The organism is Bradyrhizobium sp. BLXBL-03, from assembly GCF_051853015.1.
In the GTDB taxonomy this organism is placed as follows: Bacteria; Pseudomonadota; Alphaproteobacteria; order Rhizobiales; family Xanthobacteraceae; genus Bradyrhizobium; species Bradyrhizobium manausense.
The window spans coordinates 5,861,269-5,975,404 of record NZ_CP182470.1 but is presented as its reverse complement, the minus strand read 5'-3'; the positions used below and the strand labels follow the sequence as shown (position 1 = coordinate 5,975,404).

Genomic DNA, 114,136 nt, shown 5'->3' with positions numbered 1-114,136 from the left:
AACCGCCTGGACCGACGCCTACGGCGTGCTGTCCGGTTACATGATTTCCGAGGCCTACGGCTCACCGGCGCAGGCCGCCGAATAGGAGATGCCTTGTGAGTGAACCGCTCGTCATCGTCGGTAACGGTATGGCAGCCGCGCGTCTGGTCGACGAGCTCGCCAGCACCGCGCTCGGCCGCTATGCGGTCGCTGTGATCGGCGAAGAGCCGCGGCTCGCTTACAACAGGGTGCTGCTCTCATCCGTGCTGGCCGGCGAGACCGGCTCGCACGAGATCGAGCTCCGACCAGCGGAGTGGTGGCGTGATCGCGGCGTCACCGTCCGCTGCGGCTATCGCGTCACCGAGATCGACACCGGCCGCCGCGAGCTCAAGATATCAGGCGAAGAGAGCATGGAATATTCCAGGCTCGTGCTCGCGACGGGGTCGACGCCGCTGCGGCTCAACGTGCCGGGCGCCGATCTTGCCGGCGTGCATACCTTTCGCGACACCCGCGATGTCGACCTGCTGCTGACGCTGGCCGCGGCGAGGAAGCGCGTCGTCGTGGTCGGCGGCGGCCTGCTCGGGCTTGAAGCGGCCTATGGCCTTGCCAAGGCCGGTGCGCCCGTGACCCTGCTGCATCTGATGGACCGGCTGATGGAGCGCCAGCTCGACGGGCCGGCCGCCGATCTGCTCAAGACGCTCGTGGAACGCAAGGGCATCCGCATCCTGCTCAAGGCCTCGACCGCCCGCATCCACGGCGAGCGCCATGTCGAAGCCGTGGAGCTGGCCGATGGCAGCCGGATCGAGGCGGACGCCGTGATCTTCGCTGCCGGCATCAGGCCCAACATTGCGCTCGCCAAGGACGCCGGCATCGCGGTCAACCGCGGCATCGTCGTCAATGACGTGATGCAGACGGCGTCTGCCGACATCTACGCGCTCGGTGAATGCGCCGAGCATCGCGGCACCTGCTATGGCCTGGTCGAGCCGGCCTATGAGCAGGCGCGGGTGCTGGCCCGGCATCTCGGTGGCCGCCCCGCCGCCTACCAGGGCAGCGTGGTCTCGACCAATCTGAAAGTATCAGGCGTCAGCGTGTTCTCGGCAGGCGACTTCATGGGCGGTGAGGGCAGCGAGAGCCTCGTCCTGTCGGACAGCCGACGCGGCACCTACAAGAAGCTCGTGATTTCAGACGGGTGCCTCACCGGCGCCGTGCTGGTCGGCGATACCGCCGACGCGCTCTGGTATCTCGAGCTGATCCGCACCCGCGAGAAGATTGCCGCCATCCGGGCCGGCATGATGTTCGGCCGTATCCTCGCCGTTCCTTCCAAGGCTGCCTGATATGACGGCGATCGATCCCACGCTCCGCACCACCAAGACCACCTGTCCCTATTGCGGCGTCGGCTGCGGCGTGCTCGCAACGCCCGATGGCGCGGGCGGCGCAGCGATCACGGGCGACCCCGACCATCCCGCCAATTTCGGCCGGCTGTGCTCGAAGGGCTCTGCGCTCGGTGAGACCGTCGGGCTGGAGGGCCGGCTGCTCTATCCGATGATCCGCTGCAAGGGTGTGATGGAGCGCGTGGCCTGGAGTGACGCGCTCGACCATGTCGCGCATCGCATGAAGCACATTGTCGCGCGCGATGGCGCCGATGCAGTCGCCTTCTATCTTTCAGGCCAGCTTCTCACCGAGGATTATTACGTCGCCAACAAGCTGATGAAGGGCTTTGTCGGCACCGCCAATGTCGACACCAATTCCCGGCTCTGCATGTCATCCTCGGTCGCCGGCCATCGCCGCGCCTTCGGCGCCGATACCGTGCCCGGCTGTTATGAGGATCTCGACCGGGCCGATCTCCTGATTTTCGTCGGCTCGAACGCGGCCTGGTGCCATCCGGTGCTGTTCCAGCGCATGCTGAAGAACCGCGCAGAGCGCGGCGCGCGCATGATCGTGATCGATCCGCGCCGCACCGACACCGCTGGTGACGTCGATCTGTTCCTCGGCGTCAGGCCCGGTACCGACACCGCGCTGTTCTCCGGCCTGTTCGTGCATCTCGCCGACAATGGTGCGCTCGATCAGAATTACATCGCGAACAATACCTCTGGCTTCGACGATGCGCTGGCGCGTGCGCGTAACATCGCGGGAAGCATCACCGCGACTGCGCTTGCGACCGGGCTCTCCGAGCAGGACGTCGCCGCCTTCTTCCGGATGTTCCGTGACACGACGCGCGTCGTCACCCTCTACTCGCAGGGCGTCAACCAGTCGGCGCAGGGCACCGACAAGGTCAATGCGATCCTGAACTGCCATCTGGCCACGGGGCGCATCGGCAAGCCGGGCGCCTCGCCGTTCTCGCTCACCGGCCAGCCCAATGCGATGGGCGGCCGCGAGGTCGGCGGCCTCGCCAATATGCTCGCCGCCCACATGGGCTTCACGCCGCCCGACATCGATCGGGTCAGGCGGTTCTGGAAGGCGCCGCGCATCGCCACCCATGAAGGGCTGAAGGCGGTGCAGCTGTTCGAGGCGATCAACCGGGGCGAGGTCAAGGCGCTCTGGGTGATGGGCACCAATCCGGCGGTGTCGCTGCCCGACGCGGACGTCGTGCGCGAGGCGCTGAAGAAGCTGGAGCTGTTCGTGGTGTCCGAGAACGTGCTCGGCAACGATACGGTCGAAGCCGGCCCGCATGTGCTGCTGCCGGCGCTGGCCTGGGGCGAGAAGTCGGGCACGGTGACCAATTCCGAGCGCCGCATCTCGCGCCAGCGTTCGTTCCTGCCGGCGCCCGGCGAGGCGCGGCCGGACTGGTGGATTTTGAGCGAGACCGCCAAGCGTCTCGGCTTCGGCGACAGCTTCAATTACAAATCGGCCGCCGATATTTTCCGCGAGCATGCCGCGCTCTCGGCGTTCGAGAACAATGGCAGCCGCGATTTCGACATCGGCGCGCTGAGCGCGCTGTCCGACGAGGCCTTCGATGGCTTGACGCCGGTGCAATGGCCTGCCCCCGAAGGTGGTGCACCTGGCGAACGATTCTTCGCGGAAGGTGGCTTCTTCACCAATGACGGCAAGGGTCGCTTCGTCGCCCCGGAAGTGCCTTCGCTGCGGGCCGAAACCGGCCCGTCGCGTCCCCTGAGGCTCAACACCGGACGCATCCGCGACCAGTGGCACACCATGACGCGCACAGGTCTCAGCCAGCGGCTGGGTGCGCATCTGCCCGAACCCTTCGTCGAGATCCATCCAGACGATGCCAGCAAATACGGCATTGTTCACGACGGCTATGCCCGCATCACCTCCGATTACGGCCAGTGCATTTTGAAGGTCGTCGTCAGCGACCGGCAGCAGCGCGGCACGCTGTTCACACCGATCCATTGGAGCGCGATGAACGCCTCGCATGGCCGCGTCGGCGCGCTGGTGCACTCGTTTACCGATCCATTCTCGGGCCAGCCGGAATCGAAAGCGACGCCGGCTGCGATCGCGCCCTACGAATATGTCTTCCGCGGTTTTGCGCTGTCGCGCAAGCAGCTCGCCCTGCCGCCAAACCTGTTGTGGACCCGCGTCACGGTCAGCGGCGGCTTCGGCTATCTCTTCGCCGATAATGCTGACCTGTCGCGCTGGCCGGCCTGGCTCGCAAGCATCGGCGGCGAGGACGTGGCCGAGTACCGCGATTTCGGCGGCGGCGTTTTCCGCGCCGCTTCGTTTTCGGCCGACCGGATCGAGACCTGCTTGTTCGTCGGCCCCGCGCATGATGCCGGCGACTGGGAGGTCGTGAAGAGCGTGTTTGCGGCCGATCGCGTCACCGACGACCAACGCCGCTTGCTCTTGTCCGGCAAGTCCAGCGAAGGCGCCGTCTCGACCGGCCCTGTCGTCTGCGCCTGCTTCGGCGTCGGCCGCGGCACCATCTGCGATGCGATCGCCGGCGGCGCGCGCACCCCCGCCGAGATCGGTGTAAAGCTCAAAGCAGGCACCAATTGCGGCTCCTGCATTCCCGAGCTGAAGCGCCTGATCGCGACGACGGACGTGGCGCCGGTGCAGCAGGCGAAGGTCGCGGGCGCGGCAAGTTAGGCCCGCTTTTTCCACCCTCATTGCGAGCGCAGCGAAGCAATCCAGAGTCCCTCCGAGGTGACAGTCTGGATTGCTTCGCTGCGCTCGCAATGACGATGTGGATATAGTCGGACTCCTATTGTCTCCCATCGTCGTCCTGGCCCAGTGCGCAATTGCGCACGAAAAGCCAGGACCCATTACTTCCGGTCAGCGTTGTCGAGGCGCACTGTGGCCACCATCTACTGCAACAACCTCTCCCTGTGGTAATGGGTCCTGGCTCCCGTGCGCAATTGCGCACTAGGCCAGGACGACATAAAGACCGGAGCCAAACATGAAAACAAAACCCTTCGGCAAGACCGGCACCGACGTCTCTGTCATCGGGCAGGGCACCTGGTATCTCGACCATGGCGAGCGCAAGCGCGCCATCGCGGCACTTCAGCGCGGGCTCGATCTCGGCATGACCCATATCGACACCGCCGAGATGTATGGCGATGCCGAGCTTGTCATTGCCGATGCGATCGCCGGCCGTCGTGATGAGGTGTTTCTGGTTTCCAAGGTGCTGCCGAGCAACGCCTCGCGCCGTGGCACCATCACGGCCTGCGAGCGCTCGCTGAAGCGGCTGAGGACGGATCGTCTCGATTGCTATCTGCTGCACTGGCGCGGCTCGTATGATCTCGAGGACACCGTCGCTGCATTCGAGGAGCTGGTGACATCAGGCAAGATCAAGTCCTGGGGCGTCTCCAATTTCGATGCCGATGATCTCGACGAGATTCTCGAGGTTGCGGGCGAAGGCAAGATCGCCTGCAATCAGGTGCTTTATCATCTCAAGGAGCGCGCGATCGAGCATGCCGTGATCCCGTGGTGCGAGCGGCATGGCGTTGCCGTCGTCGCCTATTCGCCGTTCGGGCACGATGATTTTCCGGATGCGCGCAGCAAGGGCGGCGCGGTGCTGGCGCGCATTGCAGAGGCACGTCGTGCGACACCGCGTCAGGTCGCGCTGAGCTTCCTCACCCGTGCGACTACGGTGTTCGCGATCCCGAAGGCGTCGTCCGCGGAACATGCCGGCGAAAATGCGGCGGCCGGCGATCTCGTGCTGACGAAAGAGGAGATTTCGGCGCTGGATGCGGCGTTTCCGCGCGGCCCGAAGCCGCGCAGCCTGCCGATGCTGTAGCGCACAAACGTGCAATATTAACCGGGCGTTGACGCGCGTGGACGTCAGCGCATATCGGCATCCTGTTTTCGGAAGTTGTGAACGCGGCGCATTTGTCGTTTTTATGAGGCCTCTCGATTCGCCTTTTGCCGGGTTCCTACAGTGACACCGCCACCTGCTGCAGCCGCAAGGCTCGACAGTATTCCCATGCCCTTGCCGGAGAAGAAGCAGGAGGCTCGCCGCGCGCCTGCGCGCGTCGACCATCCCTTCAAGGGCATCGCGCTGGTACTGCTGTCGACGGTATTTCTCGGCTGCTCCGACGTCACTTCGAAATATTTGTCATCGAGCCTGCCGTCGATCGAGATCACCTGGATTCGCTTCGTCACCTTCGCGCTCATGTTCCTGCCGGTGATGCTGCCGGGCTCGCCGCTGCATGCGATGCGGACCGAGCGGCTGGGCCTGCAGATCATGCGCGGCACGGCGCTGCTCGGTTCCTCCCTCTTCTTCATCACCGGCTTGCGCTTCCTGCCCATCGCGGAGGCCTCTGCCACCGGCTTCATCTCGCCGCTGTTCGTCACCGCACTCTCGATCGTCTTCCTCAGCGAGAAGGTCGGCATGCGCCGCTGGATCGCGACCGCGGTCGGCCTGGTTGGCGTGATGATCATCATTCGTCCGGGCTCGGCCACATTCCACGTCGCGGCGTTCTTCCCGATCGTCTCGGCATTCTGCTGGGCCGCCGCACTGATCATGACGCGCCTGATGAGCGGGCGTGAGGCCGTTCTCACCACGATGGCCTATTCGGCGCTCACGGGTGTTGCGATCCTCACCGTGATGGTGCCGTTCGTCTGGGTCACGCCGACCTGGACAGGCATCGGGCTCGGCATCGTGATCGGCCTGGCCTCCACCGTCGGGCAGTGGATCATCGTGCTGGCCTATCGCTACGGCGATGCCTCGGTGCTGGCGCCGTTCTCGTACACGCAGCTGCTGTGGGTCAGCATTTTGGGCTTCTTCGTCTTTGGCGAGCTGCCCGATGTCTGGACCATCACGGGAGCGGCCTTCATCGTCGCCAGCGGGCTCTACATCGCCCACCGCGAGCGCGTCCGCCGCGCCCAGGTTTTGGTGCAGGCGGCACGGTCTCCGAACCCCTGACGCAAGTTTGCGCGCGCTGATACGTGCTATCAACGGTTCCAACACATCAGGAGGGGCCGAATGCGCGCGGCGATTTTCAGGAACGGCGAGATTGTCGCCGGGCAGATGGCGGAGCCGAAGCCCTGTCACGGCCAGGTGCTGGTCAAGACGCTCGCCTGCGGCATCTGCGGTTCCGACCTGCACGCGCGCCAGCACGCGCCGCGGATGGTCGAGATGGCCAAGAAGACCGGGCGCACCCCGATGGATCTGTCGCGGGATGTCGTGTTCGGTCACGAGTTCTGCTGCGAGATCGTCGATTTCGGCCCCGGCACGACGCGCAAGCTGAAGCCCGGCACACATGTGTGCTCGCTGCCCGCGCTGCTGACGCCTGAGGGCATCAAGGGCATCGGCTATTCCAACGAGTTTGTCGGCGGCTATGCGGAGCAGATGCTGCTCAGCGAGCCGCTGCTGCTGGAAGTGCCGAACGGCCTCGCGCCGGAACATGCCGCGCTGACCGAGCCACTCGCGGTCGGCGTTCACGCCGTGGCGAAGGCAAATATCCAAGGCGGCGAGGTGCCGCTGGTGATCGGCTGCGGCCCTGTCGGCCTTGCCGTGATCGCGGCGCTGAAGATCGAGGGCCTGCACCCGATCATCGCCGCCGACTATTCGCCGGCGCGGCGGGCGCTTGCCGCAAAGCTCGGCGCCGATATCGTCGTCGATCCCAAGGTGTCGCAGCCCTATGCGACCTGGGCCGAGCACGCGCAGATGTCGGAGGCGGAGAAGGCGGCGCGACCGCCGTTACAGGCCATGCTGCCGGCGCTGAAGCCCGCGATCATCTTCGAATGCGTCGGCGTGCCCGGCTTGTTGCAGCAAGTGTTCGAGGGCGCCCCGCGCGACGCCAGGATCGTCGTGGTCGGCGTCTGCATGGAGAGCGACAGACACGAGCCCATGCTCGGCATCATGAAGGAGCTCAACGTCCAGTACGTGCTCGGCTACACGCCGGAAGAGTTTGCAGCCTCGCTGCGCCTGATCGCCGAAGGACAGGTGGACGCCGCGGCGATGGTGACGGCGGAGGTCGGCATCGACGGCGTTGCCAAAGCCTTCGCCGATCTCGCCAATCCCGAGGCCCACACCAAGATCATCGTGCAGCCGTGGCGGTAACAGGCACCGTCATTGCGAGGAGCCCGCGACAAAATTGCCTAGCAATTTTGCGCTGGTGCGACGAAGCAATCCAGAATGTTTCCGCGGAGGAATTCTGGATTGCTTCGCTGCGCTCGCAATGACAACGAGGGAGCGTCGCCTCACACCGGCAGCGCGATCGAATATTTGACCTGGCTGAGTGCAAAGCTGGACTCGATCGATGCGATGCCGTCGAGCCGGGTCAGCTTGGTCTTCAGGAACGTCTCGTAGGAGGCGAGGTCGGCTGCGACCACGCGCAGCAGATAATCGCGGTTGCCGGTCATCAGATAGCACTCCAGCACCTCGTCCCATTTCGAGATGGCGCGGGCGAAGCGGTTGAGGTCCTCCTCCTTCTGCCGCGCCAGCTTGATCGAGATGAAGACGCTGACATGCAGCCCCAGCGCCTTCTGGTCGACGGTCGCGACATAGCGCGAGATCACGCCGCGCTCCTCCAGCAGCTTGACCCGGCGATGACAGGGCGAGACCGACAGGCCGACCCTGTCGGCGAGTTCCTGCATGGTCAGGCGGCTGTCGTTCTGGAGATGGCTGAGGATCTTGCGGTCGATGGCGTCGAGCTCGGGCATTGGAATAGAACCTGTATTTCATGGCCGGTGTTGGTATGGTATCCCAATATCGGTCGGTATGACGCGAAAAATTGAGAAATCTGGCGCCGCCGGCGGGCGTATGATCCGCCTTATTTTCCGGAGCATCGCCATGCCCGTCGATTCCGCGCGTCTCGAAATCCTGACTGCTCTCGCCCGCAAGGCGCTGTGGCTGTCGTCATGGACCATCCACCACGCCAACCACATCCGCTCCAACGCGGACGGACTCAAGGTCGGCGGCCATCAGGCCTCCTCGGCCTCGCTCGCCACCATCATGTCGGCGCTGTACTTTCATGTGCTGCGGCCAGAGGACCGCGTGGCGGTGAAGCCGCATGCGAGCCCGGTGTTCCATGCCATCCAGTATCTGTTCGGCCGGCAAAGCCGCGAAAAGCTGGAGAACTTCCGCGGCTTCAAGGGCGCGCAGTCCTATCCCTCACGCACCAAGGACGTCGACGACGTCGACTTCTCCACCGGCTCGGTCGGCCTCGGCGTCGCGCAGACGCTGTTTGCCTCGCTGGTGCAGGATTACGTCAAGGCGCATGGCTGGATGAAGGATCGCCGCGAAGGGCGGATGATCGCCCTCGTCGGCGATGCCGAGATGGACGAGGGCAACATCTTCGAGGCGCTGGCCGAGGGCTGGAAGCACGGCCTGCGCAACACCTGGTGGGTGGTCGACTATAACAGGCAGTCGCTCGACGCCGTCGTGCGCGAAGGCCTGTGGGAAAAGTTCGAGACCATGTTCCGCAATTTCGGCTGGGACGTGGTGATCGTGAAATACGGCCGGCTGATGCGCGAGGCTTTCGCGGAGCCGGGCGGCGAGGCGCTGAAGCGCTGGATCGACAATTGCCCGAACGCGCTCTACGCCGCGCTATGCTTCCAGGGCGGCGCGGCGTTCCGCAAGCATCTGCACGACGAGATCGGCGACCAGGGCCCGATCACTGCGCTGATCGACAAGCGCAGCGACGAGGAGCTGCTGGCGCTGATGTCGAATCTCGGCGGCCACGACATGGCGAGCATGGTCGAGGCGTTCGAGTCCATCGACCATGACCGCCCGGTCTGCTTCATCGCCTACACCATCAAGGGCGTCGGCCTGCCGTTCCAGGGCCACAAGGACAACCATGCCGGCCTGATGACGGTTACGCAGATGGAGAAATATCGCGAGAGCCAGAACATCCGGCCCGGCCATGAATGGGACAAGTACGAGGGCCTGCCGCAGAGCGCCGCCGAGCTCGACGCGTTTCTCGCGCGCGTGCCGTTCAACCAGGACGGCCGCCGCCTGACCGCGCCGGTGGTCGAGGTGCCCGCGCAGCTCAGCTTCAAGCCATCGCCGCAAATGTCGACGCAGCAGGGTTTTGGCCTCGTGCTGAACGAGATCGCGCGCGGCGACAGCGAGCTGGCAAAGCGCATCGTCACGACCTCGCCCGATGTCACCGTCTCGACCAATCTCGGGCCTTGGGTGAACCGGCGCGGCCTGTTCGCCAATGCCGCGAAGGCGGACTTATTCCGCAGCGAGAAAATTCCCTCGACCTACAATTGGGACGCTTCGCCGAAGGGCCAGCATCTCGAGCTCGGCATCGCCGAGATGAATTTGTTCATCATGCTCTCGGCGCTCGGCCTGTCGCACCAGATCAACGGCGCGCGGCTCTTGCCGGTCGGCACGCTCTACGATCCCTTCATCGAGCGCGGCCTCGATGCGCTGAACTATGCCTGCTACCAGGACGCGCGCTTCATGGTGGCGGCGACGCCGTCAGGCATCACGCTGGCGCCCGAGGGCGGCGCTCACCAGTCGATCGCAACGCCGCTGATCGGCATGGCGCAGGACGGGCTTGCCTCGTTCGAGCCAGCTTTCGTCGACGAGCTCGCGGTGATCATGGGCTGGGGTTTTGAGCACATGCAGCGCGATCCGGGCGAGGGCGGCTCGGTCTATCTCCGCCTCTCGACGCGCAGCATCGAGCAGGCGCAGCGCATCATGACGCCGGAGTTGCAGCAGGGCATCACCGACGGCGCCTATTGGCTGCGCAAGCCCGGTCCCAATGCCGAGCTCGTGATCGCCTATACCGGCGCGGTCGCCCCTGAGGCGATCGAGGCGACCGGCTTCATCGGCGAGGTCAGGCGCGACATCGGCCTGCTCGCGATCACCTCGGCCGATCGCCTCCATTCCGGCTGGACTGCCGCGCGAAAATTGCGGCGCGACCGCCGTGGCGTGCAGCATCTCAGCCATATCGAACAATTGCTGGCGCCGCTGCCGCGCGACTGCGGCATCGTGACCGTGATCGACGGCCACCCCTCCGCGCTCGGCTGGCTCGGCAGCGTCCGCGGCCATCGCGTCGAGGCGCTCGGCGTCGAGCAGTTCGGCCAGACCGGCACCATCGCCGACCTCTACCGCCATTACGGCATCGATGCCAATGCCATCATCGATGCGGCCGAAAGCCTCACCACCGGCGCGCCGGTGCTGCATCGGAAGATGGCGGTGTAGTCGAGGTAACCCGCCTCGGTCATTCCGGGGCGATGCGCAGCATCGAACCCGGAATCCATTGGGCCTCAGTCCTGGTGGCGAGATGGATTCCGGGCTCGCGCTCCGCGCGCCCCGGAATGACGGCTGAGAGAACCTTGCCTCGTTCCCGCCACCAGCTCATATAACCTCCGCGCCGCAACGCTGGCCCCGCATATGGCGGGTTCAATTGCCGGCGCTTTCGTGCAAGGATGCCTGCCGAAACGCCCCCCAAGCCCCCAAGAAGAGGTTAACGATGGTCAATCGCATGCAATTCTACATCGACGGCGCCTGGGTCGATCCCGCCGTCAAGAAGTCCACCGCCGTGGTCAATCCCGCGACGGAAGAGGCGATGTACGAGGTTGCGCTCGGCTCCAGGGCCGATGTCGACAAGGCCGTTGCCGCCGCCAAGCGCGCCTTCGCAACGTTCTCCCAGACCAGCCGTGAGGAGCGCGTCGCGCTGCTCAGCAAAATCATCGAGATCTACAAGACCCGCATCAAGGAGATCGGTGCCGCCGTCTCCGACGAGATGGGCGCGCCGTTGCCGATGGCCGAGAAGCTCCAGGCCGGCGCCGGCCTTGGCCATCTCATGACCACGCTCGACGTGCTCAAGAACTATCATTTCGAGGAGCCGATCGGCACCGCCATGGTGCTGCGCGAGCCGATCGGCGTGGTCGGCATGATCACGCCCTGGAACTGGCCGCTCAACCAGATCGCCTGCAAGGTCGCGCCCGCGCTCGCCGCCGGCTGCACCATGATCCTGAAGCCCAGCGAGTTCACGCCCACTTCGGCTTTGATTTTTGCGGAGATCCTGCATGAAGCCGGCGTGCCGAAGGGCGTGTTCAACCTCGTCAACGGCCTCGGCCCCGAGGTCGGCGCCGCCATGAGCGAGCACCCCGATATCGACATGATCTCCTTCACCGGCTCGACCCGCGCCGGCATCGATGTGGCCAAGCGCGCCGCGCCCACCGTGAAGCGCGTCAGCCAGGAGCTCGGCGGCAAGTCGCCGAACGTCATCCTCGAAGGCGCCGACCTGACGAAAGCGGTGACCGGCGGCGTGATGCACATGTTCAACAACTCCGGCCAGTCCTGCAATGCGCCCTCGCGCATGATCGTGCCGCTGTCGAGGATGAAAGAGGTCGCCGCGATCGCGAAAGCCGTCGCCGACAAGACCAAGGCGGGCGATCCGCGCGCCGATGGCACCACCATCGGCCCCGTCGTCAACCGCGGCCAGTGGGACAAGATCCAGGCGCTGATCAAGAAGGGCATCGACGAGGGCGCAACGCTCGTCGCCGGTGGTCCTGGTCTGCCGGAAGGCGTCAACAAGGGCTTCTACGTCCGCCCGACCATCTTCGCCGACGTCACGCCCGAGATGACGATCGCGCGCGAAGAGATTTTTGGACCGGTGCTGACCATCCTCGGCGCCAAGGACGAAGCCGACGCCGTCAAGATTGCCAACGACACGCCTTACGGCCTCGCCGGCTACGTCTACGGTCCCTCGGTCGAGGATGCCAAGCGTGTCGGCCGCCAGATCCGCGCCGGCAACGTCAACCTCCAGGGCGTGCCCAACGACCGCACCGCGCCGTTCGGCGGCTACAAGCAGTCGGGCAACGGCCGCGAGTGGGGCAAGTACGGCCTCGAGGACTTCCTCGAAGTGAAGGCCGTCGCCGGCTTCAACGCGGCGTAAGTTCTAGCGGTTGCATGAACATGACGCCGGAGCGGCCTCCGCTCCGGCGTTTTTCTTTGTAGCCCGCATGGATCGAAGCGTAATGCGGGACCGATCCCGGATTGCGCTTCGCTCCATTCGGGCTATCAAGTCTCTCCTTCGTCATTGCGAGCGAAGCGAAGCAATCCAGAATCCGTCCACGGGGACAGTCTGGATTGCTTCGTCGCATCAGCGCAAAATTGCTACGCAATTTTGTCGCGAGTTCCTCGCAATGACGGAGGAGAGATCTCGTAGGGTGGGCAAAGGAGCGAAGCGACGTGCCCACCATCTCTCTCGGTAGCTAAAATGCGTGGGCACGCTTCGCTTTGCCCACCCTACGAGACCGCCGTGGAGGAAAGACCTATCCCCCCAACGCGCCCTGCGTGTTCACATACAGCGCGTAGATCGACTGGCTCGCCGCCATGAACAGGCGGTTGCGCTTGACGCCGCCGAAGCAGAGATTGGCGCAGCGCTCGGGCAGCGCGATGCGGCCGATCATGACGCCGTCGGGTGCGAACACGACGACGCCGTCGAGCTCGGGATCGCCCATGCCCCAGCCGCACCAGAGATTGCCGTCGATGTCGACGCGGAAACCGTCCGGCGTTCCGGGGCCGGCATCGACGAAGACGCGCTTGTTCGAAAGCTTGTCACCGGAAGGCGAGACGTCATAGGCGAGAATTTTGCGGGTCGGAACGCCCCGGGATTCGATGAGATAGAGGATTTTCTCGTCCGGCGAGAAGGCGAGCCCGTTCGGCCCGAGCACACCCTCGGCGACGATTGTGGCTTTGCGGGTCTCCGGGTCGAGCCTGTAGACGTTCATGTCGAGCTCGGGCTCGGACTTGTAGCCCTCGTAATTGCCGAGCAGGCCGAAGGTCGGATCGGTGAACCAGATCGAGCCGTCCGATTTGACAACGACATCGTTCGGCGAGTTCAACCGCTTGCCGTTGAATTGATCCATCAGCACGGTGATCTCGCCGTCATATTCGGTGCGGGTCACGCGGCGCCCGCCATGCTCGCAAGTGACGAGCCGGCCCTGGCGGTCACGCGTATTGCCGTTGGCGAAATTGGAGGGTTTGCGGAACACCGAAACCGCGCCGGTCTCTTCCTCCCATTTGATGATGCGCTGGTTTGGAATGTCGCTACAGAGCAGATAACGCCCGTCGCCGAACCACACGGGACCCTCGGCCCAGCGCAGGCCGGTCGCCAGCCGCTCCACCGCCGACAGCTTTAGCCAGTATTTTTCGAAACGGGGATCCAGTGCTTTTATCGCGGGATCAGGGTAATAAGTCGCCGGCCGCCAGCCTTGGTTATGGGACGATGCCTCATTCATGTCGGTTCTCTCGTTTCGTTCCCTCTGGACAATGCTGCTATCATTAGAGACACGTGACCGCAAATCGGTCACCAACGGTGAGGGACAACATGGCGCGTATCTTGATGACGGGAGCTTCGGGCGGAATCGGCACGAGCCTGCGCAAATTGCTGCCGCCGATCTATCCGGACCTCCTGCTTTCCGACATTAAGCCGCCCGCCGATCTCGGCGCGAACGAGCAGTTCAAGGCGGCTGACCTCGCCGATCTCGCGCAAGTCGAGGCGATCTGCGAGGGCGTCGACGGCATCATCCATTTCGGCGGCTATTCGGTCGAAGGCAGCTGGGACCAGATCCTCCAGGCCAATATCATCGGCGGTTACAATTTGTTCGAGGCGGCGTATCGCAAGGGCGTCAAGCGTGTGGTCTTCGCCTCGTCGAACCACGCCGTCGGCTTCTATCCGCGCCACCACAAGATCGGCACCGACGTCACCGCGCGCCCCGACAGCCGCTACGGCGTCAGCAAGGTCTTTGGCGAGGCCGTCGGCGCCCTCTATGCCGACAAGCACGGGCTGAAGGTGACGTGCCTGCGCATCGGCAATTTCGGCGACATGCCGCTCGACCAGCGCCGGCTTTCGATCTGGCTGAAGCCGGAAGATTTGGTGCAGCTCTGCCGGATCGGGTTAGAGCATCCCGACATCCATTTCGAGGTGTTCTATGGCGCCTCTTTCAACGAGCGCGCCTGGTGGGACAATCATCGCGCCTACGAATTCGGCTATCGTCCCACGGGGCGCGCCGAGGATTTCCGCGAGCACGCGATGGCCGAGCAGGCCAAGCTGAAGCCGGATCCGGTCGGCGATCATTTCCAGGGCGGCACATTCTGCAGCAACGAATTCGATGGGGACGCCAGCCGGATCATCGATTGGAATAAGCGCTAGCGCTTGCTGCGATACGGGTGTGCTCGCTCGGGTAGGGTTGGGGTGAGGGGTTGCCTCTACAACAACGGTGAAGGTTAGGCTCGCAGCCGCCCCACCCGTCATTGCGAGCGCAGCGAAGCAATCCAGAATCCCTCCGCGGAAAGACTCTGGATTGCTTCGCTGCGCTCGCAATGACGAGTTGAAAGAGCGAGCCACCAACGAGCACCTAACTCGCGGAACCCAGAGCATGATCCGGAAAAGTGCGAAGCGATTTTCCGAAAAGATCATGCTCAAACAATAACCTAAAGCGCGATGACGATTCATCCCAATCTCATCGCGCCTTAGTCCATCCCCTCATCCGGAATGTTCAGAATCGTTCCGCAAGCCTTGCAATGCACGGCGTCCACGTCATGCCGCTGCAAGCCGCAGACCGGGCAGGGGAAGCGCACCTTGGAGGGCGCGAGCAGGGCCTTGGCGAGATTCAGGAACAACGTCACGCCGAAAATCATGATGACGACGGTGATCAGCCGCCCCATGGTGCCGGGCAGGGTAATGTCGCCGAAACCGGTCGTGGTCAGCGCGGTGACCGTGAAGTAGAGTGCGTCGGCATAATTGGTAATCTGGGGGTTGTGAGACTTCTGGGTTTCGTAGACGACCCCTGTCATCACGAAGATGAACACGCCGAGATTGGCGACCGCAAAGACGACTTCCTCGTTTTTTCGAAAGAAGGCGCTGTCGGTCCGCAAGCGCGCGACCATTCGATAGTCGCGCAGCAGCCGCAATGTTCGAAATGCCCGCAGGAAGCCGCCGGCTTCCCCGGCGAGCGGCGCAAGGAACGAGATGATGACGACGACGTCGGTCCAGGTCGACAGCCGCGCAAGGTCATGCAGCGGTTGACGGCTGATGATCATCCGTGCAGCGAAGTCGGCAAGGATCAGGACGCCGAACACGATATCGAACGACTCGATGACCCCGGTGCGGGGCAGGAACGATGTCGCAATGATGAACAGAACCGTGACGATGTCGAGCGCGAGCAGAGCGTATCGGAACTTTATGCAGCCGGGCGTGTCGCCTTCATAGAGCTGTCGAATCCTGATCTTGAGAGTCTCAAATGGGCCGACGATGGCGTCGAGGAGTCCATGTCCCTTTGCCTTGTTGCGATAGGATGTCATGGTCGCTGCGCGCCTATCCCTCCGAGGGATCGAGCATTTCGCCGATCTTGTGAACTGCGACGTTGATCGACATGCCCTGATAGTCGCCGGCATCGCCCAACCACGAGCCGGCCAGCGGAATGGCCTGGCCCGGATGGCGCGCGATCGCCACGGGGATGAGGTCGAAACCGGCGCTCAGGCTATTGGTCGGATCGTAATCCAGCCAACCGGCCCCGGGCAGGAACACCTGCACCCAGGCGTGGGTCGCGCCGGAGCCGGTCATGCCCACGGCGCCGCCGTCGAGCGCGGAGTCGTAGAGGTAGCCGCTGACGAAGCGCGCCGCGAAGCCGAGGCGGCGCAGCGTCTCGATCATCAGCCAGGCGAAATCCCGGCAGGTGCCCGATTTCGTGCGCAGCGTTTCCGCCGGCGACTGGGTGCCTTCCGCATCTCTGCTGCGATAGTTGAACTCGTTGCGAAACGAGCCCAGCAAGCGGCGCAGCACATCTGCCGTCTGATCCTGATCGCCGGCAACAAAGCTCTTGGTCCACGCCGCGTGGCTGCCGTCGGGATCATCGGCATGCGGACGGAGATAACCGGCAAGGTCGGTCCATTCGTCCGGCGTATACTGCACCGGCACTTCCTCGGCGCGAGCCTCGAGCGGAAACGACTCAAGTCCCTTGATCCCGAAATAGATGCCGCGAACCCTGAACGTGAATGTCAGCTCTGTGCCGGGCTCGCCGATGTCGATCACTGTGACGGTATTGGAGCGTGAGTCGGTGACCCAATGCACCTTGCACGACAGGTTGGTCTGGGCGGACCAGCGAAGCAGCCGGGTCGAGGCGCCGCGCCGCGGCAGGAACATGGCCCGGTGCGTGCCGAATGTCACCGGCTTCGCATAGCGGTAGGTCGTGGTGTGGATGATTTCGCCAATGATCGCCATGCATTGATCCGCTTCGAGGCATCCGCATTGCGCAACTGTCGCCAGAGTGAGCGTCGACAACGCCTCCAGCTTTCGGTTCGGTCGCTTTCGCCCAATTGATCTAGATCAACGTGACCCGGGATCGGGCGGCTCTAGCTCAAAGGATGACGCAATCCTTCAAACGTTGACAGGCGAACCGACCGAATGGAGCGATGGACATGGGCACCCTTTGGACGATCATCATCGGATTTCTGGTCGGACTGGTCGCGAAGTTCATCATGCCCGGCGACAAATCCGAGCCCAAGGGGTTCATCCTGACGACAGTTTTGGGGATCGTCGGCGCGTTCGTCGCGACCTGGCTCGGTCAAGCCGTGGGATGGTATCGTTTCGGGGAAGGCGCCGGCTTCATCGGTAGCGTGGTTGGCGCCATCATCCTTCTCTTCCTGTATGGCCTTGTCGTGGGCCGTCAGGGGCACGCTTGAAAATCACCCTGTCCGTCGTCGCGGTGCTTGCGATGCTGGCAGGACCATCGCACGCCGCACCGCTCAGCGACGCCGAGGCGACGTTTCTCGAAGAACTCGTCACGGCATCCGTGGTGCTGGAGCAACGTTGCGTCGGCTACGAGGTCGATGGCGCCGGCGCCGTTCAGCTCGGGGCACGGCTGCTCGGCAGCCCCAATGCCGCGATGGCGCTGATCGACGCGTATTCCGCCGCCATCAAGGCCCGCGATGGCGAGAGCTACGATCCCGTCAAATTCCGCGTCGAGGTGCTTGAGGCCGCCGGAAGAACGTTCAAGCGCGTTCGAGCCGGCTTGATCGACGACCCGGAACGCGCCTGCGCCGCGTATGGCACCGCCAGCGTCGATCGCGGCCTGCTGAGGCGATACTGAGGTGCGCTCCCTCGCTCCGCTTGCGGGGAGAGGGTTGGGGTGAGGGGGAGTCTCAGCGGGGGAGGTGAGAGTTGGACGAGCAACTGCTCACCACACGTCATTGCGAGCGCAGCGAAGCCAGAGTCCCTCCGCAGTGACAGTCTGGTTTGCTTCGCTGCGCTCGCAATGACGCGCTGAGGGAGCGATGCATCGCGTGAGCGTTGAACTCGCGGAGAGTCCCCCTCACCCGGAATTCCCGCTTTCAGCGTGAATTCCGGCCTCTCCCCGCAAGCGGGGAGAGGCGAAGGCGGCGCTAGCTTTCCTCCCCCGCAATCCTCGCCAGATAATCGGCCTTGCTGAACTGCATGTGGTCCACGCAAAGCTGCGCCAGCGCCCAGCTGTCGCGGCCTTTCAGCAGCTCGATCATCAGCTCGTGCTGCCGCCGCGATTGCGTCAGCCCCTCGCGGTCGGCGAGGTTTTTTGCGCGCATCGGCAGTGTCAGGTTCATATAGTCCTGCAGCGACCGCACCAGGTAGGGATTGCCGCAGGCGGAGAATAGCGCGAGGTGGAAGGCATCGTTGGCTTCGTGGATCCCGCGCAGGTCGCGCACATCCGCCTTCGCGCAATAGTCGCGCTGCAAAGCGGTCAGTTCGTCGATCAGGGCTTGCGGCGCGGGCAGCGGGATCATCAGCGCAGCTTGCCGCGTCAACATCTCCCTGACTTCGTAGATCTGCCGGACCTCTTCGGCCGAGTAGAACCGCACGGTGGCGCCGACATTCTTCTCGCGGCGGACGATGCCGCGGCGCTCCGCGTCCACCAGCGCCTGCCGCACGAAATGGCGCGAGGTGCCATATGCCGACATCAGCGCGTCCTCGGTCAGCCGCGCGCCCGGCGCGAGGCGGCCGAAGATGATGTCCTCCTCCAGCCGCGCGACGACATCGTCGGGGTCGTCGCGCCTGGCAGGCATGGCATCTGCGGTGCGAATGTCGGACATGCCCTCGGCCTCCGGCGTCTGCCGGTTGCCTTTAGGGAGCAGGGAAGAGGCGGATTGTCAATAATCTGACTGTTTGGCGGTGCGACAGTCCCGAAATGGTGAAGTAGACGCCTGTCTTATTGACAATCAGGGGGCAGGCTGTAGCACAATGGCAGGCGAGAAGGAGCGGTCCGATGACGGGTGGTTTGCGCAAGGGGCTGACGAGCTATGGCGATGCCGGCTTCTCGCTGTTCCTGCGCAAGGCGTTCATCAAGGCCATGGGCTATTCCGACGATGCGCTGGAGCGCCCGATCGTCGGCATCACCAACACCTATAGCGACTACAATCCCTGCCACGGCAACGTCCCGCAGATCATCGAGGCCGCCAAGCGCGGCGTGATGCTGTCGGGCGCGATGCCGTTCGTGTTCCCGACCATCTCGATCGCCGAGAGCTTTGCGCATCCGACCTCGATGTATCTGCGCAATCTGATGGCGATGGACACCGAGGAGATGATCCGGGCCCAGCCGATGGACTCGGTGATCGTGATCGGCGGCTGCGACAAGACGCTGCCGGCGCAGGTGATGGCGGCGATCAGTGCGGATCTGCCCACCGTGGTCATTCCGGTCGGGCCCATGGTGGTCGGTCATCACAAGGGCGAGGTGCTGGGCGCCTGCACCGATTGCCGCCGTCTGTGGGGCAAGTATCGCGCCGGCGAGATCGACGACACCGAGATCGAGGCGGTGAACGGCCGCCTCGCGCCATCGGTCGGCACTTGCATGGTGATGGGCACCGCCTCGACCATGGCCTGCATGATCGAAGCCATGGGCCTGGCGCTGCCGATGAGCGCGACAATCCCGGCGCCGCATGCCGAGCGTTTTCGCCTTGCAGAAGCGAGCGGCCGGGTCGCCGCCGAGATGGCCAAGACCAAGGGCCCGAAGCCGAGCGAACTCTTGACGCCGGCTTCCTTCAGAAACGCCCAGGTCGTGCTGCAGGCGATCGGCGGCTCGACCAACGGCCTGATCCATCTGACCGCGATGGCGCATCGCTCCCCACACCGGATCGATCTCCCGGCGTTCGACCGGATCGGCCGCGAGGTGCCGGTGCTGGTCGACCTCAAGCCGTCGGGCGAGCATTATATGGAGCATTTCCATCACGCCGGCGGCGTGCCGAAATTGCTGGCGCAGCTCGGCGATCTCGTCGATCTCGATGCGAAGACCATCAGCGGCCAGACGCTGCGCGATGTCGTCGCCAACGCCGAGGACGTGCCGGGCCAGGACGCCATCCGTTCGCGCGACAATCCGATCAAGAAGGAGGGCGGCCTCGCCATCCTGCACGGCAACCTCGCCCCGCGCGGTGCGGTCATCAAGCAGTCCGCCGCGAGCCCGAAATTGTTGAAGCACACGGGACGCGCCGTGGTGTTCGAATCCGTCGAGGACATGACCCTGCGGGTCGACGATCCCGAGCTCGACGTCAGCGCCGATGACGTGCTGGTGCTGCGCAATGCCGGTCCCAAGGGCGCGCCTGGTATGCCCGAAGCTGGCTATCTTCCGATCCCGAAGAAGCTGGCGCGTGGCGGCACCAAGGACATGGTGCGCATTTCCGATGCGCGCATGAGCGGCACCGCGTTCGGCACCATCGTATTGCACATTACGCCGGAATCCGCCGTCGGCGGGCCGCTGGCGCTGGTCAAGAACGGCGACATGATCAGTCTCGACGTGGCCAAGCGCAGCATCGAATTGCTGGTCGATGCCGCCGAGCTCGAGCGCCGGCGCGCGGTCTTGAAGCCGGCTGCTGCGCCGGATGAAGCGCGGCGCGGCTATGCCTGGCTGTTCAACGAGACCATCATGCAGGCCGACGAGGGCTGCGACTTCGACTTTATGCAGAGGACTGGGAAGAAGACGGAGTAAGGGCTGACAACCAACGAGCGCCGAGACCGCTGAAAGCGGCGGGCGATAAAACAGGGGGAGACGATGATTGCGCGATCCATGCGTGCATTGGTGGCTGCGGCCGCCATGCTGTTCGTCACAGGCGCGGGGGCACAGGAGGTGAAGCATTATCGCTTCGCCTACGACCAGCCCAAGATCACGGGCTATGGAATCCTTGGCGACATCTTTGCCGAAAAGCTGAAGGCGCTGAGCAAAGGCACGATGCTCATCGACCAGTATCCCGGCGCGCAGCTCGGGCAGGAGCCGCAGGTGCTGCAGCTCGTCAAGGCGGGTGATATCGAATTCTGTATCTCGTCGTCTGCGAACGCCGCGACGCTCTCGCCGCAGGCCGGCGTGATGTCGATGCATTTCCTGTTCCGCTCGGAAGATCATCTGATCAAGGCAATGGCGGATCCTGCGGTGGCGAGCGCAGTCAAAGCGATGATCTCGGACACGGTTCAGGGCGCCCACGTCATTGCGCTTGCGACTCTTGGTCTACGCAACATGTATTCCAAGCGCGAGATCAAGAAGGTCGACGACATGAAGGGCCTGAAGGTGCGAGTGCAGGCGACGCCGACCGAGGACACCATGTTCCCGGCCTACGGCGCGCAAATCGTGCACATGCCATTCGGCAGCGTCTACACGTCCTTGCAAACCGGCGTGGTCGATGTCGCCGAGAACGGCGTCAACGTCTATCTCGCCAACAAGCATTACGAGGTGGCGCCGGTGCTCTCGATGACCGAGCATGAGGCCAACAACAGCCTGGTCTGGATCAGCGACAAGCTCTGGAACAGCCTCACACCTGAGCAGCAGGGTTGGGTTCAGGCCGCGGCGGACGAAGTCAACAGGACGCAGCCGGCCAAGGCGATCGAGCTCGAGCATCAATCGCAAGCCAAGCTGAAAGCGATCGGCGTCAAGATCGTTCCTGATGTCGACAAGTCGGGCTTCATTGCGATCGCCAATCCCTATCTCGACAAGCTCGCCAAGGATCTCGGCCCGCATGCCGAGAAGATCAAGGACCTGATCCGGGCGATTAATTAGGGCGGTGCTCGGCTCTTTCACCGAGCCGTCCCGGCGAAGGCCGGGACCCATAACCACAGGATTGAGTTTGGCGAAGACTCGGAGTCGCCAGCTCGCGCAACAACTCCCTTTCGGGGTTATGGGTCCCGGCCCCCCGTGCGCAATTGCGCACTAGGCCGGGACGACGGAGAGGTCGATGCCCATTTCCGACAAGCTCGTACTGCAACGGCAGCGCCATCTGAAATGGCGCTGGCTCGACTGGCTCGAGCTTACGCTGATGGTCCTCTGCGGCGTGCTGTGCTTCGGCTTCTCGCTGTCGGTCACCGCCGACATCGTCACCCGCACCATCGGCCATCCCTGGCTATGGCTTCAGGAAGTCACCTCGACGCTGTTCATCTATGCGATCTTCATCGGCACCGCCGCGGCGACGCGTCGCAACGATCACCTCTATCTCACCGCGATCTCCGAGGCGATGCACGGTGCACCGAGGATCATCGTCGAGATCATCATCCGCCTCATCGTGCTCGGCGTTGCCTTCTGCCTGATCCGGTACGGCTACCAGAACTATCTGCGCGGCTTCGGCAGCTTCCGCCTGCCGTCGGGCACGCCGATCGCCTCGCTCTACGCCATCATTCCGCTCTCCGGCATCCTGATCGGCCTCTTTGCCATCGAGCAGCTCGTCAACGGCCTGCGCAATGGGTTTGATCATCCAGAACCGCCGGACGAGGACGCTGCGCCCGTCGTGACCGAAACGCAGGCGAGGGCGCAGCCGTGAGCGCACCCATTGTCCTGGCGCTGATGTCGATCTGCTTCCTGTCGTTCGGCTATCTCGGCGTGCCCGTGCCGTTCTCGCTGATGGCCGGCGTCTTCATCGGCGCGATCCTGTCCGATGTCTCGCTCGCCGCCATCATCCAGAAGATCTTTGACGGCGTCGATTCCGAGGCGCTGCTGGCGATCCCCTTCTTCCTGCTGGTCGGCGAGCTCATGAGTTCGGCCAATGTGGTGGTGCGAATAGCCAACCTCTCGGTGTCGCTGGTCGGGCATATCAGGGGTGGGCTGTCGCAGGTCGTGGTCGTCTTCAGCATGTTCTTCTCGGAAATGTCCGGCTCGACCACGGCCGACGTCGCCGTGATGAGCCGCGCATTGGGCGGCCCGATGAAGCGCGAAGGATACGAGCCTGCCTTCATCGCCGCGATCATCGCCTCGGCCTCGACCATCGCGGCGCTGGTGCCGCCGAGCATCACGGCCGTGGTGTACGGCGCCGTCGGCAACGTCTCGATCGCGGGCTTGTTCATGGCAGGTGTGGTGCCCGGCCTGATGATCGGCTTCGGCCTGATGATCTACTGCTATTTCTTCGGCCCCTCGGGCCTGCGTAAGCCCCGCGCGCCGCTGCGGCAGGTGGTGTTCGCGGCCGGCGATGCGGCCCTGCCGCTGATGATCCCGGTGATCCTGTTAGGGGGCATTCTGACGGGCTGGTTCACGCCGACGGAGGCCGGCGTCGTCGCCGTGGTCTGGATCATCCTGGTGGTGATCCCCGCGCTGAACCGCGGGCATTTCAGAAAGATCCCGTACGATTTCTGCCTCGCCGGACTCATCTTCTCACTGCCGCTGATCACCATCGGCGCAGCCAATGCCTTTGGCTGGATGCTCGCCTATTTGCGCGGCGCCAGCTACATCGCCGACATGATCACCTCGATCGCCGGCAACGATCCGCATCTGATCATGCTGCTGATGGTGCTGCTGTTCACCGTGGTCGGCGACTTCATCGAGCCGGTGCCGACCATCATCATCTTCATGCCGCTGGTGAACGCACTGACGGAGGCCGGCGACATCAACGGCGTGCACATGGGCGTGGTGCTGATCGCGACGCTCGCCTTCGGCCTGATCACGCCGCCTTATGGTCTGGTGCTGCTGATGGCCTCGAAATTCGTCGGGATCAGCTTTGCCAGGGCGCTACGCGCGGCGCTGCCGATCTACGTCGTCTTCTTCGCGACCATCGCGTTCGCCATCTACTTCCCGAGCGTCGTGCTGTGGCTGCCGCAGCACGTGCTGCCGGAATCAGTCGGCTGCTTCAAGTCGCCAGCGGGGACGGGCTACATCTGCCCGCACTAGACCTCATTTGCTTTTGCTCGTGAACTTCTTCACGGCGAGCCGAAACTCCTCCGTGTTCATCGCCATGATGATCCTGTGCTCCTCGGCATCTAACTGCTGCTTCACCGGCGTGTTCGCGGCCGCATAGACCAGCGATTTCGTGCCCGCGATGGCCGGTGGCGGGTTCTGCGCGAGGCGCTCGGCGAGCTGCCGCGTTTCGGCTTTCAGCTCGGTTGCAGGAACAGTCTTGACGACAAGCCCCCATTCATAGGCCTGCTGTGCGGTAAAATTGTCCTCGGCGAGGAAGATTTGCAGCGCGCGGCGCGAGCCGACCGTGCCGACGATCCCGACCGTCGAGCCGCCATCCGGCGACACGCCGATCTTGGCATAGGCGGGCGTGAACTTGGCGTCGTCAGCGGCGATGCAGAGGTCGGTGACGAAGGCGAGGCCCATGCCGGCGCCGGCGGCCGAGCCGTGCACGCTCGATAGCGAGATCTTTGGCATCCGCCTGAGGATCTCGATGAAGGCATGATAGTGCTTCAAGAGTTCGCCGACCACAGGCGTCACAGTGTTGGCCTCGGCCGCAGCGCCGATCGTCTGCAGATCGCCGCCGGCCGAGAAGGCACGGCCTTCGCCTTCGATGACCACGACCTTGATGGCATCATCGCCCTCGATATAGGCCGCGAGTTGCTCGAGCTTCTGCGCGATCGCGAGGTTGACCGAGTTGAACGCGGCGGGGCGGTTGAGCGTGATGGTCGCGATCGCGCCCTCGATCCGCAGCAGCGCGGGATCGTCAGGCTTTGAGACGGGAGCTGGCATTTTGAAATCCCCGGCTGGAGGTCCGTTGCTGCAACTAAATCGCAGAAGGGCAGGGGTGACAATCCCCACCTACGGCCCTTGCGCCGGGCGGAATGATCGGCTCAAATGGGCCCGCCTTCGTTTAGGGACGGACACGAGCGCCGGCTCCTCCTAGGCTAGCCAAGCCAGATCAGAGAGAGGAGACGACATGGGTTACGCTCATGTCTTGCGGAAATGGGCTGTCCAATGACTGAGGGTCCTGTCATCATTGTCGGTGCCGGCCATGGCGGCTACCAGGTCGCGGCATCGCTGCGACAGGCGGGGTTTGCCGAGCGCATCTGCCTGATCAATGACGAGGCGCATCTGCCCTATCAGCGGCCGCCGCTGTCCAAGGCCTACATCAAGGGCTCGGCCGGGCCCGAGAGCCTGATGTTCCGCCCCGAAAAATTCTATCAGGACCAGAAGATCGAGCTGATCTCGGGGCGCGCCGTGTCGATCGACCGGGCGGCGCGAAAACTGCTGCTCGCATCTAGCGAGACGCTGCCTTACGGCCATCTCGTGCTGGCCACAGGCGCGCGCAACCGCTTGCTCGATCTGCCCAACGCCAATCTGCCCGACGTGAAATACCTCCGCATCCTCGACGAGAGCGAGGCGCTGCGAGCCATCATTCCGTCAAAGACGCGGGTGGTGGTGATCGGTGCCGGTTTCATCGGCCTCGAATTCGCCGCCACCGCGCGCATCAAGGGCCTGGACGTGGACGTGCTCGAGCTCGCCCCGCGCGTGATGGCGCGCGCGGTGACGGCGGAGGTCTCGGAATATTTCCAGGCCCGCCATCGCGAGGCCGGCATCCGCATTCATCTCGGCGTGCAGGCCACCTCGATCGAGGCCGAGAACGGCAAGGTCACCGGCGTCAGTCTCAGTGACGGCCGCCATCTGCCCGCCGACCTCGTGGTGGTCGGTGTCGGCGTGCTGCCGAATATCGAGCTTGCGGCCGAGGCGGGCTTGCCGGTTGCCGCCGGTATCATCGTCGATGAATATCTGTCGACGGCTGATCCCGACATTTCCGCGATCGGCGACTGCGCGCTGTTCGCAAGCCCGCGCTTTGGCGGCTCGCTGCGGCTGGAATCGGTGCAGAACGCCACCGATCACGCCCGCTGCCTTGCGGCACGGCTGACCGGCGATAAAAAGCCTTACGACGGCCATCCCTGGTTCTGGAGCGACCAGGGCGACGACAAGCTGCAGATCGCCGGCCTCACCACCGGCTACGACCGCGTCGTGCTGCGCGGCGATCCCGCCAAGAAGGCGTTTTCGGCGTTCTGCTATCACGGCGACAGACTGCTCGGCATCGAATCCATCAACCGCGCCGGCGATCACATGTTCGGCCGCAGATTGCAGGCCATGGACCGCTCGATCACGCCGGAGCAGGCCGCCGATGAAAGCTTCGACCTGAAGAGCGCGCTGGCTTGATCTCCCCGTCATTGCGAGCGCAGCGAAGCAATCCAGAGTCTTTCCGCGGCGGCAGTCTGGATTGCTTCGCTGCGCTCGCAATGACCGGAGTATTGCCTAAAGCACCGCCTTGACCTCCGCAGCCGTCGGCATCGACGGCCCGGCACCCATGCGCTGCACTGAGATCGAGGCGGCAGCGTTGGCGAAGGCGAGGGCGGCGCGCAGAGGCGCGCCATCGGCAAGCTGCGAGGCGAGCGCGCCAACGAAGCAATCGCCGGCGCCCGTCGTGTCGACCGCCTTCACCACGCGGCCCGGCACCGCGAATTCCTCGCTGGCAGCGAGCGCGAGCACGCCGCGTTTTCCCAGCGTGACGCAGATGGTCTGGTCCGCCCGCGCCTGAAGTTGTCGCGCGACGGCGATGATCTTCGCCGCCTGGTCGCTCTCGGCAAGTTCCACGCCGGCGAGGAAGCCGAGCTCGGTCTCGTTCAGCACGAGAATATCGACCAGCGCGAGCAGCTCGCCCGACATCTTTTGCGCCGGGGCCGGATTAAGCAGCGTCGTCGCTCCGGCGCGACGCGCCCGCGCGAAGAACGCGGCAATCGTCGGCAGTGGGATCTCGAACTGGCTGACCGCGACGTCATCCTTCGCCAGCGGGACGTCCGCGACGTCCTCGGCGCTGACCAGCGCATTGCTGCCGGGAATGACGACGATGGTGTTGTCGGAGGCCGCGACCGTGATGATCGCGGTGCCGCTATGCGTGTCGGCATCGCGCACCGAGCCGAGATCGACGCCCTGCGCAGCGAGGAACGCCCGCAGCTCGGCCCCGAACGCATCCTTGCCCAGCCGCCCGATCAGCGTCGTCCTCGCGCCGAGCCTGGATGCCGCCACCGCCTGGTTCGCGCCCTTGCCGCCCGGAAAATACAGCACCTCGCGGCCGGCGACGGTCTCGCCGACTTTGGGGTGGCGATCGGCGGTCGCCACCACATCCATGTTGATGCTGCCGGCGACGAAGACGCGCCCCATTGCAAAATCCCTAGACCCTGACTTCGAACTCGTGCCTGACCTTGGCGATGTCGACAAGGGTCGGCAGGCCCGCCTCGTTGCCGAGCCGCTGGATCTTGTAGGTCGAGGCGGCGCGGGCGAAGTCGAAATGCTCGCGCCAGCTTTTGCCGGGATGGGCGAGGTAGGAATAGACATAGGCGCCGTGGAACACGTCGCCGGCGCCGTTGGTGTCGATCACGCGCTCGCGCGGGATCGGCATCGCCGGCATCACCTGCACCGTTCCGGTTTCGTCGTACCAGAGCAGGCCCTTCTCGCCCATGGTGACGCCGCCGATCTTGCAGCCGCGGCTCTTGAGATAGTCGAGCATCTTCTCCGGCGTCAGGTCCATCTGCTCGCACAGGCGCTCGGCGACGATGGCGACGTCGATGAATTCAAGCAGCTCATGCGTGTTGGTGCGCAGGCCGCCGCCGTCGAGCGAGGTCAGGATACCGGCCTCGCGGCACACCTTGGCATAGTGGATCGCCGCATCCGGCTGGTGGCCGTCGACATGCAGCGCGCGGCAGCCGCCGAGATTGAGCATCGGGAACGGGTGGATGTGCTCGTCGTCGCGGCAGCGGACGATGGCGCGCTTGCCGTCCTTGGGCATGATGAAGGACAGCGAGGACTGGTTCACCTTGCGCGGATGCAGCGAGATCGCGTATTTCGCGCACATGTCCTGGAACATGCGTCCCAGCCAGTCATTGGCGGCGGTGGCGATCAGGTCGGGCACGATGCCGAGCTTGGCGCAGCAGAACGCCGCCGTCACCGCGTTGCCGCCGAAGGAGACCGCGTAGTCCCGGGCCACGTGCTTTTCGTCGCCGGTCGGCATGTGGTCGGTGATGAAGACGACGTCGATATAGGTCTGTCCGATAAAGAGAGCCTGCATTGCTTGTCCGTGATGCGCTGGGTGGTCCCGGCCGGCGCACTTACTCTAGCACCGGTTCCGCGCGAAAGACGCGGAAATTATTCACAAAACCGGCCCGAAGCGCTTGAGGTCGGCCCAGGGCCGGAATACGACCATGTCAGGCCCGTGCCAAGCCCGGACATTTGCCGTTGCCCGGCCCCATGGTTCCAGGCCGATCAAAAGGGACAAGCATGATCACCGGCCTCGATCATATCGTTGTTCTGGTCAAGGATATCGGTGCGGCCAAGGCGGCCTATCAGACGCTGCTCGCGCGCGCGCCGGCCTGGCAGAATTCCGGCGAGGGCGCCGACCGCGTGCTCTTCACCCTCGACAACATGACGCTCGAATTGATGGCGCCGAGCGGCTTTACCGCGACCGCGGACCGGATGCGTGCGCTGCTCGACGAGCAGGAGGGCGTGCTCGCCAGCTTGTGCTTTCGTGTCGCCGACATCGGCAAGATGCACCGTCGGCTGGACCGGGTGGCACTGAAGCCGGATCCCGTCGCCGAGGTCGAGAGCAGCGACGACGCCTCGGGCGCGGCGCTGCACTGGAAGCGCACGCGGGCCGCGACCGAGCTGACGCGCGGCGTGCGCATGTTCTTCCTCGAGCTTGCCGAGGAGCGTCCGAAGTCGGTGGCCTCAGACGTTGCGCCGATCGACGGGCTCGATCACGTCGTCATCACCACCGAGGATTCCGATCGCGCCGCCGCGCTCTACGGCGCGCGGCTGGGGCTCGATCTCGCGCTCGACCGCTCCCATCATGATTGGGGCCAGCTGATGTTCTTCCGCTGCGGCGATCTCATCGTCGAAGTGGTGCGCCGCCCCGTCGCGGGCGGAGACTCCCGGCATGACCGGCTCTGGGGCCTGAGCTGGCGCGTCGCCGACATCGACGCCACCCGCGCCCGCCTCATCGCCGCCGGCCTCGATGTCAGCGAAGTGCGCAACGGCCGCAAGCCCGGCACCCGCATCATGACGGTGCGAAGCGGCACCTGCGGGATCCAGACCGTGCTCTTGGAGCGCTCACTGAGGCCGGTGGAGTAGGGCGGGGGACACTCTCGCCTCCGTCATTGCGAGGAGCCCTTGCGGCGAAGCAATCCAGGCCGTCTCCGCGGCGGCAGTCTGGATTGCTTCGCTGCGCTCGCAGTGACGGTGTTGAGGCAGTTGCGCGCCTCTCTCCTATGCGACCGGCCGCCCGCATGATACATGCGATCTGGACGACCACCCAGCGAGCACCCGGTTTGGCGAAGGCAACCGCAAAGCGAACTCTGAAATGGCAGCGCGACCCCGAGGGGATGCGGCTGCGCATTCTCGAGGCGGCCAAGCAGGAATTCTCCGCCCACGGGCTCGCCGGCGCTCGCGTCGACCGCATCGCCGCCAAGGCCGGCGCCAACAAGCGCATGCTGTACTATCACGTCGGCAACAAGGACGAGCTTTACCTCGCCGTGCTCGAAGGCGCCTACGACAAGATTCGCAGCGAGGAGCGGGGGCTCGATCTCGAACACCTCGATCCGCCCGAGGCGATCAGGCGGCTGATCGAGTTCACCTGGAACTACTTCCTGCGCAACCCCGAATTCCTGTCGCTGCTCCAGACCGAGAACCTCGCCCGCGCCAAGCATTTGAAGCGCTCGACCAAGGTCAAGTCGATGCACTCGCCTTTCGTCGAGATGATCCGCACCGTGGTGCGGCGCGGCGTCGCCTCCCGTGATTTCCAGGTCGCCGTCGACCCGGTGCAGCTCTACATCTCGATCGCGGCGCTCAGCTTCTTCTATCTCTCCAACTCGGCGACGCTCAGCGTGATCTTCGGCCGCGACCTGCTCGCCAAGGACGCCAAGGACGAGCGCCTCGCACACATGGTCGGCCTGGTGCTGGCGGCGCTGACGGGAAAGTCGGCCGCACTGTTCGGGATCGCGAAGGCGCCGAAGTCGCGCACTGCGATGGCGCAGACGGTTTAGTTTCCCCGATCTCTCTCCCGTCATTCCGGGGCGGTCCGTAGGACCGAACCCGGAATCTCGAGATTCCGGGTTCGATGCTTTGCATCGCCCCGGAATGACACTGGCGTGTGGAACCCCGCCACATACCATCCCAGCGAACTCTTCTGGACAGTATTTATCCAACGGGTTAATTTCTGCCCGATCGAGAAACCGCGAGCGAGGCGAAGACCGCGCCGCGAAGGGAGCACGCACCATGACCACCCAACGCCTCGGCCTCATCATGAACGGCGTCACCGGCCGCATGGGGCTCAACCAGCATCTGATCCGCTCGATCGTCGCGATCCGCGACCAGGGTGGCGTCCGCCTGAAGAACGGCGATCGCGTCATGCCGGATCCGATCCTGGTCGGCCGCAGCGCCGAGAAGGTCGAGGCGCTCGCCAGGCGCTACAACATCACGCGCTGGACCACCGACCTCGATGCCGCGCTCGCCGACATCAACGACACCATGTTCTTCGATGCCGCGACCACGCAGGCGCGCCCCGGCCTGCTGACCCAGGCCATCACTTCAGGCAAGCACGTCTATTGCGAGAAGCCGATCGCGACGAATTTTGAGGAGGCGCTCGCGGTCGTCAAGCTCGCCAATGCCAAGGGCGTCAGGCACGGCACGGTGCAGGACAAGCTGTTCCTGCCCGGCCTGAAGAAGATCGCCTTTCTGCGTGACAGCGGTTTCTTCGGCCGCATCCTCTCGGTGCGCGGCGAGTTCGGTTATTGGGTGTTCGAGGGCGGCTGGCAGGAGGCGCAACGGCCGTCCTGGAACTACCGCAGCGAGGACGGCGGCGGCATCATCCTCGATATGGTCTGCCATTGGCGCTACGTGCTCGACAATTTGTTCGGCAATGTCCAGAGCGTGGTCTGCATCGGCAACACCGACATTCCCGAGCGCTTTGACGAGCAGGGCACAAAGTACAAGGCGACCGCGGACGATTCCGCCTACGCCACCTTCCAGCTCGAGGGCGGCGTGATCGCTCACATCAACATGTCCTGGGTCACGCGTGTCTATCGCGACGACCTCGTCACCTTCCAGGTCGACGGCACTCACGGCTCGGCCGTCGCAGGCCTCACCGATTGCATGATCCAGGCGCGGCAGGCGACGCCGCGCCCCGTCTGGAATCCCGACGAGAAGCGGCTGCACGATTTCTACGGCGACTGGCAGAAGCTGCCTGACAACGTCACCTATGACAACGGCTTCAAGGAGCAGTGGGAGATGTTCATCCGCCATGTCTACGAGGATGCGCCCTACAAATTCACGCTGCTCGAAGGCGCCAAGGGCGTGCAGCTCGCCGAATGCGCGCTGAAGAGCTGGAAGGAGCGGCGCTGGATCGACGTCGCGCCGATCAAGGCGTGAGATTTGGCGCTAAGCCCCGATGTCCGCCACACCGTCATTGCGAGCGAAGCGAAGCAATCCAGAGCCTTTCCGGAGAGGCAGTCTGGATTGCTTCGCTGCGCTCGCAATGACGGGGAGAGGTCCGAAATCATGAACAAGTCTGTCCAGCCCATGTCATCCCTGTCGCTCAAGCTGCCGAAGGCCGATCGCTCGATCGAGACCTACCGGTTAGCTGCCTCGCGCACGTTTCCCGCAAAGCTCGAGGGTCCGCTCAACCGCATCGCCTTCTCGGCCGTGCATACGGTCGCCGATCCCTTCGCCGACAACGATCCGTGGCTCTCCGTGGCGGTCGACTGGGACAAGACCATCGCCTTCCGCGAGCATGTTTGGGATCTCGGCCTCGGCGTTGCCGAAGCCATGGACACGGCGCAGCGCGGCATGGGGCTGGACTGGCCGACCTCGCTGGAGCTGATCACGCGTTCGGTCGCGGCCGCCAAGCGGCGCAACGCGCTGGTGTTCTCCGGTGCGGGCACTGATCATCTTGCTGTGGAGGATGCGAGGAGTCTCGACGACGTGATCCGCGCCTATGAGGAGCAGGTCTCGGCAGTTGAGAAGGTCGGCGGCCGCATCATCCTGATGGCCTCGCGCGCGCTGGCGAGGCTCGGCCGTGGCGCCGACGACTATGCCAAGGTCTATAACCGCGTGCTGGCGGGGGTGGCGCAGCCCGTGATCATCCATTGGCTCGGCGACATGTTCGATCCGGCCCTGGCCGGATATTGGGGCACCAGCAATCTCGACAAGGCGATGGACATCGCGGTCGCCATCATCAACAACAACGCGGCCAAGGTCGATGGCGTCAAGGTCTCGCTGCTCGACAAGCAGCGCGAGATCGACATGCGCCGGCGCCTCGACAAGCGCATCAAGATGTACACCGGCGACGATTTCAACTATGCGGAGCTGATTGCCGGCGACGAGAAGGGCTTTTCCCACGCGCTGCTCGGCATCTTCGACGCGATCGCACCGGCGGCATCCTACGCGTTGTCGCGGCTCGCGGCGGGTGATGAGACCGGCTTCCATGATGTGCTGGGGCCGACGGTGCCGCTGTCGCGCCACATCTTCAAGGCGCCGACGCGCTTCTACAAGACCGGCGTCGTCTTCATGGCGTATCTCAACGGCCATCAGGACCATTTCACCATGGTCGGCGGGCAGGAGAGCGCGCGCTCCATGCTGCATCTGGCGGAGCTGTTCCGGCTCGCCGATCAGGCCGGCCTGCTTGCCAACCCCGAACTCGCGACGCGGCGGATGAAGACCGTGCTGGCCTCGCACGGACTGGAAGAGTGATGCGCGATTTTTCATCCGACCATCGCTGGCTCTCGCTCAACACGGCGACCGTCCGCAAGCAGGGTGACCTTGTTCAAATCATCGAGGCCTGCGCCAGGCACGGCATCCGCGCCATCGATCCCTGGCGCGATCAGGTCGCTTCTGTCGGTCTCGATCGTGCGGTGCGCGCCGTGCGTGATGCCGGCCTCGATCTCTCGGGCTATTGCCGCGGCGGCATGTTCACCTCTGACGCATCGCGCCGGGGCGAGGTGCGCGACGACAACCGCCGCTGCGTCGACGAAGCCAAGGCGCTGGGCGCGTCCTGCGTGGTGCTGGTCGTCGGTGGCCTGCCGCAATATTCGCGGCCCGGCAGCGAGGCGTCAAAGGACATCGCGGCCGCCCGCGGGCAGGTCGAGGACGCGCTCGCCGACATGCTCGACTATGCCAAACAGGCAAACCTGCCGCTGGCGATCGAGCCGCTGCATCCGGCCTATGCCGCCGATCGTGCCTGCGTGAACACCACAAAGCAGTCACTCGACATCTGCGACCGGCTCGACCCTGCTCGCACCGGCATGCTCGGTGTCGCGCTCGACGTCTATCACATCTGGTGGGATCCGGAGTTGATGGACCAGATCGCGCGCGCAGGGAAAGACCGCCTGCTCGCGTTCCACGTCTGCGACTGGCTGGTGCCGACCAGGGACATCCTCAACGACCGCGGCATGATGGGCGACGGCGTCATCGACATCAAGTCGGTGCGCGCGGCGGTCGAGGCGCAGGGCTTTGGCGGCTATTCGGAGATCGAGATTTTCTCCAACGACTGGTGGGCCAGGCCGATGGACGAGGTGCTGCGCACCTGCATCGCGCGACACCGGACGGTGGTTTAGCTCGCACCTTCAGTCTCCTCACAGGCTTGCGAGCCGTCGCAGCCTGCTTCGGCTTTCGGCGGCAGATCGGACATTGGTCGGTCTGCTGCCCGCTCGCCCCGGCCGTGAATGACCCTGGCTGTGTAAAAACGCGAACAGTCGAAAGGCGGCTAGAACCACGTTCTTCAGTTCGCCATTTCGCTTGAAATTCCTTGCAAGCATGAGCGCTAGATCGGCCTGCGACGAACAAGTTGTCCTATTGCCTTCAACCGTCTGGGCGTTTTCACACAGCCAAGACCCACAACGGACCAATCGAAGCTGGCGCAAGTTACATTCGGTTCGGCGGCGGTGGTAACGCCCCAAGCTGATGAAGGAGCGCAAACCGGTCTGGCACCCCCCAGTGTTCGACGAGCCTTCCATTGGCAAATCGGCAGACGTCCATGACGTCGATGCTCACTGGTTTGCCTGAGCGCGGATCGGCGCCCGATGCCTTGCCGCGTGCCCAGACCGTATCGCCACTTTCAACAATTGCTTCAATGGTAAATCGCAGACCCTTAATGCTGCGCCTGGCGTCCTCGATCTGTGCTTTCAGTATTTGTGGGCCAGGCAAATCGGTTCTTGTTAGGTATTGGTGTTCGATTAACTTCTCGTCGCAAACGTCGTCCGCGACAGTAAGGTCGCCCTGAGAAAAGCCACGCTCGACGATCGCCTTGAAAAGTTCGAGATTTGTCGACATCGCCATCACTCCATTTCTTGCGTCGGTGACGGCGACTGCGATGCCCGCTGTGAGGAGGCCAATAGGCGTCGTGTCATACTCATTGCCGTCCTCCGCACCCGTTCCGGGGATAGTGCGGGAGAGCTGGCAAAAGCGCTTGTATATTTTAGTCATCCCCCGGGAAAAAAATGTTATTCCAGTCGCCGGAGAGGCTGCGCGGCGGCAACCCTGCAAAAGCGCGGCATTCGCGGATGAAGTGGGCCTGATCGAAGTAGCCTAGTTCGTGGATGATCTCGGTCCAGGGCTTGCACGGGGCTCTGCGACGGGCGATCAGCGCCCTGTCAAATCTGACTGTTCTTGCGAACAGTTTTGGCGCCACGCCCACCTGCGCCGCAAACCGACGCTGAAATTGGCTCGCGCTGAGGCCGGACTTTCCAACGAGCTCCTCTATGCGCACATCGCCGCGCGCGGCTAACAGCAGGCGCGATGCGTGCTCAATCGCTCCATCGGGTTCGCGTTTATCAAGCAGCATTCCTAGCCAACGTTCAGCTGCGGCTACGCGCCCGCGGAAATCTTCTGCCGCGCGGACCATATCGCCGAGGGCAATGGCAATTTGGCCGAGAGCATCCGAGGCTGCAGGATCCTGGTTGACCAAGCACTTCATGTCGATTCCGACCAATCGGTTCAACCCGGTCGGCTGAAGCAGGATGTTGAAAACATGAACCACGCCTGTCAGATAGACGTGGGCCCGACGATAGGTTTGGGGTCCGACCAAGCTCACTTCCGGCGTAACGTTTGCCGGGCCGCCGTCGATGCGAACCCGATACGGGTCAGCCAGGTGAATATTCAGGATCTGATGGGGGCGCGCCGGGACGGGCCAGCTCAGCACCGCGCTCCCCAGTTCCGCGCGCCTCTCCTCAAACGAGCGAACGACGCCTCGAAGTTGGGGACGGGGTAAAGCCCGTTTGATGTCCATGAAAGACCCTCGATGGCGGCAGCCTAGATCGCAGCGACACTGGCGACAAGCTTCTCTTATTGGCCCATCGGCGAAGACCGTAGTGCGGCTGGGAAGTCAGCACTTGAGGCAAGACCGGAAACGCCTAAGACAAGGCTAGAGCGACGCTATTGACCCATTTCGGACATTTCACGATGCACCTCAATCGTCAAAGGTCCTACTTTCAATAGCGCAGGCTTGACCTGCATCAATCCTCCTTCGACCTGATGTGCGCACGTTCGGGAATTGCGGGCCTCTCTTGCCGAGAATCACAGCTTCTTGACGGAGATTTACTCAATGAAAATCAGTTTCAACATGCTTGCGACTGCAAGCTTTCTTGCCCTTGGTTGCATTCCGGCGTTGGCCCAGCAGGTCACGGGTGTCCCGGGTACACCCGGCGCCACGACCACGATAGACGGAAAACAACTTCCGCCGCCGCCCCGCCCTTCGGCGGGGTGATCAAGGAGAAGGCTTCGGAGTCGACCGCTTGGTGGGCTCCACGGGTCGTGCCGTCGAAGCGTGCACCCAATGTGTTGCTCATCATGACGGACGACCAGGGTTTCGGTGCACCGGGCACCTTCGGCGGCGTCATCCCCACGCCTGCGATGGATCGCATCGCTTCGCAGGGTATCCGGTTCACCAATTTTCACTCGACCTCGCTCTGCTCACCCACGCGGGCCGCGCTGATTACCGGGCGCAATCATCATTCCGTCGGTTTCGGGGTGGTCGGCGAGATCTCAACCGGTTTCCCGGGTTACGACTCGATCATTCCCATCGAGAAGGGCACCATCGGGACCATCCTCAGGTCGAACGGGTATGCCACATCGTGGTTCGGTAAGGACCACAACACGCCTTCGTTCCAATCGAGCCAGGCCGGGCCGTTCAACCAATGGCCCAACGGAATGGGCTTCGAGTATTTCTATGGCTTCGTCGGCGGCGATGCCAGCCAGTGGCAACCAAACCTGTTCCGCAATACGACTCCCATCTATCCTTTCGAGGGCAATCCGAGCTGGAATCTGGAGACGGCCATGGCCGACGAGGCCATCCAGCACATAAAGCAACTCAAGGAGATTGCGCCGGACAAGCCGTTCTTTGTCTATTACGTACCGGGCGCCACACATGCGCCGCATCATCCCACGCCGGAGTGGATCAAGAAGATCAGCGATATGCACCTGTTTGATGACGGATGGAACAAGGTGCGCGAGAAGATCTTCGCCAATCAGAAGCGGCTCGGCATCATGCCCGAAAACGCCAAGCTGACCGCGTGGCCGAAAGAACTTCCCGAATGGGATTCCCTCGGAGTGTTGGAGAAGAAGCTCTTCATCAAGCAGGCCGATGTCTATGGGGCATACCTCGCTTACGCCGACCATGAAATCGGTCGGGTCATCCAGGCGGTCGAAGACCTTGGCGAACTCAACAACACCTTGATCATCTACATCGGCGGCGACAATGGCGCGAGCGCCGAAGGGATGATCAATGGCACACCGAACGAGTTCACGACCTTCAACGGCGTCCCCGTGCCGGTGAAGGCTCAGTACCTCTGGTATCCATTCTGGGGATCGGACAAGACATTCCCGCACTTTGCCGCGCCGTGGGCGTGGGCGATGGATACGCCGTTTAAATGGGTGAAGCAGGTCCCGTCGCACTTCGGCGGCACGGCCCAGGGTGTGGTCATGTCCTGGCCCGGTCACATCACCGACGTGGGCGGCCTGCGCCGACAGTTTCACCACGTCATCGACATCGCCCCGACCATCCTCGAGGCGACCGGCATTTCACAACCCGAATCCGTTGACGGCATCAAGCAGAGCCCGATGGAAGGTGTAAGCATGGTGTACACATGGGACAAGGCCAACGCGACGGCCGAGACCCGGCACACCACGCAATACTTCGAGATGCTCGGCAATCGCTCCATCTATCACGATGGGTGGGTCGCGGCCACGACGCCGATAACTCTCCCCTGGGAATTGAGCAGCGCGCCGCCGCCGGACGTCATCACCGGGTACAAGTGGGAGCTTTACAACGTCAAGGAGGACCCGACCCAGTCCAATGATCTGGCCGCCCAGATGCCGGACAAGGTCAAGGAAATGCAGGGCATCTTTGATGCGGAGGCGAAGAAGTACAATGTGCTGCCACTCGACAACACCACGCTCCTGCGCTGGAACACGCCGCGTCCGAGCCTGACGGCGGGACAAATGGTCTTCAACTATTCGGGCGGACTGACGGGCGTACCAGCCAGCGCAGCGCCGAGCATCCTGAACAAGTCCTACACCATCACCGCCGAGGTCGAAATTCCAAAGGGCGGTGCTGAGGGTATGATCGTCACCGAAGGTGGGCGCTTCGGCGGCTACGGTCTGTTCCTGAGCAAGGGTGTGGAGGGCATTCGTTCAGGCAAGCCCGTGTTCCTCTACAACCTGCTCAACCTCAAGCGCACGATCTGGTCGGGGCCGGAACTTGGTGCCGGCAAGCACACCATCGTCTTCGACTTCAAGTCGGACGGTCCGGGCCTGGGCAAGGGAGGGACAGGCGTTCTCCTCGTCGACGGCAAAGAAGTGGACAGGAAGTCCATCGAACACGGCACGCCGATCACATTCCCTGAGGACGAAACCTTCGATGTTGGCCAGGACACTCGCACCGGCGTCGCCATGATCGAGTATCGCTACGATCCTCCATTCAAGTTCACCGGCAAGATCAACAAGCTCACGTTCAAGCTTGGGCCGGAGCTCAAGGACCCGGCGCAAGCCAAGGCAGAACTGGGCCCAACCCCAGCGCCGGAGCCGGACCCTATTGCAGAGCCGACTCCTGGAAAGATTGGGGCAAAAGTCGGGAAGCGATGAAAAGCGTGCTGGTATTTACGGCCATCAGCGAGGCGGCCACAGGATTAGCATTGCTGATCGTTCCGTCTCTCGTCGGCCAAATGTTACTTGGTGAGCAACTTGCTGGCGTCGCTATACCGGTCGCGCGGGTAAGCGGGATCGCCCTGATCGCCTTAGGCGTCGCGTGCTGGCCGGGGCCACCGCTGATAGGCATGCTCACCTATGGCACGTTGGTCACGCTGTATCTGGCCTACCTCGGCTTTGCCGGTGCTTTTTCCGGAGTCCTTCTGTGGCCGGCAGTCATCCTTCACGCGATCCTAACCGCGCTATTGACTCGCGACGTCTCGCGAATGCAACGCGATTTGTCCTGAGAAGCGAAGTGATAGAAACAGGTCGCCGCTTGCTGCTTGCATGAGTCCGGTTGTGGCCCATTCCGACCAAAGCCAAGGCTGGACTTCACATCGGCTGACGGGGGTAGACCGGAAGCGACTTTCTTCGGCCAAGACCGCCGGTTTTGACCCGTAGCGGACTTCCTCTGTTTAGGGAAAATTGAGCATTCACCGTGATCTCGGTTGACGGAGCGCTCCTCTGCAACCGACAAGTGGACTTGCGCGTCTCAGGTCATTTGTCACCCGCTCCGAACCCAGGTTTGTCGTGAAACCTCTCTGCAAGACCGCAGTTTTGGCTCAACTTGTTGCTGCGAGCTTATGTCTGGGCGCTTGTTCTCCCCAGGAGGACGCCCATCTCACCTGTGCGACGACTATTTTTGTCGCGGACAAGCTTATGGAAACAGGCAAGGTCCCCACTGACCCTGCGCTACGACAAAAAGCTAATGACGCTGAGATCAACCATCAGAACGCCTCTGCGACTTTCCGAAGGTTGGACACACGTGAGCCTGAAGGTGAGCGTGAACGTCTGATGGAGCTTGCTTTCATCTTTGGAAAGGAACGCGATCGAATTCTCAATGAGCTATCACCGAAGGAAATTGTCGCACGGGCGAAGACCTGTGTCGAACAAGCACCTCCGAAGGGGCGAGGGTTTCTGCGTCCGGATGGCAGCTTTTGACCGGACGGGCACGGCTACGCAGCGAGTAGCTCATTGTTCGCGTTAGGAGACGCGGAGGTTTCCGGTGTGGGATATTCGATTGTTTAGCGACCTAGTCTACTTATGGGGTACCGTAGCGTTACTCTCCTTTATTCCTGCCCTGATTGTTGGCGCAGCAATTGGGCGGCTTGTGGGACGATGGTTTCTGTGCGTCCTTCTCAGCTATGCCGCCGCGATAGCGCTCCTCGCTCTTACGCGCGTTCAGCAAGGCTTCCGTCACCCTCCGGGTTTGATCGAGCTGCTTGGCTATTCCGCAGTGTTTGCACTGCCGCCGATTTTGGCCTTCGCATCTGTGGGGTACCTGATCGGACGCAAGTTCAAAGAGGGGCGCGATCTGAAATCCCACTGATTGGCGAGCAGCCTAATGTCTGCGATTGGCCCATCGCTGCCGTATCTCTCGGCCGGGGATATGTCGGCTGTCAGGGGTAGGCCAGACCAATCTTGAACCGGACCAGACCGTTGACTCGAAGCTGAAGTGGACGCCTCGGCCTCAGCCCCGTTTTGGAATGAGCATCGGGAGAATCCGGCCAAAGACCCAAGTCCCTACCAGTGAAGCGATTAACACGAAACTGAAGAAACATGGGTTAGCCCGATAGCTCACCCAATCACAATCGCCGATGTGCGATAAGACAAATGCTCGCTCCGCAAAGACGGCAGACAAGACATCAGCAAGAAAAACCAGCCATATCGCAGCCAGCGCACTCCACATTGCGACCGCCTCGGCCTTTCACTTCACCGCGTTCGTTCTGCGCGGAATTTTGACCTTCTGACGTATCATTTTGCCAGATGCACTAGTAGCAATTATCGCCACTTGCATCACCAGCCACCTCCGGTTCGAGGCGCGCAATGGCCCTTGAAGCCATGGTGTCGTGTGATGGAGAGCCCGTTCTTGCCTTCCGATACCAGCAGAGGGCGATCGCCTTATTCACCGAGATACCTTCGCCTCGCTCCAAAATTTCGCCGAGGTCAATCTGTGCGGGATAGAACGTTGTTCGGCGGCTTTTGTGAGCCAGTACACCGCCGCGGTCCTATCTGGGGCAACACCCATGCCAAACCGATAGGCCCATCCACAGGCGGCGGCCCGTTGGTTCAATCGGGAAGGTTGGGTTCGGCTAACCGGGCCGGTCTGTTTCTTTTCCACCGCCTACCGGCCGTGCTACGCTGCCCGGATTGGAGTTCGCAGGGGGAAATTGAAACAATGATTTATCGCTCCTTGGCAATCCTGGTCGTGCTGCTATCCATATCCGCGGCGAAGGCCGGACCAAACGAAGACGCGGTGGCGGCGCGCGCGCAGTGGGAGCAGGTCTATAATTCAGGTGATGCGGAGAAGTTTGCCGCGATCTACACCAAGGACGCCATGCTGTTCGGCTCGACGGCTCAGCTGTTCACCGGCACGGACGGCGTACGCAGCTATTTCAGCAAGCTGCCGCCGGGCATCAAGGTGAAAATGGGCGACCAGCAGGCGATTGCGGCAGGGCCCGACGCGTTGTTGAGCTCCGGCTTCGCCGACTTCACGCTGCCCAATGGCACCGTGTTGCCCTTCCGCCTGACCCTGGCCTGGGTGAAGGTGGACGGCAAATGGCTGGTGGCGCAGCATCACGGCTCACCCGTGCCGAAGTAAGCCCGGAATTAAGGCTGCCACTTCATCTATGAGCTCTCCGCGATGCGTGTGCTCTGGGTCGCGCCACCTTACGGGCCTGCGACCCGTTGCAGCGTGTTGAAGCGCGCCTTCTGCTCGCTGCTCAGCGTGGCATAGAATTCGTCCAGGGCCGGTTCGACCAGCTTGGCGGCCGACAGCATGGCCTCGAGCCGGTGCTGCATCGCCTCCAGCCGTCCGACCGGCGTCAGCGGCGCATCGTTCGGACAGGCCGCCTGGAGGCCCTCGACGCCCTTTGCCGTCGCTTCGCTGAGGCGGGCGAGCGCCTCCTTCTGCTTGCCTGCGGGGTGGAGCACGGCCTCGATCCTTTGGATCGGCAATTGTGTCAAGCCGGACTTCGGATCGCCGCAGCCCTCGGCACTCGCTTGCTGCTGCGGCGGCGAGCGGTCGCCGACATTGGGGCCGAGCGCGTTGAAGCGGGCCTGCTGTTCGTCACTGAGCGAGTTGTAGAAATTCTCCAGTGCCGGTCGCACGATCTTGACCGCTTCCAGCGTCGCACTGATGCGGTTTTCCATCGACCGCAAGCGGCCGGGCGGTGTCAGCGCATAGGTCTCTGCGCAGGAGTCCTTGAACACACGAGCGGCTTTGGCCGCCGCGGTCTTCAACTCGTCGAGCAGCGCGCGTTGCTCTGGCGTCGGCCGCACCGCCCGCGCAATGTCGGCAAGCGGCCACGCGGTGACGCCCTTGTCCGGGGTGCCGCACAATTGCTGTAGCGTTTGCGGGCTCACGCTCTCGCGCCGGCGTGCGGGATAGCCGCCGCCGGCTTGCGGAGTGTCATACGGGCTGATGCTGGCATAGGCAGAATAGGGGCTGTCACCGCCCCAATACACGGTGTCGACGAAGTCGTCATATGCGTACGCCCAATAGCCGGGGTCATAGGCATAGGACCAGAACGTGTAGTCAAAGATGTCGGAATAGGCGTAAGGCCAGAACACGGGCCCGAGCCACGCCACGAAGATCGCAGGATGGCGGTGCCGCCAGGCCTCTCGGGGAGCCCAGCCGCTCTGGCGGGTGACGAGCGCCGCCTGGCCTAGCGGAGTGGCCTGCTCGCGGAATCGCTCGGTAAACCGTCCGCGCGTGGCGGCTTGCATAGCGGCCGCAGTAGCTGCCGTGCGCCCGGCTGGCGCCTCTAGCCCAAGCCGCTGCTGGCGCGCCAGGTCGTTTTGCTGCGCGCGCTGCTCACGCTCGAGCAAGCGGTTCTGCGTCTGGAGCGTTCGTTGCTGTGCGCGCAACGCCCGCGCGCCCTCCGGCTTCTGCGACTGGAGTTGCTGCATGCGCTGCTGCAGGCGATCGATGCGGGTCTGGCGCTCCGCGGTCTGGCGCGACAGCATGTCGTGCTGGCGCTGCTGGATCTGCTGCTGGCGCTGTTGCGCGCGCTGTTCGATCTGATCCCGTCGCGACAGCCGCTCGGTCACGGCTGGCGGTGCGCTCGGGCGGGAGGGGGCGGCGATATGCGGCGTCGGCCGCGGTGCCATGGCCGGGCGTTGCGGCGCTGCCGGGGCCCGATGGAATTCAGGCCGCGGCGCCGCGATGTGCGGGGCAGCGCGCGGTGCCGGAGCAGCGAAGTGTGGGGCCGGACGCGGTGGCGGTGCGGCGATGTGCGGCGCCGGATGAGGTGCCATGGCCGGTCGCCGCGGCATGGCAGGCGGATGGAACGCCGGCGCGGCAGGACGCGCGATGGCTGGTGGCGCGGCGGGACGCGCCATGGCCGGCGGTGCCGCCGGACGGGCCATCGCAGGTGGCGCCGCTGGATGGGCAGCCGGTGCCGGTGGTCCACCCTTTCCATGATTTTGGGCAGACGCGCCGACGCTTACCGCCAGCATCGAGACACCAACCAAAACAGCCCTAAGGCGAACGCCATGCGGAAGCATGATCGTAGCTCCCAGCTCCTAATCGCCCACAACTTTCAACGCGCAGGTGGCGGAATCGTTCGTTGCCGGCGACGGCCGGGGTTGCGATCTTCCGACGCAGGCAGCCTCAAGAGAAATCCTGCGTCAGGGTGCTGGCGAACCGCTCCAGCGCCCAGTCGACCTGTTCGCTGGTGATCACCAGCGGCGGGGCGATCCGGATGGTGTGCTCATGGGTATCCTTGGCGAGGATGCCCTTGCCCTGGAGCGCCTCGCAATAGCGGCGGGCGGGGCCGGCCTCGGGATAAAGCTCGACCGCCAGCATCAGGCCGCGCCCGCGCACCTCGCGGATCGTGTTGGCGCGAATGTCCTTCAGGCCGTCCAGAAAGCGCGCGCCCTGAAGTGCCGCGTTCTCGATCATGCCTTCCTCGACCAGCACGCGCATCGCGGCGCGGGCCACCGCGCAGGCAAGCGGGTTGCCGCCGAAGGTCGAACCGTGCTGTCCGGGTCGGAGTGTCCCCAGCACGTCGTTGTTCGAGAGCACGGCCGACACCGGATAGAAGCCGCCGGACAGGGCCTTGCCGAGCAGCGTCACGTCCGCCTCGATGCCCTCGTGCTGCTCGGCGAGCAGCTTGCCGGTGCGGCCGAGCCCGGTCTGGATCTCGTCGAGCACCAGCATGATTTTGTTGGCGGTGCAAAGCTCGCGCACTTCAGTGAAATAACCGGAAGGGGGAATGATGACGCCGGCTTCGCCCTGGATCGGCTCGACCAGGAAGGCGACGGTGTTTGGCGTGATCGCTGCCTCGAGGGCGGTGGCATCGCCGAACGGGATGATCCTGAAGCCCGGCGCGAACGGCCCGAAGTGCCCGTGTGTCTCGGGGTCGGTCGAAAAGCCGACGATGCCCAGCGTGCGTCCGTGGAAATTGTTGGCGCAGACGATGATCTCGGCCTGGCCGTCCGGCACGCCCTTGACCTCATAGCCCCATTTGCGCACCGACTTGATCGCACTTTCAACCGCCTCGGCACCGCTGTTCATCGGCAGCACCTTGTGGGAGCCGGTCAGCGCCGCGATCTCTTCGTAGAACGGGGCGAGCTGGTCGTTGTGGAAGGCGCGCGAGGTGAGCGTCAGCCGCTGCGCCTGTTCCACCATCGCCGCCAGGATCTTGGGGTGGCAGTGGCCCTGGCTCACTGCGGAATAGGCGGAGAGGCAATCGAGGTAACGTTTGCCCTCGGTATCCCAGACCCAGACACCTTCGCCGCGGGTCAGGACGACCCCGATGGGCTGGTAATTCTGGGCGCCAAAGCGTGCTTCCGTTGCGAGGAGATCAATGACCGACCTGCTCATTTTCGTCACTCCCATTGGGCGGCCTGGGATGTGCGCGATGCTGCCGATTTGCCCCGGCGTGTCAAATAGTTCTGCGCATCCACCTGCTAATTTCGACCAAGCGGCGTCCTACTGTGCATGGGGTTGTTTTCGATTTTTGGTCGGCGAAGGCTTCAGGAGTGGTGATTCAGGAGTCCTGCCTGCGATGCTCGATCTCGAGCGTGACCAGGCGCGCCAGCAGCGTCGCCGGATAGAGCTGGCCGAAAATGGCTTCCATGTTGCACAGGCTGCGCGCGACGGGGTGCAGCGGCGCGACGTCGCCATAGCCGGTCGTGGTCATCGTCGCGAAGCTGAAATAGATCACCTCGCTCGCAAGGCTCGGACTGTCCTCCACCTTCATGCTGACAAAGGCGGCCGGATCGAGCGAGCCGATGAAAGTGTAGAGCGCCGCGAAGATCACGGCGACCGTGAGATAGAGCAGCACGGCACCGATCACCCGATGATAGGTGACGCGCCCCGGCGCAAAGGTCTGCCGCGCCACCGCCCAGGCCATCGTCGTTCCAACAATGAACCAGGAGCCGGCAAACAGATTGAGGTCGATGATGGATGGCGATCTGATCCGCAAGATCGCGCCTGTCACGATCATGCCGAGCGCGATCAGCATGCCGACCACTGCGACGGGGCTGCCTGAGATCACGAAGATGCCGACGACGAGCAGCAGCGCCAGCACGAGTTCGGACACCTGGAATGCGAACAGCCCCAGCGCCTGCAACGGTGCGATCACGAACATCATGACCACCATCAGCACGGTCAGCACCGTGAGGGCAGGATCGGCCCAGCGTTCGCGCAATTGATCGATGGTCATGACGCCTCAGCCGATCGAGCAGGGGACGCTCAGGAAGCCACGGAACCGCACCCGGCCGCCGCGCACCGGCTGGCCGCTCACGGCATAGTTCGGGAAGCGCGCCAGGAAACGCGAGATCGCGATGGCGCCTTCGAGCCGCGCCAGCGCCATGCCGGCGCATTGATGCGCACCGGTGGCGAAGGCAAGGTGCCGGTTCGGCGTGCGCGCGACGTCGAAGCGCTCAGGATCGGGAAACTGCGCGGGGTCGCGGTTGGCCGCGCCAATGCACAGCGTCACCGACGTGCCGGCTTCGAGCATGACGCCGCCGAGCTCGACCTTCTCGGTGGTCATGCGATTGCCGAGTTGGTTCGAGCTTTCGTAGCGGAGGATTTCTTCGACGGCGGTCTTGATCATGTCAGGATTGTCGGTCAGCCGCTGCTTCTGGTCGGGATACCGGTCGAGCGCGACGAGGCCGTTGCCGATCAGATTGGTCGTAGTCTCGTGGCCGGCATTGAGCAGGAAGATGCAATTGTGCAGCAGCTCCTTCTCGGTCAGCCGCTCGCCGTTCTCCTCGGCGTTGCCTTCTCCTTGGATCAGGCGTGTCAGCACGTCACGGTCGGGATTGCCCGGCTTTTGCCGCCGCCGCGCGACCAGCGTTTCGAGATAGGCGAGGAAATCCGTCACCGCCTTGTTGCCGCGTGCGGCCGCCTCGGCTGACACGACCGGCTCGAGCGCGCCCAGGATTGCCAGCGACCAGTCGCGCAGCGGCGCGCGTTCGTCACGGGGCACGTCGAGCAGATTGCCGATCACCTCGATCGGGATCGAGGCCGCGAAATCCTCGATCAGCTCACAATGGCCCTTGGCGGCGATGGCATCGAGCAGGCCGTCGACCAGCTTGACGAGGTCGCCCTCCATGCCGGCGATCGCGCGCGGCGACAGCGCGCCCATGATCAGGCGCCGCACGCGGGTGTGGGCGGGCGGATCGTTGAAGACGAGGCTGGTGGTGTGATGCTCGTAGAGGGGCGTGTCGCCGTATTTCGGCGCGAACTCGCGCTTCTTGTCCGAGCTGAACGATCTTGTGTTCTTGTAGGTGGTGACGAGGTCGTCATAGCGCGTCAGGAATACGGTGCCGCTCGCAAGCCGCTTGACCGGTTCGTTCTCCCGCAATGCACGATAGGTCGGGTAGGGATCGTCGTGGAATTCAGGCGTCAGCTTCTCGAGGTTGAAGCTTGCCGCCAGCGCCTTCGCATCTGCGTTCATCCCGTTATACTCGCCGGTTAAACCCGTTATGCCGTTTTTGTTGTTCTGATCGGCGCATGCATGCGTCTACAGTCTTGGCACCTTGCTAGCCGACTGGACAGAAAAATGCACGCCCGCGCTGACGCTTCCGACACGGCCCCGAGTTGGCCTGACGATATTTTCGCGACCCTGCAACGCTTCGACGTCCGGCAGGTGCCTTACGTGCCCGATGCCGGACATTCCAAGTTGATCCAGCGCGTGCTGGCTTCACCGACGATGCGCGGCATCCCGCTGACGACCGAGGAGGAGGGCATCGCTCTCCTTGCCGGCGCCTGGACCGGCGGCCAGCGCGGCGTGCTGCTGATGCAGTCGAGCGGCGTCGGCAATTGCATCAACATGCTGTCGCTGATCCCGATCCTGCGCTTTCCGTTCCTCAGCCTCGTGACCATGCGCGGCGAGTGGGGCGAGTTCAATCCGTGGCAGGTGCCGATGGGCTCGACCACGCAGGGCGTGCTCGAACTCTCCGGCATCAAGGTGCTGCGTGCCTCGAACGCAGCCGAGGTGCCGGCTGTGCTCGAAGCCGCCGCGGCGCAGGCGTACAACGCGCTCACGCCCACCGCCGTCCTGCTGTCGCAGCGCCTGATCGGCGCCAAGGTCTTCACCAAATGAGCAAGGCTAATCTCCTCGACCGCCGAAAGGTGGTTTCCGCGCTGCTGGCTGATCGCAAGGACGCCGTTGCCGTCGGCGGCCTCGGTGCTTCCACCAACGACATCGTTGCGGCGGGCGATCATGCCCGCAACTTCTATCTCTGGGGCGGCATGGGCGGCGCTGCGATGATCGGGCTGGGGCTCGCGCTGGCGCAACCGAAACTGCCGGTGCTGGTCATTACCGGCGACGGCGAGATGCTGATGGGCATGAGCAGCCTTGCCACCATCGGGGTGCAGAAGCCGTCCAATCTCTCAATCGTCGTGCTCGACAACGAAGCCTATGGCGAGACCGGCGGCCAGACCAGCCACACCTCGGCTGCCGCCGACCTTGTCGGCGTCGCCAGGGCCTGTGGCATCGCCGATAGCCGGGCAATCTCGACCATGGCTGAGGTCGAAGCCTTCTCCAAAGCCATCCACGACCTCTCGGCAGGGCCGCGCTTTGCCAATGTGAAGATCGACAGCGCCAACGTCGAACGGATCCTGCCGAGCCGGGACGGGACTTACATCGTCAATCGGATCCGTGGCGAGCTCGGCTTCCAGCCGATCTGACCCCGGCCCTAAATCTGGTCCCCGTGGGGCGATGCTCTCCCCGCGGAGGTAATCTGTGACCAGTTTCCAACAGTTCCCCGCCCATTTAGGTTGCGCCGCACCATTCGGCTTGACTTTTGCGTGGGTGAGTGCTTACTCACTAGCATGAGCACATTGCGTATGACGAGCGACCTGAGGCGTCAATTGATCCTCGGAGCCGCAAAGCGCTGCTTTGCCCGACACGGCTATAACGGCACCACGACCAAGAGCGTGGCGGCCGCCGCTGCCATTTCCGAGGCACTGCTCTTCAAGCATTTCCCGTCCAAGGCGGCGCTGTATGCCGAAATCCTCAGCGACGAGTGCGAGGCGGACCCGGCGCTGATGGACCTGCTCGAGCGGGAGCCATCGACGGCCACCCTGGTCGAGGTGATCCGCGGCATGGTCCGGCATTTCCTGGAGATCGCCGACGGCCCCGACCAGGAAGACGCCCAGCGGCTGCGACTGATGGCCACTAGTCATCTGGACGATGGCGAATTCGCTCGTTTGCTCTATGCAAAGATCAAGACGCTGATCGGAGCGGTTTTCGTCGCCTCGCTCGAACGCGCCGTCGCCGCCGGGGATGCGCGGGCCTGTGGGGGCGAACCGCTCAACCTGTTCTGGTTTGCGCATCATACGGTGATGACCGCCGCACTGACCAGGCTGCCTTCGGTGCATTGTCTCGCCTATAGCGCGGCGAACGATCTGGAGCGGCAGCTTTGTGAGTTTCTCCTGAGAGGCATCGGACTTAACGACGCCGCAATTGCTTCGCATCTGGGCCATCAATTGGCCCCGGGTGTGGACAAGACGGCGATTGCAGAGAGTGCATGACATGAACATCGTAGCCGAACACAAGATTTCGGGCGAACCGATCGACAGCAAGGCCCCCAAGCGCCCGGTTCGGCCGGTGCTCTGGTTCATCATCGTCGGCACGCTTCTCGGCGTGCTCGTCGGTGGTCTCGTCTGGTTCAATTATTTCCGGGGCCAGATGATCAAGCAGTTCTTCGCCAACAACAAGCCGCCGCCGACCATGGTCAGCGCGGCCGAAGCGAAGTCCGAGGTGGTACCGAACCTGCTCACTGCGGTCGGCGGCCTCGCCGCAGTCCACCAGGTCGACGTCACTGCCGATGTCAATGGACGCGTCACCGAGATCAAATTCGAGCCGGGCGCCCATGTCGAAGCCGGCACGCCGCTGGTGCAGCTGTTCGACGCGCCCGAGCAGGGCGATCTCGCCAACTACAAGGCGCAGGCAACCGTCGCGCAGCTGTCGCTGGACCGCGCCAAGCAGCTGGCATCGCGCCAGTTCGGCCCGCAGGCCACGGTGGACCAAGCTCAGGCCGCCTACGACCAGGCAATGGCCGGCATCGCCAGACCGAGGCCCTGATCTCGCAGAAGCTGGTCCGTGCACCGTTCTCCGGCGAGCTCGGCGTGCGCAAGGTCGAGGTCGGACAATATCTCACAGCTGGCACCGCGATCGTGTCGCTGACCGATCTGTCGGAGCTGTGGGCCAACTTTACGGTGACGGAAAAGGACTCGGGCAACCTCAAGGTTGGCCAGCCGGTCCGGCTGAAGGTCGATGCCTATCCGGGGCGCACCTTCGACGGCAAGATCACCACGATCGAGCCGCAGATCGCCGCCGACACCCGCAACATTCGCGTGCAGGCCACGATCGCCAACCCGGAAAAGATCCTGAAGCCGGGCATGTTCGTGACCACCACGGTGGTGCTGCCGGACAAGCCGGCCGTGATCACCGTTCCGGAAACGGCCGTCGACTATACGCTGTACGGCGACTCCGTGTTCATGATCACCGAGAAGCAGGGCGAGGACGGCAAGACGACGCTGAGCGCAGTGCGCACCTTCGTGCAGACCGGCAATCGGGTCAACGGTCGCGTCGAGATCATCAAGGGCGTGAAGGCGGGCGACAAGGTCGTCGCCGTGGGCCAGCTCAAGCTGCAGTCGGGCGCCGCTGTCGCAATTTCGACCGACCCGGCTCCGCCGATCCCGGCGCAGCCCCCGCGCTACTGACAATACATTCGCGTGATCCGGCCCGGCCGGATCACGTCTCTTGAGACATAGAAGTCGAGATCGCCGCGATGGCCTTTACCGATATTTTCATCAAGCGCCCGGTTCTGTCGGTCGTCGTCAGTCTGTTGATCCTGCTGATCGGCCTGCGCGCGGCGATGGTGCTGCCGATCCGGCAGTATCCGAAGCTGTCGAACACGGTCATCAATATCACGACCGTCTATCCCGGCGCGTCCGCGGATTTGATCCAGGGCTTCATCACGACGCCGATCGAGCAGGCGGTCGCCTCGGCCGAGGGCGTGGACTACATGACCTCGTCCTCGGTGCTCGGCACCTCGACCATCCAGGTCTACATCAAGCTGAACTTCGACCCGAACCAGGCGCTTACCGAGGTGCTGGCCAAGACGAACTCGGTCAAGTACCTGATTCCGAAGGAATCGAACGACCCGATCGTCACCAAGACCACGGGCCAGACCACGGCCGTGATGTATCTCGGCTTCTCCTCGGAGGAACTGTCAGGCTCGGCGATCTCGGACTATCTGACGCGCGTGGTGCAGCCGGTGCTGTCGACCGTCGACGGCGTCGCCTCGGCCGACATTCTTGGTGGCCAAACCTTTGCGATGCGGCTCTGGCTTGATCCCGTGAAGATGGCCGGCCGCAGTGTGTCGCCGGCGGATGTTGCGGCCGCAATCACGGCCAACAACTTCCAATCCGCGGCGGGCCAGACCAAGGGCTATCTCATCGTTTCCAACATCTCGACGAACACCAGCCTGACGGACGTCAACCAGTTCAGGAAGATGATCGTGAAGGCCAAGGACGGTGGCTTCGTCCGGATGGAGGACATCGCCACGGTCGAGCTTGCGGCGCAGAGCACCGACGCGAGTGTCGCCTTCAACGGGGAACATGCGATCTTCATCGGTGTGAACGCGACGCCGCAGGGCAATCCGCTGACGCTGGTCAAGGGTGTAAGGGCGCTGTTCCCGGAGCTCGAGCGCAACCTGCCGCCGTCGATGAAGATGAAGGTTGCCTATGACTCGACCAAGTTCATCCAATCCTCGATCGACGAGGTGGAGAAGACGCTTGGCGAAGCCGTGATCATCGTGATCGTGGTGATCTTCCTGTTCCTGGCCTCGCTGCGTTCGGTCATCATTCCAGTCGTCACCATTCCGTTGTCGATGATCGGCGTCTGCACCCTGATGCTGGCGCTGGGATTCAGCTTCAATCTGCTGACCTTGCTCGCGATGGTGCTCGCGATCGGCCTCGTGGTCGACGACGCCATCGTGGTGGTGGAGAACATCCACCGGCATCTCGAGGAGGGAAAGACACCGGTGCAGTCGGCGCTCGAAGGCGCACGCGAGATCGTCGGTCCCGTCGTGTCGATGACCATCACGCTGGCAGCGGTCTATGCCCCGATCGGCTTTCTCGGCGGTCTCACCGGTTCGCTGTTCCGGGAATTCGCCTTCACGCTCGCCGGCTCCGTGATCGTATCCGGCGTGATCGCGCTGACCCTGTCGCCGATGATGTGCTCGGTGCTGCTCAAGAACACCGAAGAAGGCCGCTTCGCCAAGCTGGTCAACAAGGTGTTCGGCGCACTGACGCGCTGGTATGGCCGCAGGCTCGACCGGTCGCTCGATTACAAGGCGATTACCGGCCTGTTCGCAATCACGATCCTCGGGCTCGTGGGCTTCCTCTATATGCACACCTCGAAGGAGCTGGCACCTGAGGAAGACCAGGGCATCGTGTTCGCAGTGACCAAGGCGCCGAAATACGCCAATATCGACTATGTCGATTTCTACGGCGACAAGCTCGACAAGAAGTTTCAGAGCTTCCCGGAGACTGATCTGCGCTTCGTGCTGAACGGCATCAATGGCCCGCAGGGCGGCATCGCCGGCATGCTGCTCAAGCCCTGGGAAGAGCGCAAGCGATCGTCGATCGCGCTGAAGCCGCTGGTGCAGGCCGAGCTCTCCAAGATCGAGGGCGTGCAGGCGTTCGCGTTCAATCTGCCGCCGCTGCCGGGTGGTCCGGGCGGTCTGCCGGTGCAGATGGTCATCAATTCCACCGCGAGCTACCAGACCGTCTTTGAGCAGATGGAGAGGCTGAAGGACGCTGCGCGCAAGAGCGGCATGTTCATCGTTTCCGACAGCGACCTCGCCTTTAACCAGCCCAGCGTTGTGGTCACGATCGACCGTAACAAGGCACAGGATCTCGGCGTCAACATGCAGAACCTCGGCAGTACGCTCGCGGTTCTGCTGGGCGGCAACTACATCAATCGCTTCAATCTCGAGGGGCGCTCCTATCAGGTGATCCCGCAGGTGCCGCGCGCCAACAGACTGTCACCGGAATCGCTTGGCGGTTACTATGTGACGACCAGCACCGGCCAGCAGCTCCCGCTGTCGACCGTGGTCTCGATCAACACCAAGACCGACCCGAACTCGCTGACGCACTACAATCAGCTCAACTCGGCGACGTTCTCGGCCGTGCCGATGCCCGGCGTGACCGTCGGCGCCGCGGTTGACTTCCTCGAGAGCGAGGCCAAGAAACTGCCGCAAGGCTTCAGCCACGACTATCTCGCGGATTCCAGACAGTATGTGCAGGAAGGCAATCAGCTCGCGATCACCTTCGGTTTCGCGCTGATCATCATCTTCCTGGTGCTGGCGGCCCAGTTCGAGAGCTTGCGTGATCCGCTGGTGATCATGATCTCGGTGCCGATGGCGATCGTCGGTGCATTGATCCCGCTGTTCTTCGGCGTGGCGACCATGAACATCTACACCCAGGTCGGCCTGCTCACCCTGGTCGGCCTGATCACCAAGCACGGCATCCTGATGGTGGAGTTCGCCAACGAGCTCCAGGTGAACGAGCGGCTGGACCGCCGATCGGCCATCGAAATGTCGGCCCGCATCCGTCTGCGGCCGATCTTGATGACGACGGCTGCGATGGTGACCGGCCTGATCCCGTTGCTGACTGCGAGCGGCGCCGGCGCAGCCAGCCGATTCTCGATCGGCCTCGTGGTCGTCGCCGGCATGTCGATCGGCACGCTGTTCACGCTCTTCGTCCTACCCGCGGTTTACGTCGTGCTGGCGACCGACCATCGTGCGGCCGCCGATTCCGAGCGTACCAAGCAGGTCAACGAGCTCGACCTCAACGCCAAGGCGCTACGGCCGACCTGAGGCCGGCCGAATCGAAGATTGCAAGGCGGCAATGGCTATCGCCATTGCCGCTTTTTTCTTGTTCCGTGCTAGACTTGAGCGGCGCGCTATTGCGCCAGGGCAAGGGAGGCGTGATGAGGCGGCGCGAATTCCTGGCAGGCCTCGGCTGTGTCTGGCTGTTGGGGCCGTGCTCGGCCGCTGCTCAGAGCGACAGGACGTTTCGTCTGGGCACGCTGACGCCGATCGCGCCGATCACGGAGACCAGTCCTGGCGGCAAGATCCTGATCAAGGTGCTCGGCGAGCGCAGTTTCAAGCTTGGCCAGAACCTGGCCATTGAAGCGCGCGGGGCGGCGGGCGACGTCGCGAAGCTCCCCGCGCTGATGGCAGAGCTGAAGGCTGCGAAAGTCGATGCCGTTGTGATCATCGGCTATCCGACCGCAATGGCGGCCAAGGCGGCCGACATTCCCACCGTGGCGGCCAGTGGCATCGGTGATCCCGTCGAGACCAGGCTGATCGAGAGCCTGGCGCATCCAGGCGGCAAAATCACCGGGATTTCGGACGTCGCAGCGACACTCAGCGCCAAGCGGCTGTCGCTGCTCAAGGACATGTCGCCGAAATTGACCAAGGTCGCAATGCTCTGGAACAAGGACGACCTCGGCATGACAATGCGCTACCAGGCGTCCGCGAAGGCTGCCCAGGCGCTCGGGCTGTCCGTGCAGGCGTTAGGTGTCCGCGAACCCGATGATTTCGAGGAGGCTTTCTCCGTGATGAATGCCGATCCGCCGGACGGCATCCTGATGGTGGCCGACGCACTCACCATTCTCAATCGCAAGCGCGTGTACGAATTCGCCGTCCAGCGGAAACTGCCGGCGATCTACGAAAATGCCGATCTCGCTCGCGACGGAGGGCTGATGTCTTACGGAGCGGATGTGCTGGAATCCTTCGAGCGGGCGGCCGCCCTCGTCGCCCGCATTTTCAACGGTGCCAATCCCGGCGATCTGCCATTCGAGCAGCCGACCCGCTATCCCCTGGTGATCAATCTGAAGACGGCCAAGGCCACCGGCCTTGAAATTCCCCCGACCTTGCTTGCACTTGCCGACGAGGTCATCGAGTAACCTTGCCCGCCGTGGCGAGAGACAAGCTGCGGCCTTCTTGCTAGGCTCGGGGAAATGAGCATTTCCGTCCATCCCGACACCCCGCAGACCAGGACCCTGCCGAGCGCGGCCGGGTCCGCCACGACGGGGCGAGGGATCAGGACCCGCCTGTTCACCAAATATGTCGCGCTGTTCGTGGCCGTGGTCGCGGTCGCCCTGCTGACCAATGGCCTGTTCGAGGTGTTGTTCTACTATAGGGAACACAAGGCCGCCCTGATCCGGGTCCAGCACGAGCAGGCCGAGGCGGCCGCCGCCAAAATCAGCCAGTTCATCAAGGAGATCGAGAGCCAGCTCGGCTGGACCACGCAGCTGCCCTGGTCTGGGGGTTCGATCGAGCCGCGCCGGTTCGATGCGCTGCGGCTGCTGCGTCAGGTGCCTGCGATCACCGAGCTCGCCCAGCTGGATTCGACCGGCAAAGAGCGGCTGCGCGTCTCGCGACTGGCGATGGACGCGATCGACAGCGGCATCGATCTGTCTGGGGATCCGAAGTTCACCGAAGCCGTCGCGCACAAGGTCTATTATGGACCGGTGTATTTTCGCCGCGAGTCCGAGCCCTACATGACACTGGCGCTGGCCGGGGCCAGGAAGGATGCCGGGGTCAGCATCGCGGAAGTCAATTTGAAGCTCATCTGGGACGTCGTCTCCCAGATCAAAGTCGGCCAGCATGGGCACGCCTATGTGGTCGGCCCCGAGGGGCGGCTGATCGCCCATCCCGACATCAGCCTGGTGCTGCGCAATACCGACATGTCCGGCCTCGCACAGGTCCGCGCAGCGCAGGCCGGCGGCGGCGTCATGCCCGATGCGCTTCAGGAGGCGATCAACATCCAGGGCCAGAAGGTTCTGACCGCCTCGGCCCCGATCGAGCCGCTGCACTGGACCATGTTCGTCGAGCTGCCGGTCGAGGAGGCCTATGCCTCGCTCTATGCCTCATTGCAGCGGCTCGCGATCGTGCTGCTCGCTGCCTCGATCTTCGCAGTGCTGGCGGGGATTTTCCTGGCGCGCCGCATGGTCGGCCCGATCCAGGCACTGCGCAGCGGCGCCGAGCGGATGGGCGGCGGCGATTTCTCCCAGCGCATCTCGATCAAGACCGGCGACGAGCTGGAAGGGCTCGCGGACCAGTTCAACGACATGGGCTCGCGGCTGCAGGAATCCTACGCCGACCTGGAAAACAAGGTCGAGCAGAGGACGGCTGAATTGCGGGAAGCGCTACAGCAGCAGACCGCGACCGCCGATGTGCTGAAGGTGATCAGCCGTTCGACGTTTGATCTACAGACCGTGCTTGACACGCTGGTGGGATCGGCTGCCCGCCTGTGCGATGCCGACGAAGGAACGATCTTCCGGCCCCGCGATGGCGCCTTTTATCTGGCAGCGAGCTGCGGCCTCGATGCGGAGCAGGAGAACAAGCTTCGGACATTTGCTTCCGTGCCGGAGCGGGGAAGTGTCGTCGGACGCACCCTGCTCGATTGCAGGACAGTCCATATTCCCGATGTGCAGGCCGATCCGGAGTATGCACCTTCGTCTGCGCGAAGACGCTCCAACGTGCGTACGATGCTGGGTGTCCCGTTGCTGCGGGAGGGGGCGCCTATCGGCGTCTTCGTCTTGACGCGGCACGTCGTGCGTCCGTTCAGTGAAAAGCAGATCGAGCTCGCCACGACCTTTGCGGATCAGGCCCTAATTGCGATTGAGAATGTGCGCCTGTTCGAGGAAGTCCAGGAGCGCACCAGAGAGCTATCGCGATCCCTCGACGATCTGCGCACCGCCCAGGACCGTCTGGTCCAGACCGAGAAGCTTGCCTCGCTCGGCCAACTCACCGCCGGCATCGCGCACGAGATCAAGAACCCACTCAACTTTGTCAATAATTTCTCGTCTCTCTCGATGGAGTTGATCGACGAGCTGAACGACGTTCTGCAATCGGCGCAGCTCGACAGCAAGGCGAAGGAAGAGGTCGACGAGCTGACCCACATGCTCAAGGGCAATCTCGATAAGGTGGTGCAGCACGGCAGGCGTGCCGATTCCATCGTGAAGAACATGCTGCTGCATTCGCGCGAAGGCTCTGGCGAGCATCGCCCCGCCGACATCAACGCGATCTTGGAGGAAAGCCTCAATCTGGCCTATCACGGCGCGCGGGCCGAGAAGTCCAACTTCAACGTCACGCTCAAGCGCGACTTCGACCCCGCAGCCGGCATGGTCGATATTTACCCGCAGGAAATCACCCGCGTCTTCCTCAATCTGATCTCGAACGGGTTCTATGCGGCGGCCAAGCGCAAGGAGAGCGGAGCCGACGGCTTCGAGCCGACCCTGAGCGCATCGACGAAAAATCTCGGCGACAAGGTCGAGATCCGGATACGCGACAACGGCACGGGTATTCCGCAGGACGTGAAGGAGAAGATGTTCAATCCCTTCTTCACCACCAAGCCGGCAGGCGAGGGCACCGGGCTTGGCCTGTCCATGAGCCACGACATCGTCGTGAAGCAGCACGGCGGCACGATCGACGTGAACACCACACCCGGTGCCTTCACCGAATTCATCATCACCCTGCCGCGCGCAATGGCGGCAAGCGGCACTTCGGGAGGCAAGACGTGAACGTTTACATCCTGGTCGTCGATGACGAGCCCGATGTCGAGGCGCTGTTCCGGCAGCAATTCCGGCGCGACCTGCGAGCCGGCCGTTTCCAGATGGAGTTCGCACCCTCTGCGCCCGATGCGCTGAAGCGTGCCGCCGAGGTGCGCGATCCCTCGCTGATCCTGATCCTGTCCGACATCAACATGCCCGGTATGAGCGGGCTTGATATGCTGCCCAGGGTGCGCGCCGAGCATCCGAATGTTCCTGTGATCATGATCACGGCCTACGGTGATGCCGAGACGCATCGCAAGGCGATCGAGCGCGGCGCCAGCGGGCTCCTTACCAAGCCGATCGACTTCGCGCAGCTGCGCCAGCAGATCGACACGAGGCTCGAGCAGGCGGCATGATCCCGACCATTCTCTTCGTCGACGATGAGCCCGATCTCGAGGCGCTGATCCTGCAGAAATTCCGCAGGAAGATCCGTGACGGGCTTCTCGCCATCATGTTCGCACGCGACGGTATCGAGGCGCTCGAGTCGCTCGAGCAGAACCCGCATGTCGACATGGTGGTCTCGGACATCAACATGCCCAGGATGGACGGGCTGTCGCTGTTGCAGAAGCTTCAGGAAGCCGAGGACAAGAAGTCGACCATCATCGTCTCGGCCTATGGCGATATGAGCAATATCCGCACCGCCATGAACCGCGGCGCGTTCGATTTTCTCACCAAGCCGATCGACTTCGCCGACCTCGAAACGACGATCGAGAAGACGCTTCGCCACATCGAGATGCTACGCGAGGTGCGGCGCCGTCAGGCCGAAGCCGAACGGGCCCACGCCGCGCTGTCGCGCCACTTCTCGCCCGAGCTCGCCAAACGCCTGGCGGCAGGCAGCGACAGCGAAGGTATCGAGGTGCAATGGCGCGATGTCGCCGTCATCTTCACTGATATCACCGGCTTCACATCGCTGGTCGAGAGCGCAGCGCCCGAGACATTGGGCGGGCTCCTCAACGAATATGTCGGCGGGATGACCGAAGTGATCTTCGCGCATGAGGGGACGGTTGCCAAGATCATCGGCGATGCGATCCACGTGCTGTTCAATGCGCCCGGCGATCAGCCCGACTATGCGACGCGCGCGGTGGCCTGCGCGCACGATCTCGACCGTTGGGCGCAGGATTTTTGCGTGCGCCAGAAGGCCAGGGGCGTGAATTTCGGCACAACCCGTATCGGCATTCACGCAGGGGCCGCGCTGGTCGGCAATTTCGGTGGCAATCGTTTCTTCGACTACACCGCCTATGGGGACACCATCAACATCGCGGCGCGGCTGGAGGCCGCCAACAAGCAGCTCGGCACCCGCATCTGCGTCAGCTCCAGTGTCGCCGAGGCGGCGGCGAACTTTCAGGGGCGCCCGGTGGGTGATCTGATGCTGCGCGGACGCAGCGAACCGCTGCGCGCGTTCGAGCCGCTGCCGCAGGACAAGTTTGATGCGCCCGCGACGGCACAATATGCCGAGGCATTTGCAAGGATGGAGGCGGGCGACGCCGCGGCGATGCCGGCCTTCGCCGCGCTGGTCGGGATGCACGCCGACGATCCGCTCGCCGGCTTTCACTTGAGACGCCTGCTCAACGGCGCCAAAGGCATTCGCATCCAGCTGGATTAGGGTTAGACATGACGCGTGAATTCTCTGCCGGAAATTACCGGTTCATCCCCTCCGTGTTCCAGTATTCTGCTGGTGCTGCTGCCGACGACGGTTACGAGATCGAGCGCGTCAGGTTCGATCGCCTGGTGCCGCTGGCCGACGGGTTTGCGCTGGCTGCAAACTACATTCAGGCGCAAGGACGTCCGCTGACGGCTTTCTGCGCCTGCGAGCTGCGCTCGCCGGCCGCCTTCAGCGAGGAAGGCTTTCGCGCCTTCAACCTGCACTATGTGAAGACACTGTCGGAGTGGGGCATCTTCGACGGCAGCACCAATCCGGTGGCGCGCAGCAATGTCTGTCCGGAAATCGATCCGCCCGCGGAGCCGTCGTTCTATGCGTTCTCGTTCACGCGTCCGACGACTTCGAAGGCGCCGTCCTTCGTGATCGCCGGTGGCGCCGAGGCGCGCGAAGGCAGCGGCAGTTATGTCGAACGTACCGTGCGCTATCGCGACCTCAGCCCGGAAGGCCTGCGCGAGAAGGTGCGCTTCACGACGACCTCGCAGATGGAGAACCGGATGGCGGCATTCGGTTTCGGCTGGAAGCACACCACCGGCGCGCAGGCCTATTCCGTGCACGACTTCCATCATGCGCTGGTCGACGAGCTGGTCCGGCGCGGCGCGCTGCGCTCGGGCCTGACCTGGCACTTTGCGCGGCCGCCGGTGGTCGACCTGGAATATGAGATGGATTGTCGCCGCGTGATGCGTGAGGTGGTGATCTAACGCTGCCGTGGGTCCAGCGCATCGCGCAAGCCGTCGCCGAGCAGGTTCAGTGACAGCACCACGAGGAAGATCGCAAGCCCCGGCCAGATCGCCATCCAGGGCGCCTGGGTCAGGAAGCGTTGCGCCGCATTCAGCATGCTGCCCCAGGACGGCGATGGCGGCTGCTGGCCTAACCCGAGGAACGACAGGGCGGCTTCCGCGATGATCGCTGCGGCGATCGACAAGGTCGCCTGGACCAGCAGCGCGGGCAGGATGTTCGGCAGGATGTGGGAGACCGCGATCCGCCAGGGCGGATTGCCGAGCGCGCGAGCAGCCTCGACATAGTCCTCGGCCTTGACGCTCAGCACCTGGCCACGGGTGAGGCGGATGAAGACCGGCGTCGCCGAGATGCCGATTGCGATCATGGCATTGCCGAGGCTCGGGCCGAGGAACGCGGCCAGCGCAATGGCCAGGATCAGGAATGGACAGGCGAGCATCGCATCGGTGATCCGGCTGATCAGCGCATCGACGAATCCACCGCGATAGCCGGAGACCAGGCCAAGAGGAACGCCGATGCCGAGCGCGATCGCAACCGAGATCAGGCCGGCCAGCAATGAGGCGCGTGCGCCATAGATGACGCGGCTCAGGATGTCGCGGCCGAGCTCGTCGGTGCCGAACCAGTGCGCGGTCGTCGGCGGCTTGCGCACCAGGCTCCAGCCCGTTGCGATTGGATCATAGGGCACGAGCAGAGGCGCCAGCAGCGCGAGCAGGATGAAAACGATGAGGACCACGAGGCCCGCAACCGCCGCCTTGCGCTTGAACAGGCGACGCCGCGCCCGGCGCGCCGGGCTGTCCAGTTCGCCGGTATCAGTGATGGGAGTGGTCGTGAGCACGGCGGTCATGGCCTAGCCCCTCAGCCGCGGATTGACGAGGATATAAGCCAGGTCGGCGACCAGATTGAGCGTGATGTAGACCGTGGCGGTCACCAGCACCACGCCCTGCACGACGGCATAATCGCGGTTGAACACGGCGTCGACGATCAGCTTGCCGAAGCCGGGAATGGAGAAGATCTGCTCGGTCAGCACGGCGCCGGACAGGAGCGTGCCGAGTTCGAGCGCGCCGAGCGTGATGATGGGCGTGAGCGCATTGCGCATCGCATGCTTGAGAATCACCGAGCGCTCGGACAGGCCCTTGGCGCGCGCGGTACGTACATAATCGCTCTCCAGCACCTGCAGCATGGCGCTACGGGTATGCCGCATCAGGATCGCGGCGATCGCGTTGCCGAGCACGAAAGCCGGCATGATGGTGGCGGCCAGGCTCGCGCGCCAGTTCTCGGTCAGCGGCACATAGCCGGAGGCAGGCAGCCAGCCGAGCTCGATCGAGAACAGGAAGATCAGCATGATGCCGAGCCAGAAGTTCGGCGTCGAGATGCCCCACAGCGCAAAGAAATTGGCACCGTAGTCCCAGGCCGTCCCCTTCTTCACGGCCGCAACGATGCCGGCGGGGATGCCGATCAGGAAGGCGATGATGATGGCCATGGCGCCGAGCTGCAGCGTCACCGGCAGCTTTTGCGCGATCAGCTCGCGCACCGGCATCTTGTTGCGAAGGGATTCTCCGAAGTCGCCGACAAGGACGCCCTTGATCCAGTAGATGTATTGCACGGGGACGGGTTGATCGAGCCGGTATTGGTGCCGGATCTGTTCGATCACGGCAGGATCGCGTTCTTCGCCCGCCATCACCAGTGCAGGATCGCCCGGCAGCAATTGCTGCAGCGAGAAAATCAGCACCGACACGAAGAACAGCGTCGGGACGATCTGCGCAAGCCGGCGGGCGAGGAAGTTCAGCATCCGCTTGGCGTCACTTCAGCCTGAGGCCGACGACGCGCACGAGTCCGTCGGGCATCTGCTTGTAACCCTCGAGCTTGGTGGTGTGGGCAATGATGATGCGGCGATGGTAGAGATAGAGGATGGGCTCTTCGTCCTGGGCCAGCCTGGCCAGGATTTCGTAGCTGGCCTTGCGCTTGGCCGGGTCGGTCACCAGCCGCGCGTCCTCCAGGGCCTTGTCGGCCTGCGCATTGTTCCAGTCGCTGTAATTCTGGGGCGCGTTGCTGTGCAGGAAGATAAAGCTGTTGCCGTCGGGATCGATGCGGCCGCTCCAGGCGAGCCAGAAGGCCTGATAATCGCCGGTCTCGGCCTGCTTGAGCCCGGTCGCGAACTCGGTCACGCGGATCTTCATGTCGAAGCCGGCTTCTGCGGCCATTGACTGGATCATCTGCGCCGGTGTTTCGTTTTCCGCGCCCTTCGGCACCAGGAAATCGACGCTGACCGGCGGCTTCACGCCGGCTTCCTTCAGCAGGGCCTTGGCCTTCTCTACGTCGCGGGCCCGGACGGGAAGGGATTTCTGATAGTAGGGGTGATCAGGATTGACCCATTGATTGCCGACCTGGAACTCGCCGTTGAAGACGACCTGGTTGATCGCCTCGCGGTCGATGGCAAGGTCGAGCGCCTGCCGCACCTTGGCGGACTGGCTGAGCGGGCCCTTGGCCTTGTCCTTGCCGATGTTCAGCGTGACGCCTTGATAGCCGAGCTCGATGGCGGTCGCGACCTTCAGGCGTGAATCGCTACGCACCTCCTTGAGGTCGGTGGCGAGCACGCGCTCGATCAGATCGAGGCCGCCCGATTTCAAATTCGCCAGCCGCACGGTGGCGTCGACGATGGGTTGGAACACGATCCGATCGATAAAGACGTTGTCCTTGTTCCAGTAGTCGGCGAACTTCTCGAACACGATGCGATCCTGCTGCACGCGTTCGACGAATTTGTAGGGGCCGGCGCAGACCGGGTGCAGGCCGAACTTGTCGCCGGCTTCCTTTGCCGCTTTTGGCGACACCATCATGCCGGCGCGGTCCGTGAGCTGGGCGAGCAGCGGCGAGAACGGCGACTTCAGCACCAGCTTGATGGTGAGAGGATCGACGACATCGATGTGGTCGACCGAGGCGAGCTCCGGCTTGCGGAACGAGCCTGATAAGGTCAGGTGACGCTCCAGCGAGAATTTGGCTGCGTCCGCATCGAGTGGCTCGCCGTCGTGGAATTTCACGCCGGGCCGGAGTTTGATGATGAGGCCCTTGCCATCATCGACGGTCTCGCTCGACAGCGCGAGCTGCGGCACGATGTTCAGCTTCTCGTCGATGTCGAACAGCTTGTCGCAGAAGGCGGCGAACACGATGCGGCCGACATAGGTCCGCGCCATGGTGGGATCGAGAATGTCAGGGTCCTCGGCAAGCCCAATCCGCAGCGTGGTCTGAGCCTGCGCGGCTCCAAGGGTCAGCAGGGCGACGGCAGCCGTCGCGGCCAGGCGAAACATCTTCATCGGACAGTCCCCATTGCTCCGGCTACGTCGTTGGTGGCCTTGCACTCTGTATACCAACACCGGCCGGGTTCGCGCCTTCCGTCTTTCGGCTGAAGGCCGCGACTAATTTTGCCAGTGCCGGCGAAAATCCGGCCGCTGCGGGCAGTATCGTGTCGGCCGGGGGTAGCTCGCTGACGCGGTGGCAGGCGGTGGCGTGGCCCGCGCCGTCGGCCACCAGCGCTGGTGCTGAGGTGCGGCAGCGGTCGATCACGAAGGGGCAGCGGGTGTGGAAGCGGCAACCCGACGGCGGATTGAGCGCGCTCGGGATCTCGCCTTGCAGCACGACCTTCGCCCGCTTGGCGTGAGGCTGGGGCAGCGGGATCGCCGACAGCAGAGCGCGGCTATAGGGGTGGCGGGGCTGGGCGAACAATTCGTCTGCGTCGGCCTCTTCGACGATGCAGCCGAGATTCATCACCGCGACGCGGTCGGCGATGTGTTTGACCACGGCGAGGTCATGCGAGACGAAGATGTAGGCGAGGCCAAGCCGGTCCTGAAGCTCGCGCAGCAGGTTCAAGATCTGCGAACGGATCGAGACGTCGAGCGCCGAGACCGGCTCGTCGCAGATGATCAGCTTCGGCTCGACCGCAAGCGCGCGGGCGATGGCGATGCGCTGGCGCTGGCCGCCGGAGAATTCGTGCGGATAGCGCCGGGCCAGTCGCGGCTCGAGCCCGACCAGCCGCAGCAGCTCCGCGACGCGCTGTGGCCGCTGCGCCGGTGGAACGAGATCGTGCAGCGCCAGCGGTTCGGTCAGGATCTGCGCAACCGTCATGCGCGGATTGAGCGAGGCGTAGGGGTCCTGAAAGATGATCTGCGCCTCGCGGCGAAACTTGCGCAGCGCATCGGCATCGAGCGAGAGCAGGTCGCGGCCGTCGAACCGCACGCTGCCTGCATCCGGCTCGATCAGCCGCAACACCAGGCGGCTGACAGTGGATTTGCCGCAACCGGATTCACCGACCAGGGCGAGAGTCTTGCCGGCCTCGAGGGAGAACGTCACGCCATCGACCGCTTTGACATGCGCCCGCGCCCGGCCGAACAGCGAGCGCTCTGCGACGAAGTGCTTGACCAGTCCGTTGACCTCGAGCAGCGCCATCACGACACCAAGAGTTCGAGCGGTGCGCGGATGCAGCGCGAGACGTGGTCCGGGCTGACGTTTGTCAGCGGCGGCGGCGCCCTGGTGCAGGCCTCCAACACGAACGGACAGCGCGCGGCGAAGCGGCAGCCGGCGGGCGGCTGCGCCATGTTCGGTACCATGCCTTCGATGGTCGCCAGCTGCTCGGCGCGATGGTCGAGGCGCGGGATCGAGCCAAGCAGGCCCACGGTGTAGGGATGCTGCGGCGCTGAAAACAATTCGTCGACCGGCGCGCGCTCGACGATCTCGCCGGCATACATCACCGCGACCTCGTCGCAGACGTCTGCGACGACGCCGAGATCGTGGGTAATCAGGATGATGGCGGCGCCGCTGGCCGCCTTCAACTCGCGCATCAGCTCCAGGATTTGCGCCTGCAAGGTGACGTCCAGCGCGGTGGTCGGCTCGTCCGCGATCAGCAGCTGCGGATCGCAGGCCAGCGCCATCGCGATCATCACGCGCTGGCGCATGCCGCCGGAGAGCTTGTGCGGATATTCGTCGATGCGTCGCTCGGGCGAGGGGATGTGCACGCGGCGCAGCAGCTCGATGGCCCGTTCACGCGCGCTTTTCCGCGAGCCGCCGCGATGGCGCAGGATCGTCTCGATGATCTGGTCGCCGATCGTAAAGCTCGGGTTGAGCGACGTCATCGGCTCCTGAAAGATCATCGCGAGCCGGTTGCCGCGGAGATCCCGCAGGGTCTGGTCCGGGGTCTTCAGCAGGTCGAAACCGTCGAAGCGGATCGCGCCAGTAATCTCGGTCGTCTGCTTCGGCAGCAGGCCCATGATCGCCAGCGACGTCACACTCTTGCCGCAGCCGGATTCGCCGACGAGACCGAGCGTCGCGCCATTGGCGACGCTGAGATCGACGCTGTCGACGGCGAGGGTGATGCGGCCGTCGTCGCCGTGAAAGCGGATACGAAGATCCCTGATCTCGATGAGAGCGCTCATGCCCGTCTCGCCCGCGCCGCGGCGATGCTGGCCTCGATGACGCTGCGATCGGTGTTGCCGGCCGGGTTCTTCCGGGTCGGCATGGACGGGCGGAAATGGACCCAGAGCTCGTGACTGACCCGTTCGAGCCGTTCGAGCTCCCCGAGTGGATCGGGATGGTCGTCGGCGCGGATGTCCAGCGCCGGCCATTCCTCCTCGCCGTGGATCAGCAGCGCAGCCGATTGCTTGCCGCGCTTGTCGCCGCCGGCGGCTTCGCCTCCGCGCATTGCTGCGAGCAGGCGGCGCGGGAAGGGCAGGCTGTCATTGGCGATGTAGGTCTTCGCCGTCTCGGCGAGCACATCGGCACCCGCAAGCATGTTGCCGGCGATCGAGAATCCGCTGCCGGCGATGTGGCCGCACCAGTCGACGCAGTCGCGTCCGGTATGCGCGGCGATCGCACCGCTCGCATCCATGATATGGATTTGCCGGCTCTCGCGGCCGTCGTCTGTCGCGAGCAGCGCGGCGAGCACGTCATGGGCGTTGAGGCCTTCGCGCAGCAGCTTGACGCCGTCGATGCCGTAATAGGGATTGACGAAGGCCTGGGTCGCGATCGCGCCGAGGCCGGCCGCAATGTAGGGCACGCGGGCGCCGACAGCGAAGAAGCGGGTCGCGACTGCAATGCCGAACTGGCCGGTGGCAGGGTCTCGCGCAATGATCGACCAGGTCATGTGCTGCCTTCAGCGTCCCGCGGCGTAGCCCTGCATGCCGCGCGGATTGGCGGCGGCGCGCCGGCGCACTCCGACGCGCGAGGCCGCGGTAAGGCGGCCTTCCGACCAGTCGGGGCCGACCTCGACGATATGTCCGCGCTCGCGCAAATTCTCGATCGTCGCCTTCGGCACGCGGTTCTCGACCACGAGCACGCCGGGTCGCGCGGTGCGCGGCCAGAACGAGATCGGGAAATGTTCCGAGTGCCAGGCCGGCGCGTCGATCGACTCCTGGAGATTGAGATTGCAATGGACGTGGCGCAGGAAGAACTGCGTGGTCCATTGGTCCTGCTGATCGCCGCCGGGCGAACCCCAGGCCAGATACGGCTCGCCGTCGCGCAATGCCATGGTCGGCGACAGCGTGGTGCGCGGCCGCTTGCCGGGCGCGAGCGAGCCGGGATGGTTTTCCTCAAGCCAGAACATCTGGGCTCTGCTGCCGAGGCAGAAGCCAAGCTCGGGGATAACAGGCGAGGATTGCAGCCAGCCACCCGACGGCGTCGAGGACACCATGTTGCCGGCCTTGTCGATGATGTCGAAATGCACGGTATCGCCGCGCACCTCGCCGAAGCGTCCCACGGTCGGTTCGCCGGCGCCGAGCGCGCCAACCGCCTCGCGCTGCCCTTCGGCGCGGCGCAGCTTGACCACGCCGCCGAAGCCTTCGACGGTACCGGGCCGGAAGTCGAGCGAGGCCCTGTCGGTGACGAGCTTGCGGCGCTCGTCGTTGTACGCATCCGACAGCAGCGTCGCGATCGGGATGTCCGAGAACTTCGGATCGCCGTAGAATTTTTCGCGGTCGGCGAAGGCGAGCTTTGCGCATTCGATCTGGAGATGGATGAATTCCGGCCCGGTCGGATCGAGCCCGTCGAGCGCAAAGCCCTTCAACAGCGCGAGCTGCTGCAGCGTCACCGGGCCCTGGCTCCAGACCCCGGCCTTGCAGACGGTGTAACGGCCGTAATCGTAAGTCAGCGGCGCTTCGACGGTCGGCTGCCAGCGCGCCATGTCGTCGGCGGAGAGCACCCCACGATGCGGGGAGCCGCTGACGTCCATCACCTCCTGCGTCCGGCAGAACCTGTCGATGGCCTCCGCAACGAAGCCTTGCGACCAGGCCTTGCGCGCACGCTCGATCTCGGCGTCACGACCACCGCCGCCGCTCTCGGCCTCGCTGAGGATGCGGGCGTAAGTCCCGGCCAGCGTCTTGTTGGTGAAGATCGTGCCGGGCGTCGGCACCTCGCCGTTCGGCAAATAGACCGCGGCCGAGGTTGGCCAGTGCTTGCGGAACAATTGCTCGACCGTCTGGATCGTCGCGCAGGCGCGCTCGACCAGCGGGTAGCCGTCGCGGGCGTATGAAATCGCGGGCTCCAGCACGTCGCGCACGCGCATGGTGCCGTAGTCGCGCAGCAGCATCATCCAGGATTCGAAGGTGCCGGGAACACAGGCCGCGAGCAGGCCGGTGCCGGGCACCATGTCGAGGCCTTCGCTCTTGTAGTGCGCGATGGTGGCGCGCGCCGGCGCCGGGCCCTGGCCGCAGATCACCTCGGTGCGGCCGCGCTTCACGTCGTGGACGATGACAGGCACATCGCCGCCGGGGCCATTCAGATGCGGCTCGACGACCTGAAGCGTGAAAGCAGTGGCGACACCAGCATCGAACGCGTTGCCGCCCTTTTCCAGGATGGCCATGCCGACGGCGGTCGCGATCCAGTGCGTTGACGCGACGACCCCAAACGTGCCCTCGATCTCGGGACGCGTCGTGAAGGGATCCGGATTGACGATGCTGGCCATGGGCTACCTCGTTGACGGCGCGCGCAATTGATCACATCAGGCCCTGGGATGCCAAATGCACAGGCCGCATGGCACGCGCGCGTTATGCCGGGACCGGCGCGGTGTTCACGGCATGGCAGGCGACGCCGTCGATAAGTTTCGGAACTTCCTTGCGGCAAAGCTCGAACGCCAGCGGACAGCGCGGATTGAAGGCGCAGCCAGCAGGTGGATTGATCGGGTTCGGAATCTCGCCCTTCACCGGAATGCGCTGGCGGCCACTCATGGCGAGATCAGGCACGGCGCCGAGCAGCATCTTGGTGTAGGGCATGCGCGGGCGCGAAAACAGCTCGCGTCCCTCCGCGATCTCGACGATGCGGCCGAGATACATCACGCCGACGCGGCTCGCCATGTGTCGGACCACGGCGAGGTTGTGGCTGATGAACATGTAGGTCAGGCCGAACTTGTCCTGGAGGTCGCGCATCAGGTTCAGGATCTGTGCCTGCACGGAGACATCGAGCGCCGAAGTCGGCTCGTCACAGACGATGAACTCGGCGTCGGAGGCGAGCGCCCGCGCGATCGCAATACGCTGGCGCTGGCCGCCGGAGAACTCGTGCGGAAATTTCAGCCGGTCATCAGGATGCAGGCCGACGAGGCTGAGCAGCTCGCCGACGCGGGCCTGGATGTCGCGTTCGCCCTGGATCAGGTCGAAGGCGCGGATCGGCTCGGAGATGATGGCATCGACCCGGAAGCGCGGGTTCAGGCTCGCATAGGGATCCTGGAAGATCATCTGGATGCGGCGACGCAGCTTTCGCCGTGCGGGAGCCTGCCTTGGATCGGTCATCGAGATGCCGTCGATCAGGACGTCGCCGGAGCTCGGCGGCAAAAGGCCGACGACCATCCGGGCCACCGTGGTCTTGCCCGAGCCGGACTCGCCGACGAGGGCAAAGGTCTCGCCCTTCTTGATGTCGAAGGTGACGCCATCGACGGCTTTGAGAAATTCGAGATGCCCACCTTCGAGCACGCGGTTGAGCCAGGGCTTGGAAACGTCGAAGACGCGGCGCAGATTTGTGCCCTGGACGAAAGGCGTGCTCATGCCGCGGTCTCCGCCGGCACGGTGTCATAGAGATGGCAGGCGACCGATTGCGCGCCGTGCGGCAGCGGCTCGGGCCGGTCGACGCGGCAGCGGTCGAATGCGAATGCGCAGCGCGGGTTGAACGAACAGCCGCGCGGGATGGCTGAGAGCCGCGGCATCGAGCCGGGGATCTGCACCAGACGCTTGTCGTCGCCGGCAAGCGTCGGGATCGCGCCCATCAGGCCCTTGGCATAGGGATGCAGCGGGTTCTTGACGACATCCTGCACCGGACCGATCTCCGCGACACGGCCGGCATACATCACCGCGACGCGGTCCGAGGTCTCGGCGATCACGCCCATGTCGTGGGTCACCAGCATCACGGCGGTGCCGTGGTCGCGGCCGAGCCGCTTGATCAGGGAGATGATCTGCGCCTGCACGGAGACGTCGAGGGCGGTGGTCGGCTCGTCCGCGATGATCAGCTCCGGCTCGGCACAGATTGCGAGCGCAATCACCACGCGCTGGCGCATGCCGCCGGAGAATTCGTGGGGATAGCCGTCGATGCGCTTTTCGGGCGCGGGAATGCCGACCTCGGCGAGCAGATCGATGGCGCGGCGGCGCGCGGCCTGTTCGGACAAATTGAGATGGGTCCGGATCGTCTCCACGATCTGGTCGCCGACCTTGTACAGCGGATTGAGCGAGGTCAGCGGATCCTGGAAGATCATGCCGATGCGCTTGCCGCGGACGCGTCGCATCTCCTCCGGCGGCAGATCGTCGATCCGCAGGCCGGCGAGGCGAATCTCGCCGCCGGCAATGCGGCCGGGCGGGTCGATCAGGCCGATCACCGAAAGCCCGGTCACCGACTTGCCGGCGCCGGATTCGCCGACGACGCCGAGTACTTCGCCCTTGGCGATGTCGAACGAGACGCCGTCGATGGCGCGCAGCGTGCCGCGGCGCGAGGCGAACTCGACCTTGAGATTGCGGACGGAGAGGACGGGTTCGGTCATGAACGCTGTAGACTCATCGGAGTTTGGGGTTGAGCGCGTCGCGCAGCCAGTCGCCGAGCAGATTGATCGACAGGATCAACGCCGCAAGTGCAATTCCGGGGAAGGCCACGATCCACCATTCGCCTGCGAACAGATAGCCGTTGCCGATGCGGATCAGCGTGCCGAGCGACGGCATGGTCTCGGGCATGCCCGAGCCGAGGAACGACAGCGTCGCCTCGGTAATGATGGCGAGCGCGAGGTTGATGGTGGCGATCACGAGGATCGGCCCGGTGGTGTTCGGCAGCACGTGGCGCAGCATGATCACGGGGGCGGGCAGGCCGATCAATTGCGCGGCCGCGACATAATCCTTGTTCTTCTCGACCAGGACCGAGCCACGCACCGTGCGGGCATATTGCACCCAAAAGCTGAGCCCGATCGCAAAGACCAGGACCGCCAGCATGCTCATCTCGTCGAGCTTGTTGCCGAAGACCGATTTGGCGATGCCGTTGATCAGAAGCGCGATCAGGATGGCCGGGAAGGAGAGCTGCACGTCGGCGATGCGCATGATCAATCCGTCGACCGCGCCGCCGAAATAGCCGGCCGTCAAGCCGAGCAGGATGCCGATCGCGCCTGACAAGACCACGCCGAGCACCCCGACCAGCAGCGAGATGCGCAGGCCGTAAAGGATCGCGGACAGCACATCGCGGCCCTGCTCGTCGGTGCCAAGCAGGAACGGGCTCTGGCCGTCGGCGGTCCAGAGCGGCGAGATGCGCGAATTCATCAGCTGGAGCTGCGCCGGGTCGAACGGATTCTGCACCGACAGCACCGAAGCGAAGATCGCGACCAGGAAGAACAGCAGCGTCACACCCGCCGCGATCATGGTGATCTTGGAGCGGCGGAACGAGTAGAACACGTCGCTGTCGAGCGCGCGCCTGAACCGGCCAGGCGACGCCGCAGGGCGCTTCTCGGTTGTATGCGGAACGACGGCTTCGCTCATGTCAGTGTGCCCGGCTGACCGTCGAGCGCAGCCGCGGATCGACGATGGTATAGAGGATATCAACCACGAGATTGATGGTGACGAAGATCAGGGACACCATCATCAAATAGGCCGCCATGATCGGGATATCGACGTTCTGAACGGCTTGCACGAACAGGAGCCCCATCCCCGGCCACTGGAACACGGTCTCGGTGATGATCGCGAAAGCAATGACCGAGCCAAATTGCAGGCCGGCCACCGTGATCACGGGAACCATCGTGTTGCGCAGGGCGTGCCCGAAATGGATCGCACGTGTGGTCAGGCCACGGGCGCGGGCGAAACGGATGTAATCGGTCCGCATCACTTCCAGCATTTCGGCGCGGACGAGCCGCATGATCAGCGTCATCTGAAACAGCCCAAGCGTGATCGCGGGCATGATCAGCGCCTTCAATCCTGATAAGGTCAGCAGGCCCGTGGTCCACCAGCCGATATGCACGACGTCTCCCCGCCCGAACGAGGGCAGCCAGCCGAGCGTCACCGAGAACAGGTAGATCATGAGGACGCCGATCAGGAAGGTCGGCAGCGAAATGCCGATCAGCGAGACGGCCTGGAATATATGCGTGAGCCAGCTGTCGCGGCGCAGCGCCGAATAAACGCCCATCAGGATGCCGCTGAGCATCGCGAAGATCGTGGCAACGATGGCCAGCTCGAGCGTCGCCGGCATCCGCTCCATCAGCAGATTGGTGACAGGCAGGCGGAACTGGTAGGACACCCCGAACTTGAACTGCGCAGCGTTGCCGATATAGCGGCCGAACTGCACGATGACGGGATCGTCGAGGCCGAGCGATTTGCGGATCGCGGCGCGTTCGGCGCCCGACGTATCCATCCCGACCATCTGGTTCACGGGATCGCCGGCGAAGCGGAACATCGAGAACGCGATGATTCCAACGGCGATCATGACGCCGATGGCCTGGATGGCCCGGCGTAGTGTGAAAGCGAGCATCTGTTCCTTTCACATCTCTTCAGCAGCACGCATCATTGCGTTAGCCCGAAACAGCAAGTCCCGGAAGCCAGATCTTGAAAGCGATGGCTTCCGGGACTCCACAACTAGTCGACACCTACTCGCCTTGCATGGTCGCCCAGTAGAGCCTGACCATGTTGTCCGCGCCTTGGGTCAGCTTCACCTTCTTCGACACGCCCCAGGCGAGCGCCTGCTGGTGCAGCGGGATATAGGCCCAGTCCTTCATCGACAGCTCGAAAGCCTGCTTGATCAGGAGATCGCGCTTGGCCGTATCGGATTCCACGAGAACCTTGTCGGCGAGCTCGTCGAACTGCTTGTTGCAATAGCCGGCGAGATTGGCTTCACCGCGATTGGGATCCTTGGGATCGTCGCGGCAGCCCATGATGTCATGCAGCACATTCTGGGAATCGAGCGTATCCGGGGTCCAGCCCAGCATGTACAGCGAAGTTTTGTAGCCGCCGGGCTTGAGCACCTTGGCGAAATACTGGGCCTTCGGTTGTGCCTGCAGGTCCACCTTGATGTTGATGCGGGCGAGCATGCCGACGATCGCCTGGCAGATCGCGGCGTCATTGACGTAGCGATCGTTCGGGCAATCCATCGTCACCTCGAAACCGTCAGCATAGCCTGCGTCTGCCAGAAGCTTCTTGGCGGCGTCGGGATCGAACTTCGGCCGGGTGAAATCCTTCGAGGGAAAGATCTCCGGTGCCACCATCAATGCGGACGGCGTGGACAGTCCGCGCATGACGCGATTCTTGATCAGCTCGATGTCGATCGCCCGGTAAACGGCTTCACGGACGCGAACGTCCTTGAACGGGTTTTTGCCCTTGACGTTGGAATACAGCAGTTCGTCACGTGCCTGATCCATGCCGACAAAGAGGGTGCGGAGCTCGGGTCCCGTCAGCACGGTGGCGTTGGGGCTCGCTTTGACGCGCTCGATGTCCTGGACCGGAACCGGTTCGATCACGTCGACCTCGCCCGACAACAGCGCTGCGACACGCGTGGCCGGGTTTGCGATCGGGGTGAAGACGATTTCCTTCAGATTATGCTCCGGCTTGCCCCACCAGTTCGGATTGGCCTTGAAGACGGTCTTCACGCCCGGCTGGTGGCTCTCGATGGTAAAGGGACCGGTGCCGTTCTCATGGAGCGAGGCATAGCTCGGGGTCGTTGCCGCGGCTGGCGTCGGTGCCACCGCATCGTTCGCCTCTGCCCATTTCTTGTCCATGATGTACCAGGTCGCCCACAGCGCCGTCAGGATGGGATTGGGCGAGCTCAGGACGAAATCGACCGTGTAATCGTCGACCTTGACGACCTTGGCATCGGCCGGGACGCGGCTGAGGAAGTTTGAACCTTTTGCCCGCACGCGCTCGGCCGAGAACACCACGTCGTCAGCGGTGAAGGGGTCGCCATTGTGGAATTTGACGCCCTTGCGCAGGTGGAAGCGCCAGCGCGTCGGCTCCGGCGTCTCCCAGCTTTCGGCCAGCGCCGGGATGATCTTCAGGTCCTTGCCGCGGGCGACCAGGCCCTCATAGACATGGCCGAGATGCGCGCTGGTGGTCGATTCGTTCAGCGTGTAGGGATCGAGCGACTTGAGCTCACCCTGGTTGGCGTAGCGCAGCGTCTGGCTCGACGCCGGCGACAGCGCCAACGCAAGCGTACCGGCGAGCGTCGCCGCAAACAGACTTCGTCCGACTGACATTCTTGACCCTCTTCACTCGCCCCGACCGTCATTTTTGATTGTTCGGCGGGGCTGATCGATCCATGTTGCCCAGAGTTCTCGACCCGTGCAAGCGCCATTCCAGCAAGGAACGCGCCAAGTTGCACCGCTTTGCAGCAATGCTGACCAGTCTTTTAAGGGAGACAGGCGCGCGAGCGACATTGAACTTTCGGCCGGGTCGGACCTCGAAAATGAGGTGGAAATGGCCCGCCGGCGCCCGTTCGCGCCGACAATTTGATTGACCATATCCGCCGATCGCGGCAGGCCGGTGTCTCGTCCCCGGCTCAGGTCGCTTGCGTCGCACACCATGTCGCGGCGATACTGTCTGACGCCGCTCGAATCTCATCCGGAGGGCACATGAAAGTTAATATCGAAATCGACTGTACCCCCCTCGAGGCCCGCCAGTTCTTCGGATTGCCGGATGTCTCGCCGATGCAGATTGCCGTCATGGATAAGCTGCAGCAGCAGGTCCTGAGCAATATCGACAAGGTCTCGCCGGAATCGCTGATCCAGAGTTGGTTCACCTTCGATCCCAAGCTGGCGGAACGGTTTCAGGACATGTTCGTGACCATGGCTGGTCTCGGCGCCCCGCGCAGCGGCGACAAGAAGAAGTAATGTCCGACGCGCGCGAGGCGGGGCCAGGCTCGGGCCGGCTTCGTCCGCCGGCCCTCGGCCTGCTGCTCGCGGAGGCGCGCGGCCTGTTCGAATTCAACGCCAGCGTGCTGCTGTCACCGCTGCTGATGCGCGCGCCCAGGGGCGACGGCCATCCGGTGCTGGCGCTGCCGGGCTTTCTCGCCAGCGATCTGTCGATGGCGCCGATGCGGCGCTATCTGCGCGAGCTCGGCTATGAGGCCCATGCCTGGCGCATGGGCCGCAATCTCGGCGGGCTCGCGCGGATGCGGGAAACCTTGCGCGCCCGTCTCACCGAGATCCACGCCGCAAGTGGACGCAAGGTCAGCCTGGTCGGATGGAGCCTCGGCGGTGTCTATGCCAGGGATCTCGCGCTTCAGGCACCTGAGTTGGTCCGCTATGTCGTCACACTCGGCAGCCCCTTTGCCAATGATGTGCGGGCGACCAATGCGACCGCGCTGTATGCGGCGTTGTCCGGCGAGCGGGTCGAAAGCTTTGCCGAACTGCGCGAGGCGATCGCCGGTGATCTCAAGGTGCCGGCGACGTCGATTTATTCGCGCGCAGACGGCGTCGTGAATTGGCGGACTTGCCTGCTGCACCCCTCGGACCGGGCCGAGAATATTGAAGTGTATTTCGCCAGCCATATTGGGCTCGGAGTGAACCCGGCGGCATTGTGGGCCGTGGCGGATCGCCTGGCGCAACCGGAGGGGGAGTTCTGGCCATTTGACCGGAGCGGGCCGTTTGCCATTGCATATGCCCCGCCGGAGCGGGCAGTATCGGCCTGACGAGAAGCGCCGTCAAAGGCGCCCGTCGAATATTCGGGAGGAAACTATGGCTGACGGTAAGAAACTGTCGTCGCTGGACGCATCGTTTCTCTATCTGGAAACGCCTGAGATGCCGATGCATGTCGGCAGCATGGCGATCTTTCGCCTGCCTGACGACTACAAGGGCGACTTCTTCGAAGACTTCAAGGCGATGATCGTCTCGCGGCTGCACATCGCGCCGATTCTCAAAGCGCGCCTGGAGAAGGCGCCGCTCGACATCGATCATCCGACCTGGGTTGAGGACGACCAGTTCGACATCGACCGTCACATCTTCCGCGCCAGCCTGCCGGCGCCGCGCGACCGCGCCACGCTCGAGCGCATCGTCGGCTGGATGCATGCCAAGCTCCTGAATCGTGCCCGCCCGCTCTGGGAGTTCTACGTGTTCGAGGGCATGAAGGACAACGAGGTCGGGCTCTATTCCAAGATGCACCATGCCGCCATCGATGGCGGCGCCGGTGCAGCGCTGACCAACATGATCTACGACATCTCCCCGATCCCGCGAAAGGTCGAGCCGCCGACGGGCGGGTCGAAGCCCGGGCAGGAGCCGCGCGACATCGCTGCGAACCTGCTCGATTCCTATCAGCAGCTCTTCAGCCAGCCGCTCGAAGCGTCGACGGCTGCGAAGAATCTGCAACTGCCGCGCACCGGCAAGAGCGATATTGGCTCGATCCTGTTCGACAACGCGATGTACCAGATCGAAAGCGCGGTGCGCTTCGCCGGCAACATCCCGACCGTGCTCAAGAGCGTGTCCGACGTACTCGGCAAGATCGCCGATCCGAAGTCGCGCGAGAGCCTTGCCAGCATGGTGTCGCCGCCGACCATGCTGAACAAGACCATCTCGTCCGAGCGGAGCTTTGCCGGCGTGTCGATCTCGCTGTCGCGCGCGAAGGCGCTGGCCAAGCAGGCCGGCGGCAAGCTCAACGACGTGGTGCTGGCGCTCGCCTCCGGAGTCGTCCGCCGCTACCTGCTGCAATACGGTACGCTGCCGGCGAAATCCCTGACCGCGGCCGTGCCGATCTCGCTGCGCGAGGAGGGCAACACTGAGGCCAACAACCAGGTGTTCGGCATGATCTGCTCGATCGCGACCAACGTTGCCGACCCTAAGGCACGGCTCGAGGCCATCATCGCGCAGTCGACCAAGTCCAAGGAGATGTCGCATCCCTTGCGCGCGCTGATGCCGCAGGTCTCCAATATCTCGATGCTGGGCGCGCCGATCATGGTGCAGATCCTGGCATTGCTCTACAGCCGCTCAAATCTGTCGGACGTGTTGCCGCCGGCCGCCAACATCACTGTGTCCAACGTGCCGGGGCCGCGTCAAACGCTCTACGCCGCCGGCGCCGAGCTGCTGCACATCTTTCCGGTCTCGATCTCGACCCACGGGCAGGCGCTCAACATCACCGTGCAGAGCTATCGCGACCAGCTCGACTTCGGCTTCATCGTCGGCGCCAACATCATTCCGCATGTGCAGGTGATGTGCGACATGCTGCCGGAGGAGTTCGCCGCGCTCGAAGCGGCCTATGGGCCGCCGGCGTCCGACATCAAGGGCGCCGCGGAATAAGGAACAAGCGATGATTGAAATGCCGCCGCTCCAGTTCGCGCAGACGAACGGAATCCGCATGGGCTATTACGATGCGGGCCCAGTGACCGACAAGCCGCCGGTTGTGCTGTGCCATGGCTGGCCGGAGCTTGCCTTCTCCTGGCGCCACCAGATCAAGGCGCTGAGCGAGGCTGGCATCCGCGTGATCGCGCCCGATCAGCGCGGTTATGGCGCGACCGACCGGCCCGAGCCGGTCGAAGCCTACGACATGGAGCATTTGACCGGCGATCTCGTCGGATTGCTCGATCATCTCAACATCGAGAAGGCCATCTTCGTCGGCCACGATTGGGGCGGTTTCGTCGTCTGGCAGATGCCGTTGCGGCACCCGTCACGCGTCGCCGGGGTCGTCGGTGTCAACACGCCGCATTGGGATCGCGCGCCGATGGATCCGATCGCGCTGTTCCGTCAGCGCTTCGGCGACCAAATGTATATCGTCCAGTTCCAGGATCCCGCGCGCGAGCCGGACCGGATCTTTGGCAGCCGCGTCGAGCAGACGTTTGACGCCTTCATGCGCAAGCCGGCTGCGCGCCCTCCCGGTGCGCCCGAGGAACAGCCGATTGCCGGCATTGGTGCTTCGCCCCGCATCAATCTGGCGTTCCCGCAGATGATCGCGAATTACGACGCCAGACATGATCCGCGGACGCCGATCCTGTCGGCGGACGAGAAGAAGGTGTTCGTCGACACGTTCACAAGAACCGGCTTCACCGGCGGCATCAACTGGTATCGCAATTTCACCCGCAATTGGGAACGCTCGAAAGGGCTCGATCACCACATCGGCGTGCCCTCGCTGATGATCATGGCCGAGAACGACGCGGTACTGCCGCCCTCTGCGGCCGACGGCATGGAGAGACTGGTGACTGACCTCGAGAAGTACCTTGTGAAGGACAGCGGCCATTGGACGCAGCAGGAGAAGCCGGAAGAGGTCAGCAGCAAGCTGATCGAATGGCGTAGAAGGCGGTTTGGCTGATCCGTCATTGCGAGCGAAGCGAAGCAATCCAGGAATGCATCGGCGGAGGCGGTCTGGATTGCTTCGTCGCCAGCGCGAAATTGCTCCGCAATTTTGTCGCGAGCTCCTCGCAATGACGAAGTTGGCGATCGCGGCAGGGGGAAACGTTTTTTATGTCATCGAAGAACCGTCTGGATCCGATTCCGCAGCCGCCAACCAAGCCGGTGGTCGGCAACATGCTGTCGCTGGACTCGGCCGCTCCCGTGCAGCATTTGACCCGACTTGCCAAGGAGCTGGGCCCGATCTTCTGGCTCGACATGATGGGCTCGCCGATCGTCGTCGTGTCCGGCCATGATCTCGTCGACGAGATCTCCGACGAGAAGCGCTTCGACAAGACGGTGCGCGGTGCGTTGCGGCGCGTGCGCGCGGTCGGGGGCGACGGCCTGTTCACGGCGGATACCAAGGAGCCGAACTGGAGCAAGGCGCACAATATTCTGCTGCAGCCCTTCGGCAATCGCGCCATGCAGTCCTATCATTCGAGCATGGTCGACATCGCCGAGCAACTCGTCCAGAAATGGGAGCGTCTGAACGCCGACGACGAGATCGACGTCGTCCATGACATGACCGCGCTGACGCTCGACACCATCGGCCTCTGTGGCTTCGACTACCGCTTCAACTCGTTCTACCGGCGCGACTACCATCCCTTCGTCGAGTCGCTGGTTCGCTCGCTCGAAACCATCATGATGACGCGCGGCCTGCCGTTCGAGCAGCTCTGGATGCAGAAGCGGCGGAAGACGCTCGGCGAAGACGTCGCTTTCATGAACAAGATGGTCGACGAGATCATCGCCGAGCGCCGCAAGAGCGCGGAGGGCATTGACGACAAGAAGGACATGCTCGCCGCGATGATGACCGGCGTCGACCGCTCGACCGGCGAGCAGCTCGACGATGTCAACATTCGCTACCAGATCAACACGTTCCTGATCGCAGGTCACGAGACCACCAGCGGCCTTTTGTCCTACACGCTCTATGCGCTGCTGAAGCATCCGGACATTCTCAAGAAGGCCTATGACGAGGTCGATCGCGTCTTCGGCCCCGACGTCAACGCCAAGCCGACCTATCAGCAGGTGACGCAGCTTACCTACATCACACAGATCCTGAAGGAGGCGCTGCGGCTGTGGCCACCGGCGCCGGCCTACGGCATCTCGCCGCTGAACGACGAGACCATCGGCGGCGGCAAGTACAAGCTCAGGAAGGGCACGTTCGTCACGATCCTGGTGACCGCGCTGCATCGCGACCCCGGCGTCTGGGGACCCAATCCCGATGTCTTCGATCCCGAGAATTTCAGCAAGGAAGCCGAGGCCAAGCGGCCGATCAATGCCTGGAAGCCGTTCGGCAACGGCCAGCGCGCCTGCATCGGACGCGGCTTTGCCATGCACGAGGCGGCGCTGGCGCTCGGCATGATCCTCCAGCGCTTCAAGCTGATCGATCACCAGCGCTATCAGATGCACCTGAAGGAAACGCTGACGATCAAGCCCGAAGGCTTCAAGATCAAGGTGCGTCCGCGTGCGGATCGCGAGCGTGGCGCCTATGGCGGCCCGGTCGCGGCTGCGGCTTCTGCGCCAAAGGCACCACGACAGCCGACGACACGGCCAGGCCATAACACCCCGATGCTGGTGCTCTACGGCTCCAATCTCGGCACGGCTGAGGAGCTCGCGACGCGCATGGCTGATCTTGCCGAGATCAACGGCTTTGCCGTGCATCTCGGGCCGCTCGATGAGTATGTCGGGAAGTTGCCGCAGCAGGGTGGCGTGCTGATCATCTGCGCATCCTACAACGGCGCTCCGCCCGATAATGCGACGCAATTCGTCAAATGGCTCGGCGAGGATTTGCCGAAGGATGCTTTTGCCGGTGTGCGCTACGCCGTGTTCGGCTGCGGCAACAGCGACTGGGCCGCAACCTATCAATCGGTGCCGCGCTTCATCGACGAGCAGATGTCCAAGCATGGCGCACGCGCGGTCTATCCGCGCGGCGAGGGCGATGCGCGCAGCGATCTCGACGGCCAGTTCCAGAAATGGTTCCCGGCGGCTGCCCAGGTCGCGACCAAGGAATTCGGCATCGACTGGAATTTCACCCGCACCGCGGAGGATGATCCGCTCTACGCGATCGAGCCTGTCGCGGTGACCGCCGTCAACACCATTGTCGCCCAGGGCGGCGCGGTCGCGATGAAGGTGCTTATCAATGACGAGCTTCAGAACAAGTCCGGTGCAAATCCGTCGGAGCGATCGACGCGCCATATCGAGGTGCAGCTACCGGCCAACATCAGCTATCGGGTTGGCGATCACCTAAGCGTCGTTCCCCGCAACGATCCGACGCTGGTGGACTCCGTTGCCCGCCGCTTCGGCTTCCTGCCGGCCGACCAGATCAGGCTTCAGGTGGCTGAAGGCCGCCGCGCGCAATTGCCTGTTGGCAATGCCGTGTCGGTCGGACGCCTGCTCAGCGAGTTTGTCGAGTTGCAGCAGGTGGCGACACGGAAGCAGATCCAGACCATGGCGGAGCACACCCGCTGTCCGGTCACCAAGCCGAAGCTGCTGGCCTTTGTCGGCGAGGAGGCTGAAACGCTCGAGCGCTACCGGACTGAGATCCTGGGCAAGCGCAAATCAGTGTTCGACCTGCTGCTTGAATATCCGGCCTGCGAGTTGCCGTTCCACGTCTATCTGGAAATGCTCTCGCTGCTGGCGCCGCGCTATTACTCGATCTCGTCCTCGCCGTCGGTCGATCCTGCGCGTTGCAGTGTCACCGTCGGGGTGGTGGAAGGACCGGCGGCCTCCGGGCGCGGTACGTACAAGGGCATCTGCTCGAACTATCTTGCCAACCGGCGTGCGGGCGACACGGTCTACGCCACCGTGCGCGAGACCAAGGCCGGTTTCCGGCTTCCCGACGATCCGTCCGTGCCGATCATCATGATCGGTCCGGGCACAGGGCTCGCGCCGTTCCGCGGCTTCCTCCAGGAGCGCGCCGCGCGCAAGGCCAAGGGCGCCAGGCTCGGACCGTCCATGTTGTTTTTCGGCTGCCGCCATCCGGACCAGGACTTCCTCTACGCGGATGAGCTCAAGGCGCTTGCTGCGAGCGGCATCACCGAGCTGTTCACCGCGTTCTCGCGGGCGGACGGACCGAAGACCTATGTGCAGCACGTCCTCGCCGCGCAGAAAGACAAGGTCTGGCCGTTGATCGAGCAGGGCGCAATCATCTATGTCTGCGGCGACGGCAACAGGATGGAGCCCGACGTGAAGGCGGCGCTGGTTGCGATCTACCGCGAGAGGAGCGGCAGCGATGCGGCCGCGGGCGCCCGCTGGATTGAGGAGATGGGTACGAAGAACCGCTACGTGCTGGACGTCTGGGCCGGCGGGTGACCGCCAGCCCAATCGTGCTAAACGTCTCCCATGATTCCCTGGGAAAAGATCGACACCGCCAAAATCCCCGGCTCGGACGAGGAGCTCCGCCTGATGCGGCGGGGCAAGGAGTTTTCGATCAAGCTCGGCACCAACGAGCTGATGAACAACCGCCTGTCGGGCTCCGAAGCCGCCCTCGCAACGCTCGCAGCGAAGCAGATCGAGAAGGTGACAAGACCCGTCGTCCTCATCGGCGGCCTCGGTATGGGCTTTACGCTGCGCGCGGCGCTGGCCGTGCTTGGAGCCAAAGCGAAGATCGTGGTCTCCGAACTGGTGCCAGCGGTGGTGGCGTGGGCGCGCGGTCCGATGGCGGAGGTCTTCGGCGACAGTCTCGATGATGCCAGGGTGAGCATCCGCGAAATCGATGTTGGCCAAATCATCCGAGCAAAGAGCTCGGCCTTCGACGCCATTCTCCTCGACGTCGATAACGGACCGGAGGGGCTTACGCGGAAGGGCAACGATGCACTGTACAGTGCGAGCGGATTGACGACCGCAAAGGCGGCGCTGCGGCCCGGCGGTGTACTCGCCGTCTGGTCATCGGGGCCCAATCCCGCTTTCACCAAACGACTTGGCCGCGCCGGCTTCGACGTCAACGAGATCAATGTGCGCGCCACCGGCAAAGGCGGCGGGGCGCGCCACGTGATCTGGATCGCGAAGAAGCCTTAAGCCGCTTTGGTCGCGGCGCCATGCGCGTGCTTGTCGATCGCGCCGATGATCTCCGGCCAGAACCGCATCGGCAGCGCGTGGCCCATGCCCTCGATCATCAACAGCTTTGCGCCCGGAATTGACTCCGCCGTGTCCTTGCCGCCCTCGGGGCGCACCAGCGGATCGACGGAGCCATGGATCACCAGCGTCGGCGTCTTCACGCCATGCAGCCGTTCCTTGCGGCTGCCGGAGGCCAGCACGGCGCGGAGTTGCCGGCCGACGCCGGCGGGATTGAGCCCGCGGGCGAAGACGCGTTCGGCACGACCTGGATCGAGCGCTTCTTCCTCGGGAAAGGAGCCGGCCCGCAATATCTTCCAGGTCTCGCCGAAGCGCGTGATGAACTCTTCCTTGCTGCGCGGGGGCGGCGCCATCAACATCGCGGCAGCCTCCCGCGTCGGCGGCGGCACGCGCGGATTGCCCGTCGTCGACATGATCGACGTCAACGAGCGCACGCGCTGGGGAAACGACAACGTCACTTCCTGCGCGATCATGCCGCCCATGGACGCTCCGACCAGATGCGCAGCCTTGATGCCGAGCGCATCCATCAGCCCGACCGTGTCCTTGGCCATGTCGATCAGCTTGTAAGGAGCGGCCACGGGAATCCTGAGGAAGCGCAGCTTCATCAATTCGAGCGGCGTCAGCCGCTTGCCGCCCGTGAGATGGCTCGACTTCCCGATGTCGCGATTGTCGAAGCGGATCACGCGAAAGCCGCGCGCGGCAAGCTGCTCGCAGAAGCCATCGTCCCAGTGGATCATCTGCGCGCCGAGCCCCATGATCAGCAGAAGCGGCTCGGCATTGTCGTTGCCGAAAATCTCGTAGCAGATGTCGATGCCGTTGGCGCGAACGGTCTGCGGCGGCTGATGGGCGGAAGCGTTCACCGGATTGTTCCCCTGTGGCAGGCCGGAATTGTATCGCATGGTTTGCCGCCGCAAAGAAGCCGTACGACATCAGCCTGTCGCTTAGCCGTTGACCGGCCCGTCGCAACGGTGTGGTATGGCGGCAAAAGAGGGGCGCAAGAAGCCCTCGTGACCTGGAGGACGCCGATGACCGACAAGATCACCGACCCTGTCGCCCTGTGGCAGAAGATGGTCGGCGAGATGGAGAAGGGCTTCAACTCCTTCGCCACCAAGGCGATGGAGACGCCTGAATTCTCGCAGGCCATGAATCGGGCCGGCGGTGCTGCTGCGGGCGCTCAGAAGCAGTTCGGCGATCTCATGGAGAAATATCTTCTCTCGATGAACCTGCCGAGCCGCGAGCAGATGACCGGCATCGCCGAGCGGCTGCAAGCCATCGAGGGTCAGATCGGCGAGATCAAGTCGATGCTCAGCCGGATGTCGGCGGCGTCGGGCGGAGCGCCGGTCGATGCCGCGCCGCGGCCGCCGCGTACCAAACGTCCGCCATCCGAAGGCGGAGGGCCGAAATGAACGCGCCGACGGGACTTGATTTCGCTAGCATCCCGGAGCGCATCCAGGCCGAGGTGCAGCGCGCCATCCAGCGCAGCATCAAGGGCGTCGAATATTTCTCGACCTCTGGTCCGACGCTGGGATCGACCCCGAAGGACGTGCTGCATTCGCGCGGCACGATGAGCCTCTATCACTACCGGCCGATGTCGGACGAGATCTACCGCGTGCCGGTGCTGATCGTGATGGCGACTACCAATCGCGGTTACATCCTCGACCTCGTGCCTGGCCAGAGCTTCATCGAGTTCCTGTTGAAGCGCGGCTACGACGTCTACATGCTGGACTGGAGCGCGCCGCGACCGGAGGAGCGAAGCCTGCGGATGGAGGATTATGTCCTCGACTTCATTCCGGATTGCGTCCGCCGCGTGCAGGCCGATTCCGGCGAGCAGGACGTCTCGGTCGTCGGCTATTGCTTCGGCGGCGTGCTGTCGCTGCTGTACGGCTCGATCTTTCCGGACGGGCCGATGAAGAATCTGATCTGCTTCACCACGCCGATCGACTTCCGCGAGATGAAGCTGTTCTCCAATTTCTCCGACCGCCGCTATTTCGACGTCGACCGCCTCGTCGACAGCGTCGGCAACGTCCCGCCGGAGATGATCCTGTCGTCGTTCGAGATGCTGCGTCCGGCCTCGCGCGCGGCGAGCCAGATCCAGCTCTGGGAAAACATCTGGAACGACGAGTTCGTGAAGTCGTATCGGATGTTCGACCGCTGGGCGACCGACACGCTGCCGCTGGCGGGCGAATATTTCCGCACCATCACCAAGGACCTGATGTGGGACAACAAGCTCTACAATGACACCATGTCGGTGGGCGGCCGCGCGGCGAAGCTCGCGAACATCAAGGTGCCGATCCTGCACGCGGTCGCCGAGCACGATCACATCGTGCCTTATGACGCGGCCAAACATCTGATCGCGAAGATCGGCTCGGCGGACAAGGAGGAGGTGATGCTGAAAGGCGGACACGTCTCGCTGGTCGCCGGCGCCAATGCCATCAAGCGGCTATGGCCGAAACTGGATTCCTGGCTGGGGACACGATCGACATGAGTGAGCAGCGTACCTATCCGCGCCACGTCAAGACCGACGCCGGCGTTATCGAGATCCGCCTGATGTCGGCCGCCGATGAAGCCGCCGTGCTCGCCTTCGGCAAAGGCCTGCCGACCCATGACCTCTTGTTCCTGCCGCGCAACATCAGCGAGCCGAAGGTGCTGTCGGCCTGGGTCAAGGAGATCGAGCGCGGCGCCATTCAGAGCCTGCTCGCGGTCAGGGGTGGCACGGTCGTCGGCTGCGGCACCCTGGTGCGCGACCCGCATTCCTGGTCGCCCCATGTCGGCGAGATCCGCATGGTGGTGTCGCAGGACGTGCGCGGGAAGGGGGTGGGGAAGGCGCTGTCGCAGGAGACCTTCGCGCTCGCGCTCGGGGCGGGGCTGGAGAAGCTCTCGGTCCAGATGACGGTCGACCAGCAGGCGGCGATCGCGCTGTTCGAAAGCCTCGGCTTCAAGGCTGAGGCGTTGCTCCGGGACCATGTCCGGGATGTCGACGGCAAGACCCACGATATCGTTGTGCTCGGCCACAACATCGCGCAGGTCCAGGCCCAGATGGAGGCCTATGGGCTGCCAGGCGCCGTCCAGCACTAAGTAGCGCGGTCCAGCACTAGGAGCGGCATCCGGCGACCCGCAAAACAACCCCATGCACAGTAGGGCGGCGGGACGGGGAGGCATCGGAATGCCTCCGGACTAGGCTGATCACGAATTCGTGATATCGCATTGCAACAAGGATATTGCGTCGCACAATTAACAATGCCATATATCCAGTGCCCCGGGCCATCGAGGACGGGGTGAGCCCATAGCTCAACCTAATGAGGATGGAGAGAACCCCCATGACCACCGAAACCAACAGCGCTTTCGAGGGCTTCAAAGACGCTTTCAAGAACATCCAGAACCTGGAAGTTCCCGAGGCTGCCCGCGAATTCGTCAAGAAGACCGCCAACACCGCCAAGGACCGTGCTGCCGAGGTGTTCGCTGGCTCCGAGCGCGTGACCGCCGCCGTCGAGAACGCGGTGACCGAGTCCGTCACTGAAGCCGGCAAGATCAGCCGCAACATCCAGCAGGCGATCTACGAGGACGCCGAGGCGTTCTTCTCGGGTATCGACAAGCTCGCGTCCGCCAAGTCGTTCAGCGAAGCCGTCGAGATCCAGTCGAGCCTGCTCCGCGCCCGTGGCGAAGCATTCGTCTCGCGCACCAAGGCGACCGCCGACTATCTCGGCAAGCTCGCCGCCAACGGTGCGAAGTCCGCTCAGGACAACTTCGCCAAGGTTTATAGCAAGACCGCCTGATTGTGTGGTTGAGTTTGTTGCGTTGAGTTGAAACTGTGTTTTGAGGCCCGCTTCGGCGGGCCTTTTGTTTGTGCGCTGCCGCCATTGCGCGGCCCGATGACAGGCTCCGCGAAGCAATCCAGAGTCTTTCCGCGGCGGCAGACTGGATTGCTTCGCTTCGCTCGCAATGACGAGTACTGTGATGCAGTGATGACTCCCTCGAGCAGTTTCTCTTTTGATTCCCCCGGCGATGCCGAACGCGCGGCTGAGCTGCGCCGCGTCAAGGCGCTGGCGACGCTGGTGCTGGCTTCGACATTGGCGCTGTTCATTGTCGCGAAGTGGCTCTTGCCGGTGCATCCCGTGTTCGGCTTCATCGCCGCTTTTGCGGAGGCCGCGACCATCGGCGGCCTCGCCGACTGGTATGCGGTGGTGGCGCTGTTCAAGCGGCCACTCGGCCTGCCGATTCCGCACACCGCGATCATCCAGAGCAACCAGGCGCGCATCGCCGACAAGCTCGGCGAGTTCATTCAGGTCCATTTCCTCGAGGCCGGTCCCGTCGAGGCCAAGCTGAAGGAGATCGATTTCGGCTCCTTCGTCGCCGACTGGCTGCGCGACCGCAAGCGCAGCGATGACCTCGCGCGCTTTGCGCTGCGGCTGCTGCCGGAGGCGGTGTCCGCGACCGAAAGCTCCGGCCTGATGACCTTCATCATCCGCCGCATGTCGACACAAATGCAGGCGATCGACCTCGCTCCGCTCGCGGCCGGAACGCTGCGCGGCTTCGTCGCAGAAGGACGCCACCAGATCCTGTTCGACGATCTCCTGCGCGTGATGCACGAGACGCTGAACCAGAAGGAAACGATGGCGATGATCCGCGAGAAAGTGCGCGCGGAACTGCCGACCCTGCTCAAGCTCTATCGCGCCGACAAGTTTCTCGTGAACAAGATCGTCTCCTCCGCCACCGCGTTCTTCAACGAGGTGCGCAGCGATCCCAGGCATCCGTTCCGCGGCGAGTTCGACCGCATGGTGCTCAGCTTCGTCGATCGGCTCGGCACCGACCGGGCCTATATCGACCGCATTGACGGCTTGAAGCGCGATTTCCTGGCGCGGCCCGAGCTTGCCGATCTCGCCCGCACCGTCTGGGCCAACACGCGCTCCTTCATCGAGCGCAGCGCATCCGGCGAGACCCAGGTGCTGCAGCATCATCTCGCCGGCATGTTCGTCTCGGCGGGCGAAGCGCTCGCCGGCGATGCCGAGCTACGCGGCGAGATCAACCGGGGCCTGGTGACGGTGCTGCGCAGCTTCGCCGCCGACCAGAAGAGCGGCGTCTCGACCTTCATCTCCGATCAGGTCAAGGCGTGGGACATGGCGCAGCTGATTTCGCTGATCGAAATCAACATCGGCCGCGACCTGCAATACATCCGTTTCAACGGCTCGCTGATCGGCGGGCTCGCGGGTCTTGCGCTCTACTCCGGAGAATTCCTGCTTCGATTGTTGTGACTTTTGCGTCACGCCTGACAGCATTAACGCGCCGGCCTATTGTCGCCGGGCATCCCTCCCGCTTGAATATCGGGAACCGGCCGCCTAGCTGATTCATGTTGCGCTGCGGAACGATCGAGAAGCCGGCGTATTGGAATTCGTGTCCGTTGCCGCTTACGGCCGGCGGGCTGTTCAGGAATTCTTCCCAAGGGGATCCATGATGACCGCTACCGCCCAGACCCTACGTCCGCCGTCCCGTACTCTGATGTTTCTGGAAGGGCGGGCGATCCACGAGTTCGGCGCATTCCTCGGCGCGTTGCCGCTGCTGAGCCTTGCGCCGCGCGGCGACGGGCATCCGGTGCTGGTGCTGCCGGGCCTCGTCGCGTCCGACGAGTCCACGCGCGCGCTACGCACCTTCCTGGCAGCCAAGGGCTACGCCGTGAGCGGCTGGCGCCAGGGCCGCAATTACGGCCTGCGCGAGGGCGTGCAGGATGCAATGGTCGATCTGGTCGAGGAGCTCAACGACAAGCACGGTCGCAACATCAGCCTGGTCGGCTGGAGCCTTGGCGGCCTCTATGCGCGCCAGCTCGCCAAGATGATGCCCGACCGTGTGCGCCAGGTGATCACGCTCGGCAGCCCCTTCGCCGGCAATCCTCGATCGACCAATGCCTGGCGCGTCTATGAATGGGCCAGCGGCCGCCGCGCCGACGAGGTCGACGCGCGCTTCGGCGGCGACCTCGCCGCCCCGCCGCCGGTCCCGACCACCGCCATCTTCAGCCGCACCGACGGCGTCTGCGCCTGGCAGGGCTGCATGGAGAAGACGGGCGCGCAGACCGAGAGCATTGAGGTCGAGAGCAGCCATTGCGGCATGGGCCACCATCCCGCCGTCGTCTATGCGGTGGCCGACCGCCTCGCGCAGAAGGAAGGCCAATGGCGCCCCTTCGATCGCAGCGGCTGGCGCAGCGTGGTCTACCCCGATCCGCATCGGTAGTTCTTCGCCTCTCCCCGCTTGCGGGGGGAGGCCGGAATTTGCGAATAGCACCAAACGCGCTAAGCCTGCCGCATGGCGCATCCGCTTTCTCGTATCATCGACCAGCTCAAGCGCGAGCCGTCGCGGACGGGCTCCATCATCATCACCATGTTTGGCGATGCCATCGTGCCGCGCGGCGGTTCGGTGTGGCTCGGCACGCTGCTGGCGTTCTTCGAGGGGCTCGATATCGATGGCAGCGTGGTGCGGACGGCGATGTCGCGGCTCGCCGCCGATGGCTGGCTGACGCGCGAGAAGGTCGGCCGCAACAGTTTTTATCGTCTCGCCGAGAAGGGCCGAGAGACGTTCGAAGCCGCGACGCGCCACATCTACGATCCGCCGCCGTCGGACTGGACAGGCCGCTTCGAGCTGCTGCTGATCGGCAACGGTGAAGACCGCGACGCCTCGCGCGAGGCGCTGCGCAATGCCGGCTTCGGCAGCCCGTTGCCGGGCGTGTGGGTCGCACCGTCGGGTGTGCCGGTGCCTGAGGAGGCCGCGGGCGCGATCCGCCTCGAGGTGTCGGCGGAGGATGACAGCGGGCGTCGCCTGCTCAGCGCGAGCTGGCCGCTGGAGCGCACCGCGGACGCCTATCTGAAATTCATGAAGACGTTCGAGCCGCTGCGCGCCGCACTGGCGCGCGGCACGGATTTGTCCGAGGCCGACGCCTTCACGGCACGTATCCTGCTGATCCACTATTACCGCCGTGTCGTGCTGCGCGATCCGTTGCTGCCCGAAAGCCTGTTGCCGGCGGATTGGCCGGGCAGGGCGGCGCGCGAGCTTTGCGGCGAGATCTATCGCGCGCTGCTTGCTCCGTCCGAACAATGGCTTGATGGCCACGGAACCAATGAAAAGGGAGCGCTGCCGCCGGCGCGGAAGCTGCTGGAGCGTAGGTTTGGCGGCTAATCTATATGTTACAGAAATATCTTGCATGAAGTAATTTATGTTATATATTGCCTCCCAACAAAACGGGAGGACGCGCATGTATACCCAGGCGCTGAACACGGCCGAGACCGACGATCGCGGTCTTGAGGATGCGGCCAAGGATGCGGCTAAGGCTGCGCAGTTCCAGGCCCGTATCGATGCCGAGGAGCGCATCGAGCCGAATCACTGGATGCCGGTGGCCTACCGCAAGACGCTGACCCGCCAGATCTCCCAGCACGCCCATTCGGAAATCGTCGGCATGCTGCCCGAAGGCAACTGGATCACGCGCGCGCCGACCTTGCGCCGCAAGGCCGCGCTGCTCGCCAAGGTGCAGGACGAGTGCGGCCACGGGCTCTATCTTTACGCTGCGGCAGAGACGCTCGGCAGCTCCCGCGAAGAGCTGGTCGACGCCATGCTCGCCGGGAAAGCAAAATATTCCTCGATCTTCAATTATCCGACGCTGACCTGGGCCGACATCGGCACCATCGGCTGGCTGGTCGACGGCGCCGCGATCATGAACCAGATTCCGCTATGCCGCTGCTCCTACGGCCCCTATGCGCGCGCGATGATCCGCGTCTGCAAGGAGGAGTCGTTCCACCAGCGCCAGGGCTACGAGATCATGCTGACGCTCTGCCGCGGCTCGGACGAGCAGAAGGCGATGGCGCAGGATGCGCTGAACCGCTGGTGGTGGCCGGTGCTGATGATGTTTGGCCCGCCTGATGCGACGAGCCAGCACAGCGACACTTCGACGAAGTGGAAGATCAAGCGCTTTTCCAATGACGAGCTGCGCCAGAAATTCGTCGATGCCACCGTGCCGCAGGCGCAATATCTCGGCCTCACCATTCCAGATCCCGGCATGACCCAGGACGCGGATGGCCATTGGCGCTACAGCGAGATCGACTGGACCGAGTTCAAGCAGGTGCTTGCCGGCAACGGCCCGTGCAACCGCGACCGCATGGCCGCGCGCCGAAAGGCGCATGACGAGGGCGCCTGGGTGCGCGAAGCGGCTACCGCCTATGCCGCCAAGCGCGCCCGGCGTCAGACCGCGCAAGCCGCGGAATAGGGAGATCAGGATGGCCACGCCGAACACTCCGCTGTGGGAAGTCTTCATTCGCAGCCGCAACGGGCTTGCGCACAAGCATGTCGGCTCGCTGCATGCGAGCGACGCCACCATGGCGCTGCAAGCCGCTCGCGACATCTACACCCGCCGGGGCGAGGGCCTCTCGATCTGGGTGGTGCCGTCGACCGCGATCACCGCCAGCGATCCCGCCGAGAAGGGCATGATGTTCGAGCCGGCGGAATCGAAAATCTACCGGCATCCGACCTTCTACGAGGTGCCCGAGGAAGTGGGACACATGTGAGATGGGGGTGATGTGATGTCTTCCGCCAACATCCAGGTCTCCGAAACGCCGTTGGTGCTCTACGCGCTGCGGCGCGCCGACGATGCGCTGATCCTTGGCCATCGGCTGTCGGAATGGTGCGGGCATGCGCCGATGCTGGAAGAGGACATGGCGCTATCCAACATTGCGCTCGACCTGATCGGTCAGGCACGCGAGCTCTACACCTATGCCGCCAAGGTCGAGGGCAGGGATAACGACGAGGACAAGCTCGCCTATCTGCGGGATGTCAGGCAGTACCGCAATCTGCTGCTGGTTGAGCAGCCCAACGGCGACTTCGCCCAGACCCTGGTGCGGCAGTTCTTCTATTCCGCCTTCGCCGATATCTATTGGCGCGCGATGATGGCTTCGCGCGATGCGACGCTCGCGGCTGTCGCCGCGAAGTCGGAAAAGGAAAGCGCCTATCATCTGCGCCACGCGTCGGAATGGATCGTCCGGCTCGGCGATGGCACGGACGAAAGTCACGCACGCGCGCAAGCCGCGATCGATCACCTCTGGGCCTTCACCGGCGAGATGTTCGCCGTCGACGACGGCGAACGCGCGCTGATCCACGCCGGTATCGCGATCGATCCCGGCACCCTGCGCGGCCACTGGCTGACGACGCTGTCCGACGTCGTCAGCGAGGCAACGCTTGTACTGCCGCAGAACGACTGGATGCAGCAGGGCGGCCGTTACGGCCGGCACAGCGAGCATCTCGGCCACCTCCTGTCCGAGCTGCAATCCATGCAGCGAACCTTCCCGGGGCTGACATGGTGACGGTGCTCGAGCGCGACAGCGAGCTGCGCAAGCGCGCCTGGGACGCCGCGGCGAGCGTGGTCGATCCCGAGATTCCGGTGTTGACCATCGCCGATCTCGGTGTGCTCCGTGATGTCTCCGTCGACGGCGACCGCGTCGAGGTCGCGATCACCCCGACCTATTCGGGCTGCCCGGCCATGAACATGATCGCGCTGGAAATCGAGATCGCGCTGGAGCGCGCCGGCTTCCACCGCCCGACGGTGCGCACGGTGCTGTCGCCGGCCTGGACCACCGACTGGATGAGCGAGGAGGGGCGCCGCAAGCTGCGTGCCTACGGCATCGCGCCACCGCAAGCCTCAAGCTCACGCCGCGCGCTGTTCGGCGAGCAAGCCGTCGAGTGCCCGCAATGCGGCTCCGACAAGACCGAGCTGCTGTCCGAATTCGGCTCGACCTCCTGCAAGGCGCTCTGGCGCTGCAAGGCCTGCCGCGAACCCTTCGATTATTTCAAGTGTCATTGAGGCGCACGATGCCCATCCGATCGTCATTGCGAGCGCAGCGAAGCAATCCAGACTGTCTCCGCGGAGGGATTCTGGATTGCTTCGCGGAACCTGTCGTCGGGGCGCGCTTTGCGCGGACCCGGTGGCTCGCAATGACGGCTGTGGCTCAAATCTAGGGTATCCAAGATGTCCGCAGCCGCACCGCGCTTTCACCGCCTGGCCGTCAACGACTTCCGCCGCGAGGCGTCGGACGCCGTCTCGATCACCTTCGCCATCCCGCGCGAGCTCGCCGACGACTATGCTTTCAGCCCCGGCCAGTATCTGACGCTGCGCACCACGCTGGACGGCGAGGAGGTGCGCCGCTCCTATTCGATCTGCTCCGGCCCTGACGACGGCGAGATCCGCATTGCCGTGAAGAAGGTGGACGGCGGCGCGTTTTCGAGCTGGGCCGCGGAGGAGCTGAAACGCGGCGATGAGCTCGACGTGATGACGCCGACCGGGCGCTTTGGTGTGATCCCTCCGGCCGAGGCCGGACGCATCCATGTCGGCTTTGCCGCGGGCTCCGGCATCACGCCGATCCTGTCGATCGTCAAGGGCGTGCTGGCGCGCGAGCCGGACAGTCGCTTCTTCCTGTTCTACGGCAACCGCACGACCGACAACATCATGTTCCTGGAGGCGCTCGAGGAGCTGAAGGACCGTTTCATCGATCGCCTCTCGATCTTCCACGTCATCTCCGGTGAGGAGCAGGACATCCCGATTCTGCATGGCCGGCTCGACGGCGGCAAGGTGCGGGTGCTGCTGCGCTCGCTGGTGCCAGCCGACAGTGTCGACCACGTCTTTATCTGCGGTCCCCTGGGCATGAGCGAGGAGATCGAGGCCACATGCCGCGATCTCGGCATTGCGGAGGAGCGCATCCATGTCGAGCGTTTCGTCTCGGAGTTCGGCGGCAAGCCGCGGCCGAGGAAAGTCGTCGTTTCAGATGCGCCGCCGAAGGCGGTCGCATCGCTGATCATCGACGGCAAGCGCCGCGACGTGCCGGTCGCCGAGGACGAGGCCATCCTCGATGCCGCGCTGCGCGCCGGCGTCGATCTGCCCTTTGCCTGCAAGGGCGGCATGTGCTCGACCTGCCGCGCCAAGCTGGTTGAGGGCGAGGCGCCCATGGACATCAATTATTCGCTGGAGCCCTGGGAGCTCAAGGCCGGGTTTGTTCTCACCTGCCAGGCCAAGCCATCGTCGGAACGGGTCGTGGTCGACTACGACCACGTTTGACAGTCTTGGCCATCAGGCAGAACATCATGAGCAAGCATTTCACCGGGAGAAGCGCGTGAACGTCAAAGCCGCCCTGTCGCCTGAGGATATCGCCCGCGCCTGTGCCGATGCGATGTGGGCCGAGGACGATGCCTCCAAGGGCCTCGGCATGGAGATCGTCGAGATCGGCCCCGGCTTCGCGACGCTGGCCATGATTGTGCGTCCGGACATGGTCAACGGCCAGCGCATCGCCCATGGCGGCTTCATCTTCACGCTCGCCGATTCCGCCTTCGCCTTTGCCTGCAACTCGCACAATGAGCGCGTCGTCGCGGCGCAGGGGCAGATCACCTTTCTCAAGCCCGGCAGGCTCGGCGACCGCCTTGTTGCGACGGCGCGCGAGGTGAGCCGCGGCGGCCGCTCCGGCATCTATGATGTGTGTGTCACCGCGGGCGACACCGTCATTGCTGAATTCCGTGGGCATTCGCGTGTCGTTCCGGGCACGTGGCTGCCGAGGCAAGATCAATAAAGAGAACAACACATATGTGGGGAAACGAGAATGGCTTCGACGAAGCTGAAGGAAGGCGGCCACGTCCATAAGGCCGAGATGGACGCGCATGAGCGCGCCTCACGCGATGAGATCATGGCACTGCAGACGCAGCGGCTGGCCTGGTCGCTGAAGCACGCCTATGACAACGTCGCACATTATCGCAAGGCCTTCGACAAGGCCGGCGTGCATCCCTCGGACTTTCGCGAGCTGTCCGATCTCGCGAAATTTCCGTTCACGGTGAAGACGGACCTCCGCGACAATTATCCCTTCAACATGTTTGCGGTGCCTCGCGAAAAGCTGGTGCGCGTGCATGCCTCTTCGGGCACGACGGGCAAGCCGATCGTGGTCGGTTATACCCAGCGCGACATCGACACCTGGTCGGACGTCATGGCACGCTCGATCCGCGCCGCCGGCGGCCGCACCGGCATGATCATCCACAATGCCTATGGCTATGGCCTGTTCACCGGCGGGCTCGGTGTGCATTACGGTGCCGAGAGGCTCGGCTGCACGGTGGTTCCGATCTCCGGTGGCATGACCGAGCGGCAGGTGCAGCTCATCAATGATTTCAGGCCCGACATCATCACGGTGACGCCGAGCTACATGCTGGCGATCCTGGACGAGTTCAAGCGGCAGAAGCTCGATCCGCGCCAATGCTCGCTCAAGATCGGCATCTTCGGCGCCGAGCCCTGGACCAATGCGATGCGCGGCGAGATCGAGGACGCCTTCGATATGGACGCGACCGACATCTACGGCCTCTCCGAGGTGATCGGCCCCGGTGTTGCGCAGGAGTGCATCGAGACCAAGGACGGGTTGCACATCTGGGAAGACCATTTCTACCCCGAAGTGATCGACCCCGAGACCGGCGCGGTGCTGCCTGATGGCGAGAAGGGCGAGCTGGTGTTCACCTCGCTGACCAAGGAAGCGTTCCCCGTGATCCGCTATCGCACCCGCGACCTGACCCGGCTGCTGCCGGGCACCGCGCGGCCGGGCATGCGGCGCATGGAGAAGGTGACGGGCCGCTCCGACGACATGATCATCCTGCGCGGCGTCAATTTGTTCCCGACCCAGATCGAGGAGGTGCTGCTCGCGACCGATTGGTGCGGCGGCCACTTCATCCTGGAGCTGACCCGCGAAGGCCGCATGGACGAGCTGACCATCATCGCCGAGGCTCGGCCCGAGAGCTGGGATGGCCGCGGCCTCGTCGACCATGCCGACCGGATCTCGACCCACATCAAGAACACGATCGGCGTCAGCTCCAGGGTCCAGGTGGTCGCGCCAGCCACGCTGGAACGCTCGCTCGGCAAGGCCAAGCGGCTCTACGACAAGCGGCCCAAGGATTGATCAAGGATTGATCAAGGACTGAGTTGACGGATTGACTTGACCGCCCCCAGAGGCGACAAGGCCGGCGAGAAATCGCGGGCCCTTCCCATGTCGCCAGCCGATACCATGACCATCGAAGCACGTTGCGTTCGCCTCAACAGCAAGGCCGAAAACGCTGCTGCGCTTGCCCCTGATGTCGAGCGTCGCACGCTCGCGCGTGGTCCGAACGATCTGCTGATCGAGGTAAAGGCCGCCGCCGTCAATCCATCCGACGTCAAGGCTGCGACCGGGCTGATGCCTTACGCCGTGTTCCCGCGCACGCCGGGCCGCGACTACGCCGGCGTGGTGATCGACGGTCCGGCCGGCACGGTCGGCAACGAGGTGTTCGGCTCCTCCGGCGATCTCGGCATCCGCCGCGACGGCACGCATGCGAGCCATCTCGTCGTCGAAGCCGACGCCGTGGTGGAGAAGCCGAACACGGTGTCATGGGAGGAGGCCGCCGGCATCGGCGTGCCCTTCGTCACCGCGATGGAAGGCTTTCGCCGCGCCGGCGTTCCGAAACCGGGCGAGACCGTGCTGGTGTTCGGCGTCAACGGCAAGGTCGGGCAATCAGCGGTGCAGATCGCGACCTGGCAGGGTGCGCGCGTCATCGGCGTGGTGCGCAAGGCGGAGGCCTATGAGGGCCACAGCAATGCGCCGATCGAGGTGATCGACGCTTCCACAACCGATGTCGCCACGCGCGTGCGCGAGCTGACCGGCGGCAAGGGCGCCGACATCGTCTTCAACACGGTCGGCGATCCCTATTTCCAGGCCGCGCACAAGTCGCTCGGCCTGCGCGGTCGCCAGATCCTGATCGCCGCGATTGACCGCATCGTGCAGTTCAACATTCTGGAATTCTATCGCGGCCAGCACACCTATGTCGGCATCGACACGCTCGGCCTGTCCTCGGCTGCGACCGGCGCGGTGCTGCGCGATCTGGAATCGGGCTTCGCGAGCGGGCATTTGAAGCCGTTCCCGATCAAGGCGAATGCGATCTATCCGCTTGAGCGTGCGAAGGAGGCCTATGTCGCCGTGGCCGGCTCGTCGCGCGATCGCGTGATCCTGAAGCCGTAATCATGGAGTCCACCCAACTCGTCATCCTCGCCGGCCTCGTCATCGGCCTTGTCTATGGCTGCGTCGGCCTGCTCAGCGGCTTCTGCCTGATGAGCAGCATGCGCGGATGGCTGGCGGAGGGGGATGGGCGGCTGGTGCGAACTTACGCGCTGGCGATCGCGGTTGCGATTGCCGCGAGCCAGCTCCTCGCCGGCCGCGGCATGGTCGATCTCGGCAAATCGATCTATTTGCAACCGACCTTTTCGGTGCCGGTGCTGTTCCTTGGCGGCCTGCTGTTCGGCTACGGCATGGTACTGTCGAACGGCTGTGGTTCGCGCGCGCTGGTGCTGCTCGGCCGCGGCAATCTCCGCTCCTTCGTCGTGGTGATCGTGCTCGCCATCGCCGCGCAGATGACGCTCAAGGGCCTGATCGCGCCGGCGCGCATTGCGCTGGTCCAGGCCTCGCAGATCACAGTTGGTGCGAATTCGCTGCCGTCGGTACTCGCGACGCTCGGTGTCACTGGCGTGGTTGCGCGCGCGCTGGCCGCGGCTGTGATCGTCGTTGCGCTGATCCTGTTCGCGTTCGCTCATCCGGCGTTTCGCCGCTCGCCGGGCCAGGTCGCGGCAGGCGTCATCGTCGGCCTTCTCGTTGCCGGCGGCTGGTACGTCACCGGCTATCTCGGTGCGGACGACTTCAATCCGCTGCCGGTGACTTCGCTCACCTTCGTCGCCCCGATCGCCGATAGTCTGCAATATGCGATGCTCTCGACCGGGCTGACGCCGAACTTCGGCATTGCGACTGTGGGCGGGGTCTTCGCGGGCAGCCTGCTCACCTCGCTCGCCACCGGTCGCTTCAAGCTCGAAGGCTATTCCTCGCCGCGTCACATGCTGCGCTCAGGCACCGGCGCCGCGCTGATGGGGATCGGCGGCGTGATGGCGTTCGGCTGCTCGATCGGGCAGGGGCTCACCGGTATCTCGACGCTTGCGGTCGGCTCGTTCATCGCAGTCGCCGGCATCGTGCTCGGCACGGCGGCGGGCCTGCGCGGAGCCCTGCGCGTTCAGCCGCTCGCAGTCGCCTGACGGCGCAACATCCGATCGCCCAACGTTGCAAGGCCGATGCCGGTCACGATCAGCGCGGCTGCGATGACGAGGCTGATGTCGATCGGCTCGCCCAGCAGGATCGCCGCGCTGGCGATGCCGACGAGCGGCGTCCCCGTGGTGCCGAGCGCCGTCGTCAGCGCCGAGATGCTCCTGTTGACCATCGACATCGCCCAATAGGCCAGCGCCGTCCCGATCAGGCCGGAATACAGCAGCAGCAGCACCAGCTGCCATGACCATGCCGCATGCGGCAGGCCATCGGTGATGACGGCCAATGCCGTGAGCACGATGGTCGCAACCAGCACCTGCCAGATCAGCAGCTGGAGCGGAGAGCCGATCCAGCGATGCGCCCGGAGATAGATGATGTTCGCGGCCCAGGAGATCGCGGCGAGGATCACCATGCCGGCGCCGAGCAGGACGTTGCGATTGCTCCAGTCGATCGAGGCGGGATTCAGGATGACGGCAAGGCCGACCAGGCCGAACAAGGCGCCGGCAAGCTTGGGTGCGGTCAGCGTATCCTTGCCGAGCATGGGTGCTGATATCGCGACCCACAGCGGCGTGGTGTAGCCGAGCACGATCGCCTTGCTCGCGGGCAGGAAGCGCACACCGGCGGCGACCAGGACAGAGAATATCGTCATGTGCAGCAGCGCCACGCTGAGGATGACAGGAATGTCGCGCCGCTCCGGGATCACCAGATTGTCGCTCGCCTTAAGGATCACGAACAAGCCGGCCAGCGCGATCCAGCTCCGGATCGCCGACGTCCATAGCGGCGGAAGGAACTGCACGATCTGCTTGGTCATCGACCAGTTCACGCCCCAGGCCAGCACGACGATCAGGAACAGGCCGATGGCGGCGCGGGGAGACAAGGAAGAGTTCATCGCAAGGTCCTTGAAGCAGTCCGGTGCGGTGGATAGCATCCGGACTGGCACCTGAAAAAGTGCCAGATTCGGAAGGAATAAAGTGCCAGTTTCGGACAGCATGATCTCCGGCCTGATCGACCTGAAACGCGCCGGCGAGCAGGGGCTGGTGGCGCAACTGACGGGGCAGCTTCGCGGCCTGATCGCGGCCGGCCGCATCGCCAAGGGCCGCGCGCTGCCGTCCAGCCGCAGGCTCGCCGGCGACCTCGGTGTCTCACGCAACACCGTCACCTATGCGTTCGAGCAGCTTGCCGCCGAGGGATATCTCGCCGCATCGCATGGACGTCGTCCTGTGGTGACCTTCGACGGCGGCGAACCGATCGAAGGCACGGGCGTTGCCGCATCGAAGGCCCGTTCCGCCACGCCTCGGCTTTCAGCCTGGGCTTCGAAGCTCAAGCAGACCGACTGGCCGATGTCCTATCAGGCGCCCCTCAAGCCGTTGCGTCCGGGCCATGGCGATGCAAGAGAGTTTCCGAACGAGGTCTGGGCGCGGTGCCTGCGCCGCAGCGCCGTGCGTGCCGGCAAGCGTGAGCTTGGTCCCGTCAACCGCGCGCGGCTGCGCCAGGCGCTGGCGCATTACCTCGCGGCCAGCAGGGGCGTTCGCGCAGCCGTGGACCAGATCGTGATCCTGCCGAGCGCGCAGGCCGCCCTGACCTTGATTGCGGCCGTGCTCATCACGCCGGGCGATGAGGTCCTTGTCGAAGATCCCGGCTATCCCGGCGCGGCCGCCGCCTTTCGTGCGTCTGGTGCGCGCGTCACCGGCATCGGGCTGGATCGGCAGGGCATGCAGCAGATGCCTAGGATGGCCGCGCCGAAACTCATCTTCACGACGCCGTCGCATCAGCATCCGACCGGGCGGTTGATGTCGCTGGCCCGCCGCACCGCGTTTCTCGGATCAAGCAGGCCCGGCAGGACATGGATCGTCGAGGACGACTACGATGGCGAATTCCACTATGACAGCCGCCCGGTGCCGTCCCTGCAAGGGCTCGATGCCCATGGCCGCGTGTTCTATGTCGGCACCTTCTCGAAGGCGATGACGTCGGATATCCGGCTCGGCTATCTCGTCGTGCCTCCGGCGCTGGTCAGCACATTCGAGATTGCGCAGCGGCATATCGGCCTGATCGCATCCAGCCACATCCAGGAGGCGCTCGCCGAGTTCATCACTGACGGGCATTTCCTGGCACATTTGCGCCGGATGCGCCGGCTGTACCATCTCAGGCGCGATCATCTCGTCGACGGGCTGCAACGCCATCTCGGCGAGGCGCTGACGGTCGAGGTGCCCCAGGGCGGCATCCAGCTGGTCGCTCGCCTGAAACGAGGGCGCGCCGATCAGGCGGTGGTGAAGCGCTTGGTCGACGCCGGCGTTGAAGCGCGCGCACTATCCGGCCTGGCGCTGGGCAAGCCGCGCGATCATGGCCTGCTGCTCGGCTTTGCGGCCTGGCGCGAGAGCGAGATCAGCGCGGCGGTGCGAACGATGGCGGCATGCTTCTAATCCACGGCCTTGGTCACGATACGGATCTCCGAGGTCAGCGTTCGGTGCACCGGGCACTTGTCGGCGATCTCCATCAGCTTCTTGCGCTGCTCGGCATCGAGCGCGCCGTCCATCGCGATCTCGCGCTCGATCTGGTCGAGCATGCCGTCGCGCGTCTCGCATTCCGCGCAGTCCCTGGCGTAGATCTTCGAGTGCTTCAGCGTGACGGTGACGCGGTCGAGCGGCAACGATTTGCGGTCGGCATAAAGGCGCATGGTCATGGAGGTGCAGGCGCCTAAGCCCGCCAGCAGGAAATCATAGGGGCCGGGGCCGGCATCCTCGCCGCCAGCCGCTTTCGGCTCGTCCGCCACGAGATGATGCGGCCCGACGGTGATGAACTGGTCGAACTTGCTCTTGCGGGTTTCCTGGACCACGACCTTGCGCGGTTCCTCGGGGAGATCGATCGCTTTTGCGGTCTTTGCCGTGTCGATGTAGCGGCTGGCCCAGGCCGCGATCACGTCGGCCGCATAGAGCGCATCGGCCGGCCTGGTCAGCAGATGATCGGCGTGGTCGAGCGAGACGAAGCTCTTGGGATGCCTGGCTGCAACGAAGATCTTGGTCGCATTTTCGATGCCGACGGTGTCGTCAACGGGCGAGTGCATCACCAGCAGTGCCTTGTGCAGGCCGGTGATGTCCTTCATCAGCTCGTGCTCGACGATGTCGTCGAGGAATTCGCGCTTGATCCGGAACGGGCGTCCGGCAAGCGAGACCTCGACTTCACCCTGCGCGCGGATCGCATCCACATGTTCCCCGAACAGGCCGGTGACATGAGCCGGGTCGGACGGTGCTGCGATGGTGACGACGGCTGTTGCCTCTGGAATCTTGCCGGCGGCCGCCAGGATCGCGGCGCCGCCCAGGCTATGGCCGATCAGGATCGACGGCGCCTTGCGGGACCTGCGGAGATGATCGGCCGCGCGCACGAGATCGGCGACGTTCGAGGTGAAGGTCGAATTGGCAAAATCGCCTTCGCTGGAGCCGAGGCCGGTGAAGTCGAAGCGCAGGACCGCGATGCCCTTGGCGGCGAGCGCAACCGAGATGCGTTTTGCAGCGAGCGTGTCCTTGCCGCAGGTGAAGCAGTGCGCGAACAGTGCGTAGGCTGCGGGCTCGCCGTCCGGCAGTTCGAGCGCCGCCGCGAGCTGATGACCGCCTTCACCGGTGAACTGGAAGCGTTCGGTCGGCATGAGCTCCCCCTTGTTTGCTTGAGGCTAGTCCCCTGAATAGCGCTGCTCGGCCCAGGGATCGCCGCGATTATGATAGCCGCGGACTTCCCAAAAGCCCGGCGCATCCTCAGTCACGAATTCGATGGCTTGCAGCCATTTGGCGCTCTTCCAGAAATACAGATGCGGCACGACGAGCCTGACAGGGCCGCCATGCTCGTCCGACAGTGGCTGGCCCGACCAGCTATGGGCCAGCAGCGCATCCTCGGCGGCAAAGTCTTCCAACGCGAGGTTGGTGGTGTAGCCGTCATAGCAATGCAACACGACGAAGCGCGCATTCTCGCGCGGCTGGCAGACCGCGAGCAGCTCACGCGTGGCCAGGCCTTCCCACTGATTGTCGTAGCGCGACCAGGTCGTGACGCAATGGATGTCGGAAGTGAACTGCTCCTGCTTCTGCGCAGCGAACTCCGCGTAGGTCCAGAATATGGGATTATCGATCGCGCCGTAGACGTCCAGCCGCCAGCGCTCGCGCGACACCGGCGGCACGACACCGAGATCGAGCACCGGCCAGTCCTTTGTCAGATGCTGGCCGGGCGGCAACCGCTGGTCTTCAGGGCGCGTGACCTTGCCGGTAAGGAAGCGGCCTTCGCGCGCCCATTTCTCCTTGGTGCGGGTCAGCTTGCTGTCGGATGGCGTTTCGTCGGCCATGGTCTACTCGAAGTCAGCTACTCGTGGCGATGCATCGCGGATTCGCGCTTGGTGTCGCGCATGGTGGAATAGATGATCAGCGACAGGAAGATGATGCCGGCGAGATAGTAGTAAAACCACTGCTCGTGCCCGATGGTCTTGAAATAGAGTGCGATCGCCGGCGCCGTGCCGCCGAAGATGGAGACGGTGATGGCGTAGGGCAGTCCGACGCCGAGCGCGCGGACAGTGGTTGGAAACAGCTCGGCCTTCACCACCGCGTTGATCGAGGTGTAGCCGGCGACGAACAGCCAGGCGCAGCTGATCAGGATGAACGCCATGAAGGGCGATTTGGTCTCCTTCAGCGTCATCAGCAGCGGCACGGTCGCGAGGGTGCCGGCGACGCCGAAGAAGATCAAAAGCGGTTTGCGGCCGATCTTGTCGGAGATCGCGCCGTAGATCGGCTGGAGGATGGTCGCGAAAACCAGCGTGCCGAAGATCACGAAGGTGGTCTGGTCCTCGGTCAGCCCGACCGAGAGCTTGACGAAGGTCTGCATGTAGGTGGTGAAGGTGTAGAACGCGGCGGTGCCGCCGGCGGTGAGGCCGACCACCAGCAGCAGCTCGCGCGGATAGCGCAGCAGATTGGTGATCGAGCCTGATGGCTTCACCACCCTCTTGGCTTCCTCGAAGGCTTCGGTTTCGTGCAGATTGCGCCGCATCACCGCGGCAACGATCGCGAGCGCCGCGCCGATCGCGAACGGAATGCGCCAGCCCCAGGCCTTCAGCTGATCGGGCGTCAGGAAGACCTTTTGCAGGAGCAGCAGCACGATGATCGCGGTCAGCTGGCCGCCGATCAGGGTGACGTACTGGAAGCTGGAATAGAAGCCGCGGTGCCTGGGATCGGCGACCTCGCTCAAATAAGTGGCGCTGGCGCCGTATTCGCCACCTAAGCTCAGGCCCTCGATGACCCGGGCGAGCGCCAGGATGACCGGCGCGGCGAAGCCGATCGTCGCGTAGGTCGGTGTCAGCGCGATGATCAGCGAGCCGAAGCACATGAACACGACTGATAGCGTCAACGAAATGCGGCGGCCGAAATGGTCGGCGATGTAGCCGAACAGCCAGCCACCCAGCGGGCGCATCAGGAAGGTCGCCGCGAAGATCACGGCGGCATTGAATTGCTGCACCACGGGATCGTTGCCGGGAAAGAAGGCCGGGGCGAAATACAGCGCGAAGGCCGTATAGGCGTAGAAGTCGTACCACTCGACGAGATTGCCGACGGAGCCGATGAAGATCGCCTTGATTCGCCGCTCGGCGTCGGCGATGTCGAAATGGTCAGAGGCCGGTTCGATTGCTTGCTCTGTCACGTCCGGCCTCCCAGAAGTCTGTTGTCTGGGTGCCTACATCGCCTTTCCCAGCAGAAATGGCAACTGGCGAGGTCCCCGCACCGTGCCCTGCGACCAGGTCACGGTGCCGGCGGGATCGAGGGCGAAGTCCGGAATTCGCTTCAGCCATTCCTCCAGCGCAACCTGCATCTCCATTCGCGCCAGATTGGAACCGACGCAGCGGTGGATGCCGAGGCCGAAGGCGGCATGGCGGTTCTCCCGGCGATCGATCACGACCTTGTCGGCGTCCGGAAACATTTTTGGGTCCCGGTTGGCGGCCGGGAAGGACAGCAGCACCATGTTGCCCGCCTTGACCGGACAGCCCGAGACCGTGGTGTCCTTGACCACCTCGCGGGCCATCGTGACAGGCGAATAGGCGCGCAGCAGCTCCTCCACGGCGGTGGGCATCAGACCTGGCTCGGCGATCAGCCGCGCGCGATCTACAGGCGTCCGGGCGAGATGCCACAATGAGGAGCCGATCGCGCTCCAGGTGGTGTCGATGCCCGCGATCAGGAGCAGCCGCAGCGAGCCCAGCACGTGCGACTCTTCCAGCGGCTGGCCCTCCTTGTCCTTGGCGTTCATCAGATAGGAGATCAGGTCGTCGGTCGGCTTCGACCGGCGCGCCTCGATATGCCCCCTGAAATACTCGCTCATCTCCTGCACGGCCTGCATCAGCTTGGTCTCGTCCCTGATGCCGAGCTCCAGGATCATGTGGATCCAGTTGATGAAGAGATCGCTGTCGCTTTCGGGAATACCGAGCATGTGGGCGATGGCCCGCACCGGGATGTATTTGCTGTAGCGCGCGGCGGCGTCGACCTTGCCGTCGGCAATGAACCCGTCGATCAGCTCGTTGCAGATCGCCCGCATCCGCGGTTCCAGCTTCTTCATCGCATCCGGCGTGAAGGGCGGCAGCAGCAATTGCTTGGCCGGCTTGTGCACGGGCGGGTCCGACGTGATCGGCGGGGCCGCGTTCCTCGCGACCTCGGGCCGGACGTCGCGAACGATGATTCGGCGCGAGGAGAAATGCTCGGTGTCGTTGGCGATCGCGCGCACCGCCTCGTAGGTCGTCGGCATGTAGCAACCGAGGAAGCGCTCGGTGTGCACGATCGGACTCGCGGCGCGCAACTCCTCCCAGATCGGAAACGGGTCGTCCGTCCATTGCGGATCGGTGTGGTCGAAATCGTTGACCCAGTCGGTCACGGGCGGATGGGCGACGGGCTGGCTGACATCGGACATCGGAAGAATCCCTTGAGGCTCGTGTTCGCTGAAGGCGCGCGCGGGCAGGCGCCGCGCTACTCCTCGATCACATCGATCGCGATTTCCGGGCAGTTGGATTTGGCAAGCCAGGCCTTGTCTTCGAGCCCTGGCGGAACTGTGCCATCGCCGGCCTCGTGGGCGTTGCCGTATTCGTCGAGCTCGAACAATTCAGGCGCCAGCGCCTTGCAGCGTGCATGGCCCTGGCATTTGTCGGGATCGACGTGAACTTTCAGTCGTTCTGCCATTGCGGCTCCCTCGGTCGCGTGCGCGTAGCCCGAGGGCTGCGCGTTCCTCTTAATCTATTGTCGGCGGCATTTGCCGCTCATTCTAAGTTATATGCTATTACATTCGCGGCAGGCTTCCCCTGTCAAGCGCAAACTTATAGGCTTGCCCCTAACATGCGATCGCAACTCGCCCGCAAGCCCGAGAATACCTACCACCATGGCGATCTCCGTGACGCCCTGATCAAGGCCGCGTTGCGCGAGGCGGAGCAGGGCGGGGCGGAAGCGATCAGCATCAAGGCCCTGGCAAAGCAGCTCGGCGTCTCCCAGCCGGCACCCTACCGACATTTTGCCGATCGCGAGGCGTTGCTGGCCGCGGCGACCGCCGAGGCCTTCCGGCAGTTCAGCGCGATGTTGCGCGAAGTCATGACGAAGCCGTCGAAGCAATCGAAATTGTCACGGCTGGCGCAGGCGACGCTCGATTTCGGTCTGCGCCGTAACGGCGTCTACCGTTTGATGTTTGCATCCCGCACCGTCTCTTGCGCGGCCAAGGGCAGCGAGCTGCACGAGGCCACGCGGGAGACTTTTGCGCTCGTGATCGAAGCGCTGGAGGCCCCCGCGGTCGGCTATTTGCGCGAGCGGCAGGCGCTGAAGATCTGGGCGGCGCTGCACGGCGTGGTGATGCTGGCCGCGCAGGGCCTGTTCACCGGCGAGGCCGCGCATGCCACGCGCGAGGAGCTGGTCGAGGATTTCGTCAACGAGACCAAGGCCGCGCTCGCCGTTGCGATCAAGGACGCGCAGCGACGCAAGAAGGCGGGCGCTTAAGGCATTGCCTCCAGCAGCCCCTTCAGCTTCTCGACCGCGCTGTCCGGCGTCGTCACGACCGGACGGCCGGTGGCCTCCGCGACCAGCGGAGCTGATGATGCGATGCTGAACTGGGCCAGTGCGATCACGTCGCAGTCGCGCAGGTCTTTTGACGCCTCGACGATCAGCCGGTCATGCGTGGTGCGGTCGCCGCGATCGAGTGCGGCCAGCGCGCCCTCGGCGAGTTTCGGCACGATCTGGACGGAGGCCGGAAACTCCGGCGGCATCGAGGCCAGCGTCGGCGGGAAGGTGGAGAGCAAGCCGATGCGCTTGCCCATCGTCACCGCTCGCTCGATCATGGCTTCGTTCGGCTTCAGCACCGGCATCGGTGCGTGTGCGCGCGCGACCGCTTCGATGCAGGGGCCGAAGGCCGAGCAGGTGAACAGGATCGCGTTCGCGCCCGTGGCTGCGGCGTAATCGCCGAGCGCGAGGAAGCGCTCCGTCATGGCGTCGCCAAGCTTGCCGTCACGCGCCAGATCCGCCGACAGGCTGTCGTCGAGCAGGTTCATCAGCCGCGCCTCCGGCCACGCTTGCGCGAACGCCGCCTCGATGGGGGCGATGGAGTGCTTGAGGGCATGGATCAGGGCGATGCGAGGAGATGTCGTCATTGAGCGTGACTACCTGGGAGGTCTCGTGCCCCCGGACGCAGCGCAATGCGAAGTATTGCGCTGCAGAGCCGGAGCCCATTGTAGCTGCTGGGTCCGCGGCTCTGCGCAGCGGCGTACCGGACGATGCTTCGCATCGCCGGGAACGCCGCAGCGCGTCCGGGACATGCGGCCTTACTTGAACGGCACCGCGTACATCAGGCCGCCCTTGCTCCAGAGGCCGTTGAGGCCACGTTCGAGCTTGAGCGGGCTCGCTTTGCCGACATTGCGCTCGTAGATCTCGCCGTAATTGCCGGTGGCCTTGATCGCCGTGACCAGCCATTTGTTGTCGAGACCAAGCCGCGAGCCGAGATCGCCGGTGGTGCCGAGCAGCCGCTGGATGGCGGGCGTCTGCGACTTCGTCATCTCGTCGACATTGGCCTGGGTGACGCCGAGCTCCTCGGCTTCGATCAGGCCGTAGTGCAGCCAGGTGATGATGTCGCTCCAGACCTCGTCGCCATTGCGGGTGAAGGGGCCGAGCGGCTCCTTGCTGATGGTCTGCGGCAGCACGACGTAGTCGGCCGGGTTCGGCGCCGCGGTCGTCACCGCGCCGGCGAGCGCCGAGGCGTCCTGGGTCATGGCATCGCAGCGACCGCCGAAGAAGGTCTGGTACATGGTGTCGACGCGGTCGAACACCAGCGGCTTCCAGTCGATGCCGTTGGCGCGGCCGTAATCGCCGAGCGTGACCTCGTGCGTGGTGCCCTGCGCGACGCAGACGGTGGCGCCCTTGAGATCCTTGATCTCCTTCACGCCGAGGTCCTTCTTCACGACAAAGCCCTGGCCGTCGTAGAAATTGATCGGACCCTGGCGCAGGCCAAGCGTCACGCCGCGCAGGTACGTCTGCGTCGAATTGCGGTAGAGCACGTCGATCTCGCCGGACTGCAGCGCCGTGAAGCGGTTCTGTGCGGTCAGCGCGACATAGCGCACCTTGTTGGGATCGCCGAGCACACCGGCGGCGAGCGCGCGGCAATAGTCGACGTCAAGGCCCTTGTAATTGCCCTGAGAATCCGGTGCCGAGAAGCCGGCAAAGCCGGCGCTGACGCCGCACACCAGCGTGCCGCGGCTCTTGACCGTATCGAGCGTCGCCGCCTGGGCGACCACCGTCGTCGCCGCGAGCACGCAAGCTGCGATAACCACTTTCCTCATCATGCTACTCTCCCCTCAATGATTGACACTACTCAACACGTTGTCGACGCTCGTGCCGAGCTTGTCGACGATCTGGTCGATCTCATCTGCAGACGCGATATAAGGTGGCGCCAGCAGCACATGGTCGCCGCGGACGCCGTCCACGGTGCCGCCGCCGGGATAGCAGCCGAGCCCGTTGGCGAACGCTTCCGCCTTGATCTTGTGGTTCAGCTTGAGCGCCGGATCGAAAGATGTGCGCGTGGCGCGATCGGCGACGAGCTCGATCGCCCAGAACAGGCCGCGTCCCCTGATGTCGCCGACATGGCGGTGATTGCCGAAGCGCTCGGTGAGCCGCTGCTCGAGCTGCTTGCCGCGCTGCTTCACTTGCTCGAGCAGATTGTCCTCGCGGATCACGTCCTGCACGGCGAGCGCCGCCGCGCAGGCGAGGGGATGTGCGAGATAAGTGTGGCCATGCTGGAACGCGCCAGATCCGGCGCGGATGGTGTCGATGATCGCCCTGCTCGCCAGCATCGCACCGATCGGCTGATAGCCGCCGCCAAGACCCTTTGCGATCGCCTGGATATCAGGGGCGACGCCTTCCTGCTGCCAGGCGTGCGTGGTGCCGGTGCGGCCCATGCCGCACATGACCTCGTCGAGAATGAGCAGCGCGCCGTGCCGATCGCAAATCTCGCGCACAGCTCGGAAGTAACTGTCCGGCGCAGTCACCGCGCCGGCGGTGGCGCCGACGACGGGCTCGGCGAGGAACGCGGCGACCGTGTTGGGGCCAAGCCGCTGAAACTCCGCTTCGAGCTCCGCGGCGAGGCGCGCCACGAATTGCGCGTCGGATTCGCCGTCGCGCTTCTCGTGATACGCAAACGCCGGTGTCACATGGCTGAAGGCGGCCGAGAGCAGCGGTGCGTAGGGCGCGCGGCGCCAGGCATTGCCGCCGGCGGCGAGCGCGCCGAGCGTATTGCCGTGATAGCTCTGGCGTCGTGCGATGAAATGCTGCCGCTGCGGTTCGCCGCGCTCGATGAAATATTGCCGCGCGAGCTTGATGCTGGCCTCGATCGCCTCCGATCCGCCGCTGACGAAATAGGCGTAGGCGAGGCCGCCGGGCTCATGGCCGACGAGCCTTTCGGCGAGCGCCTCGGCCGGCTCGGAGGAGAAGAACGCAGTGTGCGCATAAGCGAGCGTCGAGGCCTGCTTCGCCATCGCGGCGATCACACGCGGATGCTGATGCCCAAGGCAGGACACCGCCGCGCCGCCGGAAGCGTCGATCACGCGCCGCCCGTCCTCGGCAAAGAGATAAACGCCTTCGCCGCCGATCGCCTTGGGCGGCGTTTCGCGCAGCGAACGATGCAGCACGCGGCTGGTTCGGGTGCTCATGGGTCAACCTTTCTCCGAGACATAGGTGGAGGCTGCAGCGAGTCGCGCCTCGGTATCCTGAAGGCGCTTCTTGGCGGCCGTGCCGCCGAGCGAGAACGTTACCGCGGCCAGCGACTGCGCGATCGCGAGCGCGCCGGTGAGGCTCGGGAAGAATCCGGGCGAGGAGGCTGCTTCGAACAGCAGCACGTGATCGGCGCCTTCGGCCATCGGCGCGGCAAGGCTGTCGGCGATCGCGATCAGCGTTGCGCCGGCGTGATAGGCGGCCTGTGCGACGCGGACGCTGGCATTGGTGTAGGGCATGAAGCCGATCACGATCACGGCCTCGCCGGAACGGAACGCGCCGAGATCGAGATCGTCGGGGCCGGAGGCGCCGACGATTTGCACCTGCTCGGGGCGGAACAGCCTGAGTTCGTAGTTGAGCAATTCGGCGACGCTGCGGCAGCTGCGATAACCGGTGATCCAGATTCGGTTTGCATCGTGCAGCGCGCGGGCCGCGTCCGCGATCGCGTGAGCGGAGATGCGCGGCAGGCCGGCGGCTTCGGCCTCGAGCTTGTCGGTGATGAGCGTGACGTCGGCATGCGGGCCGTGGCGGCGCCCTTTTGCGCGAGCCGAGAACGGCGAGGTCTCGGACGGCCGCCGTGCCTCGGTCAGCGCCGCGCGCAATTCGTCCCAGCCGGAATAGCCGATCGCCTTGGCAAGACGCGTGAACGCGGCAGGATCGGCGCCGGCCTCCGCCGCGAGATCACGCATCGAGCGGGTGGTGGCGTCGTAATCGTTGGCCGCGACAAAACGTCCGACCTCCTGCAAACGCAGGGGGAGCGACGGCAACGCAATGCGCAGTTCGCTCAACGGCGAGGATTTCGCTGATACGACCATGAAACATTTGTTGCATGGAATAGATTTTGATGCAACAGTTGATGCGCGCCGCCGGAAATCGCTGTTTTCGAGAAGGATTTTTGTGCTGTGACCTCAGATGATCCCAGGCCGCCGCCGCGCCGCAGTTTCCTTGGCGCGCTCGGGCCAAACGAATTGAGGGGCCTGTTCTGGCAGGTGCTGGTGGTCGGCATTGCCGTTGCCGTCATCGTCTTCCTCTGGTCCAACACGGTCACCAACCTGTCGGCGCGACGCATCACCACCGGCTTTGCCTTTCTCGGCCGCGAGGCCAGCATGCCGATCGCCGACAGCCTGCTCGCGTATAATCCGAGAGACAGCTACCTCTGGGCCTTCGTCGTCGGCGTCGCCAACACGCTGCGCGTCGCGATCATCGGCATCGTGCTCGCGACCATCCTGGGCACGCTGATCGGCATCTCGCGGCTGTCGGCGAATTGGCTGCTGTCGCGACTTGCCGCCGTCTATGTCGAAGTCCTGCGCGACATTCCGCTGCTGCTTCAGCTCCTGTTCTGGTACGTGCTGATGCAGGGCTTGCCGGCCGCACGCGCGGCGTGGCGGCCGGTCGACGGCGTGTTCCTCTCCAATCGCGGCCTGATCTTGCCGGCGATCCCGATTCTGGCGCCGCAGCTCTGGGTGCTCGGCACGGCCGTGCTGGGCTTCATTGCGTTCCTTGTCATCAGGCGATGGCTGGTCGCGCAGCAGATGCGCGACGGCAAGCCGCGTCCGGCCTGGCCCTTTGCGCTCGGCCTCATTGTCATACTGCCATCAACGGTGTCGCTGCTGCTCGGCGTGTCCTGGACGATCGAATGGCCGCAATTGCGCGGCTTCAACTTCGTCGGTGGGCTGACGCTCGCGCCGGAATATTTTGCGCTGCTGATCGCGCTCGTCACCTACACCTCGGCCTTCATCGCCGAGATCGTGCGCAGCGGCATCCAATCGGTGCCGCGCGGGCAGTGGGATGCCGCCAGCGCACTCGGCTTGCGCCGCAGCTTCATGCTGCGGCAGATCATTCTGCCGCAGGCGCTGCGCGTGATCGTGCCGCCGATGACGAGCCAATATCTCAATTTGACCAAGAACTCCTCGCTCGCGGTCGCGATCGGCTATCAGGACGTGGTCTCGGTGGCCAACACCACGCTGAACCAGACCGGCCAGGCGATCGAGGTGATCTCGCTGATCATGGCCGTGTTCCTCACCATCAGTCTTGGCATCAGCTTCTTCATGAACTGGTACAACGCGCGCATCGCGCTGGCGGAGCGCTGAGCATGACCGCGATCACCGACATGCCGGATCTGCCACGCGCCGCCCGCCGCCCGCAAATCGGCAACCCGGTGCTGCGCTGGCTGCGCACCAATCTGTTCTCGTCGATCGCCAACGGCATTCTCTCGATCGTCCTGCTGGCGGTGCTGGCCAAAGGCGTGATCAGCTTCGTGCAATGGGGCATCGCGAACGCGGTCTGGCTCGCGCCGGCCAACGATTCCAGCGCCTGCAAGGCCGTGCGCGGCTTAGGTGCCTGCTGGGCGATCATTCCTGAAAAGTACCGCTTCATCCTGTTCGGGACCTATCCGTTCGACGAGCAGTGGCGGCCGGCGTTGTCGGTCGCGCTGTTCATCGCGCTGTACTTTCTCTCCACCCGCCGCGCCCTGTGGCGGCGCGAGCTGGTCTATCTCTGGATCGGCGCGCTCATGCTGATCAGCGTGCTGATGTGGGGCGGCCTGTTCGGACTGTCGTTCGTCTCGCAGGATCGCTGGGGCGGCTTGCCGGTGACGCTGATCCTGGCGACGTTCGGATTGGCGTTCGGCTTCCCGCTCGGCATTCTGGTCGCGCTCGGCCGGCGCTCAAAGCTGCCGGCGATCCGTTCGCTCTCGGTGTTGTATGTCGAGCTGATCCGCGGCGTGCCGCTGGTCAGCCTGCTGTTCATGGCGAGCGTGATGTTTCCGCTGTTCATGCCCGCGGGGTTCAACATCGACAAGCTGCTGCGCGCGCAGATCGCGATCATCCTGTTCGCAGGGGCCTATCTTGCCGAAGTGATCCGCGGCGGTCTCCAGGCCGTGCCACGCGGGCAATATGAAGCGGCCGACGCGCTCGGGCTGTCCTACTGGCGCAAACATCGCCTGGTCGTGCTGCCTCAGGCGATCCGCCATGTCATCCCGCCGCTGGTCAACACCTTCATCGCGTTCTTCAAGGACACCAGCCTGGTGCTGATCATCGGCATCTTCGATCTGCTGACGACCGCCAAGACCGCGATCATCGATCCGGCTTGGCAGCAGTTTTCGGTCGAGGTCTACATTTTCGTTGCCGCGATCTATTTCGTCTTTTGCTTCGCGATGTCGCGCTACAGCCGCAGCCTGGAGGCGAGGGGAAGGTGAGGCTTCTCGTGTCCCGGACAAGGTGCAGCGCGCGAGCGCTGCGCTGCGTCGGGGGCACGAGAGCGGCTACTTCACCCTGGGATCGATCGGCGTCTGCCCGCGCACGCCCAAAATGTCCTCCAGCACCTTCGCGCCGGCGATCACCTTCGCATCCGCGCGCGGTGCGCCGACGACCTGGACACCCACCGGTAAGCCCGAGGCGGTGAAGCCGCAGGGCAGCGACAGCGACGGGCAGCAGGCGAGCGTGATGGCGTAGACGATGCCGAGCCACTGGATGTAATTCTCGAACCGCTTGCCGCCGCATTCGGCGACATAGCGGTGCTCGATCGGGAAGGGCGGCACGATCGTGGTCGGCGTCAGCAGCAGATCGTAGGTCTTGAAGAACTCGATCGCGCGCGCGGTCATGCCGACGCGCTGGGCTTCGGCGCGGGCGAGCTGATCGACCGTGAGCTTGAGGCCCTCCTCGATGTTCCAGATCACCTCGGGCTTGAGCAGGTCGCGCTTGGTGCGCAGCAGATTGGCCTTGGTCATGGCGAAATCGAAGGCGCGCAGCACGTGGAAGCATTCATGCGCCTCGCGCCAGTCCGGATGCGCCTCCTCGACGATGGCGCCGGCCTCCGCGAAGCGTTCGGCGGCCTTGCGCGTGATCGCCTTCACTTCGGGATCGACGGGTGTGATGCCGAGATCGGGCGAATAGGCGATGCGTTTCGGCTTTTTGGGCGACTGCGCCGCCGACAGGAACGAGGTTGTGGGTGCCGGCAGCGAGAGCGGATCCTCCGCATAGTCGCCGCTCATGGCATCTAACAGCAGCGCGAGATCCTCGACGTTGCGCGCCATCGGGCCGACCACGCCGAGATTGCGGTTGATGGCCGACTTGGGCGTATGCGCGACGCGGCCGATGCTCGGCCGCATGCCGACAACGCCGCAGAAAGCCGCCGGGCTGCGCAAGGAGCCGCCCATGTCGGAACCTTCTGCGAGCCACGCCATGCCGGTGGCGAGCGCCACGGCGGCGCCGCCTGACGAGCCCGCCGCCGATTTCGTCGTGTCCCAGGGATTGAGCGTCGCGCCGAACACGTCGTTGAAGGTGTTGGCGCCGGCGCCGAACTCCGGCGTGTTGGATTTTGCGTAGACCACCGCGCCATTGGCTTCGAGGTTCTCGACCATGAGGTCGGACTTGACTGGGATGTTGTCCTTGAAGATCGGCGAGCCCTGCGTGTTCAGCACGCCTGCGACATCGGTCAGGTCCTTGATCGGCACCGGCAGCCCCGCCAGCAGCCCGCGCGCACCGGCCGGCTTCTGCATCAGCGCCTTCGCGTGCGTCCGCGCGCGATCGAAGCATAGGATCGGCAACGCGTTCACCTTGCCGTCGACATCCTTGACGCGCTTCTCCAGCACCTCCAGCAGCTCGAGCGGAGAGACGTCGCCGGAGCGCAAGATGTCGACGACGGTGCACGCGGTTTCGCGGATCAGGTCTTGAGACAAGTGCTTACTCCTGTGCTTATCGTACGTCTTTGCGAGCGTACCGAAGCAATCCAGTCTGTCGCCGCCGATGCATTTCTGGATTGCTTCCGCCTTCGCCAAAGGCTTCGGCGGACAAGCCGCTGCGCTCGCAATGACGGAGAAATCTAACCCCAGCCGGCGCTGATGCCGCCGTCCACCGTATAGATCACGCCGGACGTATAGCCGGCGCGATCCGATGCCAGGAACGCCATGAGGTCGCCGATCTCGCGCGCATGCGCGGGGCGGCCGAGCGGCAGGCCTTTCTGGAATTCCTTGTAGCGGCTCTCGTCGCCGAACTGGTGTTTTGCGCGGGTCTTGAGCAAGCTGACGTGGCGATCGGTGCCGACGGGGCCGGGATTGATGCCGACCACTCGGATATTGTCGGCAAGGCTCTTGCTTCCGAGCGCCCGGGTGAAGGCCATCAGCGCGGCATTGCCGGCGCTGCCGCAGATGTAATTGGCGTCGAACTTTTCGCCGGCAGCGCCGATGTCGTTGACGATGACGCCGCCGCCTTTGGCCTTCATCTGCGCATAGACCTGCCGCGTCAGGTTGATGTAGCCGAACACCTTCAAATCCCAGGCGTGGCGCCAGGTCGCTTCATCGATCTTGTCGATGGAGCCGCCGGGGATATCGCCGGCATTGTTGACGAGCACGTCGATATCGGCGGCGTCCTTGGCGAGCCGCGCCACGTCCTCTTCCTTGCGCAGATCCACGACACTCGTCGCGGCATCGATCTGATGCGCGGAGCGGAGGCGGTCGGCCAGCGCCTTGAGCTGATCGCCGCTGCGGGCGGCGAGCAGGAGGTTTGCGCCTTCCTCGGCAAACGCCTCGGCGGCGGCGGCGCCAATGCCCTTGGACGCGCCTGTGATCAGGACGCGCTTGCCACGCAGATGCAGATCCATGGGAGCTACTCGCAGAATGGATACGGGATGAAATCAGTAGGCGCTCGGTTGCGCCATGGTCAACATTGCAGTGCAGCGTTGCACTGCTGCCGACTTTGGTCCATTGCAGTGCGGTCAAAACGACGGCGGCTGCCGGACCAACCAAGGACGTTCTCGATGAGCAAGAAACATTACCGCATCGCGGTCATTCCCGGCGACGGCATCGGCAAGGAAGTGATGCCCGAGGGCCTGCGCGTTCTGGAGGCAGCGGCCAAAAAGCACGGCGTGTCCTTGCATTTCGATCATTTCGACTTCTCGTCTTACGACTATTACGAGAAGCACGGCCAGATGATGCCTGACGACTGGAAGGAGAAGATCGGCAAGCACGACGCGATCTATTTCGGTGCGGTCGGCTGGCCGGCGAAGATTCCGGATCACGTCTCGCTGTGGGGCTCGCTGATCAAGTTCCGCCGCGAGTTCGACCAATATGTGAATTTGCGCCCGGTGCGGCTGATGCCCGGCGTGCCGTCGCCGCTGGCTGGCCGCAAGCCCGGCGACATCGATTTCTGGGTGGTGCGCGAGAACACCGAAGGCGAATATTCCTCGGTCGGGGGCCGCATGTTCCCCGACACCGACCGGGAGTTCGTGACGCAGCAGACGGTGATGACCCGCACCGGCGTCGACCGCATCCTGAAATTCGCCTTCGAGCTCGCCCAGTCGCGGCCGAAGAAGCATCTGACTTCGGCGACCAAGTCGAACGGCATTTCCATCACCATGCCCTATTGGGACGAGCGCGTGGAGGCGATGGCCAAGAAGTATCCGTCCGTGAAATGGGACAAGTACCACATCGACATTCTCACCGCGAACTTCGTGTTGCACCCTGATTGGTTCGACGTCGTCGTCGGCTCCAACCTGTTCGGCGACATCCTCTCCGATCTCGGCCCGGCCTGCACCGGAACCATCGGCATCGCGCCGTCGGGCAACATCAACCCTGAAGGCAATTTCCCCTCGGTGTTCGAGCCGGTGCACGGCTCGGCGCCCGACATCGCGGGGCAGGGCATCGCCAACCCCATCGGCATGATCTGGTCCGGTGCGATGATGTTCGAGCATCTCGGCGAGAAGGAAGCCGGCCGGTCGATCGTCGAAGCGATCGAGCGCACGCTGGCCGAACGCACGCTGCGTACGAAGGATCTCGGCGGCAATGCCGACACCACGGCTTGCGGCAAGGCGGTTGCGGATATGGTGGACTGATCCGGTGCTGCACCCTCTCCCTTTTGCCGGAGAGGGTGCCCGGCGCCCTCAATTGTGAGGGTATTTCGCCAGCAGCTCGCCGCCGCCTGAGTTCGATCCGTCGTTGCAGTCCTTGAAGGATGCATAGCTTGTCGGCGTGAAATTCACGTGGTCGGTGACGATCTGTCCGTGCGTGGATTCGATGCCCCATTCGATCAAGCCGAGATGGAGCGACTGGAGATAGCGCATCAGATCCAGCGCTACAGCCGGGGTGTTCTTGCCCGTGCAGCCGTTGGTGGGGGTTGCATTCCATTCGGTCACCAGCGCCGGAAAGGTCCTGGCGCTCGCACCGAACTTCGCATCCCATTGCTGCCGACGATCGAAGGCGCCGCCGACCAGATAGGGGTGAATCGCCAGCGCCATGCGGTTCGGCATGGAATCGTGAACCAGCGGGAAAAGGTCATTTGTAACGCGGGCCCAATCAAGCCCGTCGAGCAGCAGGATGTTGCCGGCCTTTCGTCGTCGGACGGTGTCGATCAGCGTTTGCATCTCGCTCGCCCATTCCGCCTGAACGCCGTCGCCCTTCTTGCAGGGCTCGTTGAAGAGCTCGAGCATGATGGCGCTGTCGGCAGGTAACAGGGGCGTCAGCGTCTCCCAGGCGCGCGTCGTGCTGGCGGATGGCATGCACTTCAAATCCTGCGTGCCGTCTTGTTGTGCGTCGATCACCAGCACCACCGCAAAACCATGACTGCGCGCGAGCTTGACTGCATCGACGATTTCATGCGCGTAGCCTTGATCGTAGATCGCGGCCTGCCGGTCGAGGCCCGCCTGGCTGATATGGAAGCGGAGCGTATCCACGCCCAGGTGCTGGCGCACCTCATTCAATT

General features: G+C 64.1%; 101 protein-coding genes and 2 pseudogenes (2 of these 103 running past the window's edge). 63 read left to right on the top strand and 40 right to left on the bottom strand.

Features of this window, described 5'->3' with window-relative positions; all coding sequences use genetic code 11:
- From ACNJX9_RS28600 to ACNJX9_RS28575, 6 genes are all read left to right on the top strand, one after another.
- Window positions 1-85: the 3' portion of a globin family protein gene (locus tag ACNJX9_RS28600; protein WP_057753819.1), read on the top strand. The gene continues 344 nt to the left of window position 1, outside the view; 85 of the gene's 429 nt are visible here — the last part of the coding sequence; its start codon lies beyond the left edge, outside the window; it ends in the stop codon at window positions 83-85.
- A gap of 10 nt (window positions 86-95) precedes the next feature.
- Window positions 96-1,313, top strand: coding sequence for an NAD(P)/FAD-dependent oxidoreductase (locus tag ACNJX9_RS28595; RefSeq protein WP_439405340.1), 1,218 nt, complete (start codon window positions 96-98; stop codon window positions 1,311-1,313).
- A gap of 1 nt (window position 1,314) precedes the next feature.
- Window positions 1,315-4,020: a nitrate reductase gene (locus ACNJX9_RS28590; RefSeq protein WP_439405338.1), complete on the top strand. Its 2,706-nt coding sequence runs from the start codon at window positions 1,315-1,317 to the stop codon at window positions 4,018-4,020.
- Between the two features lie 310 nt (window positions 4,021-4,330).
- Window positions 4,331-5,170 (top strand): aldo/keto reductase, encoded by an 840-nt coding sequence (locus ACNJX9_RS28585; RefSeq protein ID WP_057753322.1) that lies wholly within the window; start codon window positions 4,331-4,333, stop codon window positions 5,168-5,170.
- A gap of 186 nt (window positions 5,171-5,356) precedes the next feature.
- Window positions 5,357-6,298, top strand: a complete 942-nt coding sequence (locus ACNJX9_RS28580) for a DMT family transporter (RefSeq protein ID WP_205668268.1) — start codon at window positions 5,357-5,359, stop codon at window positions 6,296-6,298.
- A gap of 60 nt (window positions 6,299-6,358) precedes the next feature.
- Entirely contained in the window at window positions 6,359-7,438 is a 1,080-nt protein-coding gene (locus ACNJX9_RS28575; protein WP_057753319.1) for a zinc-binding dehydrogenase, read from the top strand.
- Window positions 7,439-7,578: 140 nt separating this feature from the next.
- Here ACNJX9_RS28575 and ACNJX9_RS28570 read toward each other — a convergent pair whose 3' ends face one another.
- Entirely contained in the window at window positions 7,579-8,040 is a 462-nt protein-coding gene (locus ACNJX9_RS28570) for an Lrp/AsnC family transcriptional regulator (protein ID WP_057753316.1), read from the bottom strand.
- Between the two features lie 130 nt (window positions 8,041-8,170).
- On the opposite strand from ACNJX9_RS28570, the gene ACNJX9_RS28565 reads away from it, so the two are divergent.
- Both ACNJX9_RS28565 and ACNJX9_RS28560 read left to right on the top strand, forming a co-directional pair.
- Window positions 8,171-10,534, top strand: a complete 2,364-nt coding sequence (locus ACNJX9_RS28565; RefSeq protein ID WP_439405336.1) for a transketolase — start codon at window positions 8,171-8,173, stop codon at window positions 10,532-10,534.
- 271 nt (window positions 10,535-10,805) lie between these two features.
- Window positions 10,806-12,236: an aldehyde dehydrogenase family protein gene (locus tag ACNJX9_RS28560; RefSeq protein ID WP_439405334.1), complete on the top strand. Its 1,431-nt coding sequence runs from the start codon at window positions 10,806-10,808 to the stop codon at window positions 12,234-12,236.
- 379 nt (window positions 12,237-12,615) lie between these two features.
- Here ACNJX9_RS28560 and ACNJX9_RS28555 read toward each other — a convergent pair whose 3' ends face one another.
- Window positions 12,616-13,584 (bottom strand): SMP-30/gluconolactonase/LRE family protein, encoded by a 969-nt coding sequence (locus ACNJX9_RS28555; protein ID WP_439405332.1) that lies wholly within the window; start codon window positions 13,582-13,584, stop codon window positions 12,616-12,618.
- 89 nt (window positions 13,585-13,673) lie between these two features.
- Here ACNJX9_RS28555 and ACNJX9_RS28550 point away from each other — a divergent pair, with 89 nt between their 5' ends.
- A complete protein-coding gene (locus ACNJX9_RS28550) occupies window positions 13,674-14,498 on the top strand; it encodes an NAD-dependent epimerase/dehydratase family protein (RefSeq protein WP_057753310.1) in 825 nt (274 codons plus the stop codon).
- Between the two features lie 320 nt (window positions 14,499-14,818).
- Here the strand turns inward: ACNJX9_RS28550 and ACNJX9_RS28545 are convergent, their stop codons facing one another.
- A complete protein-coding gene (locus ACNJX9_RS28545; protein WP_439405331.1) occupies window positions 14,819-15,649 on the bottom strand; it encodes an ion transporter in 831 nt (276 codons plus the stop codon).
- Window positions 15,650-15,662: 13 nt separating this feature from the next.
- The gene (locus ACNJX9_RS28540) at window positions 15,663-16,568 is read right to left on the bottom strand and encodes a transglutaminase family protein (protein WP_057753308.1); all 906 of its coding nucleotides are present in this window, start codon (window positions 16,566-16,568) and stop codon (window positions 15,663-15,665) included.
- Between the two features lie 197 nt (window positions 16,569-16,765).
- Between ACNJX9_RS28540 and ACNJX9_RS28535 the strand changes: the two genes are divergently transcribed.
- Window positions 16,766-17,029 carry a GlsB/YeaQ/YmgE family stress response membrane protein gene (locus tag ACNJX9_RS28535; protein WP_439410144.1) on the top strand — a complete coding sequence of 88 codons (264 nt, stop codon included), beginning with the start codon at window positions 16,766-16,768 and terminating at the stop codon, window positions 17,027-17,029.
- Window positions 17,026-17,436, top strand: coding sequence for a hypothetical protein (locus tag ACNJX9_RS28530; RefSeq protein WP_057753306.1), 411 nt, complete (start codon window positions 17,026-17,028; stop codon window positions 17,434-17,436). Before ACNJX9_RS28535 ends, ACNJX9_RS28530 begins: the two co-directional genes overlap by 4 nt.
- Window positions 17,437-17,728: 292 nt before the next feature.
- Here the strand turns inward: ACNJX9_RS28530 and ACNJX9_RS28525 are convergent, their stop codons facing one another.
- Window positions 17,729-18,409: a GntR family transcriptional regulator gene (locus ACNJX9_RS28525; protein WP_057753304.1), complete on the bottom strand. Its 681-nt coding sequence runs from the start codon at window positions 18,407-18,409 to the stop codon at window positions 17,729-17,731.
- A 173-nt stretch (window positions 18,410-18,582) separates the two neighbouring features.
- Here ACNJX9_RS28525 and ACNJX9_RS28520 point away from each other — a divergent pair, with 173 nt between their 5' ends.
- From ACNJX9_RS28520 to ACNJX9_RS28505, 4 genes are all read left to right on the top strand, one after another.
- Entirely contained in the window at window positions 18,583-20,295 is a 1,713-nt protein-coding gene (locus ACNJX9_RS28520; protein ID WP_057753302.1) for an IlvD/Edd family dehydratase, read from the top strand.
- A 63-nt stretch (window positions 20,296-20,358) separates the two neighbouring features.
- Window positions 20,359-21,354 (top strand): TRAP transporter substrate-binding protein, encoded by a 996-nt coding sequence (locus ACNJX9_RS28515; protein WP_439405328.1) that lies wholly within the window; start codon window positions 20,359-20,361, stop codon window positions 21,352-21,354.
- 175 nt (window positions 21,355-21,529) lie between these two features.
- On the top strand, window positions 21,530-22,108 hold the full coding sequence (locus tag ACNJX9_RS28510) for a TRAP transporter small permease (RefSeq protein ID WP_439405327.1): 579 nt from the start codon (window positions 21,530-21,532) through the stop codon (window positions 22,106-22,108).
- Window positions 22,105-23,445: a TRAP transporter large permease gene (locus tag ACNJX9_RS28505; RefSeq protein ID WP_057753297.1), complete on the top strand. Its 1,341-nt coding sequence runs from the start codon at window positions 22,105-22,107 to the stop codon at window positions 23,443-23,445. Before ACNJX9_RS28510 ends, ACNJX9_RS28505 begins: the two co-directional genes overlap by 4 nt.
- Window positions 23,446-23,448: 3 nt before the next feature.
- Here ACNJX9_RS28505 and ACNJX9_RS28500 read toward each other — a convergent pair whose 3' ends face one another.
- A complete protein-coding gene (locus ACNJX9_RS28500) occupies window positions 23,449-24,243 on the bottom strand; it encodes an enoyl-CoA hydratase/isomerase family protein (RefSeq protein ID WP_439405325.1) in 795 nt (264 codons plus the stop codon).
- Window positions 24,244-24,468: 225 nt separating this feature from the next.
- Between ACNJX9_RS28500 and ACNJX9_RS28495 the strand changes: the two genes are divergently transcribed.
- Complete coding sequence (locus tag ACNJX9_RS28495; RefSeq protein WP_439405324.1) at window positions 24,469-25,689, top strand: NAD(P)/FAD-dependent oxidoreductase; 1,221 nt, start codon at window positions 24,469-24,471, stop codon at window positions 25,687-25,689.
- Window positions 25,690-25,785: 96 nt separating this feature from the next.
- On the opposite strand, the gene rbsK is transcribed toward ACNJX9_RS28495, so the two are convergent.
- A complete protein-coding gene (gene rbsK / locus ACNJX9_RS28490) occupies window positions 25,786-26,691 on the bottom strand; it encodes a ribokinase (protein ID WP_439405323.1) in 906 nt (301 codons plus the stop codon).
- Window positions 26,692-26,701: 10 nt separating this feature from the next.
- The gene (locus ACNJX9_RS28485; protein WP_057753288.1) at window positions 26,702-27,595 is read right to left on the bottom strand and encodes a sugar kinase; all 894 of its coding nucleotides are present in this window, start codon (window positions 27,593-27,595) and stop codon (window positions 26,702-26,704) included.
- Window positions 27,596-27,804: 209 nt separating this feature from the next.
- Between ACNJX9_RS28485 and ACNJX9_RS28480 the strand changes: the two genes are divergently transcribed.
- From ACNJX9_RS28480 to ACNJX9_RS28460, 5 genes are all read left to right on the top strand, one after another.
- Window positions 27,805-28,653 carry a VOC family protein gene (locus tag ACNJX9_RS28480; RefSeq protein ID WP_057753286.1) on the top strand — a complete coding sequence of 283 codons (849 nt, stop codon included), beginning with the start codon at window positions 27,805-27,807 and terminating at the stop codon, window positions 28,651-28,653.
- 155 nt (window positions 28,654-28,808) lie between these two features.
- A complete protein-coding gene (locus ACNJX9_RS28475) occupies window positions 28,809-29,564 on the top strand; it encodes a TetR/AcrR family transcriptional regulator (protein WP_205668265.1) in 756 nt (251 codons plus the stop codon).
- A gap of 232 nt (window positions 29,565-29,796) precedes the next feature.
- The gene (locus ACNJX9_RS28470; RefSeq protein ID WP_057753284.1) at window positions 29,797-30,948 is read left to right on the top strand and encodes a Gfo/Idh/MocA family protein; all 1,152 of its coding nucleotides are present in this window, start codon (window positions 29,797-29,799) and stop codon (window positions 30,946-30,948) included.
- A gap of 129 nt (window positions 30,949-31,077) precedes the next feature.
- Window positions 31,078-32,268, top strand: a complete 1,191-nt coding sequence (locus ACNJX9_RS28465; RefSeq protein ID WP_439405321.1) for a dihydrodipicolinate synthase family protein — start codon at window positions 31,078-31,080, stop codon at window positions 32,266-32,268.
- Window positions 32,268-33,131: a sugar phosphate isomerase/epimerase family protein gene (locus ACNJX9_RS28460; protein ID WP_439405320.1), complete on the top strand. Its 864-nt coding sequence runs from the start codon at window positions 32,268-32,270 to the stop codon at window positions 33,129-33,131. Before ACNJX9_RS28465 ends, ACNJX9_RS28460 begins: the two co-directional genes overlap by 1 nt.
- Before the next feature lie 307 nt (window positions 33,132-33,438).
- Here ACNJX9_RS28460 and ACNJX9_RS28455 read toward each other — a convergent pair whose 3' ends face one another.
- Window positions 33,439-33,846, bottom strand: coding sequence for an ester cyclase (locus ACNJX9_RS28455; RefSeq protein WP_439405319.1), 408 nt, complete (start codon window positions 33,844-33,846; stop codon window positions 33,439-33,441).
- Between the two features lie 145 nt (window positions 33,847-33,991).
- The gene (locus tag ACNJX9_RS28450; protein WP_439405317.1) at window positions 33,992-34,801 is read right to left on the bottom strand and encodes a helix-turn-helix domain-containing protein; all 810 of its coding nucleotides are present in this window, start codon (window positions 34,799-34,801) and stop codon (window positions 33,992-33,994) included.
- 315 nt (window positions 34,802-35,116) lie between these two features.
- On the opposite strand from ACNJX9_RS28450, the pseudogene ACNJX9_RS28445 reads away from it, so the two are divergent.
- The 5 genes and pseudogenes from ACNJX9_RS28445 (at window position 35,117) to ACNJX9_RS28425 (ending at window position 40,357) form a co-directional block, all read left to right on the top strand.
- Window positions 35,117-37,653: pseudogene (locus ACNJX9_RS28445) on the top strand (arylsulfatase).
- Window positions 37,650-38,003 (top strand): hypothetical protein, encoded by a 354-nt coding sequence (locus ACNJX9_RS28440; RefSeq protein WP_057744221.1) that lies wholly within the window; start codon window positions 37,650-37,652, stop codon window positions 38,001-38,003. The pseudogene ACNJX9_RS28445 and the gene ACNJX9_RS28440 overlap by 4 nt, the downstream one beginning before the upstream one ends.
- A gap of 412 nt (window positions 38,004-38,415) precedes the next feature.
- Entirely contained in the window at window positions 38,416-38,697 is a 282-nt protein-coding gene (locus ACNJX9_RS28435) for a hypothetical protein (RefSeq protein WP_439405315.1), read from the top strand.
- Between the two features lie 64 nt (window positions 38,698-38,761).
- Window positions 38,762-39,085, top strand: coding sequence for a hypothetical protein (locus ACNJX9_RS28430; protein WP_439405314.1), 324 nt, complete (start codon window positions 38,762-38,764; stop codon window positions 39,083-39,085).
- An 849-nt stretch (window positions 39,086-39,934) separates the two neighbouring features.
- Entirely contained in the window at window positions 39,935-40,357 is a 423-nt protein-coding gene (locus ACNJX9_RS28425; RefSeq protein WP_057753277.1) for an SgcJ/EcaC family oxidoreductase, read from the top strand.
- 68 nt (window positions 40,358-40,425) lie between these two features.
- Here ACNJX9_RS28425 and ACNJX9_RS28420 read toward each other — a convergent pair whose 3' ends face one another.
- From ACNJX9_RS28420 to ACNJX9_RS28405, 4 genes are all read right to left on the bottom strand, one after another.
- Window positions 40,426-41,868, bottom strand: coding sequence for a Spy/CpxP family protein refolding chaperone (locus ACNJX9_RS28420; RefSeq protein ID WP_439405313.1), 1,443 nt, complete (start codon window positions 41,866-41,868; stop codon window positions 40,426-40,428).
- Window positions 41,869-42,370: 502 nt separating this feature from the next.
- Window positions 42,371-43,585 (bottom strand): ornithine--oxo-acid transaminase, encoded by a 1,215-nt coding sequence (gene rocD / locus ACNJX9_RS28415; protein WP_439405311.1) that lies wholly within the window; start codon window positions 43,583-43,585, stop codon window positions 42,371-42,373.
- Window positions 43,586-43,751: 166 nt separating this feature from the next.
- Window positions 43,752-44,429, bottom strand: a complete 678-nt coding sequence (locus ACNJX9_RS28410) for a potassium channel family protein (RefSeq protein ID WP_057753270.1) — start codon at window positions 44,427-44,429, stop codon at window positions 43,752-43,754.
- 6 nt (window positions 44,430-44,435) lie between these two features.
- On the bottom strand, window positions 44,436-45,668 hold the full coding sequence (locus tag ACNJX9_RS28405; protein WP_439405309.1) for a cytochrome P450: 1,233 nt from the start codon (window positions 45,666-45,668) through the stop codon (window positions 44,436-44,438).
- A 105-nt stretch (window positions 45,669-45,773) separates the two neighbouring features.
- Here ACNJX9_RS28405 and ACNJX9_RS28400 point away from each other — a divergent pair, with 105 nt between their 5' ends.
- From ACNJX9_RS28400 to cnbZ, 10 genes and pseudogenes are all read left to right on the top strand, one after another.
- A complete protein-coding gene (locus ACNJX9_RS28400) occupies window positions 45,774-46,316 on the top strand; it encodes a phosphonopyruvate decarboxylase (protein WP_057753265.1) in 543 nt (180 codons plus the stop codon).
- Window positions 46,313-46,903 carry a thiamine pyrophosphate-dependent enzyme gene (locus ACNJX9_RS28395; RefSeq protein WP_439405307.1) on the top strand — a complete coding sequence of 197 codons (591 nt, stop codon included), beginning with the start codon at window positions 46,313-46,315 and terminating at the stop codon, window positions 46,901-46,903. The genes ACNJX9_RS28400 and ACNJX9_RS28395 overlap by 4 nt, the downstream gene beginning before the upstream one ends.
- Before the next feature lie 144 nt (window positions 46,904-47,047).
- On the top strand, window positions 47,048-47,749 hold the full coding sequence (locus ACNJX9_RS28390) for a TetR/AcrR family transcriptional regulator (protein WP_083514523.1): 702 nt from the start codon (window positions 47,048-47,050) through the stop codon (window positions 47,747-47,749).
- Window position 47,750: 1 nt separating this feature from the next.
- Window positions 47,751-48,943, top strand: a pseudogene (locus tag ACNJX9_RS28385) (efflux RND transporter periplasmic adaptor subunit).
- Between the two features lie 68 nt (window positions 48,944-49,011).
- Complete coding sequence (locus tag ACNJX9_RS28380) at window positions 49,012-52,107, top strand: MexW/MexI family multidrug efflux RND transporter permease subunit (RefSeq protein ID WP_439405305.1); 3,096 nt, start codon at window positions 49,012-49,014, stop codon at window positions 52,105-52,107.
- Between the two features lie 113 nt (window positions 52,108-52,220).
- The gene (locus ACNJX9_RS28375) at window positions 52,221-53,201 is read left to right on the top strand and encodes an ABC transporter substrate-binding protein (RefSeq protein ID WP_439405304.1); all 981 of its coding nucleotides are present in this window, start codon (window positions 52,221-52,223) and stop codon (window positions 53,199-53,201) included.
- A 54-nt stretch (window positions 53,202-53,255) separates the two neighbouring features.
- A complete protein-coding gene (locus tag ACNJX9_RS28370; RefSeq protein WP_057753255.1) occupies window positions 53,256-55,823 on the top strand; it encodes a sensor histidine kinase in 2,568 nt (855 codons plus the stop codon).
- A complete protein-coding gene (locus tag ACNJX9_RS28365) occupies window positions 55,820-56,209 on the top strand; it encodes a response regulator (RefSeq protein WP_057753253.1) in 390 nt (129 codons plus the stop codon). The genes ACNJX9_RS28370 and ACNJX9_RS28365 overlap by 4 nt, the downstream gene beginning before the upstream one ends.
- Window positions 56,206-57,456, top strand: a complete 1,251-nt coding sequence (locus ACNJX9_RS28360) for an adenylate/guanylate cyclase domain-containing protein (RefSeq protein ID WP_439405303.1) — start codon at window positions 56,206-56,208, stop codon at window positions 57,454-57,456. The genes ACNJX9_RS28365 and ACNJX9_RS28360 overlap by 4 nt, the downstream gene beginning before the upstream one ends.
- A gap of 8 nt (window positions 57,457-57,464) precedes the next feature.
- The gene (cnbZ, locus tag ACNJX9_RS28355) at window positions 57,465-58,211 is read left to right on the top strand and encodes a 2-amino-5-chloromuconate deaminase CnbZ (RefSeq protein WP_439405302.1); all 747 of its coding nucleotides are present in this window, start codon (window positions 57,465-57,467) and stop codon (window positions 58,209-58,211) included.
- Here cnbZ and ACNJX9_RS28350 read toward each other — a convergent pair.
- From ACNJX9_RS28350 to ACNJX9_RS28295, 12 genes are all read right to left on the bottom strand, one after another.
- A complete protein-coding gene (locus ACNJX9_RS28350; protein WP_439405301.1) occupies window positions 58,208-59,092 on the bottom strand; it encodes an ABC transporter permease in 885 nt (294 codons plus the stop codon). The genes cnbZ and ACNJX9_RS28350 overlap by 4 nt on opposite strands.
- A 3-nt stretch (window positions 59,093-59,095) precedes the next feature.
- Entirely contained in the window at window positions 59,096-60,037 is a 942-nt protein-coding gene (locus ACNJX9_RS28345) for an ABC transporter permease (RefSeq protein ID WP_057753247.1), read from the bottom strand.
- Between the two features lie 10 nt (window positions 60,038-60,047).
- Complete coding sequence (locus ACNJX9_RS28340) at window positions 60,048-61,556, bottom strand: ABC transporter substrate-binding protein (RefSeq protein ID WP_439405300.1); 1,509 nt, start codon at window positions 61,554-61,556, stop codon at window positions 60,048-60,050.
- Between the two features lie 22 nt (window positions 61,557-61,578).
- On the bottom strand, window positions 61,579-62,685 hold the full coding sequence (locus ACNJX9_RS28335; protein ID WP_439405298.1) for an ABC transporter ATP-binding protein: 1,107 nt from the start codon (window positions 62,683-62,685) through the stop codon (window positions 61,579-61,581).
- The gene (locus tag ACNJX9_RS28330) at window positions 62,685-63,668 is read right to left on the bottom strand and encodes an ABC transporter ATP-binding protein (RefSeq protein WP_439405297.1); all 984 of its coding nucleotides are present in this window, start codon (window positions 63,666-63,668) and stop codon (window positions 62,685-62,687) included. The genes ACNJX9_RS28335 and ACNJX9_RS28330 overlap by 1 nt, the downstream gene beginning before the upstream one ends.
- Window positions 63,665-64,375 (bottom strand): DUF1028 domain-containing protein, encoded by a 711-nt coding sequence (locus tag ACNJX9_RS28325; protein ID WP_439405296.1) that lies wholly within the window; start codon window positions 64,373-64,375, stop codon window positions 63,665-63,667. Before ACNJX9_RS28325 ends, ACNJX9_RS28330 begins: the two co-directional genes overlap by 4 nt.
- Before the next feature lie 9 nt (window positions 64,376-64,384).
- On the bottom strand, window positions 64,385-66,190 hold the full coding sequence (locus ACNJX9_RS28320; protein ID WP_439405295.1) for a gamma-glutamyltransferase family protein: 1,806 nt from the start codon (window positions 66,188-66,190) through the stop codon (window positions 64,385-64,387).
- Between the two features lie 82 nt (window positions 66,191-66,272).
- The gene (locus ACNJX9_RS28315; RefSeq protein WP_057753236.1) at window positions 66,273-67,262 is read right to left on the bottom strand and encodes an ABC transporter ATP-binding protein; all 990 of its coding nucleotides are present in this window, start codon (window positions 67,260-67,262) and stop codon (window positions 66,273-66,275) included.
- Window positions 67,259-68,245 (bottom strand): ABC transporter ATP-binding protein, encoded by a 987-nt coding sequence (locus ACNJX9_RS28310; protein ID WP_057753234.1) that lies wholly within the window; start codon window positions 68,243-68,245, stop codon window positions 67,259-67,261. Before ACNJX9_RS28310 ends, ACNJX9_RS28315 begins: the two co-directional genes overlap by 4 nt.
- 13 nt (window positions 68,246-68,258) lie before the next feature.
- Window positions 68,259-69,221, bottom strand: coding sequence for an ABC transporter permease (locus ACNJX9_RS28305; protein ID WP_057753232.1), 963 nt, complete (start codon window positions 69,219-69,221; stop codon window positions 68,259-68,261).
- A 1-nt stretch (window position 69,222) separates the two neighbouring features.
- Window positions 69,223-70,203 (bottom strand): ABC transporter permease, encoded by a 981-nt coding sequence (locus ACNJX9_RS28300; protein ID WP_057753229.1) that lies wholly within the window; start codon window positions 70,201-70,203, stop codon window positions 69,223-69,225.
- Window positions 70,204-70,318: 115 nt separating this feature from the next.
- Window positions 70,319-71,917: an ABC transporter substrate-binding protein gene (locus ACNJX9_RS28295; protein ID WP_057753227.1), complete on the bottom strand. Its 1,599-nt coding sequence runs from the start codon at window positions 71,915-71,917 to the stop codon at window positions 70,319-70,321.
- A 375-nt stretch (window positions 71,918-72,292) separates the two neighbouring features.
- On the opposite strand from ACNJX9_RS28295, the gene ACNJX9_RS28290 reads away from it, so the two are divergent.
- From ACNJX9_RS28290 to ACNJX9_RS28265, 6 genes are all read left to right on the top strand, one after another.
- The gene (locus ACNJX9_RS28290; protein ID WP_057753225.1) at window positions 72,293-72,550 is read left to right on the top strand and encodes a DUF6489 family protein; all 258 of its coding nucleotides are present in this window, start codon (window positions 72,293-72,295) and stop codon (window positions 72,548-72,550) included.
- A complete protein-coding gene (locus ACNJX9_RS28285; protein ID WP_439405292.1) occupies window positions 72,550-73,350 on the top strand; it encodes an esterase/lipase family protein in 801 nt (266 codons plus the stop codon). Before ACNJX9_RS28290 ends, ACNJX9_RS28285 begins: the two co-directional genes overlap by 1 nt.
- Window positions 73,351-73,396: 46 nt before the next feature.
- On the top strand, window positions 73,397-74,947 hold the full coding sequence (locus tag ACNJX9_RS28280; RefSeq protein WP_439405290.1) for a WS/DGAT/MGAT family O-acyltransferase: 1,551 nt from the start codon (window positions 73,397-73,399) through the stop codon (window positions 74,945-74,947).
- A gap of 10 nt (window positions 74,948-74,957) precedes the next feature.
- Entirely contained in the window at window positions 74,958-75,953 is a 996-nt protein-coding gene (locus ACNJX9_RS28275; RefSeq protein WP_439405288.1) for an alpha/beta fold hydrolase, read from the top strand.
- A gap of 152 nt (window positions 75,954-76,105) precedes the next feature.
- Window positions 76,106-79,342 (top strand): bifunctional cytochrome P450/NADPH--P450 reductase, encoded by a 3,237-nt coding sequence (locus ACNJX9_RS28270; protein ID WP_439405287.1) that lies wholly within the window; start codon window positions 76,106-76,108, stop codon window positions 79,340-79,342.
- A gap of 30 nt (window positions 79,343-79,372) precedes the next feature.
- Entirely contained in the window at window positions 79,373-80,047 is a 675-nt protein-coding gene (locus ACNJX9_RS28265; RefSeq protein ID WP_439405285.1) for a spermidine synthase, read from the top strand.
- Here the strand turns inward: ACNJX9_RS28265 and ACNJX9_RS28260 are convergent.
- Window positions 80,044-81,003, bottom strand: a complete 960-nt coding sequence (locus ACNJX9_RS28260) for an alpha/beta fold hydrolase (protein ID WP_083514521.1) — start codon at window positions 81,001-81,003, stop codon at window positions 80,044-80,046. The genes ACNJX9_RS28265 and ACNJX9_RS28260 overlap by 4 nt on opposite strands.
- A gap of 126 nt (window positions 81,004-81,129) precedes the next feature.
- On the opposite strand from ACNJX9_RS28260, the gene ACNJX9_RS28255 reads away from it, so the two are divergent.
- The 16 genes from ACNJX9_RS28255 (at window position 81,130) to ACNJX9_RS28180 (ending at window position 95,195) form a co-directional block, all read left to right on the top strand.
- Entirely contained in the window at window positions 81,130-81,510 is a 381-nt protein-coding gene (locus ACNJX9_RS28255; protein ID WP_057753215.1) for a hypothetical protein, read from the top strand.
- A complete protein-coding gene (locus ACNJX9_RS28250) occupies window positions 81,507-82,589 on the top strand; it encodes a PHA/PHB synthase family protein (protein ID WP_439405282.1) in 1,083 nt (360 codons plus the stop codon). Before ACNJX9_RS28255 ends, ACNJX9_RS28250 begins: the two co-directional genes overlap by 4 nt.
- Complete coding sequence (locus ACNJX9_RS28245; RefSeq protein WP_439405280.1) at window positions 82,586-83,179, top strand: GNAT family N-acetyltransferase; 594 nt, start codon at window positions 82,586-82,588, stop codon at window positions 83,177-83,179. The genes ACNJX9_RS28250 and ACNJX9_RS28245 overlap by 4 nt, the downstream gene beginning before the upstream one ends.
- A 242-nt stretch (window positions 83,180-83,421) precedes the next feature.
- Window positions 83,422-83,877 carry a phasin gene (locus ACNJX9_RS28240; protein WP_057753209.1) on the top strand — a complete coding sequence of 152 codons (456 nt, stop codon included), beginning with the start codon at window positions 83,422-83,424 and terminating at the stop codon, window positions 83,875-83,877.
- Window positions 83,878-84,066: 189 nt separating this feature from the next.
- The gene (locus tag ACNJX9_RS28235; protein WP_439405278.1) at window positions 84,067-85,353 is read left to right on the top strand and encodes a DUF445 domain-containing protein; all 1,287 of its coding nucleotides are present in this window, start codon (window positions 84,067-84,069) and stop codon (window positions 85,351-85,353) included.
- Window positions 85,354-85,552: 199 nt separating this feature from the next.
- Window positions 85,553-86,323, top strand: a complete 771-nt coding sequence (locus tag ACNJX9_RS28230) for an esterase/lipase family protein (protein WP_057753793.1) — start codon at window positions 85,553-85,555, stop codon at window positions 86,321-86,323.
- A 72-nt stretch (window positions 86,324-86,395) separates the two neighbouring features.
- A complete protein-coding gene (paaX, locus tag ACNJX9_RS28225) occupies window positions 86,396-87,262 on the top strand; it encodes a phenylacetic acid degradation operon negative regulatory protein PaaX (protein WP_439405276.1) in 867 nt (288 codons plus the stop codon).
- A 76-nt stretch (window positions 87,263-87,338) separates the two neighbouring features.
- A complete protein-coding gene (gene paaA, locus ACNJX9_RS28220) occupies window positions 87,339-88,343 on the top strand; it encodes a 1,2-phenylacetyl-CoA epoxidase subunit PaaA (protein ID WP_439405274.1) in 1,005 nt (334 codons plus the stop codon).
- Between the two features lie 10 nt (window positions 88,344-88,353).
- On the top strand, window positions 88,354-88,641 hold the full coding sequence (gene paaB, locus ACNJX9_RS28215) for a 1,2-phenylacetyl-CoA epoxidase subunit PaaB (protein ID WP_008136594.1): 288 nt from the start codon (window positions 88,354-88,356) through the stop codon (window positions 88,639-88,641).
- A gap of 15 nt (window positions 88,642-88,656) precedes the next feature.
- Window positions 88,657-89,433 (top strand): 1,2-phenylacetyl-CoA epoxidase subunit PaaC, encoded by a 777-nt coding sequence (gene paaC, locus ACNJX9_RS28210; RefSeq protein ID WP_057753202.1) that lies wholly within the window; start codon window positions 88,657-88,659, stop codon window positions 89,431-89,433.
- On the top strand, window positions 89,427-89,930 hold the full coding sequence (gene paaD, locus ACNJX9_RS28205) for a 1,2-phenylacetyl-CoA epoxidase subunit PaaD (protein WP_057753200.1): 504 nt from the start codon (window positions 89,427-89,429) through the stop codon (window positions 89,928-89,930). The genes paaC and paaD overlap by 7 nt, the downstream gene beginning before the upstream one ends.
- 165 nt (window positions 89,931-90,095) lie before the next feature.
- Window positions 90,096-91,178, top strand: coding sequence for a 1,2-phenylacetyl-CoA epoxidase subunit PaaE (gene paaE, locus ACNJX9_RS28200; protein ID WP_439405272.1), 1,083 nt, complete (start codon window positions 90,096-90,098; stop codon window positions 91,176-91,178).
- A gap of 55 nt (window positions 91,179-91,233) precedes the next feature.
- Window positions 91,234-91,683 (top strand): hydroxyphenylacetyl-CoA thioesterase PaaI, encoded by a 450-nt coding sequence (gene paaI / locus ACNJX9_RS28195; RefSeq protein WP_439405270.1) that lies wholly within the window; start codon window positions 91,234-91,236, stop codon window positions 91,681-91,683.
- Window positions 91,684-91,713: 30 nt separating this feature from the next.
- On the top strand, window positions 91,714-93,045 hold the full coding sequence (gene paaK / locus ACNJX9_RS28190; protein ID WP_439405268.1) for a phenylacetate--CoA ligase PaaK: 1,332 nt from the start codon (window positions 91,714-91,716) through the stop codon (window positions 93,043-93,045).
- A gap of 87 nt (window positions 93,046-93,132) precedes the next feature.
- Window positions 93,133-94,137, top strand: coding sequence for a quinone oxidoreductase family protein (locus tag ACNJX9_RS28185; protein WP_439405266.1), 1,005 nt, complete (start codon window positions 93,133-93,135; stop codon window positions 94,135-94,137).
- 2 nt (window positions 94,138-94,139) lie between these two features.
- Window positions 94,140-95,195: a YeeE/YedE family protein gene (locus ACNJX9_RS28180; RefSeq protein WP_439405264.1), complete on the top strand. Its 1,056-nt coding sequence runs from the start codon at window positions 94,140-94,142 to the stop codon at window positions 95,193-95,195.
- On the opposite strand, the gene ACNJX9_RS28175 is transcribed toward ACNJX9_RS28180, so the two are convergent.
- A complete protein-coding gene (locus ACNJX9_RS28175; protein WP_220000830.1) occupies window positions 95,174-96,091 on the bottom strand; it encodes a DMT family transporter in 918 nt (305 codons plus the stop codon). The genes ACNJX9_RS28180 and ACNJX9_RS28175 overlap by 22 nt on opposite strands.
- Before the next feature lie 100 nt (window positions 96,092-96,191).
- On the opposite strand from ACNJX9_RS28175, the gene ACNJX9_RS28170 reads away from it, so the two are divergent.
- A complete protein-coding gene (locus ACNJX9_RS28170; protein WP_439410143.1) occupies window positions 96,192-97,622 on the top strand; it encodes a PLP-dependent aminotransferase family protein in 1,431 nt (476 codons plus the stop codon).
- Here the strand turns inward: ACNJX9_RS28170 and ACNJX9_RS28165 are convergent.
- Genes ACNJX9_RS28165 through ACNJX9_RS28145 form a run of 5 tightly spaced genes read right to left on the bottom strand, consistent with a single transcriptional unit; the run spans window position 97,619 to window position 102,386 of the window.
- The gene (locus tag ACNJX9_RS28165; protein ID WP_439405262.1) at window positions 97,619-98,842 is read right to left on the bottom strand and encodes a bifunctional alpha/beta hydrolase/OsmC family protein; all 1,224 of its coding nucleotides are present in this window, start codon (window positions 98,840-98,842) and stop codon (window positions 97,619-97,621) included. The genes ACNJX9_RS28170 and ACNJX9_RS28165 overlap by 4 nt on opposite strands.
- Window positions 98,843-98,866: 24 nt before the next feature.
- Complete coding sequence (locus ACNJX9_RS28160) at window positions 98,867-99,526, bottom strand: sulfite oxidase-like oxidoreductase (protein ID WP_439405260.1); 660 nt, start codon at window positions 99,524-99,526, stop codon at window positions 98,867-98,869.
- 17 nt (window positions 99,527-99,543) lie between these two features.
- Window positions 99,544-100,866, bottom strand: a complete 1,323-nt coding sequence (locus ACNJX9_RS28155) for an MFS transporter (protein WP_057753186.1) — start codon at window positions 100,864-100,866, stop codon at window positions 99,544-99,546.
- Window positions 100,867-100,899: 33 nt separating this feature from the next.
- A complete protein-coding gene (locus tag ACNJX9_RS28150) occupies window positions 100,900-102,120 on the bottom strand; it encodes a cytochrome P450 (protein WP_057753184.1) in 1,221 nt (406 codons plus the stop codon).
- A gap of 56 nt (window positions 102,121-102,176) precedes the next feature.
- Complete coding sequence (locus ACNJX9_RS28145) at window positions 102,177-102,386, bottom strand: ferredoxin (RefSeq protein ID WP_018648108.1); 210 nt, start codon at window positions 102,384-102,386, stop codon at window positions 102,177-102,179.
- Window positions 102,387-102,539: 153 nt separating this feature from the next.
- Between ACNJX9_RS28145 and ACNJX9_RS28140 the strand changes: the two genes are divergently transcribed.
- Window positions 102,540-103,187, top strand: coding sequence for a TetR/AcrR family transcriptional regulator (locus tag ACNJX9_RS28140; protein ID WP_439405258.1), 648 nt, complete (start codon window positions 102,540-102,542; stop codon window positions 103,185-103,187).
- On the opposite strand, the gene ACNJX9_RS28135 is transcribed toward ACNJX9_RS28140, so the two are convergent.
- From ACNJX9_RS28135 to ACNJX9_RS28120, 4 genes are all read right to left on the bottom strand, one after another.
- Complete coding sequence (locus ACNJX9_RS28135) at window positions 103,184-103,834, bottom strand: aspartate/glutamate racemase family protein (protein ID WP_439405256.1); 651 nt, start codon at window positions 103,832-103,834, stop codon at window positions 103,184-103,186. The genes ACNJX9_RS28140 and ACNJX9_RS28135 overlap by 4 nt on opposite strands.
- Before the next feature lie 171 nt (window positions 103,835-104,005).
- Window positions 104,006-105,019 carry an amino acid ABC transporter substrate-binding protein gene (locus ACNJX9_RS28130; protein ID WP_057753177.1) on the bottom strand — a complete coding sequence of 338 codons (1,014 nt, stop codon included), beginning with the start codon at window positions 105,017-105,019 and terminating at the stop codon, window positions 104,006-104,008.
- Window positions 105,020-105,031: 12 nt separating this feature from the next.
- On the bottom strand, window positions 105,032-106,381 hold the full coding sequence (locus ACNJX9_RS28125) for an aspartate aminotransferase family protein (RefSeq protein ID WP_439405254.1): 1,350 nt from the start codon (window positions 106,379-106,381) through the stop codon (window positions 105,032-105,034).
- A gap of 3 nt (window positions 106,382-106,384) precedes the next feature.
- Window positions 106,385-107,257, bottom strand: coding sequence for a MurR/RpiR family transcriptional regulator (locus ACNJX9_RS28120; protein WP_439405253.1), 873 nt, complete (start codon window positions 107,255-107,257; stop codon window positions 106,385-106,387).
- 87 nt (window positions 107,258-107,344) lie between these two features.
- On the opposite strand from ACNJX9_RS28120, the gene ACNJX9_RS28115 reads away from it, so the two are divergent.
- Window positions 107,345-108,532: an amino acid ABC transporter permease gene (locus tag ACNJX9_RS28115; protein WP_439405251.1), complete on the top strand. Its 1,188-nt coding sequence runs from the start codon at window positions 107,345-107,347 to the stop codon at window positions 108,530-108,532.
- 2 nt (window positions 108,533-108,534) lie between these two features.
- Window positions 108,535-109,638, top strand: coding sequence for an amino acid ABC transporter permease (locus ACNJX9_RS28110; RefSeq protein WP_439405249.1), 1,104 nt, complete (start codon window positions 108,535-108,537; stop codon window positions 109,636-109,638).
- A 66-nt stretch (window positions 109,639-109,704) separates the two neighbouring features.
- Here ACNJX9_RS28110 and ACNJX9_RS28105 read toward each other — a convergent pair whose 3' ends face one another.
- A complete protein-coding gene (locus ACNJX9_RS28105) occupies window positions 109,705-111,120 on the bottom strand; it encodes an amidase (RefSeq protein WP_439405248.1) in 1,416 nt (471 codons plus the stop codon).
- Between the two features lie 143 nt (window positions 111,121-111,263).
- Complete coding sequence (locus tag ACNJX9_RS28100) at window positions 111,264-112,040, bottom strand: SDR family oxidoreductase (RefSeq protein WP_057753169.1); 777 nt, start codon at window positions 112,038-112,040, stop codon at window positions 111,264-111,266.
- Between the two features lie 156 nt (window positions 112,041-112,196).
- Here ACNJX9_RS28100 and ACNJX9_RS28095 point away from each other — a divergent pair, with 156 nt between their 5' ends.
- A complete protein-coding gene (locus tag ACNJX9_RS28095; protein WP_439405247.1) occupies window positions 112,197-113,270 on the top strand; it encodes a tartrate dehydrogenase in 1,074 nt (357 codons plus the stop codon).
- 48 nt (window positions 113,271-113,318) lie between these two features.
- Here ACNJX9_RS28095 and ACNJX9_RS28090 read toward each other — a convergent pair whose 3' ends face one another.
- Window positions 113,319-114,136, bottom strand: partial view of a cellulase family glycosylhydrolase gene (locus ACNJX9_RS28090; protein ID WP_439410142.1) — the 3' portion only. Its footprint extends 220 nt past the window's final position; the window shows 818 of its 1,038 coding nt (coding positions 221-1,038); its start codon lies off the right edge, out of view — the gene reads right to left on this strand; it ends in the stop codon at window positions 113,319-113,321.

Excerpts from the sequence above, each read along its gene's own strand:
- ACNJX9_RS28245 (WP_439405280.1), top strand. The coding sequence starts at position 82,586 with ATGAGTGAGCAGCGTACCTATCCGCGCCACGTCAAGACCGACGCCGGC.
- ACNJX9_RS28185 (WP_439405266.1), top strand. The coding sequence starts at position 93,133 with ATGTCGCCAGCCGATACCATGACCATCGAAGCACGTTGCGTTCGCCTC.
- ACNJX9_RS28465 (WP_439405321.1), top strand. The coding sequence starts at position 31,078 with ATGAACAAGTCTGTCCAGCCCATGTCATCCCTGTCGCTCAAGCTGCCG.
- ACNJX9_RS28330 (WP_439405297.1), bottom strand. The coding sequence starts at position 63,668 with ATGAGCGCTCTCATCGAGATCAGGGATCTTCGTATCCGCTTTCACGGC.
- ACNJX9_RS28310 (WP_057753234.1), bottom strand. The coding sequence starts at position 68,245 with ATGACCGAACCCGTCCTCTCCGTCCGCAATCTCAAGGTCGAGTTCGCC.
- ACNJX9_RS28350 (WP_439405301.1), bottom strand. The coding sequence starts at position 59,092 with ATGACCGCCGTGCTCACGACCACTCCCATCACTGATACCGGCGAACTG.
- ACNJX9_RS28435 (WP_439405315.1), top strand. The coding sequence starts at position 38,416 with ATGGAAACAGGCAAGGTCCCCACTGACCCTGCGCTACGACAAAAAGCT.
- ACNJX9_RS28540 (WP_057753308.1), bottom strand. The coding sequence starts at position 16,568 with ATGGCGATCATTGGCGAAATCATCCACACCACGACCTACCGCTATGCG.
- ACNJX9_RS28575 (WP_057753319.1), top strand. The coding sequence starts at position 6,359 with ATGCGCGCGGCGATTTTCAGGAACGGCGAGATTGTCGCCGGGCAGATG.
- ACNJX9_RS28130 (WP_057753177.1), bottom strand. The coding sequence starts at position 105,019 with ATGATGAGGAAAGTGGTTATCGCAGCTTGCGTGCTCGCGGCGACGACG.
- ACNJX9_RS28585 (WP_057753322.1), top strand. The coding sequence starts at position 4,331 with ATGAAAACAAAACCCTTCGGCAAGACCGGCACCGACGTCTCTGTCATC.
- ACNJX9_RS28140 (WP_439405258.1), top strand. The coding sequence starts at position 102,540 with ATGCGATCGCAACTCGCCCGCAAGCCCGAGAATACCTACCACCATGGC.
- ACNJX9_RS28300 (WP_057753229.1), bottom strand. The coding sequence starts at position 70,203 with ATGCTCGCTTTCACACTACGCCGGGCCATCCAGGCCATCGGCGTCATG.
- ACNJX9_RS28375 (WP_439405304.1), top strand. The coding sequence starts at position 52,221 with ATGAGGCGGCGCGAATTCCTGGCAGGCCTCGGCTGTGTCTGGCTGTTG.
- ACNJX9_RS28395 (WP_439405307.1), top strand. The coding sequence starts at position 46,313 with ATGAGCAAGGCTAATCTCCTCGACCGCCGAAAGGTGGTTTCCGCGCTG.
- ACNJX9_RS28150 (WP_057753184.1), bottom strand. The coding sequence starts at position 102,120 with ATGTCCGATGTCAGCCAGCCCGTCGCCCATCCGCCCGTGACCGACTGG.
- ACNJX9_RS28565 (WP_439405336.1), top strand. The coding sequence starts at position 8,171 with ATGCCCGTCGATTCCGCGCGTCTCGAAATCCTGACTGCTCTCGCCCGC.
- ACNJX9_RS28135 (WP_439405256.1), bottom strand. The coding sequence starts at position 103,834 with ATGACGACATCTCCTCGCATCGCCCTGATCCATGCCCTCAAGCACTCC.
- ACNJX9_RS28100 (WP_057753169.1), bottom strand. The coding sequence starts at position 112,040 with ATGGATCTGCATCTGCGTGGCAAGCGCGTCCTGATCACAGGCGCGTCC.
- ACNJX9_RS28535 (WP_439410144.1), top strand. The coding sequence starts at position 16,766 with ATGGGCACCCTTTGGACGATCATCATCGGATTTCTGGTCGGACTGGTC.
- ACNJX9_RS28510 (WP_439405327.1), top strand. The coding sequence starts at position 21,530 with ATGCCCATTTCCGACAAGCTCGTACTGCAACGGCAGCGCCATCTGAAA.
- ACNJX9_RS28295 (WP_057753227.1), bottom strand. The coding sequence starts at position 71,917 with ATGTCAGTCGGACGAAGTCTGTTTGCGGCGACGCTCGCCGGTACGCTT.
- paaE (WP_439405272.1), top strand. The coding sequence starts at position 90,096 with ATGTCCGCAGCCGCACCGCGCTTTCACCGCCTGGCCGTCAACGACTTC.
- ACNJX9_RS28450 (WP_439405317.1), bottom strand. The coding sequence starts at position 34,801 with ATGGACATCAAACGGGCTTTACCCCGTCCCCAACTTCGAGGCGTCGTT.
- ACNJX9_RS28420 (WP_439405313.1), bottom strand. The coding sequence starts at position 41,868 with ATGGCACCGCGGCCGACGCCGCATATCGCCGCCCCCTCCCGCCCGAGC.
- ACNJX9_RS28515 (WP_439405328.1), top strand. The coding sequence starts at position 20,359 with ATGATTGCGCGATCCATGCGTGCATTGGTGGCTGCGGCCGCCATGCTG.
- ACNJX9_RS28455 (WP_439405319.1), bottom strand. The coding sequence starts at position 33,846 with ATGTCGACAAATCTCGAACTTTTCAAGGCGATCGTCGAGCGTGGCTTT.
- ACNJX9_RS28095 (WP_439405247.1), top strand. The coding sequence starts at position 112,197 with ATGAGCAAGAAACATTACCGCATCGCGGTCATTCCCGGCGACGGCATC.
- ACNJX9_RS28525 (WP_057753304.1), bottom strand. The coding sequence starts at position 18,409 with ATGTCCGACATTCGCACCGCAGATGCCATGCCTGCCAGGCGCGACGAC.
- ACNJX9_RS28405 (WP_439405309.1), bottom strand. The coding sequence starts at position 45,668 with ATGAACGCAGATGCGAAGGCGCTGGCGGCAAGCTTCAACCTCGAGAAG.
- ACNJX9_RS28590 (WP_439405338.1), top strand. The coding sequence starts at position 1,315 with ATGACGGCGATCGATCCCACGCTCCGCACCACCAAGACCACCTGTCCC.
- ACNJX9_RS28560 (WP_439405334.1), top strand. The coding sequence starts at position 10,806 with ATGGTCAATCGCATGCAATTCTACATCGACGGCGCCTGGGTCGATCCC.
- ACNJX9_RS28460 (WP_439405320.1), top strand. The coding sequence starts at position 32,268 with ATGCGCGATTTTTCATCCGACCATCGCTGGCTCTCGCTCAACACGGCG.
- paaX (WP_439405276.1), top strand. The coding sequence starts at position 86,396 with ATGGCGCATCCGCTTTCTCGTATCATCGACCAGCTCAAGCGCGAGCCG.
- ACNJX9_RS28170 (WP_439410143.1), top strand. The coding sequence starts at position 96,192 with ATGATCTCCGGCCTGATCGACCTGAAACGCGCCGGCGAGCAGGGGCTG.
- ACNJX9_RS28285 (WP_439405292.1), top strand. The coding sequence starts at position 72,550 with ATGTCCGACGCGCGCGAGGCGGGGCCAGGCTCGGGCCGGCTTCGTCCG.
- ACNJX9_RS28255 (WP_057753215.1), top strand. The coding sequence starts at position 81,130 with ATGACCGACAAGATCACCGACCCTGTCGCCCTGTGGCAGAAGATGGTC.
- ACNJX9_RS28315 (WP_057753236.1), bottom strand. The coding sequence starts at position 67,262 with ATGAGCACGCCTTTCGTCCAGGGCACAAATCTGCGCCGCGTCTTCGAC.
- ACNJX9_RS28320 (WP_439405295.1), bottom strand. The coding sequence starts at position 66,190 with ATGGCCAGCATCGTCAATCCGGATCCCTTCACGACGCGTCCCGAGATC.
- ACNJX9_RS28305 (WP_057753232.1), bottom strand. The coding sequence starts at position 69,221 with ATGAGCGAAGCCGTCGTTCCGCATACAACCGAGAAGCGCCCTGCGGCG.
- ACNJX9_RS28260 (WP_083514521.1), bottom strand. The coding sequence starts at position 81,003 with ATGCGATACAATTCCGGCCTGCCACAGGGGAACAATCCGGTGAACGCT.
- paaA (WP_439405274.1), top strand. The coding sequence starts at position 87,339 with ATGTATACCCAGGCGCTGAACACGGCCGAGACCGACGATCGCGGTCTT.
- ACNJX9_RS28400 (WP_057753265.1), top strand. The coding sequence starts at position 45,774 with ATGCACGCCCGCGCTGACGCTTCCGACACGGCCCCGAGTTGGCCTGAC.
- ACNJX9_RS28425 (WP_057753277.1), top strand. The coding sequence starts at position 39,935 with ATGATTTATCGCTCCTTGGCAATCCTGGTCGTGCTGCTATCCATATCC.
- ACNJX9_RS28545 (WP_439405331.1), bottom strand. The coding sequence starts at position 15,649 with ATGACATCCTATCGCAACAAGGCAAAGGGACATGGACTCCTCGACGCC.
- ACNJX9_RS28240 (WP_057753209.1), top strand. The coding sequence starts at position 83,422 with ATGACCACCGAAACCAACAGCGCTTTCGAGGGCTTCAAAGACGCTTTC.
- ACNJX9_RS28485 (WP_057753288.1), bottom strand. The coding sequence starts at position 27,595 with ATGCAGGCTCTCTTTATCGGACAGACCTATATCGACGTCGTCTTCATC.
- ACNJX9_RS28440 (WP_057744221.1), top strand. The coding sequence starts at position 37,650 with ATGAAAAGCGTGCTGGTATTTACGGCCATCAGCGAGGCGGCCACAGGA.
- ACNJX9_RS28120 (WP_439405253.1), bottom strand. The coding sequence starts at position 107,257 with ATGGTCGTATCAGCGAAATCCTCGCCGTTGAGCGAACTGCGCATTGCG.
- ACNJX9_RS28380 (WP_439405305.1), top strand. The coding sequence starts at position 49,012 with ATGGCCTTTACCGATATTTTCATCAAGCGCCCGGTTCTGTCGGTCGTC.
- ACNJX9_RS28180 (WP_439405264.1), top strand. The coding sequence starts at position 94,140 with ATGGAGTCCACCCAACTCGTCATCCTCGCCGGCCTCGTCATCGGCCTT.
- paaK (WP_439405268.1), top strand. The coding sequence starts at position 91,714 with ATGGCTTCGACGAAGCTGAAGGAAGGCGGCCACGTCCATAAGGCCGAG.
- ACNJX9_RS28410 (WP_057753270.1), bottom strand. The coding sequence starts at position 44,429 with ATGACCATCGATCAATTGCGCGAACGCTGGGCCGATCCTGCCCTCACG.
- ACNJX9_RS28470 (WP_057753284.1), top strand. The coding sequence starts at position 29,797 with ATGACCACCCAACGCCTCGGCCTCATCATGAACGGCGTCACCGGCCGC.
- paaC (WP_057753202.1), top strand. The coding sequence starts at position 88,657 with ATGTCTTCCGCCAACATCCAGGTCTCCGAAACGCCGTTGGTGCTCTAC.
- ACNJX9_RS28580 (WP_205668268.1), top strand. The coding sequence starts at position 5,357 with ATGCCCTTGCCGGAGAAGAAGCAGGAGGCTCGCCGCGCGCCTGCGCGC.
- ACNJX9_RS28360 (WP_439405303.1), top strand. The coding sequence starts at position 56,206 with ATGATCCCGACCATTCTCTTCGTCGACGATGAGCCCGATCTCGAGGCG.
- ACNJX9_RS28275 (WP_439405288.1), top strand. The coding sequence starts at position 74,958 with ATGATTGAAATGCCGCCGCTCCAGTTCGCGCAGACGAACGGAATCCGC.
- ACNJX9_RS28175 (WP_220000830.1), bottom strand. The coding sequence starts at position 96,091 with ATGAACTCTTCCTTGTCTCCCCGCGCCGCCATCGGCCTGTTCCTGATC.
- ACNJX9_RS28340 (WP_439405300.1), bottom strand. The coding sequence starts at position 61,556 with ATGAAGATGTTTCGCCTGGCCGCGACGGCTGCCGTCGCCCTGCTGACC.
- ACNJX9_RS28570 (WP_057753316.1), bottom strand. The coding sequence starts at position 8,040 with ATGCCCGAGCTCGACGCCATCGACCGCAAGATCCTCAGCCATCTCCAG.
- ACNJX9_RS28125 (WP_439405254.1), bottom strand. The coding sequence starts at position 106,381 with ATGAGCACCCGAACCAGCCGCGTGCTGCATCGTTCGCTGCGCGAAACG.
- ACNJX9_RS28270 (WP_439405287.1), top strand. The coding sequence starts at position 76,106 with ATGTCATCGAAGAACCGTCTGGATCCGATTCCGCAGCCGCCAACCAAG.
- ACNJX9_RS28520 (WP_057753302.1), top strand. The coding sequence starts at position 18,583 with ATGACGGGTGGTTTGCGCAAGGGGCTGACGAGCTATGGCGATGCCGGC.
- ACNJX9_RS28145 (WP_018648108.1), bottom strand. The coding sequence starts at position 102,386 with ATGGCAGAACGACTGAAAGTTCACGTCGATCCCGACAAATGCCAGGGC.
- ACNJX9_RS28550 (WP_057753310.1), top strand. The coding sequence starts at position 13,674 with ATGGCGCGTATCTTGATGACGGGAGCTTCGGGCGGAATCGGCACGAGC.
- ACNJX9_RS28110 (WP_439405249.1), top strand. The coding sequence starts at position 108,535 with ATGACCGCGATCACCGACATGCCGGATCTGCCACGCGCCGCCCGCCGC.
- ACNJX9_RS28230 (WP_057753793.1), top strand. The coding sequence starts at position 85,553 with ATGACCGCTACCGCCCAGACCCTACGTCCGCCGTCCCGTACTCTGATG.
- cnbZ (WP_439405302.1), top strand. The coding sequence starts at position 57,465 with ATGACGCGTGAATTCTCTGCCGGAAATTACCGGTTCATCCCCTCCGTG.
- ACNJX9_RS28370 (WP_057753255.1), top strand. The coding sequence starts at position 53,256 with ATGAGCATTTCCGTCCATCCCGACACCCCGCAGACCAGGACCCTGCCG.
- paaD (WP_057753200.1), top strand. The coding sequence starts at position 89,427 with ATGGTGACGGTGCTCGAGCGCGACAGCGAGCTGCGCAAGCGCGCCTGG.
- ACNJX9_RS28475 (WP_205668265.1), top strand. The coding sequence starts at position 28,809 with ATGATACATGCGATCTGGACGACCACCCAGCGAGCACCCGGTTTGGCG.
- ACNJX9_RS28160 (WP_439405260.1), bottom strand. The coding sequence starts at position 99,526 with ATGGCCGACGAAACGCCATCCGACAGCAAGCTGACCCGCACCAAGGAG.
- ACNJX9_RS28335 (WP_439405298.1), bottom strand. The coding sequence starts at position 62,685 with ATGGCGCTGCTCGAGGTCAACGGACTGGTCAAGCACTTCGTCGCAGAG.
- ACNJX9_RS28500 (WP_439405325.1), bottom strand. The coding sequence starts at position 24,243 with ATGCCAGCTCCCGTCTCAAAGCCTGACGATCCCGCGCTGCTGCGGATC.
- rbsK (WP_439405323.1), bottom strand. The coding sequence starts at position 26,691 with ATGGGGCGCGTCTTCGTCGCCGGCAGCATCAACATGGATGTGGTGGCG.
- ACNJX9_RS28555 (WP_439405332.1), bottom strand. The coding sequence starts at position 13,584 with ATGAATGAGGCATCGTCCCATAACCAAGGCTGGCGGCCGGCGACTTAT.
- ACNJX9_RS28390 (WP_083514523.1), top strand. The coding sequence starts at position 47,048 with ATGAGCACATTGCGTATGACGAGCGACCTGAGGCGTCAATTGATCCTC.
- ACNJX9_RS28325 (WP_439405296.1), bottom strand. The coding sequence starts at position 64,375 with ATGACCTGGTCGATCATTGCGCGAGACCCTGCCACCGGCCAGTTCGGC.
- ACNJX9_RS28250 (WP_439405282.1), top strand. The coding sequence starts at position 81,507 with ATGAACGCGCCGACGGGACTTGATTTCGCTAGCATCCCGGAGCGCATC.
- ACNJX9_RS28480 (WP_057753286.1), top strand. The coding sequence starts at position 27,805 with ATGATCACCGGCCTCGATCATATCGTTGTTCTGGTCAAGGATATCGGT.
- ACNJX9_RS28495 (WP_439405324.1), top strand. The coding sequence starts at position 24,469 with ATGACTGAGGGTCCTGTCATCATTGTCGGTGCCGGCCATGGCGGCTAC.
- ACNJX9_RS28290 (WP_057753225.1), top strand. The coding sequence starts at position 72,293 with ATGAAAGTTAATATCGAAATCGACTGTACCCCCCTCGAGGCCCGCCAG.
- rocD (WP_439405311.1), bottom strand. The coding sequence starts at position 43,585 with ATGAGCAGGTCGGTCATTGATCTCCTCGCAACGGAAGCACGCTTTGGC.
- ACNJX9_RS28165 (WP_439405262.1), bottom strand. The coding sequence starts at position 98,842 with ATGCCGACCGAACGCTTCCAGTTCACCGGTGAAGGCGGTCATCAGCTC.
- ACNJX9_RS28265 (WP_439405285.1), top strand. The coding sequence starts at position 79,373 with ATGATTCCCTGGGAAAAGATCGACACCGCCAAAATCCCCGGCTCGGAC.
- paaB (WP_008136594.1), top strand. The coding sequence starts at position 88,354 with ATGGCCACGCCGAACACTCCGCTGTGGGAAGTCTTCATTCGCAGCCGC.
- ACNJX9_RS28280 (WP_439405290.1), top strand. The coding sequence starts at position 73,397 with ATGGCTGACGGTAAGAAACTGTCGTCGCTGGACGCATCGTTTCTCTAT.
- ACNJX9_RS28235 (WP_439405278.1), top strand. The coding sequence starts at position 84,067 with ATGACTCCCTCGAGCAGTTTCTCTTTTGATTCCCCCGGCGATGCCGAA.
- ACNJX9_RS28345 (WP_057753247.1), bottom strand. The coding sequence starts at position 60,037 with ATGCTGAACTTCCTCGCCCGCCGGCTTGCGCAGATCGTCCCGACGCTG.